Origin of the sequence: Actinopolyspora sabaoui (assembly GCF_051225635.1) — a bacterium.
Taxonomy (GTDB): Bacteria; Actinomycetota; Actinomycetes; order Mycobacteriales; family Pseudonocardiaceae; genus Actinopolyspora.
Genome location: NZ_JBMIHH010000011.1, coordinates 1 through 115,343, shown reverse-complemented (window position 1 = coordinate 115,343; position 115,343 = coordinate 1). Strand labels below are relative to the sequence as shown.

Annotated in this window: 101 protein-coding genes (1 of these 101 running past the window's edge); 56 read left to right on the top strand and 45 right to left on the bottom strand. The window is 67.9% G+C overall.

All coding sequences use genetic code 11. From position 1 onward, the window contains the following. Positions 1–794 carry the 3' portion of a beta-1,3-glucanase family protein gene (locus ACOQFL_RS19555; RefSeq protein ID WP_435545647.1) on the top strand. Its footprint begins 370 nt before the window's first position, so 794 of the gene's 1,164 nt are visible here — the last part of the coding sequence; the start codon falls outside the window, past its left edge; it ends in the stop codon at positions 792–794. A gap of 310 nt (positions 795–1,104) precedes the next feature. Here the strand turns inward: ACOQFL_RS19555 and ACOQFL_RS19550 are convergent, their stop codons facing one another. From ACOQFL_RS19550 to ACOQFL_RS19535, 4 genes are read right to left on the bottom strand one after another with little or no spacing between them, the layout of a single operon-like run. Next, the gene (locus ACOQFL_RS19550) at positions 1,105–2,340 is read right to left on the bottom strand and encodes a macrolide family glycosyltransferase (RefSeq protein ID WP_435545646.1); all 1,236 of its coding nucleotides are present in this window, start codon (positions 2,338–2,340) and stop codon (positions 1,105–1,107) included. Next, the gene (locus tag ACOQFL_RS19545; protein WP_435545645.1) at positions 2,337–3,173 is read right to left on the bottom strand and encodes an ABC transporter permease; all 837 of its coding nucleotides are present in this window, start codon (positions 3,171–3,173) and stop codon (positions 2,337–2,339) included. Before ACOQFL_RS19545 ends, ACOQFL_RS19550 begins: the two co-directional genes overlap by 4 nt. A gap of 16 nt (positions 3,174–3,189) precedes the next feature. Then, entirely contained in the window at positions 3,190–4,137 is a 948-nt protein-coding gene (locus ACOQFL_RS19540) for an ATP-binding cassette domain-containing protein (protein WP_435545644.1), read from the bottom strand. 57 nt (positions 4,138–4,194) lie between these two features. Further along, positions 4,195–4,815 (bottom strand): TetR/AcrR family transcriptional regulator, encoded by a 621-nt coding sequence (locus tag ACOQFL_RS19535; protein WP_435545643.1) that lies wholly within the window; start codon positions 4,813–4,815, stop codon positions 4,195–4,197. 463 nt (positions 4,816–5,278) lie between these two features. On the opposite strand from ACOQFL_RS19535, the gene ACOQFL_RS19530 reads away from it, so the two are divergent. Beyond that, positions 5,279–5,944, top strand: a complete 666-nt coding sequence (locus ACOQFL_RS19530) for a TetR/AcrR family transcriptional regulator (RefSeq protein ID WP_435545642.1) — start codon at positions 5,279–5,281, stop codon at positions 5,942–5,944. A 602-nt stretch (positions 5,945–6,546) separates the two neighbouring features. Then, positions 6,547–7,998, top strand: coding sequence for a hypothetical protein (locus ACOQFL_RS19525; protein ID WP_435545641.1), 1,452 nt, complete (start codon positions 6,547–6,549; stop codon positions 7,996–7,998). 127 nt (positions 7,999–8,125) lie between these two features. Here the strand turns inward: ACOQFL_RS19525 and ACOQFL_RS19520 are convergent, their stop codons facing one another. The 3 genes from ACOQFL_RS19520 to ACOQFL_RS19510 form a co-directional block, all read right to left on the bottom strand. Further along, entirely contained in the window at positions 8,126–10,180 is a 2,055-nt protein-coding gene (locus ACOQFL_RS19520; RefSeq protein ID WP_435545640.1) for an IucA/IucC family protein, read from the bottom strand. Further along, complete coding sequence (locus ACOQFL_RS19515) at positions 10,177–12,168, bottom strand: IucA/IucC family protein (RefSeq protein ID WP_435545639.1); 1,992 nt, start codon at positions 12,166–12,168, stop codon at positions 10,177–10,179. Before ACOQFL_RS19515 ends, ACOQFL_RS19520 begins: the two co-directional genes overlap by 4 nt. Positions 12,169–12,386: 218 nt before the next feature. After that, the gene (locus ACOQFL_RS19510; RefSeq protein ID WP_435545638.1) at positions 12,387–14,366 is read right to left on the bottom strand and encodes a cation:proton antiporter domain-containing protein; all 1,980 of its coding nucleotides are present in this window, start codon (positions 14,364–14,366) and stop codon (positions 12,387–12,389) included. Between the two features lie 221 nt (positions 14,367–14,587). On the opposite strand from ACOQFL_RS19510, the gene ACOQFL_RS19505 reads away from it, so the two are divergent. The 3 genes from ACOQFL_RS19505 to ACOQFL_RS19495 all read left to right on the top strand — a co-directional run bounded on the left by ACOQFL_RS19505 (position 14,588) and on the right by ACOQFL_RS19495 (position 16,731). After that, on the top strand, positions 14,588–14,806 hold the full coding sequence (locus ACOQFL_RS19505) for a hypothetical protein (protein ID WP_092629309.1): 219 nt from the start codon (positions 14,588–14,590) through the stop codon (positions 14,804–14,806). A 42-nt stretch (positions 14,807–14,848) separates the two neighbouring features. Next, a complete protein-coding gene (locus ACOQFL_RS19500; protein ID WP_435545637.1) occupies positions 14,849–15,184 on the top strand; it encodes a DUF8129 domain-containing protein in 336 nt (111 codons plus the stop codon). Between the two features lie 326 nt (positions 15,185–15,510). Beyond that, the gene (locus tag ACOQFL_RS19495; protein ID WP_435545636.1) at positions 15,511–16,731 is read left to right on the top strand and encodes a hypothetical protein; all 1,221 of its coding nucleotides are present in this window, start codon (positions 15,511–15,513) and stop codon (positions 16,729–16,731) included. A 75-nt stretch (positions 16,732–16,806) separates the two neighbouring features. Here ACOQFL_RS19495 and ACOQFL_RS19490 read toward each other — a convergent pair whose 3' ends face one another. From ACOQFL_RS19490 to ACOQFL_RS19475, 4 genes are all read right to left on the bottom strand, one after another. After that, positions 16,807–17,208 (bottom strand): type II toxin-antitoxin system VapC family toxin, encoded by a 402-nt coding sequence (locus ACOQFL_RS19490; RefSeq protein ID WP_435545635.1) that lies wholly within the window; start codon positions 17,206–17,208, stop codon positions 16,807–16,809. Then, entirely contained in the window at positions 17,208–17,480 is a 273-nt protein-coding gene (locus tag ACOQFL_RS19485) for a hypothetical protein (RefSeq protein WP_143013096.1), read from the bottom strand. The genes ACOQFL_RS19490 and ACOQFL_RS19485 overlap by 1 nt, the downstream gene beginning before the upstream one ends. A 101-nt stretch (positions 17,481–17,581) precedes the next feature. Further along, positions 17,582–18,427: a formate/nitrite transporter family protein gene (locus ACOQFL_RS19480; protein ID WP_435545634.1), complete on the bottom strand. Its 846-nt coding sequence runs from the start codon at positions 18,425–18,427 to the stop codon at positions 17,582–17,584. A gap of 186 nt (positions 18,428–18,613) precedes the next feature. Further along, positions 18,614–21,340 (bottom strand): LuxR C-terminal-related transcriptional regulator, encoded by a 2,727-nt coding sequence (locus ACOQFL_RS19475; RefSeq protein ID WP_435545633.1) that lies wholly within the window; start codon positions 21,338–21,340, stop codon positions 18,614–18,616. A 188-nt stretch (positions 21,341–21,528) separates the two neighbouring features. Here ACOQFL_RS19475 and ACOQFL_RS19470 point away from each other — a divergent pair, with 188 nt between their 5' ends. From ACOQFL_RS19470 to ACOQFL_RS19440, 7 genes are all read left to right on the top strand, one after another. After that, the gene (locus ACOQFL_RS19470) at positions 21,529–22,194 is read left to right on the top strand and encodes an esterase/lipase family protein (protein ID WP_435545632.1); all 666 of its coding nucleotides are present in this window, start codon (positions 21,529–21,531) and stop codon (positions 22,192–22,194) included. A gap of 243 nt (positions 22,195–22,437) precedes the next feature. Continuing rightward, positions 22,438–23,220 carry a DUF6381 family protein gene (locus ACOQFL_RS19465; protein WP_435545631.1) on the top strand — a complete coding sequence of 261 codons (783 nt, stop codon included), beginning with the start codon at positions 22,438–22,440 and terminating at the stop codon, positions 23,218–23,220. Between the two features lie 3 nt (positions 23,221–23,223). Next, positions 23,224–23,931, top strand: a complete 708-nt coding sequence (locus ACOQFL_RS19460) for a DUF5710 domain-containing protein (protein WP_435545630.1) — start codon at positions 23,224–23,226, stop codon at positions 23,929–23,931. Between the two features lie 43 nt (positions 23,932–23,974). Next, a complete protein-coding gene (locus ACOQFL_RS19455) occupies positions 23,975–24,805 on the top strand; it encodes an MOSC domain-containing protein (RefSeq protein ID WP_435545629.1) in 831 nt (276 codons plus the stop codon). Between the two features lie 153 nt (positions 24,806–24,958). After that, positions 24,959–25,969 (top strand): aldo/keto reductase, encoded by a 1,011-nt coding sequence (locus ACOQFL_RS19450; RefSeq protein ID WP_435545628.1) that lies wholly within the window; start codon positions 24,959–24,961, stop codon positions 25,967–25,969. Next, positions 25,966–26,553: a TetR/AcrR family transcriptional regulator gene (locus ACOQFL_RS19445; RefSeq protein ID WP_435545627.1), complete on the top strand. Its 588-nt coding sequence runs from the start codon at positions 25,966–25,968 to the stop codon at positions 26,551–26,553. Before ACOQFL_RS19450 ends, ACOQFL_RS19445 begins: the two co-directional genes overlap by 4 nt. Positions 26,554–26,700: 147 nt before the next feature. Further along, a complete protein-coding gene (locus ACOQFL_RS19440; protein WP_435545626.1) occupies positions 26,701–27,216 on the top strand; it encodes a MarR family winged helix-turn-helix transcriptional regulator in 516 nt (171 codons plus the stop codon). 364 nt (positions 27,217–27,580) lie between these two features. Here the strand turns inward: ACOQFL_RS19440 and ACOQFL_RS19435 are convergent, their stop codons facing one another. After that, positions 27,581–28,609: an aldo/keto reductase gene (locus tag ACOQFL_RS19435; RefSeq protein WP_435545625.1), complete on the bottom strand. Its 1,029-nt coding sequence runs from the start codon at positions 28,607–28,609 to the stop codon at positions 27,581–27,583. A gap of 355 nt (positions 28,610–28,964) precedes the next feature. Here ACOQFL_RS19435 and ACOQFL_RS19430 point away from each other — a divergent pair, with 355 nt between their 5' ends. Continuing rightward, the gene (locus tag ACOQFL_RS19430) at positions 28,965–29,978 is read left to right on the top strand and encodes an NADP-dependent oxidoreductase (RefSeq protein ID WP_435545721.1); all 1,014 of its coding nucleotides are present in this window, start codon (positions 28,965–28,967) and stop codon (positions 29,976–29,978) included. Positions 29,979–30,039: 61 nt separating this feature from the next. Continuing rightward, positions 30,040–31,092, top strand: coding sequence for a zinc-binding dehydrogenase (locus ACOQFL_RS19425; RefSeq protein ID WP_435545624.1), 1,053 nt, complete (start codon positions 30,040–30,042; stop codon positions 31,090–31,092). Positions 31,093–31,253: 161 nt separating this feature from the next. Here the strand turns inward: ACOQFL_RS19425 and ACOQFL_RS19420 are convergent, their stop codons facing one another. Together ACOQFL_RS19420 and ACOQFL_RS19415 are read right to left on the bottom strand one after the other, a co-directional pair. After that, positions 31,254–32,129 (bottom strand): arginase family protein, encoded by an 876-nt coding sequence (locus ACOQFL_RS19420; protein ID WP_435545623.1) that lies wholly within the window; start codon positions 32,127–32,129, stop codon positions 31,254–31,256. Positions 32,130–32,228: 99 nt separating this feature from the next. Then, complete coding sequence (locus ACOQFL_RS19415) at positions 32,229–32,903, bottom strand: haloacid dehalogenase type II (protein ID WP_435545622.1); 675 nt, start codon at positions 32,901–32,903, stop codon at positions 32,229–32,231. A 78-nt stretch (positions 32,904–32,981) separates the two neighbouring features. On the opposite strand from ACOQFL_RS19415, the gene ACOQFL_RS19410 reads away from it, so the two are divergent. Beyond that, on the top strand, positions 32,982–33,581 hold the full coding sequence (locus ACOQFL_RS19410) for a TetR/AcrR family transcriptional regulator (protein ID WP_435545621.1): 600 nt from the start codon (positions 32,982–32,984) through the stop codon (positions 33,579–33,581). A 61-nt stretch (positions 33,582–33,642) separates the two neighbouring features. On the opposite strand, the gene ACOQFL_RS19405 is transcribed toward ACOQFL_RS19410, so the two are convergent. The 5 genes from ACOQFL_RS19405 to ACOQFL_RS19385 form a co-directional block, all read right to left on the bottom strand. Beyond that, positions 33,643–34,554: an anti-sigma factor gene (locus ACOQFL_RS19405; protein WP_435545620.1), complete on the bottom strand. Its 912-nt coding sequence runs from the start codon at positions 34,552–34,554 to the stop codon at positions 33,643–33,645. Then, entirely contained in the window at positions 34,511–35,047 is a 537-nt protein-coding gene (locus ACOQFL_RS19400) for an RNA polymerase sigma factor (protein ID WP_435545619.1), read from the bottom strand. The genes ACOQFL_RS19405 and ACOQFL_RS19400 overlap by 44 nt, the downstream gene beginning before the upstream one ends. A 55-nt stretch (positions 35,048–35,102) precedes the next feature. Then, the gene (locus ACOQFL_RS19395; RefSeq protein ID WP_435545618.1) at positions 35,103–35,636 is read right to left on the bottom strand and encodes a hypothetical protein; all 534 of its coding nucleotides are present in this window, start codon (positions 35,634–35,636) and stop codon (positions 35,103–35,105) included. Between the two features lie 65 nt (positions 35,637–35,701). Further along, positions 35,702–36,997, bottom strand: a complete 1,296-nt coding sequence (locus ACOQFL_RS19390) for a hypothetical protein (RefSeq protein WP_435545617.1) — start codon at positions 36,995–36,997, stop codon at positions 35,702–35,704. Further along, on the bottom strand, positions 36,994–37,764 hold the full coding sequence (locus tag ACOQFL_RS19385; RefSeq protein ID WP_435545616.1) for an ABC transporter ATP-binding protein: 771 nt from the start codon (positions 37,762–37,764) through the stop codon (positions 36,994–36,996). The genes ACOQFL_RS19390 and ACOQFL_RS19385 overlap by 4 nt, the downstream gene beginning before the upstream one ends. A 377-nt stretch (positions 37,765–38,141) precedes the next feature. Here ACOQFL_RS19385 and ACOQFL_RS19380 point away from each other — a divergent pair, with 377 nt between their 5' ends. Beyond that, positions 38,142–38,489, top strand: a complete 348-nt coding sequence (locus ACOQFL_RS19380) for a hypothetical protein (RefSeq protein ID WP_435545615.1) — start codon at positions 38,142–38,144, stop codon at positions 38,487–38,489. A 92-nt stretch (positions 38,490–38,581) separates the two neighbouring features. Here the strand turns inward: ACOQFL_RS19380 and ACOQFL_RS19375 are convergent, their stop codons facing one another. The 3 genes from ACOQFL_RS19375 to ACOQFL_RS19365 all read right to left on the bottom strand — a co-directional run bounded on the left by ACOQFL_RS19375 (position 38,582) and on the right by ACOQFL_RS19365 (position 39,897). Further along, positions 38,582–38,968 (bottom strand): hypothetical protein, encoded by a 387-nt coding sequence (locus ACOQFL_RS19375; RefSeq protein ID WP_435545614.1) that lies wholly within the window; start codon positions 38,966–38,968, stop codon positions 38,582–38,584. A 420-nt stretch (positions 38,969–39,388) separates the two neighbouring features. After that, positions 39,389–39,625 (bottom strand): type II toxin-antitoxin system RelE family toxin, encoded by a 237-nt coding sequence (locus tag ACOQFL_RS19370; RefSeq protein ID WP_435545613.1) that lies wholly within the window; start codon positions 39,623–39,625, stop codon positions 39,389–39,391. Then, positions 39,625–39,897 (bottom strand): hypothetical protein, encoded by a 273-nt coding sequence (locus ACOQFL_RS19365; protein ID WP_435545612.1) that lies wholly within the window; start codon positions 39,895–39,897, stop codon positions 39,625–39,627. Before ACOQFL_RS19365 ends, ACOQFL_RS19370 begins: the two co-directional genes overlap by 1 nt. Before the next feature lie 458 nt (positions 39,898–40,355). On the opposite strand from ACOQFL_RS19365, the gene ACOQFL_RS19360 reads away from it, so the two are divergent. The 8 genes from ACOQFL_RS19360 to ACOQFL_RS19325 all read left to right on the top strand — a co-directional run bounded on the left by ACOQFL_RS19360 (position 40,356) and on the right by ACOQFL_RS19325 (position 49,835). Continuing rightward, a complete protein-coding gene (locus ACOQFL_RS19360; RefSeq protein ID WP_435545611.1) occupies positions 40,356–41,396 on the top strand; it encodes an NAD(P)-dependent alcohol dehydrogenase in 1,041 nt (346 codons plus the stop codon). 362 nt (positions 41,397–41,758) lie between these two features. Continuing rightward, positions 41,759–42,616, top strand: coding sequence for a bacteriocin fulvocin C-related protein (locus ACOQFL_RS19355; RefSeq protein ID WP_435545610.1), 858 nt, complete (start codon positions 41,759–41,761; stop codon positions 42,614–42,616). 310 nt (positions 42,617–42,926) lie between these two features. Next, a complete protein-coding gene (locus tag ACOQFL_RS19350; RefSeq protein ID WP_092628831.1) occupies positions 42,927–43,196 on the top strand; it encodes a metal-sensitive transcriptional regulator in 270 nt (89 codons plus the stop codon). A 202-nt stretch (positions 43,197–43,398) separates the two neighbouring features. Continuing rightward, positions 43,399–43,719 (top strand): rhodanese-like domain-containing protein, encoded by a 321-nt coding sequence (locus tag ACOQFL_RS19345; protein WP_435545609.1) that lies wholly within the window; start codon positions 43,399–43,401, stop codon positions 43,717–43,719. Next, positions 43,716–45,143 carry an MBL fold metallo-hydrolase gene (locus ACOQFL_RS19340; protein ID WP_435545608.1) on the top strand — a complete coding sequence of 476 codons (1,428 nt, stop codon included), beginning with the start codon at positions 43,716–43,718 and terminating at the stop codon, positions 45,141–45,143. The genes ACOQFL_RS19345 and ACOQFL_RS19340 overlap by 4 nt, the downstream gene beginning before the upstream one ends. Before the next feature lie 108 nt (positions 45,144–45,251). Continuing rightward, positions 45,252–45,848, top strand: a complete 597-nt coding sequence (locus tag ACOQFL_RS19335; RefSeq protein WP_435545607.1) for a rhodanese-like domain-containing protein — start codon at positions 45,252–45,254, stop codon at positions 45,846–45,848. 93 nt (positions 45,849–45,941) lie between these two features. Further along, positions 45,942–46,727, top strand: a complete 786-nt coding sequence (locus tag ACOQFL_RS19330; RefSeq protein WP_435545606.1) for a sulfite exporter TauE/SafE family protein — start codon at positions 45,942–45,944, stop codon at positions 46,725–46,727. 225 nt (positions 46,728–46,952) lie between these two features. Further along, a complete protein-coding gene (locus tag ACOQFL_RS19325) occupies positions 46,953–49,835 on the top strand; it encodes a helix-turn-helix transcriptional regulator (RefSeq protein WP_435545605.1) in 2,883 nt (960 codons plus the stop codon). Between the two features lie 319 nt (positions 49,836–50,154). Here ACOQFL_RS19325 and ACOQFL_RS19320 read toward each other — a convergent pair whose 3' ends face one another. Then, positions 50,155–51,663 carry a S8 family serine peptidase gene (locus ACOQFL_RS19320; protein WP_435545604.1) on the bottom strand — a complete coding sequence of 503 codons (1,509 nt, stop codon included), beginning with the start codon at positions 51,661–51,663 and terminating at the stop codon, positions 50,155–50,157. A 635-nt stretch (positions 51,664–52,298) separates the two neighbouring features. Next, entirely contained in the window at positions 52,299–53,795 is a 1,497-nt protein-coding gene (locus ACOQFL_RS19315) for a potassium/proton antiporter (RefSeq protein ID WP_435545603.1), read from the bottom strand. A 228-nt stretch (positions 53,796–54,023) separates the two neighbouring features. Here ACOQFL_RS19315 and ACOQFL_RS19310 point away from each other — a divergent pair, with 228 nt between their 5' ends. Next, on the top strand, positions 54,024–54,479 hold the full coding sequence (locus ACOQFL_RS19310) for a DUF4442 domain-containing protein (RefSeq protein WP_435545602.1): 456 nt from the start codon (positions 54,024–54,026) through the stop codon (positions 54,477–54,479). Between the two features lie 55 nt (positions 54,480–54,534). Here ACOQFL_RS19310 and ACOQFL_RS19305 read toward each other — a convergent pair whose 3' ends face one another. Further along, the gene (locus ACOQFL_RS19305; RefSeq protein ID WP_435545601.1) at positions 54,535–55,017 is read right to left on the bottom strand and encodes an NUDIX hydrolase; all 483 of its coding nucleotides are present in this window, start codon (positions 55,015–55,017) and stop codon (positions 54,535–54,537) included. 546 nt (positions 55,018–55,563) lie between these two features. On the opposite strand from ACOQFL_RS19305, the gene ACOQFL_RS19300 reads away from it, so the two are divergent. Genes ACOQFL_RS19300 through ACOQFL_RS19285 form a run of 4 tightly spaced genes read left to right on the top strand, consistent with a single transcriptional unit; the run spans position 55,564 to position 61,553 of the window. Next, positions 55,564–56,832, top strand: a complete 1,269-nt coding sequence (locus ACOQFL_RS19300; RefSeq protein WP_435545600.1) for a bifunctional glycosyltransferase family 2/GtrA family protein — start codon at positions 55,564–55,566, stop codon at positions 56,830–56,832. Continuing rightward, positions 56,829–59,282: an ArnT family glycosyltransferase gene (locus ACOQFL_RS19295; protein ID WP_435545599.1), complete on the top strand. Its 2,454-nt coding sequence runs from the start codon at positions 56,829–56,831 to the stop codon at positions 59,280–59,282. Before ACOQFL_RS19300 ends, ACOQFL_RS19295 begins: the two co-directional genes overlap by 4 nt. A gap of 22 nt (positions 59,283–59,304) precedes the next feature. Further along, positions 59,305–60,048, top strand: coding sequence for a response regulator transcription factor (locus ACOQFL_RS19290; protein ID WP_435545598.1), 744 nt, complete (start codon positions 59,305–59,307; stop codon positions 60,046–60,048). Then, positions 60,045–61,553, top strand: coding sequence for a sensor histidine kinase (locus ACOQFL_RS19285; RefSeq protein ID WP_435545597.1), 1,509 nt, complete (start codon positions 60,045–60,047; stop codon positions 61,551–61,553). The genes ACOQFL_RS19290 and ACOQFL_RS19285 overlap by 4 nt, the downstream gene beginning before the upstream one ends. A 131-nt stretch (positions 61,554–61,684) precedes the next feature. On the opposite strand, the gene ACOQFL_RS19280 is transcribed toward ACOQFL_RS19285, so the two are convergent. The 3 genes from ACOQFL_RS19280 to ACOQFL_RS19270 all read right to left on the bottom strand — a co-directional run bounded on the left by ACOQFL_RS19280 (position 61,685) and on the right by ACOQFL_RS19270 (position 64,923). Further along, positions 61,685–63,292, bottom strand: a complete 1,608-nt coding sequence (locus ACOQFL_RS19280; protein ID WP_435545596.1) for a long-chain fatty acid--CoA ligase — start codon at positions 63,290–63,292, stop codon at positions 61,685–61,687. A gap of 243 nt (positions 63,293–63,535) precedes the next feature. Further along, complete coding sequence (locus tag ACOQFL_RS19275) at positions 63,536–63,838, bottom strand: YrhK family protein (RefSeq protein WP_435545595.1); 303 nt, start codon at positions 63,836–63,838, stop codon at positions 63,536–63,538. A 110-nt stretch (positions 63,839–63,948) separates the two neighbouring features. Then, positions 63,949–64,923, bottom strand: a complete 975-nt coding sequence (locus tag ACOQFL_RS19270; RefSeq protein WP_435545594.1) for an aldo/keto reductase — start codon at positions 64,921–64,923, stop codon at positions 63,949–63,951. 219 nt (positions 64,924–65,142) lie between these two features. On the opposite strand from ACOQFL_RS19270, the gene ACOQFL_RS19265 reads away from it, so the two are divergent. Next, complete coding sequence (locus ACOQFL_RS19265; protein ID WP_435545593.1) at positions 65,143–65,586, top strand: peptidase inhibitor family I36 protein; 444 nt, start codon at positions 65,143–65,145, stop codon at positions 65,584–65,586. Between the two features lie 147 nt (positions 65,587–65,733). Here the strand turns inward: ACOQFL_RS19265 and ACOQFL_RS19260 are convergent, their stop codons facing one another. From ACOQFL_RS19260 to ACOQFL_RS19245, 4 genes are all read right to left on the bottom strand, one after another. Beyond that, a complete protein-coding gene (locus ACOQFL_RS19260) occupies positions 65,734–66,951 on the bottom strand; it encodes a glycosyltransferase (RefSeq protein WP_435545592.1) in 1,218 nt (405 codons plus the stop codon). Further along, positions 66,948–67,913 carry an alpha/beta fold hydrolase gene (locus ACOQFL_RS19255; protein WP_435545591.1) on the bottom strand — a complete coding sequence of 322 codons (966 nt, stop codon included), beginning with the start codon at positions 67,911–67,913 and terminating at the stop codon, positions 66,948–66,950. Before ACOQFL_RS19255 ends, ACOQFL_RS19260 begins: the two co-directional genes overlap by 4 nt. Before the next feature lie 118 nt (positions 67,914–68,031). Next, entirely contained in the window at positions 68,032–69,267 is a 1,236-nt protein-coding gene (locus ACOQFL_RS19250; protein WP_435545590.1) for a glycosyltransferase, read from the bottom strand. A gap of 11 nt (positions 69,268–69,278) precedes the next feature. Beyond that, on the bottom strand, positions 69,279–70,202 hold the full coding sequence (locus ACOQFL_RS19245) for a DMT family protein (RefSeq protein WP_435545589.1): 924 nt from the start codon (positions 70,200–70,202) through the stop codon (positions 69,279–69,281). Positions 70,203–70,948: 746 nt separating this feature from the next. Here ACOQFL_RS19245 and ACOQFL_RS19240 point away from each other — a divergent pair. The 8 genes from ACOQFL_RS19240 to ACOQFL_RS19205 all read left to right on the top strand — a co-directional run bounded on the left by ACOQFL_RS19240 (position 70,949) and on the right by ACOQFL_RS19205 (position 78,115). Continuing rightward, positions 70,949–71,692 carry a DUF4232 domain-containing protein gene (locus ACOQFL_RS19240; RefSeq protein ID WP_435545588.1) on the top strand — a complete coding sequence of 248 codons (744 nt, stop codon included), beginning with the start codon at positions 70,949–70,951 and terminating at the stop codon, positions 71,690–71,692. Positions 71,693–71,734: 42 nt separating this feature from the next. Then, positions 71,735–72,538: an alpha/beta fold hydrolase gene (locus ACOQFL_RS19235; RefSeq protein ID WP_435545587.1), complete on the top strand. Its 804-nt coding sequence runs from the start codon at positions 71,735–71,737 to the stop codon at positions 72,536–72,538. A gap of 166 nt (positions 72,539–72,704) precedes the next feature. Next, complete coding sequence (locus ACOQFL_RS19230; RefSeq protein ID WP_435545586.1) at positions 72,705–73,238, top strand: PRC-barrel domain-containing protein; 534 nt, start codon at positions 72,705–72,707, stop codon at positions 73,236–73,238. An 87-nt stretch (positions 73,239–73,325) separates the two neighbouring features. Then, the gene (locus ACOQFL_RS19225) at positions 73,326–73,790 is read left to right on the top strand and encodes a hypothetical protein (protein WP_435545585.1); all 465 of its coding nucleotides are present in this window, start codon (positions 73,326–73,328) and stop codon (positions 73,788–73,790) included. 219 nt (positions 73,791–74,009) lie between these two features. Beyond that, positions 74,010–74,270: a hypothetical protein gene (locus ACOQFL_RS19220; RefSeq protein WP_043575913.1), complete on the top strand. Its 261-nt coding sequence runs from the start codon at positions 74,010–74,012 to the stop codon at positions 74,268–74,270. A gap of 4 nt (positions 74,271–74,274) precedes the next feature. Further along, the gene (locus ACOQFL_RS19215; protein WP_435545584.1) at positions 74,275–74,526 is read left to right on the top strand and encodes a hypothetical protein; all 252 of its coding nucleotides are present in this window, start codon (positions 74,275–74,277) and stop codon (positions 74,524–74,526) included. A 237-nt stretch (positions 74,527–74,763) separates the two neighbouring features. Then, the gene (locus ACOQFL_RS19210; RefSeq protein WP_435545583.1) at positions 74,764–77,685 is read left to right on the top strand and encodes an FtsK/SpoIIIE domain-containing protein; all 2,922 of its coding nucleotides are present in this window, start codon (positions 74,764–74,766) and stop codon (positions 77,683–77,685) included. After that, positions 77,678–78,115, top strand: coding sequence for a hypothetical protein (locus ACOQFL_RS19205; protein WP_435545582.1), 438 nt, complete (start codon positions 77,678–77,680; stop codon positions 78,113–78,115). The genes ACOQFL_RS19210 and ACOQFL_RS19205 overlap by 8 nt, the downstream gene beginning before the upstream one ends. Positions 78,116–78,194: 79 nt before the next feature. Here ACOQFL_RS19205 and ACOQFL_RS19200 read toward each other — a convergent pair whose 3' ends face one another. Then, entirely contained in the window at positions 78,195–78,626 is a 432-nt protein-coding gene (locus tag ACOQFL_RS19200) for a hypothetical protein (RefSeq protein ID WP_435545581.1), read from the bottom strand. Between the two features lie 236 nt (positions 78,627–78,862). Between ACOQFL_RS19200 and ACOQFL_RS19195 the strand changes: the two genes are divergently transcribed. The 8 genes from ACOQFL_RS19195 (at position 78,863) to ACOQFL_RS19160 (ending at position 86,338) form a co-directional block, all read left to right on the top strand. After that, a complete protein-coding gene (locus ACOQFL_RS19195; RefSeq protein WP_435545580.1) occupies positions 78,863–79,702 on the top strand; it encodes a helix-turn-helix domain-containing protein in 840 nt (279 codons plus the stop codon). Beyond that, positions 79,699–79,914, top strand: a complete 216-nt coding sequence (locus ACOQFL_RS19190; RefSeq protein ID WP_435545579.1) for a DUF397 domain-containing protein — start codon at positions 79,699–79,701, stop codon at positions 79,912–79,914. Before ACOQFL_RS19195 ends, ACOQFL_RS19190 begins: the two co-directional genes overlap by 4 nt. A gap of 91 nt (positions 79,915–80,005) precedes the next feature. Further along, positions 80,006–80,185, top strand: coding sequence for a hypothetical protein (locus ACOQFL_RS19185; protein ID WP_435545578.1), 180 nt, complete (start codon positions 80,006–80,008; stop codon positions 80,183–80,185). Between the two features lie 186 nt (positions 80,186–80,371). Continuing rightward, entirely contained in the window at positions 80,372–80,779 is a 408-nt protein-coding gene (locus ACOQFL_RS19180) for an NUDIX hydrolase (protein WP_435545577.1), read from the top strand. Positions 80,780–80,948: 169 nt separating this feature from the next. Beyond that, the gene (locus ACOQFL_RS19175; protein WP_435545576.1) at positions 80,949–81,977 is read left to right on the top strand and encodes an NADP-dependent oxidoreductase; all 1,029 of its coding nucleotides are present in this window, start codon (positions 80,949–80,951) and stop codon (positions 81,975–81,977) included. A gap of 95 nt (positions 81,978–82,072) precedes the next feature. Continuing rightward, entirely contained in the window at positions 82,073–83,668 is a 1,596-nt protein-coding gene (locus ACOQFL_RS19170) for an FAD-dependent oxidoreductase (RefSeq protein WP_435545575.1), read from the top strand. 505 nt (positions 83,669–84,173) lie between these two features. After that, entirely contained in the window at positions 84,174–85,085 is a 912-nt protein-coding gene (locus ACOQFL_RS19165) for an ABC transporter ATP-binding protein (protein ID WP_435545574.1), read from the top strand. Then, positions 85,082–86,338, top strand: a complete 1,257-nt coding sequence (locus ACOQFL_RS19160) for an ABC transporter permease (protein WP_435545573.1) — start codon at positions 85,082–85,084, stop codon at positions 86,336–86,338. The genes ACOQFL_RS19165 and ACOQFL_RS19160 overlap by 4 nt, the downstream gene beginning before the upstream one ends. Before the next feature lie 109 nt (positions 86,339–86,447). On the opposite strand, the gene ACOQFL_RS19155 is transcribed toward ACOQFL_RS19160, so the two are convergent. The 3 genes from ACOQFL_RS19155 to ACOQFL_RS19145 all read right to left on the bottom strand — a co-directional run bounded on the left by ACOQFL_RS19155 (position 86,448) and on the right by ACOQFL_RS19145 (position 90,430). After that, positions 86,448–87,752 carry a citrate synthase gene (locus ACOQFL_RS19155; protein ID WP_092628874.1) on the bottom strand — a complete coding sequence of 435 codons (1,305 nt, stop codon included), beginning with the start codon at positions 87,750–87,752 and terminating at the stop codon, positions 86,448–86,450. Between the two features lie 1,065 nt (positions 87,753–88,817). Beyond that, a complete protein-coding gene (locus ACOQFL_RS19150) occupies positions 88,818–89,762 on the bottom strand; it encodes a carbohydrate kinase family protein (protein WP_435545572.1) in 945 nt (314 codons plus the stop codon). Continuing rightward, positions 89,759–90,430 carry a TetR/AcrR family transcriptional regulator gene (locus tag ACOQFL_RS19145; RefSeq protein ID WP_435545571.1) on the bottom strand — a complete coding sequence of 224 codons (672 nt, stop codon included), beginning with the start codon at positions 90,428–90,430 and terminating at the stop codon, positions 89,759–89,761. The genes ACOQFL_RS19150 and ACOQFL_RS19145 overlap by 4 nt, the downstream gene beginning before the upstream one ends. A gap of 167 nt (positions 90,431–90,597) precedes the next feature. Here ACOQFL_RS19145 and ACOQFL_RS19140 point away from each other — a divergent pair, with 167 nt between their 5' ends. Continuing rightward, positions 90,598–91,734: an acyl-CoA dehydrogenase family protein gene (locus tag ACOQFL_RS19140; RefSeq protein ID WP_435545570.1), complete on the top strand. Its 1,137-nt coding sequence runs from the start codon at positions 90,598–90,600 to the stop codon at positions 91,732–91,734. Between the two features lie 132 nt (positions 91,735–91,866). Here ACOQFL_RS19140 and ACOQFL_RS19135 read toward each other — a convergent pair whose 3' ends face one another. Both ACOQFL_RS19135 and pdxH read right to left on the bottom strand, forming a co-directional pair. Next, positions 91,867–92,796, bottom strand: a complete 930-nt coding sequence (locus tag ACOQFL_RS19135) for an aldose 1-epimerase family protein (RefSeq protein ID WP_435545569.1) — start codon at positions 92,794–92,796, stop codon at positions 91,867–91,869. Positions 92,797–92,980: 184 nt separating this feature from the next. Then, positions 92,981–93,634 carry a pyridoxamine 5'-phosphate oxidase gene (pdxH, locus tag ACOQFL_RS19130; RefSeq protein ID WP_092628882.1) on the bottom strand — a complete coding sequence of 218 codons (654 nt, stop codon included), beginning with the start codon at positions 93,632–93,634 and terminating at the stop codon, positions 92,981–92,983. Between the two features lie 445 nt (positions 93,635–94,079). Between pdxH and ACOQFL_RS19125 the strand changes: the two genes are divergently transcribed. Next, positions 94,080–95,222, top strand: a complete 1,143-nt coding sequence (locus tag ACOQFL_RS19125; RefSeq protein WP_435545568.1) for a citrate synthase 2 — start codon at positions 94,080–94,082, stop codon at positions 95,220–95,222. 477 nt (positions 95,223–95,699) lie between these two features. Next, entirely contained in the window at positions 95,700–97,673 is a 1,974-nt protein-coding gene (locus ACOQFL_RS19120; protein ID WP_435545567.1) for a bifunctional copper resistance protein CopD/cytochrome c oxidase assembly protein, read from the top strand. Positions 97,674–98,167: 494 nt separating this feature from the next. Here the strand turns inward: ACOQFL_RS19120 and ACOQFL_RS19115 are convergent, their stop codons facing one another. The 4 genes from ACOQFL_RS19115 to ACOQFL_RS19100 all read right to left on the bottom strand — a co-directional run bounded on the left by ACOQFL_RS19115 (position 98,168) and on the right by ACOQFL_RS19100 (position 105,129). Next, the gene (locus tag ACOQFL_RS19115) at positions 98,168–100,750 is read right to left on the bottom strand and encodes an ABC transporter permease (RefSeq protein WP_435545566.1); all 2,583 of its coding nucleotides are present in this window, start codon (positions 100,748–100,750) and stop codon (positions 98,168–98,170) included. Positions 100,751–100,756: 6 nt separating this feature from the next. Continuing rightward, positions 100,757–101,455, bottom strand: a complete 699-nt coding sequence (locus ACOQFL_RS19110; protein ID WP_435545720.1) for an ABC transporter ATP-binding protein — start codon at positions 101,453–101,455, stop codon at positions 100,757–100,759. A gap of 565 nt (positions 101,456–102,020) precedes the next feature. Next, positions 102,021–104,306, bottom strand: a complete 2,286-nt coding sequence (locus tag ACOQFL_RS19105; RefSeq protein WP_435545565.1) for a heavy metal translocating P-type ATPase — start codon at positions 104,304–104,306, stop codon at positions 102,021–102,023. A 73-nt stretch (positions 104,307–104,379) separates the two neighbouring features. Further along, positions 104,380–105,129 carry a zf-HC2 domain-containing protein gene (locus tag ACOQFL_RS19100; RefSeq protein WP_435545564.1) on the bottom strand — a complete coding sequence of 250 codons (750 nt, stop codon included), beginning with the start codon at positions 105,127–105,129 and terminating at the stop codon, positions 104,380–104,382. 201 nt (positions 105,130–105,330) lie between these two features. Here ACOQFL_RS19100 and ACOQFL_RS19095 point away from each other — a divergent pair, with 201 nt between their 5' ends. The 3 genes from ACOQFL_RS19095 to sepH all read left to right on the top strand — a co-directional run bounded on the left by ACOQFL_RS19095 (position 105,331) and on the right by sepH (position 108,750). Then, positions 105,331–105,897: a sigma-70 family RNA polymerase sigma factor gene (locus ACOQFL_RS19095; RefSeq protein WP_435545563.1), complete on the top strand. Its 567-nt coding sequence runs from the start codon at positions 105,331–105,333 to the stop codon at positions 105,895–105,897. Between the two features lie 295 nt (positions 105,898–106,192). Continuing rightward, positions 106,193–107,338 (top strand): phosphoserine transaminase, encoded by a 1,146-nt coding sequence (gene serC / locus ACOQFL_RS19090; RefSeq protein ID WP_435545562.1) that lies wholly within the window; start codon positions 106,193–106,195, stop codon positions 107,336–107,338. 398 nt (positions 107,339–107,736) lie between these two features. Further along, the gene (sepH, locus tag ACOQFL_RS19085) at positions 107,737–108,750 is read left to right on the top strand and encodes a septation protein SepH (RefSeq protein WP_435545561.1); all 1,014 of its coding nucleotides are present in this window, start codon (positions 107,737–107,739) and stop codon (positions 108,748–108,750) included. Between the two features lie 99 nt (positions 108,751–108,849). On the opposite strand, the gene ACOQFL_RS19080 is transcribed toward sepH, so the two are convergent. The 3 genes from ACOQFL_RS19080 to ACOQFL_RS19070 form a co-directional block, all read right to left on the bottom strand. Beyond that, positions 108,850–109,200, bottom strand: coding sequence for a hypothetical protein (locus ACOQFL_RS19080; RefSeq protein WP_435545560.1), 351 nt, complete (start codon positions 109,198–109,200; stop codon positions 108,850–108,852). A gap of 100 nt (positions 109,201–109,300) precedes the next feature. Continuing rightward, positions 109,301–109,909 (bottom strand): DUF2537 domain-containing protein, encoded by a 609-nt coding sequence (locus ACOQFL_RS19075; protein ID WP_435545559.1) that lies wholly within the window; start codon positions 109,907–109,909, stop codon positions 109,301–109,303. Positions 109,910–110,141: 232 nt separating this feature from the next. After that, entirely contained in the window at positions 110,142–110,948 is an 807-nt protein-coding gene (locus ACOQFL_RS19070) for a TrmH family RNA methyltransferase (protein WP_435545558.1), read from the bottom strand. A 210-nt stretch (positions 110,949–111,158) separates the two neighbouring features. Here ACOQFL_RS19070 and ACOQFL_RS19065 point away from each other — a divergent pair, with 210 nt between their 5' ends. The 3 genes from ACOQFL_RS19065 to ACOQFL_RS19055 all read left to right on the top strand — a co-directional run bounded on the left by ACOQFL_RS19065 (position 111,159) and on the right by ACOQFL_RS19055 (position 114,998). Further along, entirely contained in the window at positions 111,159–112,475 is a 1,317-nt protein-coding gene (locus ACOQFL_RS19065) for a multidrug effflux MFS transporter (protein ID WP_435545557.1), read from the top strand. A gap of 247 nt (positions 112,476–112,722) precedes the next feature. Next, positions 112,723–114,219, top strand: a complete 1,497-nt coding sequence (locus tag ACOQFL_RS19060) for a glutamate-cysteine ligase family protein (RefSeq protein ID WP_435545556.1) — start codon at positions 112,723–112,725, stop codon at positions 114,217–114,219. Between the two features lie 149 nt (positions 114,220–114,368). After that, positions 114,369–114,998, top strand: a complete 630-nt coding sequence (locus ACOQFL_RS19055) for a superoxide dismutase (RefSeq protein WP_435545555.1) — start codon at positions 114,369–114,371, stop codon at positions 114,996–114,998. The last annotated feature ends 345 nt before the right edge of the window (positions 114,999–115,343 follow it).

The window sequence follows — 115,343 nt, the reverse complement described above, 5'->3', positions numbered from 1 at the left end:
AATTCAAGGTGGTCGAGAGCGGCACCGGTCAACCGGCACTGCAGTACCCGGCAGGCTGGGTGCCCAGTGACCCCAGCAACACGGTGCTGCACGACGTCTTCGAGTTCACGCTCAACGACACCGGCATGTACTGCAACACCACGATGGTGGACATGTTCAGCGTGCCCTCCTCCATCCGCCTGCTGGGAGCCTCGGACCAGACCACCGGGACGCTCGAAGCGGGTGGCCGCGACCGGATCTTCTCCAGCGTCAGCTCCACCCCCGGTTTCGAGAACCTGCGGCAGGGTGACTACCGGATCGTGGCACCGGGTCACGGACTGGACCTGGGCAACTTCTCCAGCACCTACTTCGACTCCTACATCGATCAGGTGTGGGAGAAGTACCGTTCGAGCACGATGACCGTGGATATCGGCACCGGTGTCTACCGTGGCTCGGTATCCGGTGACCAGTTCGTCTTCGACGGTGGTGTCGGGGCGTTCGACCGGCCCAGCACCCGTGACGTGCTGTTCTGCAACGGTACGCTGTTCGCGGGCTCGGCCCCCAGAGGGCCGGTGGCGGCCATTCTGGCCGCCGGGCTCAACCGGTCCAACCTGCACAGCGTCACCTCGCAGCCCGCCATCAACGCCGAGAGCTTCTACAACCACTCGGTGACGAACCACTACGCCAAGGCGATGCACGCCAACACGGTCGACGGAAAGGCCTACGGCTTCGCGTTCGACGACGTGGCCGGATACGCGTCCTACATCCAGGACACGCAGGCGAGTTCGGCGACGCTGACGCTCACCCCGATGTGAGGCAGCCCTTCCGACAACCGTGAACACGGATCGACCACCCGCTCGGGGCAACCGCTTCCGGGCGGGTGGTCGAGTTCCGGTCTCACTGCTGCCTTCCTGTCGTGTTGTCGACAGGAAAGGGTTTTCTGCTGTTCCGACTAGTCGGAAGCCACCTCACCAACGCGACAACCCGCGGGTTCTCCCGTGCGGCTCTCGCGAGGACGCCGGAGACGTGGCGTAGTACCTACTCGATGTCGCCGGCCCCGCAGCGAGAGCCGTGCGAGAGGTTCCGCCGAGCGAGCGACCCACCAACCCGACCGGAAAACTTCAATCAACCGGAGTCCCGTTCCGCGAGCAGGTCCCGCAACGCGTCGGCTCCGGCCGCGGCGCCCCCGTAACCGCGCACCAGGTCACGCAATTCCCGCACTCCCGCCAACACGCTCTCGTCCCCGGCGACCTCGTCGACCGTTTCGCGGAGCAGCCCGGTCGAGGCGTGCGGATCGAGCCGACGGCCCGCGTCCAGTCGCGTCACGCGGTCGGCGTTGAGTTCCTGCTCCAGCATTCGCGGGACGGTCACCATGGGGACTCCGTAGTACAGCGCCTCCATAGTGGAGTTCATCCCGGCGTGCGTCAGAAACGCGGTGGCCGCACGCAGCACCGCGGGCTGCGGAAACCAGGGCCGCACCTCGAAATTGTCGGGCACTTCTCCCAGTTCGGCCGGATCGACGCGATCGCCGATGGCCATCGCCACCTGCCAGGCACCGTCCCCGAACGCCTCGACGCATCTGCGGTAGAAACCCACGCGCTCGTGGCGGAGGGTCCCCGGCGAGACGAACAGCAGGGGCTTGTCCGGATCGGTGGGCCGCCACCGCTCGCCGGCCGCCCGGGAGCCGATCATGGGGCCGAGGAAGACGAACCGCTCGTCGAAGCCGTCCGCCTCGATCTGGAACTCCTTCGGGAGGAACACGAGGTTCAACGGATCGCCGGCGTCGGACATCATCGAGTGGAAATCGAAGCTCACACCGTAGCGCTCGGCGAACGCCCGCATGCGTTGCCCGAAGTCGCGCAGCACGGGGTTGTTCGGATCGAACGCGCTGGGCAGTTGCTCGGTGAACAGATCGCGCAGCGAGAACCGATCGTTGCTCGCGAAACCGGGCAGCAGGGTGGTGTGGACGATCCGGAGCTTCTCGGCGAGCATACGTCCGATCGAAGTGGCGGCGTCGGAGCACACCACGTCGGGAACGTCCCCGTCGAACCGCTCCAGCATCTCCGGGAAGCTCTGCCGCACGTCGGCGAGGAAGCGCTCCATTCGCGACACCGCCGCCACCGGCGCTGTCGAGGCGTCGGTCGGCGGCGGGTCGGGTATCCGCAGCGAAACGGGGACGGGCTCGGCACCCGCCGCTCGAACGGCGGGTACTGCTTCGGGGCCGGTCACATAGCTGACCCGGTGGCCACGTGCGACCAGCTCCTCCACCAGCGCGAGCGTGGGATTGACGTGCCCGGCCGCGGGGAGCCCGACGAACGCGAAGTGCCTGCTCGCCTCGTCGCGCGTCGTTCGGAGTGTCACAGGGGGCGGCGGAATCCCTTCACCGCGAAGAAGGCACCGACGACCAGCAGCACCGCGCTGGTGCCCACCGCGGAGAACACGCCGGTTCCCACCGGCATGGCCAGCGAGAGGTCCCGGGAGGCGTCGACCGCGTAGGTCAGTGGGTTGATGCGTGCGACGATGCTCAGCCAGTCGGGCAGCGCTTTTAGCGGGACGAACGCACTGGAGGCGAACATCAGCGGGAACATGGCCAGGAAGCCGACGCTCTGCATGACCTCCTCCTTGCGGACCCAGGAGGCGATCGCGAGGAAGACCCAGGTCAACGACCAGCTGACCAGCAGCGCGAGCAGCCACGCGCTGAAGGTGCCGAGGAATCCCCCTTTCGGGGAGAAACCGAACAGTACGGCGGCGGCCCCCAGCAGGATCACCAGCTGCACCGCTGTCCGGAACAGGTCGGCGAGGCTGCGTGCCAGCAGTACCGAGCCCATCCGGATGGGTAGTGAGCGGAATCGGCCGAGCACACCGTTCTTCATGTCGGTGATCAGCCCCACACCGGACTGCAACGAGGCGCCGATACCGGTGGTGACCAGGATGGCGGGCATCAGGTAGTTGATGTAGCTACCGGTTTGGATGCTCGACATCAACGCCTTGCCGAAGACCTGGCTGAACAGGGTCAGCATGATCAGTGGTTGTAGCAGGCTGAAGATGACTATTCGGGGATCTTTCAGCACCGCACGTAAGGATCTGCCGGTCAGAACCACGATCTGGGTCCACACCCCGGCACCGTGCCAGTTGGTGCGGTCCGGCACGGACTGTTGTTCTCCGGTTCGCGGAGCGGTGAGTATAGTGGTCATCTGGACTTCCCGTCGCTCAGGCAGCCGGTTCGGCGGCGTGGTGGGCAAGGGTCAGGTAGACGTCGTCCAGCGTCGGCTCGCCGAGGCCCAGGCCGCTGACCTCGATTCCGGCCTCGTCCAGCGCGCGGACCACGACCGCGAGTTCGTGCGAGGCGTTGACCGGGGTGGTGATGGCGTTGCGCTGTTCGTCGTGCACCGGGCTGAGCCCGGCACGGCCGAGCGCTTCGAGGGCGCGGGCGGCATCGGCGGCGTCGGCGAGCGTGGCGGTGGCGGTCCGCTGCCCCACCTCGGCCTTCAGTTCCTCGGCGGTTCCGGAAGCGACCACCTTGCCGCTGGAGAGCACGGTGATGGAGTCGGCGAGCCGGTCCGCCTCGTCGAGGTACTGCGTGGTCAGCAGCACCGTGGTGCCGTCGTCGACCAGGTTCTCCACGATCCGCCACAGCCCCATCCGGCTGGTCGGGTCCAGCCCGGTGGTCGGCTCGTCGAGGAAGATCACGTCCGGATGACCGACGAGGCCGGCCGCCAAGTCCAGCCTGCGCCGCATACCGCCGGAGTACGTCCGGGCGGGCCGCTTCGCCGCCTCGGTCAGTTCGAACAGGGTCAGCAGCTCTTCCGCCCGCTGTTTGGCAGCACGCTTGGTGGCCCCCAGCAGCCTGGCGATCAGCACCAGATTGTCCAATCCGGACAATTGTTCGTCGACGGCGGCGAACTGGCCGGTCAACCCGATGCGGGCACAGACCTGCCTGCTCTGCCGCACGACGTCGTAACCCGCGACGCGTGCCGTTCCGGCGGTCGGTGGTGACAGTGTGCTGAGGATGTTGACCAGCGTGGTCTTGCCCGCGCCGTTGTGCCCCAGCAGCCCCAAGACGTTGCCCTGGGGGACTCGCAGGCTCACATCGTCGAGAGCCTTGAACTTTCCGAAGTCCTTGGTTACGTTTTCGACCTCGATGGGCGGTCTTGCCATTGTTTCCCTCTCACCGGTTCGGGCCGGTCGATGTCGAGGTGCGAGCACTCGGGGTTGCTAGGCCGCCAGCGCCCCGCGCAGCAGCACATCGATGCGCGGGGCCAGTTTGGCGCGCGCCTGGTCGTCGGAGTTGCCGTCGAACCGGGCGCTCAGCAACAGACCGAGCAACATGGCCGCGACTTCTTCGACGGGGACCCGCAGCCGTTGCTCGTCGGGGGCTATCAGTGCGGCGAACGCATCGGTCAGTTCGAGCACGAAACGTGGCGGCTCGTGCCGCGCGGCCTGTTTCGCGTCGTGGGTCTCACGTTGGTGCAGGTCGTAGTCGGAAGCGGCCAGATTGCGCTTCAGTTCACCCAGTCTGTCGAAGTGGTCGAGCACCAGGGCCGCCCCTTCGACCAGTCTGGCGTCGATGGACTGGGCCGTTGATATCTCCCTTATCCGAGCACACACCTCGTCGGTGCGGAACGCCTCCGCGAGACAGGCACGAAGCAACTCGCCCTTGTCCGTGAAGACCCGGAAAACCGTCCCCTCCGCCACATCCGCCGCTTGGGCGATGGCCCGAGTCGTCACATTCGCGCCCTGCTCTGCGAGTAGGGGCAACGTGGCTCGAACGATTTCGGTTCGCCGCTGTTCCGAACTCATCGCCGGAGCACGGCGGCGGGACTCCGGTGTGCTCACACCCCCACCATACTGAGTGAGTACTCACTCAGCAACCGGTGTGATCGGGTGTCCGCGGCCGAACTCCCCTCGGGAAGGTCAGCGTCCTGGTGATCTCTGGACACCACGTCCATCCGTCACGGTGACACTGGCACCCGACACGGCAGCCCCCGGAACCGTCGGCCACCGGACCGGCGAGGGTGCGGTGGCGTGCGGACTCGGCAGACCCAAGACCGAGGCGACAGTGACACCGCTCTCGCCCTCGTGCCCGTACTCCTCGGCAGAGACTCGCCCACCCACTCGCCGGACTGCTCCCGGATCCGTACGCCAGGTTAACTGTTTAATGCACGGACTGCAAAAATGCATCTACGCATATTGATGGTGATCTACCCCACTCGCCCGGTTTGTCCGAGCACTGGCGACCCCACTACGATGAAACCCCAGCTCAGCAGCGGCGGCATCGCAGCAGCCAGGGAGAGGGCACATGGCCAGGTCAGCGCACACCGCGCCCAGCACAGCTGGAACCGCTCCGGCTTCCGAGTCCGGCGAAGTCGGCTCGGGCGGGCTGCGCGAGCGCAAGAAACGCGCCACCCGGCAGGCCCTGCAGCAGGCGGCGGTCCGACTGTTCCGCGAGCACGGCACCGGTTCGGTCACGGTGGAGGACATCTGCGCCAACGCCGACGTCTCCCCACGAACGTTTTTCAACTACTTCACTTCCAAGGAGGAAGTTCTCGTCCCGTGGGACCGCGACACCATCGACAACACCACGAGACGCGTCCTGGAACGCCCTGCCGAGGAGGAACCGCTCGAAGTGGCTCGAGTGGTGCTCGGCGAGGCCATCGGCACGGCGATGAGCGGCCCCACCTGGCGTGATCAGGCCATCGTGCTCCGTAACCACCCTGAACTGATCGAAAAGATCGTGACCTCGTTCCGCACCTTGGAGGCCTCGCTGGCCGAAGGCTTCGCCGTGCGACTCGGCAGGGCCACCGAGGACGTGTACGTGCGGCTGCTGTCCGCCACGACGATCACCACGCTCCGCGTCTCGGTGCAGAGCTGGCAGGACTCCGAATCCGGCGAGAGCCTGCGGCACTACCTCGACGAGACCTTCGAACTGCTGCGCGCGGGAATGCGGCCGGACGAGCTCGGCTGACGTGGGCCGCGAGCCCTACGAACGCCATGTATCGACCTACACACTCCCGGTAACCACGCCGAGCCCTACCGACCACTGGAAGGCGTTCCGTACCGTTACTGCCTTCGGTAACACACGGCGTTTCCGCACCCCTGTGGTTGCCTGGCGCGAGAAAAGATCGACTTACGATACTCTCCGAAAAACGATCGAGCGTGTTGGAGCGACACGCGCTATGGTGCTTGACACTGGCCGATGACGGTAACGATCCGCGATGCGACACCGAGAACCGCCAACAGAAGTTCGTTCGGAACAAGTGCCTTGGGCAGGCCGGCGCGTGAAGCAGGAAGCGCGAGAAATCGCAGTTCAATCGAGGCGTGGCCACAGTAAGTAGCAGGCAACTCACGGCAGTCGCCGACTCACACGGGCGGCGACCGAGCACCTGAGCAAGTTCTATATTATAAGCCCTGAAACCCGAGACGGAATCAAAAGCGATTACTCACACTGTTCTTGCGGTGAGAGGGGTAACAGTGGCGGTCACCGAAGCGACGCGGGACGAGGAATCTTCTCAGTTATTTTCCAGTGGCGCGATACCGAACCAATCGGGAAAACGGGAAACCGCGTGGGTGGCCGGTGGTGCCGCACTGCTCGCCGGACTCGTGTTCATGCTCGTGCGAGGCGGCCTCACGGACGACGCCTACATCACCCTCGACTTCGCACGTAATGTGGCCTTTCACGGCCACTGGGGGATGATCCAACAGGAATTCTCCAACACCGCCACCTCGCCGCTGAACGTGCTGGCGCTGGCGGCACTGACCTTCCTGTTACGGCAGCCCGTGCTGGCGCTGGGCGTGTTGTTCGTCCTCGCCAATGCCACGCTGGCCGTGGCGCTACACCGCTCCGCACGGCACAGTGGTTTTTCGCACCTGACCGTGATCCTCGGCACACTGCTGGTGCTGACCAACCCGTTCCTGCTCTCATCGGTCGGGTTGGAGATGACCCTGGCCTCCGCACTGCTGGGGTTGTTGCTGCTGGGGGCCACCACTCACAACCGGGTGTTGTTCGGCGTGGCCGCCGGACTGCTCGCGTTGACCAGGCTGGATCTGGGAATCTTCGTCGTGGTGCTGCTGTTGGGCCGCCCCGCGCTGTGGCAGAAATTCTGGCGTTGGTTGGTGCCTGCCTGCCTCGTCTCACTGCCGTGGTTCGCCTTCAGCTGGCTCGCGTTCGGCTCGGCCGTGCCCGACACGCTGGTACTCAAGCAGATGCAAGAAGCATGGGGCAGTTGGAACTTCGGCAACGGCTTGCGGCTGTACTACGAGGTGTATCCCGCCGCGACCATCGCGGCGCTGAGCACGGTGGCACTCGGGCTGCTCGCGCTGCCGGTGTGGCTGGTGACACGATCGCTGCGCAACACCGCGGCGCAGCGGCTGCACCCCTGGGCGCTCATGGGAGTGGGCGGGGTCGCGCACTTCTACGCCTACACCACGCTCGGGGTGCCGCCGTACCACTGGTACTACGTTCCGAGCATGCTCGGGCTCACGGTCTTCCTGGCGGGCGTGATCGGAGCCGTCACGGCGGTGGCCGCCCGAAACCGCCGGCGAATTCCGATGCTGGCAGCCACAATTGCGGTGGCCTTGGGAACCGCGATGTTCGCCAACCAGGCCAGGGTCGCGATGGAAACCGGAATGCCCTGGCAGCGCGCCACGATCACCACCAACTGGGCGACCCCGGCCGACTACGCCAGGATCGGGAATCTGCTGGAGCAGCGGATCGGCGACGCCACGGTACGCAGTCCCGGCGAGATCGGAACCCTCGCCTACTTCTGCGAATGCTCCATAGTGGACGGGCTGTCCGACCGCGGCATCCTGACCCCCGACATCAACAAGCGCATCGCGGACGCCGGACCGGTTACCGGCACCCTGCTCCGTGCGAATTACCGGAACTTCACTCCCGTGGAGCCGCGAGAGGTGGACTACGTCCTGACCAGGGTAATGGGACGCGGACCCGATCCGGCCTGGAACATCGACTCGCCGTGGACCGAGCCCGCGCACCTCGTGCTCGAAAAGGTGGACCGCTGATCGAAGTTTTCCGCTCGGGTTGTCGGGCTGGTGGCGTGGCTTTCGGCGTTCTCGGAACCGAAAAGACCGATCCCGCTCGGCAACACGGCGGGAAAGCATCAGTGAGATCGTCCGCAGGAACGGAGTTTCACTCGGACGGCGGGCCGGACAGTGGGTTGGGCTGCGGCAGGTGAATATCCCCCTCCTCGGGGCGCAGCCGCATCGTGGCCAGCGCCTTCTGCGGCAGCTCCGGTGCGAACAGCGCCGCGAGATCCTCGGAGATCGCGGCGCCACCCCGCTGTCCGACACGTGCGGCCACCGCCGAGACCGCCTCGCGCACGATCCGCCACGCCACCGCTCCCGACAAGGCGCACGAACGCTGGAGCAGCAACACCACCTCGGCCAGGTTCGCCTGCAACGTGGCGTGGCACATCTTGGCGCGCAGCACCGCCGTATCCTCGGTACTCGTGACTCCCGGCCGCGTCGTGGGCACCTCGTATCCCGCCGCACGCAGTCGGCCCGGATGCACCCGCACCCCGGCGAAATCGCGCAGCAGCAACCGGACCGGTCGGTAGGGCCGCACCACGACCAGGGTGTTCTGCAGATGTGCCTCCACGGCGATGCCGTAGCACGACAGCAGCGGCAATGTGGCGGCAAGCAGCGATTCCGCGTACTCCCGCAGGAACCACCGGCTCGCTTCGGCGCGGGTGACGCGGCCGCGCGACGCCATCTTGTCCACCAGCTCCACCAGCAACGGCTCCCCCGAGACCGGGGAGAATGCGAGTAGGGACGCGGCGGTAACGGCCTGTTCACCCTCGTGGAGCGAGTCCGCGGGGTCCTGGCGCAGCAACGCGGACAGGCCACGCCTGCGTCCGGGCGAGGCCGGCTCGCCTTCCGGCTGTTCGAAGGCAACCCCCGCGAGGTCGGGGACGATCCCCGCACCACTCGCCAGCACCCGATCCTCGGCGAACAGTTTCCGCAACAACGTGCCGACCACGGGCCCGTCCCGGGTGCTCTCCGGCGCGATGGTGCGCCTGGCCGAGGTCAACAGCACGTCCAGCGCCGTTTTGACGGTCAGCCGTTGTCCGTGCCTGCCGGGACGATCGGTCACCAGGGTTCGCACCGAGAGGGTGGGTCTGCACGGCAGCCGCGGCTCGTCGAGCAGCAGCAGCGCGCCCGAGGCGAGCTCGGCGGAGTACTCGCGCGGCACGACGTTGCGCGCCTGCCAGGGATGCAGCGGAATCAGCGGGTAATCCGAAGGATCAACACCCCGTTGGAGCAATTCCCGGTGCGTTCCGGCCGCCAACACCGGAAAGTGCTCGGCGAGCAACTCACCGACCGAACGTCCGGATTCATCCCTTGTGGACATCACGAGACCGCGCCACACCGCCGCGAAGCGCAGCTCGACCACCCGCCCGGATTCGGCGGTGTAACGCGTGGAATCGGCGACGGAGAAACCGTCCCGCACCTTGCCGCAGGGATGCGTGTTGTGCCCCTCAACGGTCAGCGCGTCCAGTTCGAGCGTGACCTCGCCCGCCGAGCGCCGGAACGCCAGCGTGGACAGCAGACCGTTGGTGCCGAGACCGGCCGCCCGAAGAGCCACACTCGTCGACCTGCGCCGCACCGTCGCGCGGGACAGCGCCAGATTGCGGGCGGAGTCGGCGAGTTCGTGCCGTAGCCTGCTCCAGCCGTCGGCCTCGGTCCCGGGCCGCAGTACCTCGATCAGCTGTCCCGGCCGTTCCAGTTCGACGACCGCGGCACCGTCGTCGAACAGCACCGGCCCGTGTACCCGAGACAACCCGAACGGTGAACCCGCCGAGCACACCGTGACGAGCGTGCCGCCGTTCAGCCGCACCAGCACCAGCTCGCCCTCGCGGGACCACCAGCGGATTCGCAGCGCCCCGACAGCACCGCCGGACAACCCCAGGCGGTGTGCCATCGACACATTCGAAGCATCGTCGTTTCCGGAAAGCGGCGCTCGGAGAACCTCCCCGGCGCCGGGCAGCAGTCGTTCCCGCAACAGGGCGGCAAGCGCGTGGTGGGCGGTGTCCCGCCGCGCGAGAGGCAGTTCCGCCAACCAGTCCTCGGCCAACTCTGCGTCCTCGGCACGCAGTTCGCGCAGCACCGCTCGCTCCTCGACGTCCAACGAGCCCGGATCCCCCGGGACGGAGGACTCACCGGTGGACGCGACCCCGCTGGTCATGTCGCTGCCAGCGGGTTCGGAGCGGAAACGTAGCGCTGCTCGGTGACCAGCCCGGCCAGGCGCATCCCCAGCATCGTCTTGAGCCGCCACGGCCGGTTCAGCAACGCCTCGGCGTCGGATTCGCAGGCCGCGGCCTCGTCCCCGTCGGCAGCCGTGGTGCGCAACCGGTCGAAAACGCCCGCGGCGCTCTGCCGCACCACTCGCCACAGCGGTTGTTCCGAACAGCCGGTGGCGGCGGCAGCGGCGGCCACGAGCTCGCCGAGCTGATTGCCGAACAGCGGGAAGTACAGCTTGTCGCGCAACGCCGCGGCATCGGTCCCCGTCAGCGCGGAACCCCGGTGCGGATCGAACTCGTGACCATGTCGTCGCAGCCGCTCGGAGAGCACTCGAACCCCGCCGATGTCCCGCACGAAAAGCCGGTGCGGCAGGCCGTCGCGCAGCACCAGCACGGTGTTCTGCGGATGCGGTTCCAGTGCGATGCCGTAACGCACCAGCAGCGCGAGCAACGGGAACATCCCCAGTCCCAGGTGCAGCCGCAGCCAGCGGCGCGCGGTGTCGAGCGCGGACTCCCCTCCGCCAACCCGGCCGTCCCGTAGTCCGGGGTTCAGTTCGGTCAGCACGTCGGCGAGAACGTTGTTGCCGGTCAGCGGGGAACGGGCGAGCAGAGCCGCCACCGGCAGTGCCACCTCACCGGAGGCCATCGACGCACCCGGGTGCTCGCGCAGCACCGCCGCCAGTGAACGGGCACGTGCTCTGTCGCGTTCCATGTCCCCGGTCGAGTCGGTGGGCCGGTGTCCGGCGGCGGCGAGCTCCCGGCAAACCGCGAAACGCGGTCGGCCCTGCTCGTCCACAGGCGACAGCTCGGGGTCTCGCGTCACGATACGGTCGAACAGCGCGGACAGTTCGGGGCCGTTGTGTACCGCCCCGGGGGAGACCCCGCGCACCGCGCCGGTCAGCCGTATCTCGACGGCGGTTTTGACCTGCAACCCCGGCGGGCGGCCCGGTTCCCGCACCTCCAGCGTGCGCAGCGACATCAGCGGGCGTGCCGGGAGGGTGGTGTGGAGCGCCACAGCGGTTCCGGTGGCGAGGGAACTCCCGTGCAGGTGCGGAATCGCGAATCGCAGCTGGTGCGGGTGTACCGGGATCAACGTGTACGACATCGGGGAAAGTCCCCGGCCGAGCAGCTCCGACTCGGCTGCCTCGGTCGCTCGCGGAAAGGCGGTGTGCAGCTCGCGCCACATCGCCCCGGCCCCGTCGAGCTCGCCGGTGTGGTCGGCGCCGGAGACCGCGTGCCGGGCCACGGCCACCAACCGCATGTCGAACCCGCCCCCGAACTCGGGGGCGTACCGGCGCTCGTCGGCCGCACCGAGACCGATCCTGACCTTGGCCACGGGCTGCATTGGGTGCCCGTCGATCACCCACTGCTCGAAGGCGCTCAGCAGTGAATCGTCGGAGCCGTGGCGCGTGCGCAGCGCGTCGACGAGCGCGGTGAACGGTCGAAGTCGGATGTCCACCACGGACGTCGAATCGCGGAGCTCGCGGGCACGCGCCCGTTCGGCACGCAGCGCACGCGCCAGCCCCGCCACGCTCTCCGCCACATCGGAGCGAAGCCGCTGCCACGCGTCCGGATCTCCCGCGAGCAGCTCCAGCCGCAGCAGCGTGTCGAGCAGTTCGGCGGGGTCGTGCACCGTACGTGGCTCGGCGGCGCCCTCCGAGATCGTGATCGGCCCGGTGGGAGCGAGTCTGCCCGTGGCGGTCACCCGGCCCAGTGGGATACGGACGCCGCACCGGGCGGCGCGTTCGGGATCGAGCAGCTCTTCCCGAACGAGCGCCGAGACCAGCCGGGCCAGCACGACCGGTCGGGCGGAAACGACTCCCGGAGCACGATAGTCGGTGGCGGGCAGGGAGATGTCGTTCCGGACCTCGGCGCCGTCCCGAGGCGCCGCATCCGAGGCGGACGTCACCACCTCCGCACGATCTGCGCTCACTCCCTCAGCGTGATCACTCACCGGATCGAGGGCAACATCCCCGCGCGAACTCACCCGCTTTGCGTAGCGGTACGCACCACGAACCCAACGCGGGAGACCGAGCGAGCGGGCGCGGGGCACACCCGAGCGAGCACCGTCGGGCAAGCACCGCTCGATGTCTCACCGCGGCTGCGGCAGAACTCCGGTGCCCAGGGGAGACTTCGGCTCCCGGGACGGGTTCACCGTGCCGGGGACCGTTCCAGTCTGGCCAGGTCGAAATAGCACCACGCCCAGTGCTCGTCCGGTTCCGCCGAAGCCACGATCGGATGCGTGCACGTCTCGGCGTGCGCACTGGCGTGCCGGTGCGGTGAGGAGTCGCAACACCCCACGTTGCCGCAGTGCAGGCACGTCCGCAGGTGCACCCAGTCGCGCTCGCCGAGCCGCAGACATTCGGTACAGCCCGCCGAAGAGGGCAGTACGGGCTCGATCTCGGTTGCGTGCGGACAGGCCGTGGTCGGATCGACCCGGAAATCCACCGGGGTGCTCGGATCCGGGTAACCAGTGGAACCGAGTCGCCCGAGACGCCGCAGCACGGTGTCCGTCAGCGGGCGGGTCACGGCACCGACCGTGTCGACGATCCGGTCCACCCCGGAAGGCACGAGTTCGTCCGCACCGGCACGATCGGTCGGGCGCACCACGATCGGCGTGTCCGGCGCGAACCGCGCGACCACGGCAGCTATACGGGCGGCCTGCTCACCGGAGTTCTCGCAGACTACCACCAACCGTGCCGTCGCCAGCCCGGCCTCGTGCAGCACATTGCCGTGCGTGGAATCGCCCCGCACCACCCGGTCGACGCGCTGTTCGGCGTCAGCGGCCAGCTCGGGGCCGAGCGTGATCACCACCACCGGAATGTCCCGCGCACGCAACTCGGTGGTCAGCGCGGCGGCTATCTCACCCCATCCCGAGACGATCACGTGTCCTCCCGTGGCACGCTCCGGCTCCACCGACACGGGTTCACCGGTGGGACGTCGCCTTCGCAACACCTCGGCGAACCGCTCACCCAAAGCGGCCAGGGCGGGTGTGAGGATCATCAGTGTCACCGTCACGGCAACCAGTACCTGCTCGCCGTCGGCACCCATTCCCAACGGCTCCACCCCGGCCGCACGCCCCGCGCGCTGCAGCACGAACGAGAACTCGCCGACCTGGGCGAGCAGGAAGCCACCCGCCACAGCCGTGGGCAGCCCGACCCGCAGGGCCAACAACGCGACGCCGCCGGTGATCACCTTGAGCAGCACGACTCCGCAGGCCAGCAGCAGGATCAACCACCACATCCGCAGCACGGCGCGCAGATCCACCAGCATCCCGATGGAGACGAAGAACGTGGCGCTGAACAGGATCTGCAGTGGCAGCACCTCGCCGAGCGCGTGTGAACTGTGCTTGGACTCGCTGACCACGAGCCCGGCCAGGAAGGCCCCGAGCGCCACGCTCACCCCGGCCAGCGAGGTCAACCAGGCCGTTCCCAGCCCGATGGCCACCACTGCCAGCAGGAAGACCTCGGGCGAGCAGGTACGTGCCACGCGTTCCAACAGTGGCGGCATCACCTTGCGCGCCACCACCAGCACCACCACCAGCACCGCGAGCGCGGTGCCCAGCGCACGCAGCAGCTCCAGCAACCCGCCACCGGAGTCCCGGCCGAGCAGCGGCACGAGCAGCACCATGACCACCACGGCCAAGTCCTGGAAGATCAGCGTTGCGATCGAGGTTCCCCCCACCGTCGTCGTGGTGCGGCCCGAGGCGGACAGCACCTTGAGCACGATCGCGGTGGAGGACAGCGCCACTAGCAGCCCCGTGAGCAGCGCCGGCCGCCATTCGACGCCGAAGAGCAGCGAAACCGCCGCGGTGAGCCCGACGGTGAGCACGACCTGCAGCCCGCCGCCGAGCAGCACGTAACGCCTTATCGAGGCCATGCGGTCCAACGAGAACTCGATGCCGATGGTGAACAGCAGCAGCATCACACCGATGTCGGCCGCCGCGCGGACCACCTCGGAATCCGAGACCAGCCCGAGTTGATGCGGCCCGATCAACACCCCGGCCAGCAGGAACCCCACGATGGGCACGATCCGCAGCCGGATGCTGAGGTAACCGATCAGCCCCGCGGCGCACAGCAGCGCCACGATCGGCCCCAGATAGCCGGTCGTCTCCCCGGCAGCGAGCACCATTCGCGCCACCTCGATTCTTTCCGGCCGGAAAGCCCTGCATACGCCAGGCACCGGCAACTCGCACGCGGAAAGGGATCCCGCTCGCCCGCTCCCGCCCACCGGGACCGTCGCTGGCCTGCCGTGCCTCCGGCGAGCATCGCCGGCTTCTCGGATGCGTAGTCGGAGCGCCCACGGGGTAACCCTCCACCACGATCCGCAAGGCACCACCGGAAGGAACGGGAATGGCCAACACCGCTCACTTCATCACGGCGACCGAGGACGACAACCCCGTCCTGACGGTGCGCGACGACCGGGGAGCCGAGGTGACCGAGCTGGAACTGCCACCGACGGTCTCGGAACCGACAGAGGCCGACGACGAGCTGCTCGCCGCGGGCTGGTCACGCAGCGCGGACTGGACCACCGCCGACGACGGTTATGTGGCGCCGGTCGTACCCGCCTGAGCACGTACCTCGAGCCGTCCGCACGAACGAGAAGGAGATCCAGTGACGGCACAACTACCGATACCGGACTACGACGAGATGCCGCTCTCGACCCTGGGACATCGCATCCGCTCCCTGAACGAGGACGAGCTGAGCACGCTGCTGGAACACGAGCGGGCACACGCGGCCCGTGTTCCGGTGATCGAACAGCTGACCGGCAGGCTGCACGAGCTACGAGAGGGCGCGGAGCCCACTCCGGGCCCCGAGGAGGAGCCCTCCGACGTGCCGAGCCACAGCCGTTCGGGTTCGGAGGTGACTCCCGAACCGCCCCGCGGCAAGGGGCGACCGACCGCGCACGGCACCCGATCGGCGACCGGTAAGGGCATCGAACACGAGTGAGGGATACGAGCGGCCGTGGTCGGTGATCGCGCAACCGACAACGTGAGGTGGCGCTCGCCCGGGGGCGTGTCAATTTCTCGCGAAATCGACACGCCCTCCACGCAGGGCCGGGCTCCCACCCCCGTGGGCCGAACTCCCCCCGCCCTCGCAGTAGAACCGAGTGCGGGTTCTCCGGTGCGGCTCTCGCCAGGACGGCGCCGACGTCGTGTAGATCGCTGCCCGATGTCGGGGCTCCCACAGCGAGAGCCGTGCCAGAGGTTCCGCCACCCGACCAGCTACGAAAAGCGAGCCGACGAACTCTCATCATCGCCGGGAAGGAATGCGCAGTGGTTTCACTGGGGTTGGTCAGCGATCCGGATTTCCCCAGCTACGTCGCCGACTCGCTGGCCGAGAGCCTGCCGCGACATCTGCAGGAACGGCTGGAGGAGGCCGAATGGTCGATCGAGGTGGTCCGAGATCCGGTCGCGGCGGGCCGCAGCAACGGTAAGGAGATCCTCGACGCGACCGAACGGCAACGGCGGCTGCACGGCTGGGACTACGCGGTCGGAGTGACCGACCTGCCCCTGCGGCGGGAAGCCCGACCGGTGCTTGCCGACATCGGGGAGGAACACGAGCAGGTCGGAGTGATCTCGCTTCCCGCCCTCGGCGGGTTCCAACCGCACCGCAGGGCGAGACAACTGCTGATAAGCGTGCTGGGCGAGCTCACCGGGGCCAGCGGACGGAGGGACAGCGGGCTGTACAGCCAACTGACCGAGTTACTGGCTCCCATCCGACGGGAACGTGCCGACAGCGATTCGATCGCGGTGCGGTACCGCTCGACGAAGCGACGCGGCAGGCTGCGGTTGCTGACCGGGATGGTGCGCAGCAACACGCCGTGGCGGTTGGTGCTGGGCATGTCCGGGGCACTCGCCGCGGCGCTGGCCACTTCCGTGTTCGGGCTGACCTCGAGCACGGTCTGGCAGATCGCGGACATGCTGGGGTTGTGGCGCCGCAGCGTGATCGTGGTGCTGGCGGTGGCGCTGATGACGACGTGGCTGATCCTCACGCACAAGCTCTGGGAGCACCCGCGCTACACCGCCGATCGGGAGCAGCGGATGCTGTACAACTCCTCCACCGTGCTGACGATCGTTGCCGGGGTGGGCTGTCTGTACGTGGTGCTGTTCGCGGCCAACCTGACGGGGAGCCTGTTCCTGATCGACTCCGAACTGCTGAGCAGCAGCGTGGGCGGAAGCGTCGGAGTCGGCAACTACGTGGGGTTGGCATTGGCTGCCACCTCGATGGGGGTTGCGGCGGGCGCGCTCGGCTCGGGGCTGGAGGACGACGCCACGGTGCGCCGTGCCGCTTACGGCTACCGGGAGGCACAGCGCCGGGCGAGCCAACAACAGGCACGAGAGGAGCAGGAGGAGCAGGAAGCACAGAGTACCCAGGAAGCACAGAGTACCCAGGAAGCACAGGCCAGCCAGGAGGAACGGGCGGCTCAGGAGGAACGGCAGGAGCAGGCCGAGTCGGAGGAGTGGTCCGAAGGGGAGTCGGGCACCGAGCGATGAACCGGAGCGGGCTGGGGCGGATCGGAGAGATCGGGAACGGCTACTTGCGGAGTCGGAGGAAGATCCGGACCGTGATCAACCGCGGATGAGGTCCACCTGGATGAGTTCCTCGTCCAGGACGAGACCGTCGATTGCTTTCCAGGCACCGTCGGCGGTGAGCGCCACACGGCCGAAGCGGGCGGCAAGGGCCAGGCAGGAACGATCTCCCAAGCTCAGGCCGGCCGCTCGGGTGTGCGGATACAGCCGCGCGGCCCTGCGCGCGTCGTCGGCGCCGAACGGTTCGATCCGCAGTCCCGTGGCCACGAGCATCTCGCCGATCTGTTCGGCGTTTCCGCTCTGGAACGCGAGCTTTTGCGAGACCTCCGACCAGTTCACCGCCGAGATCACGGCGCCTGCGGCCAACTGTTCCGTCACGTGTTCGTGGCCGTCTTCACGATAGGTCAGCGCCAACAACGCCGACGCGTCGAGGACGACCATCAGTGCTCGCCCTCGATCTCGTGGAACTCGATCGCCGCCTCGGACCGACGGGTGGCGAGCAGATCGTCGACCACTGAGCCCGATTCCGTTCGTGCGCCGAGCGCCATGTCCTGAATGCGTCGCACCATGTCAGCGCGCGGCTCTATGATGACTCTACTTCCTTCGCTGTATTCGACCAGATCAGTTTCCGGCCCCCAGCCGAGTTCGTGCCGCAGCTGGGAGACGATTGACACTCTTCCCTGCGGAGTGAGCTTTACACTCGCACTTGTCATGGTTCCATCTTAATTGTCATGTCAAATAATCACCTGTACCGAGAACGATCATGAGACACCGTGCACGACACGCCTCCGGGCCCACATCGCTTCGACCCCGCTCACGGACGGTGGCTGGCAGGGGCGGCGCGGCGCCACTCGTAGAGCCGCTCGTGGCTGCGGACCAGCCGCAGGAAGGTCGTCAGCCCGATCCCGCCGACAGCGTTACCGAGGACGGTCCAACCGAAGAACGCGATCCAGGAACCGTAGCCGTACCCCGCACCGGCGTGAATGCCGCCGAAGATGAAAAGCGTGTCCAGCACGGAGTGGTACATGCTCAGGCCCGCCACCAGGAACGCCGTGGCCAGCGAGGCCAGCACTCGGGCGACGTCGTCGCCGGTTCCGATGCGCATCCTGGTCAGCAGCGTCATCGTGCTGCCCGCCAGCACGGACAGCAAAAAGGTGCGCAGATCGAAATCGGACTCGGCGAACTTCTTGCCGGTCTCGATCGCCACCGAGCGCAGCCCCGGGAAGGCGACCAGCACCATCCACATGCTCACCCAGCCGCCCAGGAGGTTGCCCACCAGCGTCGCCAGCCAGAACCGGGCCAACCGCCACCAGCCCGCCTCGCGGGCGAGCACCACGGCGATGGGCACCAGAAAACCCTCGGTGAAGAGCTCGCTGTTGCCCAGCAGCAGCACGATGAATCCGACACCGAAGGCGAGCCCGGCCAACAGTTTGCTGCCGGTGGCCTGTTCGACGGAGAGGAAGGCGAGCACTCCGAGCGCGATCTCGATTCCGGCGATGGTGCCGCTCGCCAGCAGCTCGGGCATGGTCCGGAACAGTCTCGGCCTGCCCCGGGCGACCATGGTGTCGAAAGCGCGTTCGACCTCGTCCTCCCGCAGCGGGGCGTGTCGGCCCTTGGTGTCCGTCCGGGGCTGGTCCTCTTCCGGTTCTTGTTCAGTCATGGCTCTCCGAGGAGTTTCGCTGCTGCGTGTCCTCCAAGACCGATACCCGGACAGCTCGTGCGTGTCCTCCAAGACCGATACCCGGACAGCTCGCGGGGAAACCCGAGCAGCTCGCCGAGAATCACGGCGTTCGAACCGATCGCCGCTCTTGACCCTCGTCCGCGGCTGACTCGGACCCTCGACGGGTCACCGCAACAGCTTGGCCAGTTCCGTCCGGGAACGCACTCCGAGCTTGACGAAGACGTTGCGCAGGTGGTGTTCGACGGTGCGGTCGCTGACGTAGAGCAACTCGGCTATCTCCCGGTTCGTCGCCCCCTCCGCCACGAGCCTGGAGATCTCGGTCTGCCGCGCGGTGAGTTCGTTCACCGGCCCCGGTGAACGCGTGGACACCGAGCGTCCGGTGGCGCGCAGTTCGGCACGCACCCGCCGGGACCAGGGCTCGGCACCGTACTCGTCGAAGATGGTGCCCGCCTCGTCGAGCAGTTCGCGGGCGGCGGCGGGTTTGCGCGCACGCCGCAGCCTGCCCGCGTAGAGCAGTTCAGTCCGCGCCAGTTCGAGCGCCCCGCCACTCTCGCGGTGCGCCTCGATGGCGGCGCGGAACCGCTCGTCGGCATCGGCGGCCCGTTCCGCCAGCAGCGCGTGGCAGCGGTGGGAAAGCGCCATCCGCGTGATGCTGCGGGTGGAACCAACCCAGTGGTCGAAGGCACCGAGCAGCCGCACGGCGTCGTCGCGTTCGCCGCAGGAGACGGCTGCCTCCACGAAGTGCGGGGCCGCCAGCACCCGCACCGCCGGGTTGAAACCGCCGATACCGGAGTCCATCAGCCGCAGCCGGTGAACGGCCCGTACCGGACGGCCGTGCGCGAGCTCCGCGCACGCCGCTGCCCAGGAGTAGAAAGCATCCGGTCTGCCCAGTCCCCGGCTGAGCAGCCCGTGTTCGGTGGCCTGTGCGAGTCGGAGCTCCACGGTCTCCGGTTCACCGCGCAGCGCCGCCACCAGCGCCAGCAGCGCGAGGTGGTCGATCATCCGGTTGCGTTGCCCCAGTGCGCGGGAGAGCCTCACTCCCTCCAGCGCGCTGCTCTCCGCCTCGGCGTAGCGCTCCAGCAACAGCGCCGACAGCGAGACGTAGACCGAGGCCCAGGGCAGCTGCACCGTTTCACCCCGTTCCTCGGCGGTGCGCTGCGCACGAGTGGCCAACCGGTAGGAGACGGCGGGGTCCCCCAGGGTGAACGCCGCGTTCCCCGCGAGGACGAGCGGAGCGGGGGCGGTGGCCCGATCGGCCATTCGAATCACCTCCCGCAGGGCGGGGGCGGCGACCTCGTGCCGCCCCCGGAAGGTCGCCGACATCGCGGTGAAGTTGCGCAGTATCAGCGCGGTGTCGTAGGAGTCTTCGGGGCTTCGCAGCCACTCGGCTCGGGAGGCGAGTTCGTAGTACTCGCGGTAGTCGCCCGTGACGCAGCAGGCGTCGCCCGCCAGCATCAACGCGGTGATCGCGAGTTCCCGATCGGTGTCGAGCAACGCGCTTGATGCCTCGGTGAGTTCGCGCACCGCCGTGGCCGGTTTGCCGTCGCACAGTTCGACACCGCCACGCAACAGGTCACGCATTCCGCGCGGCCCGGCGGAGCGCACGAGCGTGTGGGCTCGGCGAGTCATCGCCAGAGCGCGTCGCGGCTCGCCGCCGGTCCAGGCGTCGTGCCCCGCCGCGAGGATCCGGTTCCCCTTCGACTCGTCGTGGTCGCTCAACGCGGCCGCCCGTTCGTACAGCCGCGAGGCCCTGGCGTACTCACCGGCGCTCTCGGCTTCGCGGGCGGTGCGTTCCAGCTCGGTCGCGAGCCGTTCCGGGGAGTCCGCGCTCACCTCGGCGCGGTGGCGGAGTGCGCGGGTGTGACGACCTCGGCCTTCGAGCCCCCGGGCGAGCGACAACCGGGCACGCCGCAGTTCACCGGGACAGGCGTCGGTTTCCAGGCAGCGCCGCCTGAGTTCACCGGCCGGTCGCGGACCGCTTTCCCCCAATTCGACCAGGCCCGAGCATGTGGCGGTCGACCACGCGTCCGGATCCGCCGCGGCGAGCGGTGCGGCGGCGAGTACATCCTCGTGATCCAGCCTCTCATCCACCACGGTTAGCATGACCAGTTCACGCGCGAGATCGGGCAGGCTCCACAGTCGACGTCGTGTCTCGACGCGGAACCCGCCGTCGTGCGGGGGAACCAGCGGCGACGGGGCGAGTCCGAGCGACTGGGGCGCGGTGAGGGCGCGCGCCAACTCCACCAGGGCGAGCGGATTGCCCTCGGAGCCGGCGACGAGCTCCTCGGCCACCTCGGGAGACGGTGGGAACCGGGCGTGCTCGTACAGCAGGCGCATGCCGTCGGAGAAGTCCAGAGGTGCCAGCCGCGAACTGGGTATCCCCTCCAGTGGTTGCCCCTGGAGCTCGTGGCGGGGCTCGGAGGTCAGCACCAGCAGCGCAGGCAGTCGTTCGATCCTGCGTGCCAACAGTGCGAGCACCCGCAGCGAAGGCGGATCGAGCAGGTGGGCATCGTCCACCCGCAACAACAGCGGGCCGTGGTCGAGCAACCGCCCCAGTTCCCGCCACACCCGTTGCCACACCACGGGCTCGGCCTCGTCCACCTGGAACTCGGGAAGTAGTGGAGTGCCGCGGGGCGGGAAGAGCCGGTTCAGCCCGGCGAACGGGATGTCGCGCTCCGAACGGAGACCGACCAGGTCCAAAGTGGGCAGACCCACCTCGACGGACAACTGTTCGAGCAGCACCGATTTGCCGCTGCCGTAAGCGCCTTCGACCACCATCGCGGCACCGCCGCGCCCCTGCCGGTCGGCCGTGCGACGCAGCGCGGCCAGCACTGAGCTACGGCTGTGCAGCCGGAGGGGCGCCCCGGTTCCCGCGATGATCCCGACCGACATGGCCACAGTGTGAACCGCGAGTAACACCACGAAAAGACGCAACAGGACGAAAATCGACCACGCCGGCCGTATTCGACACGAGGGTCCTCGGTCGCGATCGCCCGAACACTGGTGATTTCACCGATGTGTCCGCCCCGCCGTCCGTCACAGACTCGTCGCGTCCTGTCCGAGATCGCAGAGGAGGACTCATGCGCAGGATACTCGGCGTACTGCTGGCGACTGCCGCGATGGCGGCGTTCGGTTCGTTCGGGGTGGCCAACGCGGCGGGCCCGAACCCGGTGGTGTTCGTGCACGGCTACACCGGCAGCGCCTCCAACTGGACCACCGCCCAGGCACAGTTCAGGCTCAGCGGCTACTCCAGCTCCGAGCTGTACGCCTTCGAGTACGACTGGAGCCAGTCGAACAAGCGGAGCGCGGCCGAACTCGCCTCGTACGTGGACAACGTACTCGCCGAGACCGGTGCGAATAAGGTCGACATCGTCAACCACTCGATGGGTGGCCTCGTCACCCGCTGGTACATGAAGGAGCTCGGCGGCCACACCGACGTGGCGAACTGGGCCTCGCTGGCCGGAGCGAACCAGGGCACCACCGCTGCCAGCGCGTGCCTGCAGTACGCCTCCTGCCGGGAGATGACGCCCGGGTCGGATTTCGAGGAGCGGCTCAACTCCGGTGACTGGACTCCCGGCGACTCCGACTACGCCACCTGGTACTCCCCCACCGACGGAGTCATCATCCCCTACACCAACACCAGGGTGTTGGGAGCGGACAACAACCACGTCGTCGGCCAGACCCACATCGGATTCCTGACCGACACCAGCGTGCTCGGCGAGGTCATCGACTTCTTCGAGGAGTGAGGAAACCGGTGGCGGGCCGTCCTCCGGGATTGCCACGCTCCGGCACAACGGAATCCCGCCGTCGCCCGAGGTGCCCACCCCCGCATCGAGGGTGACGACGGGATCCCCGGATCCGCCGAAAGTTCCACTGTGCCGCGCACGGCCCGCGCCGTGCGCGGCACCCTCACGTGTGATCGGGCTCTTCGCGGCTCTCGGACACCCACGGCTGGACACACCACGTGGCAGGACGGGTACTTTCGAATCATGGACGATTCCGGTGTTTGCTGGGCCGACGGCCCGTTGCTCGCCTTCGATCTGGAGACCACGGGCGTCGATACGGACACGGACCGCATCGTGACCGCGACGTTGATCTCGATCGTGCCGGGGCGCGATCCCGTTTCCAGCAACTGGCTCGCGGACCCAGGTGTCGAGATCCCGGAGGAGTCCAGCGAGGTGCACGGCATCACCACCGAGCACGCGCGCACCCACGGCAGGCCCGCGGCAGAGGTGGTGGACGAACTGACGACGACGCTGTCGGAGTCCTGGCGACCGAGCACCCCGTTGATCGCGTTCAACGCGAGCTTCGACCTCTCCGTGCTGCACGCTGAACTGCGCAGGCACCACGGACGTGAACTGCCGATCGCCGGACCGGTTGTCGACCCGTTCTGCATCGACAGGCAGCTCGACCGGTTCCGCAAGGGCAAGCGGACGCTCGGGGCGCTGTGCGAGCACCACGGGGTACGTGCCGACGGGGCGCACACCTCCGACGGGGACGCGCTCGCCGCGGCGAGACTGGCCTGGCGACTGGCCAAGAGTCACCCCGAGCAGGTCGGCGAAATCCCGCTGGATCAATTGCACGACAACCAGGTCGGCTGGTACCGGGCACAAACCAGGAACTTCGCGGATTACCTGGACAAACAGGCGGGTAGGGCCTCGGAACCGGCCGAACAGCAGCGACTGCGGCAGCGGGCCGAGCGGGTGCGCGAGGAAGCGGACTCCTGGCCGGTTCGTGGCCGTACGGAACCGAGCACCGTTTCGGGGGTGTGAACCGTGCCGGAACGCCACTGGCTCGACGTGCCCTACGCGGAGAAGGACGAGGCGAAGGCGCTGGGGGCTCGTTGGGATCCACGTGAGAAACGCTGGTACGCGCCCCGCCGGGGAATGTCGGCGCTGAGCCGTTGGGAGGCACTGCCGGAAGTACCGGAGCTGCTTCCCGGCGAGGACCGGGAGTTCGGCACCGGCCTGTTCGTGGACCTCGTCCCCTCCTCCTGCTGGTTCACCAACGTGCGCTCGTGCGTCGCCGCCGGGGACTGGGAAAGACTGCGGCGGATGATCGTGCGTCGTGCCGGAGCCGAGTGCGAGGTCTGCGGGGCGCGGGAGGATCGTTCGATCCCCCGCAGGCTGGAGGCGCACGAGCGGTGGTCCTACGACGAGACCGAAACGGTGCAGACGCTGCGGCGGTTGATCTGCCTGTGCGACGCCTGCCACACCGCCACGCATTTCGGGCTGGCCCGCGTGCGAGGTCTGGCGGAGACCGCGCTGGAACACCTGTGTGCCGTCAACGGGTGGAGCCGTGACGACGCCGAGGAACACATCGCGGGGATGTTCGAACTTTGGCACCGGCGTTCCACCCGCGAGTGGCGGTTGGATCTGAGCATGCTCACCCACGCGGGGATCACCGTAGTGCCGCCACCGGATGCCGAGCAGCGACCGGAGATCGCCAGGCAGCGGTTGGAGGAATCGGACCGGCCGGGCTGACGGAGAGTTGTGGTTCGGTGCCGCCGACCCTAGACTCGGCGCGATGCCCCAGGTTTCGGAGCTGGTCCGGTACCCGGTCAAGGGATGTGCCGGGAACCCGGTGAGTGACATCGATCTGACCTGGGCCGGACTCCGACACGATCGCCGTTTCATGGTCACCGACGGGAACGGGGTGTTCCGGACGCAGCGCGGGAGTCCGTCGCTGGCGACGGTCCGTCCCGAACTCGACCACGGCGGCGAACGGCTCACGCTTCGAGCCGAGGGATTCGAGCCGCTGCACCTGAACGTGGCCACCGAACCGCCGCGTCGTGACGTGACGCTGCACGGCGTGAACTACCGGGGGATCGACCAGGGGGACGCGGTGGCGGAATGGTTCTCCGAGGTGCTGGGGACGAACTCCCGATTGGTGTGCGTGCCGCCGGAGCACGACCGCATCACCGACGGGCTCACAGCGGGCAGTTCCGCCTATGCCGACAGCTGCCCGCTGCTGCTCCTGTCGGAGTCCACTTTGGAAGAATTGAACACCAGGCTGGCCGCCGGGGGCGAGCCCGGACTGCCGATGGACCGGTTCCGACCGAACATCGTGATCTCCGGTTGGCAGTGCCCCCACACGGAGGACCTGGCACGTCGGGTCACCATCGGCGAGACCGAACTGGGCTACGCGAAACTCGCGAAGCGTTGCGGGGTCACCAGGGTCGACCAGCGAACCGGCGTCAAGGCGGGCCCCGAGCCGATAAGAACACTGGCCGAGTACCGGACCTCGTCCACCCGAACCGGGGTTTTCCTGGGAAGCAAGTTCGCGGTGCTGCGCCCGGGGAAGCTCTCACTGGGTGATGAGGTCGTCGACGACGCGTGGGGCGAGTCGGAGCTGTAGCCGCGCCGACGGCAGGCGGGCCGCCCACTTCGAGCACCCGGGGCCATTACCGAGGACTGACCGGTGGTGCTGACCGAGCCGTGAGTACCGCGCATCACGAATATATGCTGACAGATATTGCCATCTGTCATCGCATGGTTGACAGTGGGAAGTATGAAACGACACGCACTGGGCAACACCGGACCCGAGGTCTCGACGGTCGGCCTCGGCCTGATGGGGATGTCCGACTTCTACGGACCCGCCGACACGCAGGAGAGCCACGCCACCATCGACGCCGCCGTCGAGGCGGGTATCAACCTGCTGGACACCGGCGACTTCTACGGCAGCGGACACAACGAACTGCTGCTGCGCGAGGTGCTACGGCGGCACGACCGCGACTCGCTGGAGATCAGCGTCAAGTTCGGCGCGATGCGCGATCCGGACGGCGGGATCGTCGGGTTCGACGGCAGCCCGGCCGGGGTGAAGAACTCGCTGGCCCAGACCCTGCAACGGCTGGGTACCGACCATGTCGACATCTACCGGCCCGCGAGGCTCGACCCCCGTGTTCCGATCGAGGAAACCATCGGGGCGATCTCGGAGATGGTCGAGGCGGGCTACGTCCGCCACATCGGACTGTCCGAGATGGGCTCCGAGACCATCCGACGGGCCGCCGCGGTGCACCCGATCGTGGACCTGCAGATCGAGTACTCGCTGATCTCGCGGAGTATCGAGCGGTCGATCCTGCCGACCTGCCGGGAACTCGGCATCGGCATCACCGCCTACGGCGTGCTTTCCCGTGGTCTGATCTCCGGCCACTGGAGCAGGGAGCCCCAGCAGGAGGACGCACGCGGCCACTACCCCCGGTTCCAGGGCGAGAATCTGGAGCGCAACCTGGAGCTGGTCGAGCAGCTGCGCTCGATCGCGCGGGAGAAGGGCGTCGAGGTCGCGCAAGTGGCGATCGCCTGGGTACTGGCGCAGGGCTCGGACATCGTGCCGCTGATCGGGGCCCGCCGCCGCGACCGGCTCACCGAGGCGCTGGGCGCCCTGGACTTCGAGCTCTCCAACGACGAACTGGCCTCGATCGAGCGCGCGGTACCGCCGGATGCCGTGGCCGGACAGCGCTACGACGAGGGTGGTATGGCACTGCTCGACAGTGAGCGGGACACCCCGGACGGCTCCTCGTGACCGAAGCACTCACCGCCGGACGGATCCTCGAAGCGGCGGAGGAGACCCTCCGCCGCTTCGGGCCCGGCAAGACGACAGTGGTGGACGTGGCCCGCGCACTCGGGGTCAGTCACGGCAGCGTGTACCGGCACTTCCCCAACAAGGCCGCGCTGCGCGACGCCGTGGCGGAACGCTGGCTGGAGCGGGTCAACACGCCGCTGCGACCGCTGACCACCGCCGAGGGCTCGGCCACCGAACGGCTCCGGAACTGGCTGGAGCTGCTGAGCACGACCAAGCGCCGGATGGCACGGGAGGACCCGGAGCTGTTCGCGACCTACCACGCGTTGGCCACCGAATCGCGGGAAGTGGTCAGGGTGCATCTGGAAACGCTGGCCGGGATGATCGCGCGGATCATCTCGGACGGCGTTTCCCGTGGCGAGTTCGAGGTCGAGGAGCCGCACCGCGCCGCGCGGGCGGTGCTGACGGCCACCGCGCGATTCCACAACCCCGCCCACGCCTCCGAATGGGACGATCCGGAGCTCGACGCGGAGTTCGAGGAGGTATGGGCGTTGCTGCTGCTGGGTTTGGCGAGCGGACGCCGGTAGGACTCGCTCGGCTCTCCGTGCGGGAGTCTCGCTCGAGGATGTCGCTCCGCGGCACCCACTCCGCCGCGGAGCCAAGACGACGCCCCGCGAACGGGGGCACGACGTAACGTCATTTGATTGTGCACAACCGACTGCTATGCTGCGCACGTGTCGGACCGAACGGACGAAGCGCGGGAACCGGGCGGCGAGCCGACGCCGCCCGCGGATTCCGAGCAGCTGCTGCGGCTGGAGCGCCAGCTGTGCTTCGTGCTGCACGCCACCTCGCGTGCGTTCGACACGCTGTACCGGCCGGTGCTGGCGGAACTCGGACTGACCTATCCGCAGTACCTGGTGATGCTGGCCGTGTGGGAGCACGGCGAGCGCAGTGTCAAGGAACTGGGGCACTCGCTACGACTGGACTCCGGCACACTCTCCCCGCTGCTGAAACGGCTGGAGAAGGCGGGGTTCGTACGGCGAGAACGCAGTCCGGCCGACGAGCGCTCGGTAGTGGTGCACCCCACCGAGGAGGGCATCGCGCTGCGCGAGCGGGCCGATGACATCCCGCGGCGGATCCTCAGCGCCACGGGGCTGGACGAACAGCAGCTCAGCGAGCTGCACGGCGCGCTGAACAGCGTCACCTCCGCCCTGGACAAGGCCGCCGAGGAGATCGACCGGCAGGAATGAACGACTCCCACCGGTCCCCGGCTTTCCACCGTTCCCGTTCCGCCTCGGCAGTCGGCGCCGCCGCGAGTTGTTCCGCTCTCGACTTCGGGGCAGCGTCAATTTCTCGCGAAATCGCCACTTCGATGGGGCGGTGCGACCCCGTGAGCGTCGATTTCTCGCGAAATCGCCGCCCCTGCAGGGCTCCCGCCGAACTCCCACCACCTACGCAGTTGGCGCCGCCGCGGGTTCTCTCGGGGTGCTCTCGCGAGGAAGGCCCGACGTTGTGTAGGTCGCTACCCGATGTCGGGCCTCACCGCAGCGAGAGCCCGCGAGAGGTTCCGCCACCCGAGCCGCTACGGCAACCGGGCGGGCCCGTCACGATTTCTCAACGCCTGCGGCGCAACTCCTTGCGCTCCAGGTCCGGCGGGGTCCAGCCGACATCGGCCGGGTTGAGCGTGGTTCCGGGCAGCACGATCTCGTCGATGCGGTCCAGCGTCGCCGCGTCGAGGCGGACGTCCGCCGCACCGAGCTGGGACTCGAGCTGTTCCATGGTGCGCGGACCGATGATCGGCGCGGTCACCGTCGGGTGACTGAGCACGAACGCCAGCGCCAGGTCCACCAGGGTGATCCCGGAGTCGGCGGCCAGTCGCGCCAGCTCCTCGACGGCGTCGAGCTTGCGCACGTTGTCCGGCTTGCTCGGGTCGAACCTGTCGGGCATGAAGTTGGCCCGGTGGGTGTTCGGCGCGTCCTGCCCCCGGCGGTACTTGCCGGAGAGCCAACCCCCGGACAACGGGCTCCACGGGAGCACACCCATGCCGTACTCGCGGGCGACGGGCAGCACGTCGGCCTCGATTCCCCTGGTCAGGATCGAGTAGGGCGGCTGTTCGGTGACGAACCGCTCCCGCATGCGCTGTTCAGCCACCCAGTGCGACTCCACGATCCGGTGGGCCGGGAAGGTGGAGCAGCCCGCGTAGCGGATCTTGCCGTCCCGGATCAGGTCGGTCAGCGCCCCCAGCGTCTCGTCGATGTGTGTGTCCGGGTCGGGCCGGTGGATCTGGTAGAGATCGATATGGTCGGTACCCAGTCTGCGCAGGCTGTCCTCCACCTCGCGGACGATCCAGCGGCGCGAGTTGCCGCGCTGGTTGGGGTCCTCGCCCATGGGCGCGTGCGCCTTGGTGGCCAGCACGACGTTGTCCCTGCGGCCGTCGGCGAGGGCCTTGCCGACGATCTCCTCCGACTCGCCGTGGGAGTACACATCGGCTGTGTCGATGAAGTTGATGCCCGCGTCCAGCGCGCGGTGGATGATTCGGATCGAGTCGTCGTGGTCGGGGTTGCCCCAGGCACCGAAGTTCATGGCCCCCAGGCACAGCGGGCTGACCTTGACTCCGGTCCTACCGAGTGAAACGTGGTCCACGAGTGTGGTCCTCTCCTGTCGTCGCTCGTTCCGTTCGGTTCAGCCGGTGCTCACCAGCGGTTCGTGTACGCCACGGTCGATCGTGCCGCCGCGCGTCGGGCCCCGCCCGGTGGGAAGCGCCGGGCGGGGCCAAGCCGCTCGGTCCGGGCGAGCCGATCGGACTCCAGCCGATCACGACATCCCTTCCTACGGAAGCCTCGTGCCCCGGGGACAGTTCACGCCGTCCACTACGCCACGACATCAATTGCGCACAATATAAACTAGGCCATTTTAGTTGTGTACAATGAAGTTGGTGTCGCTCGCCGGCCGGAGCGAACGAGATCCCGAAGAACCCCGAACCCGGGAGAACAAGCAGTTGTCACTGCCCGAGACAGCACGAGAGATACGGCTCGCCGAACGACCCAACGGGTGGCCCACCGACAAGACCTTCGAGACCGCCACCGTGCCGGTGGGCGAACCGGCAGCCGGACAACTGCTGGTGCGCAACCTGGTGATGAGCGTCGACCCCGCCATGCGCGGCCAGATGGACGACCGCCCCTCCTACGTGGCCCCTTACCAGCTCGGTGAGCCCCTGACCGGCGCGGCCGTCGGCGAGGTGGTCACCTCCGCTGCCGAGGGATTCCAGCGGGGCGACCTCGTGATGCACGTGCTCGGCTGGCGCGAGTACGCCGTGCTCGACGCCGGAGCCGCGACACGGCTGAACCCGGAACTGGCCGAGCCCAACGCGTTCCTCGGCGTGCTCGGCGCACCCGGTCTGACCGCCTACACGGGACTGTTCGAGATCACCGGACTGCGCGAAACCGACGTCGTGTTCATCTCCGGCGCGGCGGGTGCCGTGGGCTCCATCGCCGGACAGCTCGCCAAGCTGCACGGAGCCCGGAAGGTCATCGGCAGCGCCGGTTCGGACGAGAAGGTCCGTCACCTCACCGAGGATCTCGGATTCGACGCGGCGTTCAACTACAAGCGAGGGTCGGTTCACCAACAGCTGACCGAAGCCGCCCCCGACGGCATCGACGTCTACTTCGACAACGTCGGCGGCGACCACCTGGAAGCCGCGATCCACACCATGAACGACTTCGGCCGCATCGCCATGTGCGGCGCGATCTCGCAGTACAACGAAGTCGACGCCCAGCCGGGTCCACGCGGCATGTTCCAGATGGTCAGCAAACGACTCACCGCGCGTGGCTTCATCGTCATCGACCACTTCGACAAGTACCCGGAGTTCATGACCGAGGTCGGTGGCTGGCTGCGCCAGGGGCGGATCCGCTACGAGGAGACCGTGCTGCACGGGCTGGACAGGGCACCCCAGGCGTTCCTCGGCGTGATGCGCGGCGAGAACACCGGCAAGATGCTGGTCGACCTGCGCTGAGCACACCCGCTCACCGACGAATCGTGAATTCGACAACCCACGTGATTCGGAGTTCGCACACTTGAAGGCAACACTGCTCCACGGCCCGAAGGACATCCGCGTAGGAGAGGTCCCCGACCCCGCGCTGCGGGAGAGCACCGACGCGATCGTGCGGGTGACCCACGCCTGCATCTGCGGCAGCGACCTGTGGCCCTACCGGGGAGTCGGGCTCGGCTCCGCCGACGGAACGGTCGCCGAACCGCAGCGCATCGGCCACGAGTTCCTCGGCGTGGTCGAGGAGACCGGCTCCGAGGTGAACTCGCTGCAACGCGGCGAGGTGGTGGTCTCGCCGTTCACCTTCTCCGACGGCACCTGCGAGTTCTGCGGCGACGGGCTGCACACCTCCTGCGTCAACGGCGGCATGTGGGGCTCCGACGGGGTGGACGGCGGCCAGGGCGAGGCCGTGCGCGTGCCACGGGCGGAAGGAACCCTGGTCCGGCTGCCCGGCGGGGCCGACGAGGCGCTGAGCGCCTCGCTGCTCACCCTCTCCGACGTGTTCAGTACCGGCCACCACGCTGCCGTGTCCGCCTCGGTGAAACAGGGCTCCACCGTGGTGGTGGTCGGTGACGGCGCGGTCGGACTGTCCGGCGTGCTCGCCTCCGCCCGCCTCGGCGCCGACCGGATCGTCATCATGGGCAGGCACACCCCGCGTACCGACCTCGCCAAGCGGTTCGGCGCCACCGACGTGGTGCCGGAACGGGGCGCCGAAGGCATCGAACGGGTTCGCGAGCTCACCGGCGGGCACGGCGCCCCGCACGTGCTGGAGTGCGTCGGCACGGAGGACTCACTGGCCACAGCAGTGGGCGTGGTCCGCGACGGCGGGTCGATCGGCCGGGTCGGCGCGCCGACCTACCCCAACATCCAGCAGGCGGCCGAGACCTTCTTCCGCAACGTCACCATCAGCGGCGGAGTGGCGCCGGCGCGCAACTACATCCCGGAACTGCTGCCGGACGTGCTGGAGGGCAAGGTCCAGCCCGGCCTGGTGTTCGACAAGACGGTCGGGCTCGACGACGTGGCCGACGGCTACCGCGCCATGCACGAGCGCGAGGCGCTCAAGGTGCTGGTGCGGCCGTGACGGCCACCGGGATCAGCGGTCCCGGACTGGAATGACCGGCCCCTCGGCGGGATGACCGGCCCCTCGGCGGAATGAGCGGTCCGCCGGCACAGCACGGTGTTCCGCGAGGAGCGGAGACCGGCCCTCCCGAGCGTTCGGGGCGTTCGGGAGGGCCGCTGGGGTCAGCCGCGCGTGTTGTCCAACAGCGGCGAGACCGCCTCGATCAGCCGTTGGGCCGCCTGCGTGTCGGTCTCACCGGTGGGCTGGATCGTCTCGAACTCGCCGAGTTCCACCCCCACCGTCTCGTGCTCGGCAAGCATCCCGGCCACCGCACGCAACCGTTCGAGCGTGAGCCCGCCCGGCACCCGGTAGTCGGTGGCCAGCACCCCCGGTTCGAGCACGTCGCAGTCCAGGTGGAAGTACACCGGTCTGCCCGCGATCGCGGTGCGGAGCTTGCCCACCATGTCCTCACCCGCGGAGACCGCGCTGATCGTGCCCTCGGAAAGCAGTCGCTGTTCCGGCTCGTCGATGTCGCGCACACCGCCGAGCACGATGTTGCCCGGCGACAGCTCCCCGCCGAGCCCGGAGTCCCACATCCCGCTGGCCCCGGCCAGCACCATGCCACCCAGGTAGCCACTCTCCGAGGTGGCCGGGGTGTGCAGGTCGGGGTGCGCGTCCAGCCAGACCACACAGGCATCCGGACGGTGGCGGGCGACCACCGGCAGCGTCGCCAGTGCGACCGCGCACCGGTTCAACGCGGTGACCGGCCTGGCACCCGCGTCCAGCAGCGTCTCGTAACGGGCCGCGAGCCTGCGCAGCTCCGGCAGCGCGGCGGTGAGTTCGGTCTCCCAACCCGCGTTCAGCGCCGGACGCGACTGGCCGATCCGCGTCAGCCCTGCCCGCATGTAGCGGGCGAGTTCGGTGCCCAGGACCCGCGCCCCGGCCATGGCACGATCGTTGTGGTCCCCCGCGCGTCCGTGGAACGCCGTGAGTGCCGACTGCGACTCCGTGGGTGCCCCGGGAAACTCCGGGAACTCCGAGCCTTCGCCTGCCGACATTCGCCCCCTCCTCGTCTGACGGCCGAGTTACGTCGAACAACAGCATCCTATTGGGGGATTAATCGACGGTGACGAGGAGTTGTCCACGGCCCGGCGAGATCACCGGCCGGGCAGCGCCAGCAACCGGTCCGCGATGGTGACGAGGTCGTCGCCGGTCACGTCGGGCGCGTCGAAGACGTCGCCCGGTTCGCCCTCAAGCCGGGAGCACCAGCCCGAGGTGCAGCCCGCGCGCTTGGCGCCGTGGCAGTCCCAGGCGTGCACCGCGACCAGTGCCATGTCCCGAGGTGCTACTTCCAGCTGATAGGCGGTGGCCCGGTAGACAGTGGGCGAGGGCTTCCAGGTGCCCGCCTGGTCGGCCGTGACCACCCGGTCGACGTACTGCTCCAGGCCGACGTTGGCCAGGAACCTCGCGGTGTTCTCCGGACTGCCGACGGTCAGGCAGCCGACGCGTATGCCGGACTCGGAGAGCTTGCGCAGCGCGGGTTCGGCGTCCGGGTGGGCGGGCAGATTGGCGAAGCCGTCGAGCACGTGGTCGATGTCGGCCTCGCTCGCGGTGTGTTCGCTCTCGGTTCGCAGCGCCTGGCGGGCTACGGCTGGGAACGAGGCGAACTCGCCACTCAACGCCAGCGCCAGCGCGTCGCGCTGGAACCGCAGGAACCAGGGGTGCAACATCTCGGCCGGTTGGCCGATGTCGGTGAAGCGGGTGTGCAGCGCGCGCAGATCCAGCAGGGTCTCCAGCACGTCGAAGGCGACTGCCACGGGCCTGGTGCTCATCGAACTACCTCCGTCTCGGTTACTGCCGGGGGTTACCGGCGCCCGAACTCTACATACCGGTTTGTATAGTTACAACTCATGGTGGAGACGAAGCAGAGTGGGTCGGGGACCAGCGAACCCGGCTCGGCCAGGCAACGCATCCTGGAAACGGCATCGCGGCTGTTCTACGAGTCCGGCATCCGGGCGGTGGGGGTCAACACGCTCGCGGCGCGGGCCGGGGTGACCAAGGTGACGCTGTACGCGCACTTCGGCTCGAAGGACGGGCTGGTGGCCGCGCACCTGGCCGAGCGGGACCGGCGCTGGCGGGAAACCCTGGAACGCGTCTCGGCGGGACGCGAGACGGCCGAACAGCGACTCTCGGCGGTGTTCGACGGTTACGAGGAGTGGACCGTGGCGGACGGGTTCCGGGGGTGCGGATTCGTCAACGCCGGTGTGGAACTTACCGATCCCGAGCACCCCGGTCGCGAGATCATCGAGCGGAACAAGGACGGGATCCGCACCTGGCTGGCCGATATCGCCGAGGACGCGGGGTGCCCCGATCCGTCCGATGTGGCCGAGGAGTGGTTCCTGCTGCTGGAGGGAGCCGTGGTACGCGCGACGCTGCGGCAGGACGCCACCCCGCTGCACCGGGCGCACCGAGCGGCGCTCCGGCTGCTGCGGGAAGAAGCGGACGGCTGAGGCGGTTCCCGCGCCAGGGGCGTGTCAATTTCTCGCGAAATCTACGCGGCACCTGGGCAGGTCAACTTCCCATCCGATCGTAGGCCGAGCGCCGCCCGATCAGCATCACCGCACTGACCACGATCACTGCGCCCCAGGTCAACTGGAACATCGGACCGAACACCCGCGAAACATCGATCACGAGCAGAAACCGGGGTACGAGCACCGCCGCACTCCACGCGGCACCGACGAGCACCGCCGCCAGACGATGCTCGATCCAACTCCCCAGCAGCAGTGTCACCAGTACGAGCGCGAGACAGGGCAGCAGCCAGGCAGCAGCGGCCATGCCCCCGGTGGGAAAGACGAAGCCCATACCCAGCAGGAGCGGGATTGTCACTGCCAACACACTGATCGTGCGAAGCAACAACAGTCGCAGCCCCGAGTACGGAGTGGTCAGCGTGAGTTCGTAGGCAGGGTCCATACCCGGCCCGTAGCTCAACGTTACTCCGGCCAGGGGGAGCAGGGGGGCGTTGAGAAGCAGCACGGCACCCGCTTGTTCCGGGCCGCTACTGAACAGGCTCAACGCGGCCGCACAAGCGACGACGAACACAGCCGCGACCAGCCACGGCAAGCGCAGGACGGGAGCCACGGCGAGCAGTCGCCGGATACGCGGCCGGGAACTCGTGGTTCGAGGTTCCGAAGCTGTTCGAGAAGTCGCTTCACCATTGGTGTGGCTGAGGACTCGCTCGCGCACACTCTCGATCCGCGGTGCCAGTTCGGTGTTCGCCACGGCTTGAGCGACCCGCTCGGCACACATCGCGCACTCGACGAGATGCGCCTCCACGGACCAGGCCTCGGGATCTCCGATCCTCCCGGAGACATACGCGTCCAGCTGCTCTCCGGGCACGTGCCAGTCCATAATCAACCCCTGCCGTAGTTCCTCGCGAACGTCATGCCAGGGCCTCCCGCAGCAGAACTCGGGCACGGCGGGCACGTGTCTTGACGGTCCCCTCCGGAATCCCGAGAGTGGTGGCCGCTTCGGCTGTGCTCATACCGTCGATGATCGTGGCCCGCACCACGGCCCGGAGTTCCGGTGACAAGCTGTGCAGCGCCGCACCCAACTCACCGTGTTCGACACCGCTGAGCGCGTGCTGCTCCGCCGAGGGACTCGTACGGGCGGTGTCGAGCACTTCGCTCGCCTGTTCGGGCCTGGCGCCCCGTGCCCGCTGCGCGTCGATGAGGCGCCGAGCCGCGATGGTCCAGATCCAGCCACCCACGTTTCCTCGCTTGTACCGCTTGGAGTCACGCCACACGCCCAAGAACGTGTCTTGGGCGACTTCCTCGATGACCCCCCGGTCGGAGCAACGACGCTCGAGTCTGAGGAACAGCCACGGCGCGTGCCTGTCGTACAGTTCCGCCAGCGCTTCCGGGTCCCCGTTGGCAACAGCCCGCATCAGCCGCTCGTCGGACGGTCGCCCGCGCCTCATAGCCCGCACACTCCCTGTATCGGACGAAATATCCGTAGCGGTTTTCGCGGGTCGCTCACTGCCTGATCACCGAGGCCGTACCGCGAACGGCGATGAGGGTGGTGCCCAGCACACAGAGTCCGCAGGCGAGCCACCAGGAGGCTTCAGCCGTCGGGGACAGCACCGGCCACAGGAGCACTCTGGTCCAGGGCGCGGTCACCGAGGAGAAAACCCATGTGACGAGGGCATAGGTGAGCGGGGCTGTCCAGGAAACCCACGCTCCGACCAACGCAGCGGTCAACAGAGCCAACCCGCCGAACCCGAGGAAATCGCGCAGCACGACCGCGTCGAACCCCAACGTGCCGTGCCGATGAAAGAACGCCACGCTCGCCAGCGACACACCACTTCCGACTATCCCCACCAGCGCATGCCCGAGGTGCCACCGCCACCACGGCGCACCGGCACCGGCGTCGAGCTCCGGACTCGGAGTGGCGAAACTACCGGCCAACAAAACCGCCGCGAGCACCACCACGAACATCAGGACGACTCTCGGCAGAGTCCATCCCAACCATTGTCCGTGCCAACCGCCGCAGAGGAGTAACAAAGCCATCCCGCGAACCAGCGGGGGAACGTTCCGCGACCGCAGATACAACCACAGGAAACGACCGGACACCATCAGGAAACCCGCAATCCCTCGGCGGCGGAAACATCGCATCGCTCAGCGGCGAGCAGATAGCGGCTCAGCCATGCATGTCGTTCGTCGTCGGGAAACGTGGCCAGATAGTCGGCGATCTTCGACGCTGACTCACCCGTCCGCCCGAGCAGCCAGTCCCGCACTCCGTGTTCCAATCGCGGTACCGGAGAGACGTACAAGGGTGTTCCCGGCGAGAAGGGTGGCGAACACCGCCAACCGGCTGCTCGCTCGGCGAGCTTCTCACCGGCAGTCGAAGGACGCGGCGAAGAGCACTCGATTCGGTCCAAGTAAGCACGACAGTTCTGCGGCCAGACGTACGCACTGGCGGAACCCGAATCGGCTGCTCCGAGCGGGGCCACGGTGGGAAGATCGGCCAGCCGCGTTCGGACCGGTTTCGTCGAGGCAGCCACAGCACTCGGAGCCACACCGATCTCGTTCGGTACGCAAACACGCACGCTGCCGTGGCTGCAGCTCAGCAGCGTGCTCGCGGTGTCGATGCGCCAAACCTGGGCTCGCGCCAACGGGCTCGCGACCAGCACCGCGAGAGCCAGCGGTATCACCGCGAGCAGGCGGCGTCGTGCCGTGGCCACTACCAGCAGTGCGGCGGTCAGCGCCGCGAACCACAGCGCGGCGGCGGGCGCGAACCACCACACCGGTCGATCCCAGAGTCCGACGCTGGATCTATTGCTCGCGATGGTGCCGTAGGTGGGCTGCGGTAGAACGGACAGCAAACCGTGAGGTGCCCACGAGCCGAGAGCGAGCGTGCCTACGAACGCCACGACAGCCGACACCGGAGCGGTGAATCTGCCGGGAAGATACGTGCCCAGGACGAACCCCAGCGCAGCGTAGGCAGCCACTGTGGCGAGAGACGCGGCCAGGATCCCGAACATCGGCGGTCCGGAAACCGCCTCCTTACTGAGCACCCCGAAAGCCACCAGCGCGGGCAAGCAAGAAACGACGGTCCACATCAGCACGGGAACCCAGGCAAGCAACGCACGCTGGAAACGTGCACGCGGAGTGGATCCCAGCAGTTCAGCTACGCCTCTTCGGCGTTCCCTCCCCGCCCGCCACGCCGCGACGGCCAAGGCCAGTGTGCTCGTAAGCACGAACATCGGAGTCATGTTGTAGAAGATCGAAGTGGACCAGTCGAAGCGCTCCCCTGCCACGTTCCGCAGGGTCTGGGCCAAAACCAACCCCGAAACGAGCAGCAGCAATGGAGTGATCCAGATCGGCAGGCCGCTGCGGCGAACCTCGTGCCACAGCACACGCGCGGTCATGCCCCCGTCCTTTCCCGAGAACCGCGCAGCGCCGCGGTGTAACCACGTTCCAGAGTGGTGTCCCCACTCGGGACGTCAGCTGCCCCGGAAGTGGCCAACTCGGCCAGTTCGCTCGGTGTTCCCCGGAAAATCAGCTTTCCACCGTCGAACAGGGTGACCTCGTTACAGGCGACGGCGACGTCTTCGACCAGGTGTGTGCTGACGATGACGGTGCTGGTCGATCCGACGTCCCGCAGCAGTTCGCGGAACTCAACCCGCTGCTCCGGGTCGAGTCCGGCCGTCGGCTCGTCGAGCAACAACAGCTCCGGGTCGTTGACAATCGCCTGCGCGATACCGGTGCGGCGCAACATTCCGCCGGAGAGCTTCTTCAGCTTGGAGCCCGCACGATCGGTCAGACCGACCCGCTCGATCGCACGTTCGACGGCTTCCGGAACACGGTCCTTGGGCATTTCCTTGAGCCAGGCCATGTATTCCACGAACTCCGTCACCGTGAACCCCGGGTAGTAGCCGAACGTTTGGGGCAGGTATCCCAACCGCCGACGCGCTCGTTTACGGCCTTCCTGTTCGGCGGTGTCATGGCCGAGAAGCTCGACGCTGCCCTCAGACGGTCGGACAACCGTCGCCAGCGTGCGCATCAAGGTGGTCTTGCCCGCACCGTTCGGCCCGAGCAAACCGTGGATACCGGTCCCCATACGCAGGTCTATCCCGTTCAGCGCGAGCTTCCTGCCGTATCGCGCCCGCAAGCCCTCCACCCTGACAGTCACCATGTCGAGCCTCCATTCACACCAACGACGAAGTGCGGGTTGTAGCGGGCTCGCGGCCGTGGCGTCTCCACGAGAACCGTCGTCATCCTGCGCACCCACGCCGCCCTGCCATGAGCTCGTCCTTCACATCCCGCGCACTTCCCTATCGGACAGCGGACCCGGCACGGTTTTCCCGAGTTGGCCGCCGCCTCTTCGGAGAATGCGCTTGGGCATGGTCGATGGGGCTGGGTGGGAGGTAAGAGCTCACCTACCAGGCAGGACAAGGCCGAGAGGCCGAGCTGAGAAACGAAGGATCAGAGCCTCACAGGCTCCGAATCGTTGTTCAGCAGGGTTTTACCATGCCGGGGACATAGCGGCAGTGGCGTTGCGGAGGAGTCGAAATGGCCCCGACCGAGGAACTCGACGCGGCACGGGAACGGCTGGGGCAACTCGGCCGTGTTCCGGAGTCGGCTTCGGCGAGCGTGACGGCGCTGCTCGGTTGGATACGAAAGATCGAGATCACCGACGAGACCGAGCAGCAGTGGCGCGATCTCGTCATCTCAGCGGAGAAGCTGGACCCCAGCGATGCGGCGGCGTTCCTGGCGCTCACCCAACAGCTGAAAGAAGCTCCCACCACACCCCCACCGCCCCGCGGCTGGCTGCTGGCCGACTTGGCCGTGCTCGACTGCGCCCGCGCCATCAACGCGGCCTTCCCGGAGGAAACCGCGCAGGAAACCGAGTCCAGCTGAGGGACCGCATCCGGCCTCGCGAGCCCCTTCGCTCTCCGGCACCGCACGGCGATTTCGCGAGAAATCGCCGCCGAACGGGGTTTTCGGAATTCCTACATAAATCCGACGGCCAGCAGCATGAGTTCGGGAACGAGCAGCCCCGCCGCGCCGGCGAAGAGCACCGCTCTGCGCACCGCGATGCGCTCCGGCAGCGAAGCACGCCGGGTCAACCCGCACAGCAGGAACGACAACGGCGCGCCGAGGAGCATGATCGCCCACACGTAGAAACCGAATCCCCCGAGCAGGATCCAGCCCGCTTCGGTGGACTCGTAGTCCCAGTCGGTCGCGACACCAGCCGTGAGATAGAACCCGACCATACTCGTCACCAGCAGGACCGGTGCGGCCACGGCCACAATCGTCCCCGCCGTCTCGGTCGCCAGCCGGAACCGACCGGCTCCGACCGCCCCGCGTCCCCCTACAGCGGTCCTCTCCCGGGACATGCCGCCAGAATCGGACCTCACCCGAACAGTGACATCGGCAGGACTACTCAGATCCCCTCGCGTTCTGACCACTCCGGAGCTCAAGTTCCGCCTCCACCCCCGTGGAGAGTGCTCCGGCGCGGTAACGGCGGCGGTGGAGTTCTGCGGTTCGCCTCCACGCACGTGGAGAACACTCCGCGACCTGCGACGTTACAACCGCAGCCGCACGTTTTCACATCGCCAAAGCAACGAGAAACCTCCACTCACGATCACGAGCCCCCAGTCGGACCGCACCACAGTATCCACGAACCAGCCACAGGAGACCGGGCACACCAGTTTCCGTGATACTTCACCGGAACCGAACCACACCGGATCTCGACGGTTCCCACTGAACATCACGCACAGTTCCACGAACGCCGTGTTGGGATTCCTCGCGAGACCTCAAAGCGCGGTGACGCGCAACACGTCGATCAACAACATCCGCTCACCAACGGTATACATGAGCAAACCACCATCGAAAGCGGCCTTCCATTGGTCACGACCTTTGTCATAGGTTCCCGTATGCGGATTCACGCGCAGTTCGTCCGTACGCTTTCTGATCGCCTTCTGAGTTGGTCGAGGGAGGTCTTCAAACGTCTGAATGGCGTGTTCGCTCCAGCGAATACTGTATTGAGCCATCACTGCAGCGTGAAACTTCCGTCGTCGTTCTGAACATAAAATCCGGTCTCGTCGCCTTCCTCGAACAGGCGGCGCATCATTTCCCTGTCGTGCTCGGTCGGCGGATTGGCCGCACTGGTGGCAGTGGCCCACCACTCGGTGAACTGCTCCTCGGTGAACCCGTACTCCCGCTCCAGATCGAACTTCATGAGCTCATCCGACTCGCCATACAGCCGCAACGCCTCCCGAACATCGTCCAGGTCACGCTCTACCACCAAGGGCCCAGAGTTCATCCGGAACATGGCGCGAAGTATGCCAACACCTCCAGCGGCCCCGCACCCACGACTGACCGGTATCACCCGTCTCGGTCCCCCAGCGACACACATGACCACCCCATCGAGTTGCCGATGGTTCCGTTGGGAAGCTCCCTACCGACAACACGGGTCCACGGCCGGCGCCCGAACCAGCGACGCCGGGCACCGGCCGAGAGCGCACGCGCGGGAGCTCAGGGGCGCTCCTCCAGGGGAGTACCGCCGGTCCCCCGAGCAACGGAACCTCCCGGGGAGCGGGGCGGCCGGTGTTGGCTGGAGGGTGCCGAGGAGTGGTGCGACGTCCGGAACGCGGGCGCGAGGAGAACTCGCCGCTCGCGCGGTCCGGGAGAAATCGCACCCATCGGCTCACGCCGCACAGCCCCGCCGGGGCTCCGGCGACCACAACGCCGGGAAGAGACTCCAGATCAACCGGGAGAAACTTGCGAACCGTCAACGCCTACGCCGCGCCGTCGGCCACCGAGCCACTGGCACCAACCACCGTCGAGCGCAGGGATCTCGGGGCGCGCGACGTGCTGATCGAGATCAAGTACGCGGGGATCTGCCACTCCGACATCCACCACACCCGTAGCCACTGGAAGCAGGAGAACTACCCGCTGGTTCCCGGGCACGAGATCGCCGGGGTGGTGACCGAGGCGGGTTCCGAGGTCACCGAGCACGCGATCGGTGATCGGGTCGGCGTCGGGTGCATGGTCGACTCCTGCCGGGAATGCGACAACTGCCGCGCGGGACAGGAGCAGTACTGCCTGAACGGCAGCACACTCACCTACGCGGGGATCGACGAGGAAGGCAACCCCACGCAGGGCGGGTACTCGACGCACCTCGTCGTGGACCAGGACTTCGTGCTGCGGATCCCGGAGGGCATCGGGCTCGCCGAGGCGGCGCCGCTGTTGTGCGCCGGGATCACCACCTACTCCCCGCTGCGGCAGTGGAACGCGGCAGGCAAGCGGGTCGCGGTCGTCGGTCTGGGCGGCCTGGGGCACATGGCGGTCGGGCTCGCCTACGCGATGGGCGCCGAGGTGACCGTGCTGTCGCAGTCGCTGAAGAAGCGAGACGACGGGCTGCGGTTGGGTGCCGACCACTACTACGCGACCTCCTCGCCCGAGACGTTCACGGAGCTGGCCGGGTCGTTCGACCTGATCGTGAACACGGTGAGCGCGAGCCTCGACTTCAGCGCCTACCTGTCGCTGTTGACGTTGAACGGCACCCTGGTCAACGTCGGCGCTCCACCCGAACCGGTGTCGCTGAACATCTTCGCGTTGCTGGGCAACCGGCGCTCCATGTCGGGCTCGATGATCGGGGGAATCCCCGAGACGCAGGAAATGCTGGACTTCTGCGCCGAGCACGGGCTCGGCGCGGAGATCGAGGTGATCGGCGCGGACCGCATCAACGAGGCCTACGAGCGGGTGCTCGCCTCGGACGTGCGGTACCGGTTCGTCATCGACGTGGCGACGCTGGCATGACCGTCCCAGTGACGTGACGGGCCCAGCGGCACGACCAGCCCGCCCTTCCGCACGGACTCGTGCGGAAGGGCGGGCCAACCACGGGAAGAATTCCCGAAAAATTATCACATACCCACCTGAATCCTAACCCCATCGCATGATTTCCGAGCCACCCCCTACTGCGTCCGACCGGATTCCAATAATCTCTTCGATCGAAAGGCAATACGCACTCACCCGAATGTCGGACACCGCCCCAGGGAGGCACGGAATTGAGTGGCGAACAGCAGCGTTGGATACTGGCTTTCGACGGATCATGTGCGACATGTCAAGAAATTTCCGACACAATAGCGCGAGCGTGTGACGGCAAACTCGAAGTGCTGCCGTTGAACCATCCGCTGGTACAGCACTGGCGGGAGACGAAGTTCGGGGAACAACCCCCGCACGCCCCCACACTGCTGCGGATCGAGCCCACCGAGACGCGAGCCTGGACCGGCCCGGCCATGACGCTGCCGCTGCTGCGCAGGCTGGGCTTTCGCTCCACCACACGGGTGCTGCGCTCGCTCGGTGTGCTGCGCAGGCAGGCGAACGGTCATCCGCTGGAATCCACCGAGTCCAACACCCTGGGCCGGGCGGGTTTCCTGCGCCTCGGCGGCGGCGCGGCGTTGGCTACCGGAATCCTGCTCTTCGGCAGGACCTCCGCGCTGGCCGAACAACGTTGCGCGGCAGCGCAGCGCTGGGCCGAGGCCAACGCGAACAACCTCCCCGCGCGCTACGACGAACTCGTCGGGTATCCGATGGCCTATCGGCGTGCGATCTACGCGAAATCCTCACCAGAACGAAAGGCGCGGTTCTGGAGCGATCACCTCAAGCGCTACCGCACTGAGAATCCCGACCTTTCCCAGGAACAACGACAAGTTCTCGACGAGGCCGAAGCAATCGCCGCCAATCCGGTGAATTTCACCCCGGAAAACGCCCCGACGCGTGCGGCGGAGAATGTCGATCGAAAAATGCGGGAGGCTTTCGGGAAGGAGGAGGCCGGACGTGCGATCGCCACGCTCGGACCGACGGAACGCCGTGCCGCCGAAACCGCACCGCCCGCCTGCGAATGCGCCAACGGGAGCGAGTACTGCCCGGATCGACACTACTGCCAGTACAAGTCCAATGACTGCTCGTTCGTCGACAGGAGCTGCGGCGCGTTCTGGCAGTACGTGTGTAACGGCCTCTGCGAGTACGGCGGCTGAACCACTGGGCCCCACAACTGTTCCGAACCGCTGAACCTCATCGGCAGCAACGAGCACCACCGACCACGGCGCCACCAACGCGCCGTCACCAACCCGTGCCCCGGATCGGCCCGCACCCGGCCGCCGGGGCACGAGCTCGTGCCCGGAGGCACTCGCACCTGCGCACGCGGTCGAGCCCCAGGGCCACTCCCCCTCGGGTGCGCCGCGTCACTCGCCATCCCACTGACAATCGGATACCCCTGGGGGTACATTCGGGAACCGAACGAGGGAGTCGAGAAGCAGGGAATCGCGAGCCGGGAGGTGTTCGACCGTGGAGATGAGACCCGAACGCGTGGGCGACGCTCTCACCCGCCTGCGCCGCGCACAGGGCCAGCTAGCCGGAGTGATCGAGTCGATCGAGGAGGGCGAGGACTGCACCCAGGTGCTGACCCAGCTCGCCGCCGTGTCCCGCGCCCTGGACCGGGCGGGATTCAAGATCGTATCCAGCGGTATGCGCCACTGCCAGGCGGCTCGTGAAGATGGCGAGGAACCGCCCATGACCGAGGAGGAGCTGGAGCGACTGTTCCTCGCGCTGGCCTGAGCGAGCGATGCCGGCCTGGGCAAGAGGCGCAGGCCTGAACCCACGAGCGGCGGCGCGACCGCCGTGATCTCGGAGTGGCGGACCGCGGGCTCCCGCCGCGATCCGCTCCCGGCCCGCATCCCCGCAAGCCCGCATCCTCGGAATACAGCCACCGGGGGACCCGTTTATTCGTTGTATACCCCCCGGGGTATAAGGAGTGGATATGTCGGACGAGCCGATCGAAGTGACCGTCGAGGACCTGGCCACCGCCCGTGACGCGGGTGCGGAAGTCCTCGACGTGCGCTCTCCTGAGGAGTACGCACAGGGACACGTCCCCGGAGCGCGCAACGTCCCGCTGGAACAGCTGCTGCGGACACCCGGTGAGTTCCCGCACGGCGTACAGGTGGTCTGCCAGTCGGGTGGCCGCAGCCTGCGGGCCGCCCACGCCCTGCGTGAAGCGGGGGTCAACGCGGTTTCGGTTTCCGGTGGAACGGCGGCATGGATCGAATCCGGCCGGGACACCGAAGGAGGTGCGGCGCAATGACACGAACCATGACACGGACGCCGGAACAACAACGACTGTCGGAGACACCGCATGTCGAGGTGATCGCCACCTCTTCCCTGGGAGACCGCAGCTATCTGGCGACCGACGGCGAAACGGCGGTGGTGGTGGATCCGCAGCGCGATGTGGATCGGATCCTCGCGCTGGCGGGCCGTCTCGACGTGCGGATCGGGCTCGTACTGGAGACGCACATCCACAACGACTACGTCTCCGGCGGGCTGGAACTGGCCCGGCTCACCGGAGCCGAGTACGGGGTGGCCGCCGCGGACGAGGCGCCGTTCGAGCACCGACCGCTGCGAGACGGCGAGGTGGTGACGGTCTCCGGAAACCTGCGGGTGCGGGCACTGGCCACCCCCGGCCACACCTTCCACCACCTGTCCTACCTGCTGGAGAACGACTCCGGCACCTTCGGCGCCTTCACCGGCGGTTCGCTGCTGTTCGGCACCACCGGCCGCACCGACCTGGTGGGGGAACAGCACAGCGAACAGCTCGCCCGGCACCAGTACGCCTCGGCGCGGAAGCTGGCCGACGTACTGCCTGACGGGGCGCGGATATGGCCCACGCACGGTTTCGGCAGCTTCTGCTCGGCCACCCAGGCGTCGGGCGACTCCAGCACCATCGAACAGGAGCGGGAGTTCAACCCCGCACTGACGCTGTCCGAGGGCGAGTTCGTCGAGACCATCCTCTCCGGGCTGGACACCTACCCCGCCTACTACGCGCACATGGGTGTGCGGAACATCGCCGGTCCCGAACCACTGGACCTGCGCCGTCCCACCGAGGCGAGTCCGGACGAGCTGGCTCGGCGGCTGGAGCACGGCGAATGGGTGGTGGACCTGCGCTCGCGGAAGGCCTACGTCCGTTCGCACCTGGCGGGCACGGTCGGCCTGGGGCTGGACGGGCCGATGGTGACCTGGCTGGGCTGGATGATCGACTGGGGTTCCCCGATCACGCTGCTGGGTGAGTCGCCCGAGCAGGTCGCGGAGGCGCAACGCGAGCTGGCCCGGATCGGCATCGACAAGTTCGCGGCGGCGGCGAGTGGGCAACCCGCCGAGCTGGCCGCCGATCCGGCACAACTGCGCGAGACCACCACGGCGAGTTTCGCCGACCTCGCGGCCACGCGCTCCGGCGAGCACAACGGGATGCCGCCCGCTGACGTGGTGCTGGACGTGCGGACCAACAACGAGTTCCGCGACTCCCACGTAACCGGCGCGGTGCACATTCCGCTGTACGAACTGCCGAAGCGGGTGAGCGAGGTTCCCGACGGCACGGTGTGGGTGCACTGTGGCAGTGGTTATCGCGCCACGGCGGCGGCCTCGCTGCTGGAGTCGGGCGGGCGCACAGCGGTAGTGGTCGACGACAAGTTCGACGAGGCGGGAGCCGCGGGACTCGAACTGACCTCGTCGTGACGAGCTGCGAACCGCCCGCCCCTCTCACCCCGGAAGGGGGCGGACGGCACCGCGCGGGGCCCGGCGCCGGAGCCCCGCCGGAGAACACGAGCAACGGAAGGGAACCAATTGTCCAGCGCCACCCCCGAACTCCTGCACACGGCACAACTGCGGGAGATCCTGCGAACCCATCCCCGGACGAGGCTGATCGACGTTCGCTCCCCCGGCGAATTCGACTCGGTCAACATCCCGGGTTCGCACAACGTTCCGATCGAGCTGTTACGCCAACGGCAAGCCGAACTCGGCAGTGAGCACGACGATCCGGTGGTACTGGTGTGCGCCTCGGGCGCTCGCGCCGAGCAGGCCAGGACGCTGCTGGAAGGAGCGGGAGTGCCCGACACTCGAGTGCTGCGCGGCGGCATCACCGAGTGGCAGCGGGAAGGCGGCGAGGTCAACCGGGGCAAGGGCGTCTGGCCGATGGAGCGGCAGGTACGGCTGGTCGCGGGCTCGCTGGTGCTGAGTGGCGTGTTGGGCAGTCTCGCCTACCGGCCGCTGAAGTGGCTGGCAGGGTTCGTGGGCGCGGGGCTCACGTTCGCCGCGATCAGTGATACCTGCGCGATGGCTCGACTGCTGGGCATGCTGCCGCACAACCGGAGGAGCACGGTGGAGCCGGAGACGGCGCTGTCCGCTGTCACGGCCGCCGAACCGGGCACGCCACATGTGTGAGGCAGGAACCAACCGAGGCCGGTCCTCCCCGGCCCGGTATGACGCCACCACGGAGAGGCGAACGCGCCGGCGCGTATCGCGGCGGGAAGCGAAATGATCGCGGCGCTCGCGTTCGGGGTGGTCATCGGGCTGGCGATGGGACTGCTCGGCGCCGGCGGTTCGATCCTGGCGGTCCCGGCGTTGGTCTACGGCGTCGGCCTACCGCTGCGGATAGCCATACCGGCCTCGCTGTTGATCGTGGCGATCTCGGCGATCGGTGGGCTGTTGCCCCGAGCTCGGCGCGAGAAGGTGCTCTGGCCGGTGGCGCTGGTGTTCGGCGCGGCCGGGGTTCCGGCCGCGTTCGGGGGCGCAGCGCTGGGCAGGTTACTGCCGGACCGCTGGCTGTTGTTGTCGTTCGCGGTGCTCATGGTGGTGGTCGCGGTTCGGATGCTCACGGGTGGAGAAACCGTGAGCGGCTCCTGCCGCACCGACACCGGCGGCGTCGAGTGGCGCAGCTGCCTGCCGAAATCGCTGCTGAGCGGTGCGGGTGTCGGAGCGTTGACCGGGTTGTTCGGGGTGGGCGGCGGTTTCGTGGTGGTCCCCGCCCTGACCCTGTTGCTGGGACTGGCCGCACAGCAGGCCGTCGCCACTTCGCTGCTGGTGGTGCTGATCAACTCGCTGGCCGGGCTGGCAGCGCACTCCGGTGTCATTGACGAGATCGAGTATCCGGTGGTGCTGGCGTTCGCGGTCACCGCGCTGGTGGTCTCGACACTGGCCGCGCGGCTGACCGCGCGGCTGCGGGCGGAGACCATCCGGCACTGGTTCGGCTACGTGGTGCTGGTGATCGCTGTCGGTGTGGGCATCGCGGCATTGGCCGACCCGTCGGCGTTGGGCGGTTGATGCCGGGAGCGGAGCCGGTTAGCACGGGAAGTTTCCCCACCCCGGACCTGGTTACGCCCACTGTGGGCGAACCCACCTCCTTCCGATGCCCGCCGGCGAAACCTCGGTAATACCGGTAACGAAGATCACTCTTAAGGATGTCGTTTTTCATTCTTTAGAGGGATACGCTTCCCGTTACTTCACTTGACCCGGCCCCGACGCCACTCGAACGCGGGAGGGGTTCGCATGTTCGGCAGTACTCCTCCGCCCGAACCGTTCACCGTGACGAACCGAACCCCACCGGTACTGGTGGGCCGTGCGGAAGAACTCGAAACCGTCACGGAGCTGGTGCTGTCCCCACCTGCCGTGCTGCTGCTGGAGGGGGAAGCGGGCGTGGGCAAAACACGCCTGATCCGCGAGTCACTGGAACGCCCCGCGATCGGGCGCACCGTCCTGGACGGGGCCTGCCAGCCACTCCAGGACCCCTTCCCCTACGGGCCGGTGATCGACGCGTTACGCACCCTCGACCCGCTTCCCGCCCCCGAACGCCTCAACCCCGTCACCGGCGCGCTCCGCGGCCTGCTCCCCGAACTGGGCGAGTTCCTGCCACCACCCCCGGAGCCCCTCGGTGACACGGCGGCGGAACGACACCGGTTGTTCCGCGGCATCCACGCGCTGCTCGAGGCGAGCACTCCCGCGGTCCTCGTGATCGAAGACCTGCACTGGGCCGATGAGGGAACGAGGGAACTGCTGCGGTTCCTGATCAGCGATCCGCCCGACGAGCTGACCCTCGTGCTGAGCTACCGCCGTGAGGAACTGGCCGGTGGCGTTCCACTGGGAACGGCCTACCGACATCCACGACGGGCGCGTAGCACGGTGATGACGCTGCGTCCGTTGAACATCGAGCAGGTGGGCACGATGGCCGCGCACCTGCTGGGAACGGAATCCGTCGAAACGGAGTTCGCGCGGGAACTGCACGAACGGACGGCCGGACTTCCGTTCGTCGTGGCCGAGACGCTGCCCACACTGCGCGCGCAGCGCGAGCGAAGATCCTGCTCGGCCGGAGAGTTGAAAACGCTCGAACAATTCGACGTTCCGGTGCTGCTGCGTGACTCGATGGCCGAGCGGTTGGGAGCACTGCCCGAGCCGGTGACGCGCCTGGTGCACGCGGCGGCGGTACTGGGAACTCCGGCCGAGGCCGGGCTGCTGGGACGGATCGCGGGCGTGCCCGACGCGGCGCACCGGATCGTTCGGGCGCTGCGCGCCAACGTGCTGCACGAGGACGAGAACCTGCGTTACGGATTCCGGCACTGCCTGGCACGTCAGGCGGCCCACGACACCCTCACCGGACCGGAACGCCGCGAACTGCACGAACGCGCCCTGCGGCTTTTGTCCGAACAGGAGCGACCACCGCTGATCCGGCTCGCCGAACACAGCAAGGCCTGCGGCAGAGTCGCGGACTGGCTGTACTACGGAACGGCAGCGGCCGACCGTGCGATCGAGACGGGCGACATCGCCACCGCCACGGAACTGCTGTGCTCGCTGCTCGACGAACCTTCACTGGCGACGAGCGACGTCGATCGACTCGCGGTGCGCTTCGGATGGGCCGCGCTCGACGGGCTCGGGCAACCCCCGGTTTCGGCCGCGTTGCGGCGGGTGTTGTCCGACCAGCGGCTCTCCGAAACGGCGCGGGGCGAGGTGCGTCTCAGCCTGGGTCTGCTGTTGCTGCGGCAGAGCGACTGCCCGGGAAGGGCGCGCGGCGAGCTGGAGCTGGCAGCGACGGAACTGCGGGAGCTGCCGGAGCGGGCCGCGGTGGGCATGGCGGCGCTGGCGCAGGCACACGTGGGAACCACGCCGTACGAGCGGTGTGCCGAATGGAGCAGCCGGGTGGAAGCCGCGCTCGACGAAGCCGGGAGCACGGCGGTGCGGTCGGAATTGCTCGCCCACGTGCTTCCCAGCCGGATGTTCGGCGGCGAGTCCACGGCGGCGTGGCGGCACTTCGAACGGCTGCCTCCCCCGAGCGGGGCGGGTCCGGAGCTTCATCACATCGCGCGGCTCCACGGCAACCTCGCCGACGCTTACACGTGGTTGGGTGAGTACTCGGCGGCCCGCGAGCATCTGACCGAGGCACGCGAGCTCGCCCGTGCGGCGGGCGGCAGCCCTTATCTGGACAGCACACTGCGCAGCACCGAGATCCGACTGCGCCGGATGACCGGCGCGTGGGAGGAACTCGTCGAGAACGCGGAACGGCTGCTGCGGGACCACGGACAACTGCGACCGGTGGCGGTGGAGCTCGCACTGGTGCTGGGAATGGACGCCGTCACGCGGGGAGACTGGAAAACCGCCGAGCTGCGCCTCGCCGCCACCGGAGTGGACACTCCGGACGACTCCTTCACTCCGGTGGTGATCGCGGCCGGGGCGAGCCGGGTCCGGATGCGACTGCTGCGCGGGGACTCGGCCGGGGCGGTGAACGCGGCGGATCACGCGGTATGGGTAGTGCGACGCAAGGGAATCTGGATCTGGGCGAACGAGCTGCTGCCCAACGCCGTGGCTGCCTACGACCTACTCGGCAGGGAGGCCGAGGCCGAACAGCTGATCGACGAGTTCGCCGTCGCCACCGCGAAACGTCGGAGTCCGCTGGCCGCTCCGACCACGGCGGCGGCCCGGGCGATCCGCTGCGAGAGTGCGGGGGAATTCTCCGGGGCGGCCGACTGGTGGGAAACGGCCCGGGCGGGCTACGCGGCACTGCCGCAGCCGTACAGCGCTGCCCTCGCCCGGGAACGTCTCGTCGCACACCAGCTCCGTTCCGGGGACGACTCCGCCGTGGCGCGAATGTTCGAAGTGCTCGATGCTTTCGAACGGCTGGGTGCGAGCAGGGACGCCGCACGCTGCAGACAACTGCTGCGCGACCGCGGTGTTTCGCCGCCCTCGTCGCGGCGGGGACGCAAGGGGTACGGTGCCGAGCTCTCGCCTCGGGAGCGCGACGTGGCGAGGCTGGTGGGGCTGGGAAACACGAACCGGGAGATAGCCACGCTGCTTTTCCTGTCACCGCGGACCGTGGAGCAGCACGTGGCGAAGGTGATTCGGAAATTGGGACTCACCTCTCGCACCGAGATCCGGACCTATTGACCGGCAGGGTCTCCGGCTCGGTCGTCGTGGACGATCTCTTGGCGGAACCTCTCGCGGGCTCTCGCCGCGGGTGACCCGACCTCGGATAGTTAGGTGCGGCCCGCATCGAGGCCCGGCGATTTCGCGAGAAATTGACGCCGGGCGCGCCACACCGCCTCACCTCTCCGACAATTTCGCGAGAAATTGACGCCGCCCCTTGCCAGCCGGGCCGAGCCGGAAGCGGGGCCGGAGCTCACGACGAGCCCCTCCGACGCGCGAGGGACCTCCCGCCGGGGCTCGGCGGAAGGTCCCCTTCGGACGTGCCCGACAGGGCCGGTGCTCAGGCGAAGCAGTACACCGTACCGAAGTCGTAGCAGTCGATCCGGTGCGTGGACGAGCCGGTGGCACCCTCGTTGTCGGTTACGGTCAGCGTCGCGGTGAACTGGCCACCGCCGTAGCTGTGGCTGGTGGTGCTGCCGGTGGCGGTGGCACCGTCACCGAACTGCCAGGAGTAGCCCGCCACGGAACCGTCCGAGTCAGTGGAGCCGGTGGCGTCGAAGTCACAGCCCGCGGTGGTGCAGTTGACGGTGAACGAAGCCGTGGGTGCGCTGTTCTCCGGCGGTTGCGGGTCCCCGCCGTCGCTCTCACCCACGTAGAGCAGCTTGTTGGGCGACCCGGCGCCGATGCCGGAGATCTTGCCGGTACTGGCGTTGTTCACCATGCTGTCGCGAACCTGTGCCGGACTCGCGGAAGGAGTTTCGGCCAGCAGCAGCGCGGCGGCACCCACGACGTGCGGGGTTGCCATGGAGGTACCACTGATCGTGTTGGTGTCGGTGTCGCTGCCGATCCAGGCGGAGGTGATGTTGCTGCCGGGAGCGTAGATGTCCAGGCAGTCACCGTAGTTGGAGTAGCTCGCCTCGGCGTCCTGGCTGTTGGTGGCACCGACGGTGATGGCTTCCTCGACCCTGGCGGGCGAGTAGTCGCAGGCGTCGGCGGCGGAATTCCCGGCGGCGATGCCGTAGGTGACCCCGGCGGCGATCGAGCTGCTCACCGCGTCGTCCACCGCGCTGCTGGCGGAACCGCCCAGGCTCATGTTGGCCGCGGCGGGACCGTCGGCGTTCTGGGTGACCCAGTCGATGCCGTCGATGACACCCGCGTAGGAGCCGCTGCCCTGGCAGTCCAGCACGCGCACGCCGACCAGGTCGACGTTCTTGGCGACACCGTACTCGTTACCGCCGACGGTGCCCGCCACGTGCGTGCCGTGCCCGTTGCAGTCGTTGGCCACGGCGTCACCGTCGACGAAGTCGTAACCGCTGGAGGCACGACCGCCGAAGGTCTCGTGGCTGGTCCGGATACCGGTGTCGATCACGTAGGCCGTGACTCCCTCACCCCCGTTGGGGTAGGTGTAGGAGTCGTCCAGCGGGAGATCGCGCTGGTCGATCCGGTCGAGCCCGTACGAGGGCGGGTTGTCCTGGGTACCGAGCGCGTGCACGCGGCGGTTCTGCTCGACGTACTTGACACTGGGATCCGCCGCCAACCGCTCGGCCGCCGCCTCGTCCATCGCCGCGGAGTAGCCGCGCAACGCGGTTTCGTAGGTCCGCTGGACCTCGCCGCCGTAGCGTTGGCTGAGATCGGTGGCGGCCGCGCTCACGCCACCGGGGCCGGTGGCCGCGGCGTCCTCGAAGACGACGATGTACTCGCCTGCCACGGCCGACTCGGCATCGGCGTTCCTGATCTCGCCCGTCGCGGCCTGCGCGGGCAGTGCCGTGGCCAGACCGAAGGATGTCGCCACGGCGGCGCCCAGGCACAGACCCGCCAGCCTGCGCCGTCCCGTTGTCGGGTGCTGCATCGTTCCTCCTGCTGATCGCGCCGCTTTCGAGCGGCGGGAACGGTTTCCGTCCACCGCACACGCCCCGGGGGCTTCGAGACCCGACTCCGGTGAAGTGGCGGTGAACAGTGCCCAGAACGATCGTTCCACGATCGCCGAGGAACAATCCGTGAAACCGTGGGTACGGGTACTTACGGAATGGGGCCCGCCGTTCCCGGAATTCACCGACGGGCGAGCCCCGATGGTGGTAATCAGTTCTCGTGCCCACCGCATTCGCGGCGAAACTCGGCGGACTCCGACGAATCGCGCGGAGATCCTGGCCGAACCGGATCGGAAACACGATTCACTCCGGACACCAGGGACTTTAATACTGTTGTCACAACACGAAACCCTTACTCTCCGGTAGGAACGAATCGATTCACAGCTTCGTCCATTCCGCGGCCCGCGCCACAGAGATTTCGCGGTGCGCACGGAGTTGACAGTTTTCCCAACAGCCAGGAAAACCGGGAAATACGGTATCGGAAAACCGAGGAAAACTCGTAGGGCACGCCCGATACTCACCCGAAGGTGTAAAGCATTCTCCTCCGAAACCCACCCCACCCCTTCCGCACCGGCGATTTCGCGCGAAATTGACGATCCGGGGCGCTCGGCGACCGCTAAGCGAGTTCGCCGTACTCGCCGAACCAGTAGGCCAACCGCCCCCGCCGCCCAACGGCCCGGAGCCTGCGCTCGGTCGCCACACGCTCGGTACTGGTGGTCACGATCAGCAGCTGGTCACCGACCTCGATCCTGCTCTCGGGCTGCGGCACGAACACGGCTCCGCCACGGACCAACAGGGCGATCACGCTCGGCTCGGGCAGCTGCAGTTCCATGACCGTGACATAGTGCAGCCGCGATCCCTCCGGGACGGAAACGGTCAGCAGTTCCGCGTCGAGCACGTCCAGCGGTGCCGACTCGACCCGCACCTCACGGGCGCCCTCCGGGGTTATGATTCCCAGCAGTCGAGCCACCGGACGCAGGCTCGGCCCCTGCACGAGGGTGAAGACAACGACCAGCACGAACACGATGTCGACCAGCCGGTCACTGCCCCGTACCCCAGCGACCACCGGGAAAGTGGCCAACACGATGGGAACGGCTCCGCGCAATCCCGCCCAGGACAGGAAGGCGTGCTCGCGCCAGGGAACCCGGAACGGCAGCAGCGAGCCCGCAACCGCGAGCGGACGCGCCACCAATAGCAGCACGGAGCCGATCACGAGCGCGGACAGTGCCTCGAAGTAGAGCTCGCTGGGATCGACCAGCAGCCCCAACAGCACGAACAGTCCGATCTGGGCCAGCCAGCCGAGCCCCTCGGCGAACGAGCGGGTGGCTGAACGGTGCGGCAGTCCGGCGTTGGCCAACACCACACCCGCCAGGTAGGCCGCGATGAATCCGCTGGCCTGTGCCACGCCCGCGGCGGCGAACGCCAGCGCTCCCAAGCCGAATATGGCCAGCGGATACAACCCCGAGGCGGGCAGCGCTACGCGCGGCAGCGCGACGGCCCCGATACTCCCGAGCAGCAGCCCGAGCAGCGCGCCGACTCCGAGTTGGTAAAGCAATGACCCGGCCACGTGCCACGGATTCAGCACCAGGGGGGTGGAGCTGAGCAGCACGACGAGAATCACCGTGGGCGCGTCGTTGAAACCGGACTCGGCCTCGAGCAGCCCGGCGGCGCGCCTGGGAATGGGCAGTACGCGCAGCACCGAGAAAACCGCCGCCGCGTCGGTGGAGGACACGATCGCGCCGAGCAGCAGTGCCAGCTGCCAATCGAGCCCCAGCAGCAGGTTCGCCGCCAACGCCGTGACCCCCGCGCTGATTCCGACACCGAGGGTGGCCAGCGCACCGGCGGGAGCGAGCACCCTGGAGACATCGGACCACTTGGTGGTCAGCCCGCCCTCTACCAGGATGACGGCCAACGCGGCGGTGCCGAGGTTCTGCGCCAACTGCGGATCGTCGAGTTCGATCCCCAGGCCGTCCTCCCCCAGGAGCATCCCCAGCACCAGGAACAGCAGCAGGCTGGGCAGCCCGATCCGGGCGGCGAACCTGGTGGCGACGATACCGGCCAGCAGGACCAGACCGCCCGCGAAAAGGGCCAGGTAGAGCTCCTGCAGGCTCATCTCGTCCCCGATTCTCGGCCGGATGCCACCCTCGACGGTGGCGAGCCCCGGCACGCGCCTCGTCCCGCAACGGTGGGTCGGCCATCCAGTACACCAAGATCACCGGAAACACGCGGCAGCGACAAGACCGCCGTGGTGTGACGGGAGCTCGTGCCACCGGCACTGCGGCGGGTGGCGCCGCACCCCGATACTACCCAAGAAAGCTACCGTACAGTAACATAACGCGGCATGACAGCCGATTTCGACTGGGTCGCCGACGCGATGAACAAGACCGTGCCCTGGGTTTCCACGGCGGGAATCGAATTCTCCGAACTGGAGCGGCAGCGAGTCGTGTGCTCGCTTCGCGACGTGCCGGAACAGCGCAACCACGTGGGCGGCCCGCATGCGGCCGTGATGTTCGGGCTCGCCGAGACCGCCTCCGGTGCGGTGACGCTGGCCGCTTTTACGCCGCTGCTGGAGCGTGCCACACCGCTCGTCGCCCGCAGCGAGATCGCCTACCGTAAGCTCGCGCTGGGCGACCTGACCGCCGAAGCGGTACTCGGCCGTGAGATCGAGGAGGTGCGCGCCGAACTCGACGGCGGAATCCGCCCCGAGTTTCCGGTGCACTGCACCATCCGGGACGACGAACAGAACACGACCGGTGAGATGACGGTGTACTGGACGCTGCGGCCGAACGACTCCTGAGTCCCAGGTCGCCCCAGCGGCTGTTCGCGACTCGCAGTCCTCGACGGCCGGTCTGTCAGTCCCACTCGCCGGGATCGGCTTCGAGCAGGTCCGCGAGCCGTTCGAGGAACACCCGCTGAGCGGGCAGTATCCGTGACCTCGCCCGCACGAGGTCGAACCAGGCGACGCGGTCGAGCTCCGAGAACTCCCGAAACCGGCCCGAGCCTCTCGGCCATTCCATGGTGAAGGTGCCGGGCACCATCGAACGCGGATCGATCTCGCCCGGCACCGCCCAGACCGTGACGACCTTGCCGTTCGACTGCAGTGCGCTGCCCAGTGACTCGAAACGTCCGTCCGGCGGCTCCATCCCCAGCTCCTCGCGGAATTCCCGCCTGGCTGCCTCCCAGGCCGTCTCCTCGGGGGTGTACTCACCCTTGGGCACCGACCAGGCCCCCTCGTCGCGGTTTCCCCAGAGGGGACCACCCATGTGACCGAGCAGCACCTCGGCACCATTCTCGCCTCTCCGGAAGACCAGTATCCCGGCGCTGGTTCTGCCCACGACGTCAAATTCCCACGAAATCGCCGCGCCGGCGGGGCGGCACGGCGGAGCCGGGCGTCGATTTCTCGCGAAATCGCCGCGCCGCTTCGACGCGGAGCCGAACCCCCGACCAACCTCTCGCGGGTCGCGCTCCCACCACTCCCGCGGGCGGCACTCCAGCCACCCCCGCAGGGCGAACTCCGGCCACCCCCACAGTCGGCGCCGCCGCGGGTCCTCCCGTGCGGCTCTCGCGAGGACGCCGGAGACGTCGTGTGTACCTACCCGATGTCTCCGGACCCGCAGCGAGAGCCGTGCGAGAGGTTCCGCCACCCGCACCGCCTCGCGAACCGAGCCGACATCAGTCGCCCCCAAGGACTCTCGGCGAATTCCCAGTCGTGGCCCCGCCCGCACCCAGCTGGACGGACCAGAGTCGGTAACGGGCCCACGGATGTCCCCGCATCCGTCAGACAGATCCGAGCCGATCTTTCCGTAAGAGGAGCCATGACCGCGAGTCCGACAAGTCCCGAGCGCTGTGGGGCGACGTTCCAATTTCCCTACCAGGAGCCAGTGGCGCCGACCGAACAAGCCTCACCGGGGACCACCTCCCCGAGGCTGGGCCCGAGCACGGTGGACCTCGTCATCCCGGTTTACAACGAGGAACGCGCACTGCGCGGCTGTGTCACGACGTTACACGAACGGTTGCGAAACGACTTCCCGTTTCCCTGGCGCATCACGATCGTGGACAACGCGAGCACCGACAACACCCCCCGAGTGGCCGAACAGCTCTCGGAGGAGATGAAGGGGGTCGACTGCCTGCGGCTCGATCGCAAGGGGCGCGGGCTCGCGCTGCGCACAGCCTGGGGAAACACCGACGCCGACATCGCGGTCTACATGGACGTTGACCTGTCCACCGGGCTGGACGGCCTGCTGCCGCTGGTCGCGCCGCTGGCCAGTGGCCACTCCGACATGGCCATCGGCAGCAGGCTCGCCCCCGCTGCCCGTACCGTCAGGGGACCGCGGCGCGAGTTGATCTCGCGGTGCTACAACAAGCTGATCAGGATCACGCACGGTAGCCGATTCAGCGACGCGCAGTGCGGCTTCAAGGCCGTCCGTACCGCCGCGCTGCGTCCGCTGCTGCATGCCACCAACGACGACGAGTGGTTCTTCGACACCGAACTACTGCTGTTGGCCGAGTACAACGGGCTGCGGATCCACGAGGTCCCGGTCGACTGGGTCGAGGACACCGACAGCAGGGTGAAGGTGTTCAACACCGCGGTGGACGACCTGCGCGGGCTCTGGCGGATCGCCCGCCGCAAGAGCACCGGCGCCGCCCGCGTCGCCGTTTCCTCGCGGGGCCCGGTCACCTCCGAGCACCCCGACGCGGTGCTGGCTCCGAAGTCCAAGCGCTCCCGCCTGTTCGGCCAGGTCGGCTGGTTCGCGCTGATCGGGGTGTTCTCCACCATCGGCCAAGCGGTGCTGTACTGGCTGCTGCGCCAGTGGTGGCCCGCGGTGGCGGCCAACTTCGTCTCGTTGCTGGTGCTGACGATCCTGAACACGGAGGCGAACCGGAGGTTGTCCTTCCGGGACTCCCAGACCGGCGTGGGCCGGGCCCACATCGGCGCGGGCGGGCTGTTCCTGCTCGGCTACCTGGTGACCTCGGCGGCCGTGCTGCTCTACGACTCGGCGGCGGGCAACGCCTCCCCCGCCGCGGAATCAGTGGTGTTGGCATGCGCTTCCGTGCTGGTCACCGCCATTCGCTTCCTGCTGCTGCGGACCACGGTTTTCCGCCGCGACGACTCCAGCTCACCACGGCAGGAAAGTGGTGAGACGAATTGAGTACCGAAACAACGGAGGACGACAACCACATGGGTTCCACGCGGATCTCGGGAACCATCACCGAGGCGGCAGAGAGAGGTGGACCCGAAGTAGGTGAACGCGGAGCAGATGAACAGTGCCCCACCGAGCACCGCGCCGCGAGCGGTTCCCTGTGGCCGAGGATCGCGCTGGGGGCGATCCTGATACTCGCGGCCGGACTGTACGGCTGGGCGATCGGCTCGCTGGGCTGGGGAAACACCTACTACTCGGCCGCGGTGAAGTCGATGGGCGAAAGCTGGGTGAACTTCCTGTTCGGCTCGTTCGACCCGGCGGGAGTCGTCACCGTCGACAAGCCACCGGCCGCACTGTGGCCGCAGGTGATCAGCAGCAAGATCTTCGGCATGCAGGGTTGGGCACTGATCCTGCCGCAGGTGGTCGAGGGCGTGCTCACCGTACTGCTGCTGCACCGCACGGTACGGCGCTGGGCCGGTGAGATCGCGGGGCTGATCGCTGCCCTGGTGCTGACGCTGACCCCCATCACAGTGGCGATCAACCGGGACAACAACCCCGATCCGCTGCTGATGCTGTTCCTGGTGGCGGCCGCCTACGCGCTGACCCGCGCGTTGCATGCCGCTCGGAGCCGGGACGCCACGCTGTGGCTGTGCGGGGCGGCTGCGCTGATCGGCTGTGGCTTCCTCACCAAGATGCTGGCGGCCTGGATGGTCGTGCCCGCTTTCGCCGTGGTCTGGTTGCTCGGCTCCCGGTTCGGCTGGGGGACGAAGCTGGCGCAGCTGGCGGCAGCGGCGGTGTCGCTGCTGGTCTCCTCGCTGTGGTGGGTCGCGATGGTCGGGTTCTGGCCGGGTGATCACCCCTACATCGGTGGAAGTGAGGACGGCTCGGCGTGGAGCCTGGTCATCGGCTACAACGGCCTCGGCCGCATATTCGGCGGCGAGGGGCCCGGCGGTGGCGGACCCGGCGGCCCGGGTGGCGGCGCCACTGGGTCCGGTAACGGTTCCGGCAGTGGCTCGGCGAACGGTTCGAACGGTCTTCCCGGCGGCACGGGTGAGCTTCCCGGTGGAGGCGGCGGCCAGGGCGGTGGCCCCGGTGGCGGTTTCGCGGGAAGCACCGGGCCACTGCGGCTGTTCAACGACCAGCTGGCCGGTCAGATCAGCTGGCTGCTGCCACTTTGCCTGATCGCGCTGCTGTTGGCCGGCACGGTCGGCCTGCTGCGGCGCAGCGGTGATCGGACCGTGGGAGAACCGCCGGCTGCCAGTGGTTGGACCCTCTGGGGGCTGTGGCTGCTGGTCTGTGGAGCGGTCTTCTCGTTCCAGCAGGGCACGATCCATCCTTACTACACGACCCAGCTCGCGCCCGCCGTGGCAGCACTGTGCGGCGGCCTGGTGGTGCTGTTGGTACGCGCCCATCGCGCGGGGTCCCGCTGGATACCCGCCGTCGGCGTACTCGGCGTGGTGGCGACCGTCTGCTGGGCGGCAGTGATCATCCGGCGCACTCCCGACTGGATGGGCTGGCTGGCCTGGGCGGTGCTCGGCGTCGGGGCACTGGCCGTCGTGCTGTTGACCATCGGCTGGAAGTGGTCCCGGCTGTTGCCGCCGGCCGCGGCTTGCTCGATGGTGGCCGTGTTGCTCGCGCCGGGTGCCTGGGCGATCAGCGAGTCGACCGGTGGTTCCTCCGACATGGGCGGTACGAACCCGACGGCGGGACCGTCGAACATCAGCGGATTCGGCGGTGCCACCGCCGGTGGCCGGGGCGGCAACGGTCCGTTCGGGAACGGGAACACGCCTCCCGGCATGTCCGGGCAGGGGAACGGCGCGAACAACGGTCAGTCGGGCAACGGGGCCGGTGGCACCGGCAGTGGGCGGGTTATGCCCGGCCAGCCGGGGAACGGTTCCGACAGCGGGCAATCCGGCAACCAGGGGCAGTCCGGGAATCAGGGCCGGTCCGGTTACAGGTCCGGTGGTTCCGTCGGAGGCGGCAGCCCGATCAGGATCCGGAACGGCTCCTCGCTGAGCGACCGGCAACAGGCGATCCTGGACTACGCGATTCAGCATTCGGGGTCGGCTCGCATCAAGCTGGCGATCAGCGGCGGCTCCATGTCCGCCTCGTCGTTTATCCTGAACAGCGACGCCACGGTCATCGGCATGGGCGGTTTCACCGGCAGTGACAACGCTCCCTCGGTGTCCCAGTTGGCGGAGTGGACCGACAACGGCGAACTACGTTACGTCCTCGGTTCGGACGGCCGGGGCGGTGGCCCCGGTGGCGACGGCTACTCCCAGCAACGGAGCGAGTGGATCGAGCAGAACTGCTCCGAGGTGGACTCCTCCGAATACCTGAGCGACAGTCGGAGCGAGACCGGCAGTCAGAACAGCGACGACGGTGACGCGCCCGGATCCGGTTCGAGCGGATCGAACTCGGGCATGGTTCAGGCGTCGACGCTGTACGAGTGTGAGTGAAGGACCGAGCGGGAAGAACAGCATGGGCGAATCCGACGCGGCCGTTGAACGGCGGATCCTGGTCGTCGAGGACGAATCGAGCATCCGCATCCTGTTGGAGTCGACGTTGCGACTCGCCGGGTACACCGTCGGCGTCGCCGAGAGCGGGCAGCAGGCGCTGGTGGAAGCGCAACGTTTTCGCCCCGACCTGGTGGTGCTCGACGTGATGCTGCCCGACTTGGACGGATTCGCGGTGACCCGCGGGCTGCGGGCGGCCGGGTTGGAGACGCCCGTGCTCTTCCTCACCGCACGTACCGAGGTCGACGACCGCATCGAGGGATTGTCGGCGGGTGGCGACGACTACGTCACCAAACCGTTCAGCCTGGACGAGGTGCTGCTGCGCATCCGGGCGATCCTCCGGCGCACCGGCCACGAGGAGGGCAGCACCAACGCGGCGGACTCCGACACGCTGCGCTACGCGGACCTGGAACTGGACCAGGCGGCGCACGAGGTTCACCGGGCGGGCGAGTACATCCAGCTCTCGCCCACCGAGTTCAACCTGCTGTCGTATCTGATGACGAACGCGACGCGGGTGGTGAGCAAGAGCCAGATCCTCGACCACGTGTGGAACTACGACTTCGCCGGTGACGGCAGGATCGTGGAGACCTACGTGCGGTATCTGCGGCGCAAGATCGACCGGTTCGAGCCGCCACTGATACAAACCGTGCGCGGCGTCGGCTACTGCCTCCGGCTGCCCCGGGAGCACGCCGGGACGGCGACGTCGTGACGGCCGGAGTGACCGTTCCGGGCTGGCTGCGAGCCCGCTCACTGCGGCGCAGGCTGCTGATCGGAGCTACGCTGCTCGCCACGATCGCCGTGCTGGCCTCGCAGGTGATCGGCGTGGTCGTACTGCGCTCGTGGCTGCTGAGCAGGGTGGACGAACAGCTGGAGGAATTCCGCCCGCCTAGGCCGGGGGCGATAGGCGGTCCGGCGGTACCGGGCGAACCCGACGGACAGCGGCGACTGCCCTCCGATTTCCGGGTGTACTTCTACACCCCGAGCGGCGAGTTGCGTAAGTCGCTGGGCAGCGGCCCCGAGAACGGCCCGGACCTGCGGACGGGGCCGGACGGGAGCACCTCCGAGTACCGGGAACCGACCACCGTGCCCGCCAGAGCCGGCGGGGGCAGCTGGCGAGTGCTGCGGCAGGACATCCCCGGGGAGGACTCGGCGGTGGTCGCGCTGCCGCTGGACACGCTGCAGGGGGCCGTGTCGAAACTGCTCTGGTTGAACTCGGCGCTGCTGCTGGCCACCGTGGTGGGGCTGATCGCGGTCGGCCGGTGGGTGGTGCGTCTCGGACTGCTGCCGCTGACCAGGATGGAACGGACGGCGGGCGCGATCGCCGAGGGGAACCTGGATCTGCGCCTGCGCGAGACCGATCCGCACACCGAGATCGGCAGGCTCGGTCGGGTGCTCAACACGATGATCGAACGACTGCGGGCCGCGCTGCGGGAGCGCGAGTCCTCGGAGGCCAGGCTGCGGCGGTTCGTCGCCGACGCGGGTCACGAACTGCGTACCCCGCTCACCTCGATGCGCGGTTTCGCGGAGCTGGTGCTCAAGCACGAGAGCCTGCCCGCCGAGCAGCGGCACGAGGCGCATCGGATGATCGAGCAGAACGCGGAGCGCATGAGTCTGCTGGTGGAGGACCTGCTGCTGCTGGCGAAGCTGGATCAGGAGCCGGTCTACAACCGGGAGGAGGTGGACCTGCTCTCGGTGACCGCCGACGCCATCAGCGGCACCGCGCACCGGGAGTCCTCCTCGCGGGTGGGGCTGGACCCGCTGCGCCCGGACGCCTCGGAACTGGAGTCCGTGTGGGTGGTCGGGGACTCCCACCGGCTGCGTCAGGTCGTGGGCAATCTGGTATCGAACGCGCTGTCGCACACCCCGCCGGACACCGACATCAGGGTGCGCGTGGGTACTGCCCCGGCGAGCCGGGCGGTCGGCGGGTTGAACGGACCGGAGAGATGGGTCTCCGGGTCGGAGCTGGTGGCGGGCACGCCGACCGCGATCGTGGAGGTCACCGATTCGGGGCCGGGCTTGACTCCCGAACAGGCGGGTCAGGTGTTCGACCGGTTCTACCGGGCCGACGCGGCACGCACCCGGGAGCACGGCGGCAGCGGACTGGGGCTGGCGATAGCCGCGGCCATAGCCGGCAACCACGGTGGTCGGATCGAGCTGGACACCCGCCCCGGGGAAGGAGCCACCTTCCGGCTCGTGCTGCCCGAGGCGGGATGAGCCGCTCGTTCCGGTTCCCGGCCTCCCGGCTCGTGGCGGCGGGAATCACGCTCGGTCACGGCCGCCTCGGATCCGTGGCCGAGAGCCCGAACGAGCCGATCGGGATGACCGGCCCGATCGGGGTAACCCACTCAGCCGAGCAGTTGTTCGCGGAGTGTCTTCTTGGAGAACTTGCCGGTGCTGGTCTTGGGCAGCTCGTCGACGAACCACACCTCGTCCGGCAGCCACCACTTCGCCACGCGCTGCCGCAGGTGGTCGAACACCTGCTCCGAGGTGAGCTGCTTCCCCGACTCCGTGACCACGCAGGCCACCGGGCGCTCGGTCCACTTCGGATCCGGCTTGGCGATCACCGCGGCCTCGGCCACGTCCTCGTGGGCCATGATGTGATTCTCCAGCTCGACCGAGGAGATCCACTCGCCGCCGGACTTGACCAGGTCCTTGGTGCGGTCCACGAGCCGAACGAAACCGTGCTCGTCCATCGTCGCCACGTCGCCGGTGCGCAGCCACCCGTCGGAGGTGAACGCGTCTCGCCCCTCGTCGCCGTAGTAGGACGAGGCGATCCAGGGCCCGGCCGCCTGCAGCTCACCGGGCGAGGCACCGTCCCACGGCTGTTCCTGCCCGGTGTCCATGTCCACGATGCGCAGGTCCACCAGCGGCACCGCCTGGCCCTGCGTGGCACGTACCTCGATCAGCTGCTCGGTGTTCAACCCGTCGTGATGGCTGCGGGGACTGGCCACCGAGGCCAGCGGACTGGTCTCGGTCATGCCCCACGCCTGGGTGATCGGGACGCCGATCGCCTCGCGCCATCCCTCCGACAGGGCCGTGGGAATGGCCGAGCCTCCGCCGACGACCACTCGCAGGCTGGACAGGTCGTGCTCACCCAGCAGCGGCAGCATCCCCATCCAAATGGTGGGCACGCCCGCGGTGGTGGTGACGCGGTGCCGCTCCAGCATGCTCACGAGGGCCTCGGGCTTCATAGCCGGCCCGGGGAACACGATCGAGGTACCCGCGAAGATCGCGGCGTAGGGCAGGCCCCATGCGTTGACGTGGAACATCGGCACCACGGGAAGCATGGTGTCCCGCTCGCTGAGGCCCACCGCGTCGACTGTCAGGCTGACCAGGGAGTGCAGCACGGTGGAGCGGTGCGAGTAGACCACGCCCTTGGGCTGCCCGGTGGTTCCGGAGGTGTAGCACATCGCGGCGGCCGCGTTCTCGTCGGCGACCTCGAAACGACCGCGGAACGGCTCGGCGGCGGCGAGCAGCTCTTCGTAGTCCCGGATACGAGGGTCGTCCGGAATCTCGGAGTCGGCACCGTCGTCGAGGACCACGAAGTACCGCACGGTGGCCAGCTGATCGGCCATCGGCCACAGCATCGGAAGCAGCGAACGATCCACGAACACCACGTCGTCGGCGGCGTGCTCGGCGATGTAGGCGACCTGCTCGGCGAACAGCCTGATGTTGAGGGTGTGCAGCACACGGCCGGTGCAGGGCACGCCGAAGTAGAGTTCGAGGTGGCGCTGGGTATTCCAGCCGAACGTGGCCACCCTGGCCCCCTCGGGGACCCCGAGTTGGTCGAGCACGGTGGCCAGCCGTCGGACGCGCGAGGCCCATTCGCCGTAAGTGCTTTCGACCTCACCACGCAGCGTGGTGGTGACGATTCGCTTGTCCTGGAACTGCCGCTCCGCCCGGTGGAAGATGTGCGGGAGGGTCAGCGGACGGTCCTGCATCAGTGCCTGCATATCGGGCTCTTTCGTTCTGGTGGGGGACGAGCGCCCCGGGAGAGCCGGTACGGACCGAGCTCCGGTCGGCGTGACTGGTGACACAGTAGTGTGTATCACCCACTCGGGGGTATTGGCACCAGGTCAGCGCGCGGTGATGTTCGCGGATCGTTGCGTGGAGGGCATCGACCATTGCGCGGCGGGCACGACCGTTGTGCGGCGGTCAGGGATGTCGATTTCTCGCGAAATCGCCGCGCCCAGGGCTCAGAAGTCCTGCTCGGAATCGTTGTCGTGCCGCGACGGGCCGTGCAGTCTGCGCAGGTGCACCCGCCTGCTGAGCCGGATGGCGGGACGGATGGCGAGCTCGATACTGCCGATCAGAAACAGCCAGGTCCCCTCGGTGGTGGTGGCCTCCCAGAAGAAGAGGATGCTGCCCACCATGAACCACAGCGCGATGAGGATGTCGTTGGCGATGCTGATCACTTCGTAGCGCTTGCGGATCAGCAGCTCTTCGTGACCGATCCGCAGTACCAGCGGCGTGGACGAGTAGGGATCGGACTCGTGCATTGGTTCAGCGTCCCATTCGGATGTCGGTTGCGCTCGCACCGGCTCGGAGTCGTCCCGGGCCACCGCCTCCCGTGGCGCGAAAGCGGTGGCCGCACGTCCTCATCGGCCGGTCAGGCCACGCCCTCCGGGCTGGCCCCCTCGATGGAGACCCCCGAGGCGGTGATGCGTTCGATCTCCGCCAGATCGTCGGCGTCGAGCCGCAGCTCCGCGGCGGCGAGGCTCTTCTCGATGTTGCGGGAACTCCGCGCCCCGACGATGGCGACGTGCACCCCTTCCTGCGCGAGCACCCATGCGATCGCGAGCTGGCTGACGTCGGCACCCTTGTCGGCGGCGAACCGCGTGAGCTGGTCGACCACCTCCAGGTTGCGCCGGAACGTCTCCCCCTTGAATGCGGAGGACTGCGAACGCCAGTCGTCGGCATCGAAGGTGGTGTCCTGATTCAGTGCTCCGGTCAGCAGTCCACTCGCCAGTGGGCTGTAGACGAGCACTCCGATGTCGTGCTGCCGCGCGTAGGGCAACGTCTCCCGTTCGATACCACGCCGGAACAGGTGGTAGGGCGGCTGCAGCGTCTCCACGGGTCGGGTGCGGTCGAAGTCGGCCAACTGGGCGGCGTCGTAGTTAGACACACCCACGTGCCGGATCTTGCCCTCGTCGACGAGCTCCTGCAGGGCGGCCGCGGTCTCCTCGGCCGGGGTTTGTTCATCGGGCCAGTGCACCTGGTAAAGATCGATGTGGTCGATGTCGAGCGCACGCAGGCTCTCGGTGACACCCTGACGCAGTGACGCTCGCCGGGCGTCCCTGGGGCGTTCTCCCCCAGGATTGATACCGCCCTTGGTGGCGATGACGAGATTGTCTCGAGCCCGTTCCAATTCGGAGCGCAGCGCTCGACCCAGAACCTCTTCGGATTTGCCGAAGCCGTATGCCTGGGCGGTGTCGAAGAAATTGACCCCGAGTTCTCGTGCGTGCCGAATGGCCGCGATGGCCTGTTCCTCGTCGAACGAACCCCATTCGCCACCCAATTGCCAGGTGCCGAAGGCGATTCGCGATACTGCCATACCCGTCTTGCCCAATACGGTCTGCTGCATACTTCCATGAGATCGAAAACCACGGAAACACGCCACCCAGGCCGTGGCACAGCTCGGCGACCGGCCCGTGCGGACCGGCGACGAAACCGAAAAACCACACTTCCGGGGTGAATCCGACCGATTCGCTGGCGAGTGCGCACACCGGTTGAGCATGTTGATCACAGGTGTCCCGCTCGGGACCAAATCTCTTCCCCGCAACGGAACGAAAGGTGATGCCGCATGCTCACTCGCCACGACGACACGTACCCGCACAACGGATTCTCGCGCGGCGGTCGCCGAGTTCCGGCCGCTCCGCGAGCCCGCGGGGTGCTGTTCTCGCTACTGGCGGCTCTGCTGTTGGGTAGCTCGGTTCAACCACTCGCGGCGGGCGCGGTGCCCGAGACCGACCGGCCCTGCGACGTCGGAGTGTTCTGCGCCTGGTCGGAAACCGACTACGCGGGCAACGAGCACTCCTTCGACCTGCGCAGCACGAACATGGAGGAATGTGTGCGGCTGCACGGCAACATCGAGGCACGTTCCTTCGCCAATCGAATGGACAGACCTGTCACGGTTTACCAGGACGCGCGATGCGCCACCAGTGCGGACTTCAGCACCTATCCCGGCGGCAGTTTCGTGCCTCGCGCTCCCTACGTGGTGCGGGCGATCAAGGTCTGGACGCACTGACTGATGTTTTCCTGTCGTGTTGTCGACAGGGGCGGGTCATTTTCGGTTCCGACACGTCGAAAGCCACGTCACCAACGCGACCACCCGACCGGAAAACTCCAATGAGCGAGTTCGTCCGGCCAGGGCTGGACGGACGGCGTGCCCGAATCAGCCGGTACGGTCCTCCAGCCGGGAAATCAGTTCGGACAGTCGCCGGGCGGAGGCCTCCCAGGTGAATCCGGCCGCGTGCGCACGCGCCGCCGCGACCACGGAACCGCGTGGTTCGACGTTCTCGGTGCGACGCACCGCCGTGGCGAATTCCGCGGGCGAGTCGGGGGCGAAAAACCACGCGTTACCACCACTGACCTCGCGGAAGATGGGAATGTCGCTGCACACTACCGGGGTTTCGGCGTTCATCGCCTCGATGACCGGCAGTCCGAATCCCTCGTCCCGCGAGGCGGTGACCAACGCGGCGGCACGGCGCAACAGCAGTCGGTACGCGGTCTCCTCGATGCCGTCGTGGAAAACCACCTCGGCATTCGAGGGGACGAGCCGGCGCAGCTCGCGTTCCCGCTCGGGTGGTATCCGACTGAGCAGGTGAAGTCGATAACCGGGCAAGCGGGCCATTCCCGCGAGGAGGGTCTCCACGTTCTTGTAGGGCATGAACGAGCCCATGTAGAGCAGTTCCCGGCGGGGGTCGCCCACGACCGGCTCGGGCCTGTCCGACGCGGCTCCCTCGAAATCCGCGGTGAACGGCTCGGTGGCTCCGGTCGCCGTGTCCGGACGCTCGAGCGGTACGGGTGCGTTCCCCGGCGCATTGGGCACCACCGTCACCGACCGAGCGGTCAGGCGGTGTCGGGCGATCAACCGCTTGGTCGTCTCACTGACGGTGACCACCGCGTCGGCCCGATTCAACAGCAGCCGCTGCGGCCACCACGCGTGGTGGAACAGCCACCACACCCACCGGACCGCCCAGGGCAGGAAACCGGGCGGGCGGGGATCGCGGTAGTAGATCAGGTCGTGCAGTGTGAGCACGAGAACGTAGCGGCGCCGGAATCCACCGATCACCTGGAGCGGGCTGAACACCACTTCGGCCTCCAGCTGCCGCAGGGTGCGTGAGACCAGGAGTTCTCGGGGCGAGAACGGGCTGTTGATCAGCCGGTAGGGCACGCCCTCCGGGAGCAGCCGCAGCTGGCGCCTGTCGTGAATCAGCATGGTAACCGGGCGGAGGCGATGCAGCGCTTCGATGATCCCGGCCCCGTAACGGCTGATGCCGTCCGGGAAGTCGGTTCGTGTCCAGCGGGCGTCGACGAACACCCGCTTCGGCGCGGCGTCGGCCTCCCCGTCGGTGGGGTACTCGGCCGCGGGATCCGGGGGCGGGGTCATAGGGCGTCGAGGAAGCGTCGGATCGAACGGGCCGCGTGCCGGGGAGCTTCGTAGTGCACCAGATGCCCCACCTCCTCGATGACCTCCAGCCCGGCGTCCACGAGCGAGTCACGCATCCGTCGCTGCCCGGCGAGCGGTGCTATCTCGTCGGTCTCTCCCGCTATCAGCAAGGTGGGGCCGGCCAGTTCGGCGGCGTGGTCCGCCACGGTGTGGGAGACCGAGGAACGATACGTCTCGGCGAGCAGCGCGGGGCTGTGGAACCGGCTGAAATGCCGCAGGTGGCTGTCGTGCACGAAGCGCCGCACCCTCGGATCCCGGCTGCGCAGCATCGCGTGACTCGCCCCCAGCACGATCCATCTGTTCGAGAGCAGTGCTCTGCCCAACCGCGCGGGCAACAGCTCGCCGGCTCGGTAGTAGAGCGAGGTCAACCGGGCGAGCAGCGCCGCGGGACCGTGCGAAACGGGGGTGGATATGGGATTGACCAGCACCAGCCCGCGCACCAGCTCCGGTGATCCCGCCGCCACGGCGGCGGCCACCACCGACCCGAAGGAGTGCCCGAGCAGATCGACCCGTTCCCCGCCGTGATCGAGTTGTCGCAGCAACTCGACCACGGCTCGGGCGTATCCGGCGGCGTCGTGCCGTCGCGTCCTCATCGGTCCCGACTCACCGAAGCCCGGCAGGTCGGGGATGAGGAGTTCCCGCTCCGGAAGTGCCGCCGCCAACGGTTCCAGCCCGTGATGGGTGCCGCGCAAACCGTGCAGCAGCAGCAGAGGAGGACGCGGGCGCTCCGGCCACCCGCCGAACGGATCACCGACCTCGGAAATCCCGTTCTCCTGGGGTTCGGACGCGCTCGGGACGTATCGCCAGTAGTGCAGCGTGCTGCCGCAGACGTCCAGCCGCTCGCGGCTTCTGCGGCCGTGCGGGGAGCTGGCCAGGAGCTGTTCGTGATCGGCTGCTGACATCGGCGGCTCGGAGTCCCTTCGGGTGGTCCCTCGTGGCTCGGGCGGGCCGCCCGGGCGCACCGCTCACCTTTCGCGGTGACGGCGCCCGTAGCGGACCGCTCGACAGTGGAGTGGCTGCTCAGCCGGCCAGCTCGGCGTGGAGTTCGGCGGGGTCGTCGGTGTGCACCGGGTCGATCAGGTGGTGGTAGACCGACTCGAATCTGGCGAGCACGGCTTCGATGTCGTGGGCCTCGGCGATGATGTGCTGGCTGAACGCCCCCATACTGTCGATGGTGGTGCGCTCGGTGACGACCTCGTCGATGGCCTTCGCCAGGGCGTGCACGTCGCGCGGCGGGTAGAGCCAGCCGTTGCGCCCGGGCCGCACCAGGTGCGGCAGTGCCATCGCGTTCGCCAGCACCACGGCGGTTCGGGCGGACATCGCCTCCATCGTCGCCAGGCTCTGCAGTTCGGCGATGCTGGGCATGCAGAACACGTCGGCGCGCGCGTAGGCGGCGAGTAGCTCCTCCTCGTCGACCAACCCGGCGAAGCACACCCGGTCGGCGATGCCGAGCTCCGCCGCCAGCTGTTCGAGCGACTCACGCCTGCTGCCGTCACCGATGATCTCCAAGCGGGTGAGGGCGTCGGTGTGCAGCAGGGACATGGCCCGCAGCAGATCGTCGACGTGTTTCTCCTCGTCGAGCCTGCCGACGAACAGCACGGTGCGCACCGCCGGGTCGGGATGCTGTTCCCGGTACTCGGCCGCGGCACTGCGATAGCGGTCGATGTCGATGCCACACGAGATCGGTAGCGCCCGCTTGGCGAAGCCGTGCTCCCGCAACAGCCGTACCGCGCGAGGGGTCGGTGCTGTCACGGTGGCCGCCTTGCTGTAGTGCCTGACCAGGTTGCGCCACAGCACGGCGGCGGCCGTGGACTGCAGGAAGCGGGGTATCGGCAGATAACCGAAGATGTTCTCCGGCATGAAGTGGTTGGTCGCCACCAGTGGGATCCGCATGCGGCGGGCGACGTTGATCAGGCCACGGCCGATGAAGAAGTGCGACTGGACGTGCACCACGTCCGGTCGGATCTCGTGCAGTAGGCGTTTGGCCTCGGCGGAGGCCCGCCAGGGCGGACAGACCCGGGTCGTCGGGTGTGCCGGCGTGCCGTAGGAACCGACCCGGTGGACGGTGACGCCGTCCTCGGCCGCGGTGTACGAACGACGGTCCGGGGCGTGGCAGATCACGTGGACCTCGTGGCCACGTGCGGCCAGTCCCGTGGCCAGGCGGTGGGCGAAACTGGCGGCACCGTTGACATCGGGCGGATACATGACTGCTCCGAGCACGATCCGCAGCGGCCGCCCACTGGGTTGCGAAGTCACTGCTACTCCCGTTACGAACTATCGACCGAGGTTACCCGTCGGTCACTGCCGTCGGGGGCCACGGTATGTGCGCCGCTGCCGCGGTTGTCCGGGTGGTAGCGCGCCAACGCGAAGACACCGGCGCAGGCCACGGCGGCGCACACCCCCTCGGCAACGGCGGTCCAGGGGCCGACGGCGTCGGCCTCCCCCAACAAACCGATTCCCAGTCCGACCGCGACCAGCGGATCTATCACCGTGAGACAGGCGACAACCAGGTCCGGCGGACCACTGGCGTAGGCGTGCTGCAACAGCCACCCACCTATCAGCACCGAGACCCCCATGCCGAGCAGCAACCACAACTCGATCTCGGCGAGCTGCCCCGAGGTGACCTGTTGGGAAACCGCCCGCAGCAGTAGCGAGACCAGGCCGTAGGCGACGGCGCAGCCGGACGCGTAGGCGATGCAACGCATCGATCCGCTGGTCAACAGCCCGATCAGGCCGATCGTGAGCACGGCCACTGTCACCAGTTCGATCGCCGTCCCCGCTGCCTGGGGGCTCACGGATGTGGGGGTGGCGCTGCGTACCGCGAGGAAGACGAACGCGGACACGCCGGCTGTTATGGCCAGCGCGGCGAGCATCGAGGAGCGCGGCAGCCTGCCCGGACCGAGCCCCGAGTCGCGGGATTTCAGCAGCACGGTCAGCGGCAGCGCCAGCACCCCGAGCGGCTGCACCACGGTCAGCGGCGCCAACCCCAGTGAGAGGGCGTGCAGCACCGTTCCGCCGCCCAGACAGATCAGTCCCAACAGCCAACGGCTGTTGCCCACCAGTCGCAGCTGACTGCGAACCCCCAGTTTGCGATCGGAGATCGTGGCATGTACCGCACCGTGTTGCAGATGGGCACCGAAAGCGTTGCCGAGAGCCGCCACCGCCGCTAGTAACACCGCGATCATGGTCATCTCGGATCACGTCCGCTCATGAGACCGCCGTCCATCGCACCAATGTCGCAGTCTCGTTTCGAGTGCCCGGAATCGTTTCGGGTAACGGATGTGCCTCGAACCTGCCATGTGGCTCCTCCGGAACTGTATCGAGACCAATCTCGCCCACCGGGGCCTCACCGGCATCGGGGTTCACCCCTGACTCTCCCGCATGTGCCCCCGACACGGTCGGGCGGATACCACCACCGCCCCGTGCGCTCCCCGCCACGGGGAACAGCACACCGTCCGGCGCGAACGCATCACCGCGGGGCCGACCGCGGCGCGACTCGGACATCCCCCGCGCACGACTGTAGAACACGTCAGGAGGACAGCCGGGCCACTCCGGTGCATCGGTGGTACTCGCCTCCGCGAACCGGCTCGGACCGCACACCAGCACCTCGACGGCCGGAACGTGAGCGTTCCAGCCCCTCGGCGAGATCGACTTTTGCCGTTGCGCGGTGAGTGACCCCACACGAACGGGGAACCAGGGGATACTCGGTGCTGTCACCCGACGACGAGCCGTGAGGTGTGTCGGGACGGAACTCCCACCCGCCACGAGGAACCAGAAAGGGTTTCGTAGCAGGTCACGCAAAGCGGAAATACAGCATGATCTCGCCCAATCCGGGAATACGGAAGCAACCCCGCCGCGACCGACACGTCTTATGGGACAACAAGAACCGAGCAACGACGATCCCACCGCGACTTGGTGGGAACGGGAGGTGACCTTAATGGTCCCGCACCGATCGGACAAACTCGGTACTCGCGTGCTGGCCGTATCGACCACTCTTCTCGCGGGCGCGCTGCTCGGGGGATGCGGACAGCAACCGGCGAGTACGAACGGAGCGGCGGACTCGGCGGGCAACGCACTGGAGCAGCAGTCGAGATCGGATACCACGAGACCGACGAACGAGGCGACGGGTTCCGGGGGCGAGAGCTCGGGGAACTCGGCGGCTCCGGCGGATCACCGGAAAGTGGGAACGTCGACCCATACGGGAACGGGAAGCGAGAACGCGGATACAGCGCGAGCCGAGGACACGACCACGAAACGGAGTTCCGGGGTCTCGCGCTGCCACACTTCGATGATGGCGGCCTCGTTGGAGGGCGGTCATCCGGGAGCGGGGCAGCGTTACGCGGAGCTGACGCTGCGCAACACCACCGGAAGGACCTGCGTCGTCTACGGCTATCCCGGCCTGGAGTTCACCGGCTCCAACGGTACGGCGCTGTCCACCGACGTGGAGTGGGCGGCGGATCCGGGACCGTCGAACGTGCGGCTCGCACCCGGCGAGACCACCTCGACGACGCTGCACTGGGGAGTCGTTTCCACCGGCAGCGGCTCCGGTGGCGAGGATTGCGAACCACTGCCCTCGGCGCTGCGGGTGACACCTCCCGACGAGACCGAGATGTTCCACCTGCGGTGGGACTACGGCCGCGTCTGCGGTAACGGGCACGTCAGCGCCACGGCGTTTCACTGAGTGGAGTTGGTGACGGCCGAAACGTGTGCTGGGGTTGATCGCATGATCGAGTCGAAGCGGTGGACACTTTCGGGCAACGAGAGCCGGTTGGCCGTGTACAGCTGGGTGGGCAACAAACCGGGTTGGATAGCGCTGTTCTCGCACGCCTATGCCGAGCACGCCGGACGTTACCGACGGCTGGCCGAGAAGTTGGCCGCTTCGCGGGCCGTGGTGTGTGCCGCCGACATGGCCGGACACGGCGAGTCGGAGGGCGAGGCCGGAGTGGTGGAGGACGTCGAACGCCTCGTGGCCGATCTGGAGACGCTCCGGCTCCGGGCGACCGAGTGGTACCCGGGGCTGCCCGTGGTGTCCATCGGGCACGGGCTCGGGGGCACGGTGGCGGTGCGGCACGCCCAGTCGTACCAGCAGCACTTGGTGGCGCTGGTGCTGTCGGCCCCGATCCTGGGCACCTACAACGCGCTGGACCTGCTGGCGGACGAGCACATCCCACGCACCCCGATCGATCCGGCGAGCCTGTCGCGGGATCCGGAGGTCGGCCGGGAGTACCTCGCGGACCCGCTGGTCTATCACGGCCCGTTTCCGCGGCACACGTTGACAGCCGTGGCGAAGATTTTGCGCACGATTCAAAGCGGCCCCGGCCTGGCCGTGCCCACGCTGTGGCTGCACGGTGAGGAGGACGAGCTGGTCCCGGAGGCCGACAGCCGGGAGGGCATGGCACAGTTGCGCGGCCCGGAGTTCCACGAACACGGTTACGCGGGTGCCCGGCACGATCTGTTCCACGAGACCAACACCGAGGAGGTACTACACGATGTAGTGACCTTCATCGGAAGAGAGCTAAATACCTGATTCCACCGCACGGGTGGATCTTCTGCCGAATAGTCACTCGAAAGCGTGAAGGGCAACCTCGAACGGGTTGCGGGTGGGGCCCGGACCAGGCAGCGTGAGTTTTCGGAGCGCATCGCCGCTTTCGAACCACGACTCGGTACCCGACCGCACGATCGAGGCGGAGTCAATGAACGACGTGCCAGCCGCGCAGGATCTGATCGGAAACGAAGTCTACGACCGGGACGGATCGCGTATCGGACGTGTCGGCAACATCTACGTGGACGACGCGACGCACCGGCCGGAATGGATCACGGTGCGTTCCGGGCCGCTGGGAGTACGGGAAAGCTTCGTACCGCTCGGCGACGCCGCCGCCGAGCAGGGTTCGCTCCACGTCGAGGCCTCCCGGGAACAGGTACGTACGGCTCCACGCGTGGAGGCGGAGCACGGCCACCTGTCGGACGAGGACGGCAGACGGCTTCGCGAGCACTACGAACTCACCGGTGCGACCGTTCCGGAACCGCGTGGTTCCTCGGCGCACGACACGGCCACGCTGACACCGGAGCAACGCGAGTCCCACTCCGGCCCCCGCGCTGTACCCGCCGAGGCGATGACCACCTCGGACTTCGGCAGGCACCACCGTCCGGACTCGGAACCGCGACCGGGACATCTGATTCCCCGCCCCGAGGACGGAACGGGTGGCAAACACCGCAAGGCGGACTGAACCGGTTCTTCCGGCCGGTTCGCCGGTGCGAGCTCAACGTATCGGACGATCGACAGCACGGCGGTGGTAAGCGGGACAATGTCGGGCGTGACCACTTATGAGCCCGGCATGGAACTGCTGATCACCGTGGTGGTGGCCGCCGAGGACGAGACGACGGCTCGTGATGCCTGCGCCGGTGTGGTCGAGCTCCTCGACGGACACGTAGTCCGAACGACCGACTGCTCCGATGAGGAGCCGGGCTGCCGTTCGGTGACGATCAGCCGGAAAACAGCCGACCCGAGTACGGGTAACCCAGCGGCTACCCTGGCACGGGCGGTGCGGAACACGCTGCGCACACTCGGCAGTGGATTCACCGGCAGTCGGGTCTCCTGCGAGCCCCCGAGCGCGTGGACGGTCGTGGACGCCCCGGAGCTGGTCGGTGAACTGGTACCCGGGGGTGAACGCGTGCTGCTGGAGGCCTGGCGGATCGATTCAACTGGCCCGAACCCCGGCACCGGCGCACCGGACACCGCCGACCGGTCCCTGCACCAGGGCAATCGACGCGCCGGGTGAGCCCGAACATCGGACCGGCACGACCGCCGAACCGGTACACCGGGAATCGCGAGCGACTTCGCTCGCCCGGCTCGCGCGGACACGCCCGGTGCCCACCTGAGGACGGCCGGGTGCGCACGGAGCGCTAACTTGGTGATCGACATCGGTGTCCGGTCGGGACGACCGAACGGTCGGCAAGAGGTATCCGACAACGACCATCCCGGAGGGGGCTCGAAACAGATGGCAGGTGTGGAAGAGGTTCGCGCGGGGATCGCACTCGCCAACCAGAAGGCCTCGGAAAGCGTGGCCGCGTTACAACAGGCCACCCTCTCGCTGGAGGAGGCACAACAGGCGCTGGCAACGGCGACGCAGGGCAGCGGGCAGGAGGAGATCCAGCACGCCTACGGCATGCTGGCGGAGGCGGCACAGAGCCTCAACGGCATCCAGGGCACCATCAACGCCAGCATCACCTCGGCCGAGAACTACGCGGGACGGCTCTAAGACCGTGTCGGCACTCGAAGAGCTCCAGCAGGCACTGCGGACGGTGTCGGATCATCTCGAACAGGCCCAGCGGCAACTGGTGACCTCGCGTACCGCGCTGCACCAGGCGGAATCGGCGCTGCGATGGTTGGATCCGGACAACCCGGAAACCGTGGTGCCGCAGGGAATGCACCGCGCCGACGATCAGATCGAACGCACCCTGTCCACGGTGGAGCAGGTTGACGAAACCGTTCGTCGGTTCGTCACCGGCTTGTAGCGCACCTCGTGCCGTGGCGTGTCCGCGTGTGTCGAACGACGGTCGCGGACTCGCCGGGTTCGGGAGTCCGGCACCGCTCCTCACACTGAGCGAGCGTTCCGAGTGAACGATAACGCGTGACTCCCCCGTAGCGGGTGTAACCCGACATACCTAAGAGGAACGGATCACACTGCCGAACGAACAGTGTGATCGGTGGTACTTTGCTTACGGTCAGTGATGCGAGTACCGAGGTGGAGTGTGCGTAAACGCAACGAACGGCGCAACGCCATTCGGGCAGCCTTCGATCGACTGAGCGCCACCGCCGCCACGGCTCGCGGAGCGGCTGCCAACGAACTCACGCGTGTCAGGGCGGAAAGCGCGAAACGGGAACACGCACTGCGCATCGCGCGGCACGGGGTTTCGGCCGCCGCACGCGATCCGGGGGAGCTGGAGGGCTCGGAACAGCCCGAGTTCCGCCGGGCGCTGGAGGAAGCGGTCGAGGAACGCACCGAGGTGTTCTCCGAGTGGACCGCGCGTGGCCCGGCACAGCTCGGCGAGCTGGTCGCGGAGGCCGCTCCCGGCACCGCCTCGGCACCGTGGCGGGAATGGCTCGGCAGCCTCGGCACGGCGGATGCCCGGATTCCCGCCCCCACGCTGTGGCGCTTCGGCACCGCCCATTCACCGGACGCCCCGGAAGCAGCCGAGTTCCCGGCCGCCGTGCCGCTGCTCGACGAGTCGCACCTGCGGATCACCTGCCGCTCCGGAACGCTGGAAAGCGCCACGAGGGACACCGCGGAATCCCTGGTGCAGAATCTGCTGCTGCGCATGCTGTCCTACTACGAGCCCGGCCTGGTCCGGGTGCACGTCTGGGACACCGCACGGCTGACGGGCACGCTGCCCGGGCTGTTCCCGCTGACCCGCTCCGGACTGCTCACCGCGCACGATCCGACCAGACTGGACGACCTGCTGGAGGAACTGGCCGAGCAGATCCGCCGGATCCACACCACGGCGCTGCTCGGCGGTCACACCTCGCTGAAATCGCTGGCCGCCGAGACGGGCCATCGCGGTGAGCCCTGGCGGGTGGCGGTGCTCTTCGGGGACGGCGAACCACTCAAGGAGGAGCAGCAACAGCAGCTGCAACGCGTGGCGCGCAACGGGCTCGCCTGCGGGATTCAGCTGATCGTGGTGGATCTGCCGATGACGGTCAACAACGCGCTGGAATCGGTGACGCTGCTCGCCCCGGATCTGGCGCGCAGCAGCATGACCGGGCCGCACCTGGCGATCCGCCCGGACGAGGTACCGCCCCGGGAGCGGGTGAGCAGGGCCTGTTCCGCGATCTCGGAGACGTTCCAGTCCAGACGCGCCCGGGTGCGTACCTTCGATGATCTGCTCCCCGAACAACTGTGGACGCAGGACTCCACGACCGGCCTGTCGGCTCCGGTGGGGTTCTTCGAGGGTGAACCGGTGCGGATCTCACTGGGTGACACCAGCCCGCACACGCTGATCGGTGGGCCGAGCGGTTCGGGGAAGACGAACTTCCTGTACGGCATGCTCGGCAGTCTGGCCGCGCGGTACAGCCCGGACGAGCTGGAGATGTACCTGCTCGACTTCAAGGAAGGCGTGTCGTTCGCGCAGTTCACGCCCGGAAATCGGGATCCGAGTTGGCTGCCGCACGCACGGCTGGTCGGGGTCAACGTCAACACCGACCGCGAGTTCGGCCTGGCGCTGCTGCGTTTCCTCGCCACGGAGATGCGCAGGCGGGCCGACGCCGCCAAGGAGCATGAGGTCACCAAACTGGAGGAACTGCGGCAGCGGGATCCGAAGGGAAGATGGCCACGCATAGTGGCGGTGATCGACGAGTTCCAGTACCTGTTCGCCGAACGCGACGCGGTGTCCAGCCAGGCCGCCACGCTGTTGGAGGACGTCGCGCGCCGTGGGCGCTCCCAGGGAATTCACCTGGTGCTGGCCAGTCAGGACGTTTCCGGGATCGAGGCGTTCTGGGGAAAACCCGCCATTTTCGAGCAGTTCATCCTCCGGGTGGCGCTGCCGAAGGCGCGCCGGGTGCTGGTGGACAACAACACCACCGCACTGGAGCTGCCCCGCTGGCACGCGGTGATCAACCACGAGTCCGGCGTGAAGCACGGCAACGAGGTCGTTCGCGTGCCGGACGCGACCGCTTCGGAAACGTTCGACTCGCTGCAACTGCGACTCTGGGAACGGCACCTCTGGGAGACCGGGAGGCGAAACGCCCTCCCACCCCGGCTGTTCGACGGTTCGCACCTGCCCGGCCTGATCGGCACGTCGGACTACGAGGAGCTGCGGCCGGTGGCGACACGCCGCCCGAGGATGCTGCTGGGGCAGGTGATCGACGTGCGTGGCACGGCCGCGGCGTTGTCGTTCGAACGCTCCCCGGGAAAGAACCTGGCCGTACTGGGTTCGGCCCAGGGGGACGCGACAGCGGTGCTGGGGACGAGCGCGCTGTCCCTCGGGCGGCAGTTCTCCCCGGGAAAGGCGGAGTTCACGATCGCGACGCTGACCGAGGACACGTCCGAGGACGCCTGGGCCGTCGCGAGCACCCTGCGGGAAGCCGGGCACACGGTCACTTTCATCGGTCCCAGCGAGCTCGGTGAGACGCTGCGTGGACTGTCCGAACTGGTCGACGAACGCAGCGGGTCCGGTGGGGCGAGTTCGGAGACCGTGCCGCACTACCTGCTCTGCTACGCGGTGGACGCCGCCCAGTCGATGCTGGAGCGCAAGGACCCGGAGAGCAGGGTCAGTGGGCTGGACCAGCTACGCAAGACGCTCAAGCAGGGCCCGGAGTGCGGGGTGCACACCATCGGCTGGTGGCGCAGCGCCCAACGGCTGCGCAACACGCTGGGCATGGGGCCCACCGACGACGTGGGGGCCTGGGTGGCGTTCGACGTGCAGGGACAGGAGCTCGCGCCGTTGGCGGCCGGGCAGCTGATCACGTGGTCACCCCGGGTGCACCGCGGCCTTTTCTTCGACCGGTCGGTGCATTCGCATCCCGAGGTGATCCTGCCGTTCGACCTCTCCGGAGCGGTGGAGGGAGCCGTCGGGGAGCCGGAGGAGATCACGGCGGAGCCGAACAACCTTCCCAGGCCCCGGGGACCGGAATCGGTTTCGTCCAACATCTTCGGAGAAGAGGCGACCGATGACTGAGGCAGCAGGCGATTCCGGGGCTTTCGACGCTCGGCACGGAACGGACACCGAGCGCTACAAGGAGATCGTCGCCCTGGCCACCGACGCGGTGGAGCGGCTGCACGAGCTCGAACGTGATCGTGTCGAACGGTTGGAGCGGGAACTGGCCGGTGAGCGCGACCTCGTCGAGCAGGCCGAGCAGCAGCAGGAGGAGGTCGAGGAAGGGGTTCGGCTGCGGTGGAACGCCGCCATGGAGGCGCTCTGGGAGGAACGCTGGCTGCGGGTGACGCAGCTGCCCGCGCCGGACACCACGGCCGAACCCGCCGGTGCCGAGGACGCGATCAGGTCCGTGCAGCGGGCATACCTGGACCTCTACGAGGAGCTGGAGCAGGGGCGCTGGTCCGCGCCGAACTGGATCCCCACCGGCTGGATCAGTCGCCGGGAGCGGTAGGGCCCGAGCCGTTTTTCGGGGAGCGGGCGGCACACGTCGCGCTCCCCTGCCTCGCCCGGTTGGCGCGTGTGACTTCTGTTCAGGTGCACTCCGCTGCTGCCAGGGTGATCGCGTCGCGGTCGAACCACACCAGTCGCGAGCGGATGCGGGTACCGAAACGGAAGTTGGGCAACGCCGCTTCCGGACTTCGCAGGCTCATCCGCATGTTTCCTTCGACCGTCACTATCTCGGCTCTTCCCTCGAAGGCCATTCCCCAAGCTGCCACTCGCCCGTCGACCCGCTCGCCGTATTCCTGGACGATCGCGAACACGTGCGGAGCGTGATCCGCGACGATGCCTCGCAGTAGCTCGTCGAATCGTGGCTCGTCACAGAGCGGCGGCACCCCCGACGGGTCGGGAACCAGCGAGTCCAGCCAGTCGGCCTGCTCCTGCCGCTGCGACCTCCCGTCCGCTGTGGCCCGCTGCTGCGCCTGGTTCCGTGATTCGTTCGCTTCGGTTGAGCGGTGGTTCATGATCCGACCTTTCGGTATCGCGCTTCGGGACTGACGGAGTTCTGACCGCCGATCAGGCGCACTCGCATCATCGGAGTCAGCTGACTGGGCAACTTCGATTGGATGCGGTTCGTGATCTAGCGTTCACCCTCAGGCGCTGTATCCATGTCGAAAATAATGCCGTGCATTATGCTCAGCATGAAATGCATCAGATGGGTGAAAGTACGAACTGGTCACCGACCCCGAAAGGAGCCAACGTGCGGCCAACGGTTCGCAGTCGCCGACTCGGCAGCCGACTGAAGAGCTACCGGACCTCGAACGGCCTGTCGGGTACCGAGTTGGCTGATCGCGTCGGTATCCACCAGGCCACGTGGTCGAAGATCGAGGCGGGCAAGGCGAAACTGTCGCCACCCGTGCTCGCCGCGACCGCCGAGGCATTGCACATCCCCGAAGAGTTCGTGGCCCAGTTGGACACACTTCGCAGAAAAGCCGAAGAACCAGGCTGGTGGCAGGACTACGGAGACATTCTCTCCGAAGCCGTACAACTACTCATCGAACTGGAAGCCGACGCATCCTGGATAAGGACCTACGAAGGCGACCTCGTGCCGGGTCTGCTGCAGACCCGCGAATATGCCGAACGAGTGATCACAGCGGTGTCGCCACACATCCGGGTAGCCGACATCGATCGTTACCTGGAGCTAAGGATGCGACGCCAACAACGTCTTTCCGATGGGGTGCGTCTTACGGCTGTCGTCGGGGAAGCCGCGATTCGCCAACGTATCGGCGGCCGAGCAGTCATGCGGGAGCAGCTCCGCCACCTCGAAAAAATGGTCGAAACCCACGATGTCACCATCCAGATCGTTCCATTCACCGCAGACGCACACGCTGCCCTCGGCGAATCGTTCGCGATCATTCAGTGGCCCGAGGAGACCACTCCCGAGGCCGTTTATGCTGATGGCGTGACTTCCTGGACCGTACACGAACGCGACGGCGTGATACGTAGCTATGTCCACGCCCTGTCCTCGGTGCAGAGTCAGGCTCTTTCACCTCGCGAATCACTGGATCTCGTCCACAGCGTATTCGAGGAGCTGTCTTGAACAATGCCCCACGGACCGGCTTACCGAGTCGGCAATGGCGAAAAAGCAGCTACAGCACCGGAACCGGCAACTGCGTGGAAACCGCGTCCTCGCCCGAGGGCTTCCGGCTGGTACGAGACACCAAGGACAGGGAGCGTGGCCCACTCGCGCTGGATACCGGAAGCTGGCGGGCTTTCATCGACACCGTGAGAACCGGGCGCTTGGACCGCTGATCCCGAGCGGAGACCACTATCTCCGCTGATGACGCCTCGAGTAGCCGGTCACCGATAACTTACGTTGCACAGGGGCACACCTTCATCCCCGATGAGACTCATCGCAGGATCGTTGGCGGTTACCACGGCTGGGCTCATCGATCCCGAGGACGCGATCAGGTCCGTGCAGCGGGCATACCTGGACCTCTACGAGGAGCTGGAGCAGGGGCGCTGGTCCGCGCCGAACTGGATCCCCACCGGTTGGATCAGTCGCAGGGAGCGCGAGGACTGATCCACCTCGCGAATCCGGGAACGCGCTCGCGTTCCCGGGGCCACGGCTCCTCTTCCGGAGGCGGTCTCGCCGCACGGCCGACCGCGGATACCGCCTCCGAACCCACAGCTGCCGAGTACGCGATCGGATCGGTAACGACTTTTCCGGGAGGCCGCCGTGTCGGATGCCCCAAAACACTCCGTCAGCGTGGCCGGCGTTGTGATCGACGACAACGAACGGGTCCTGTTGATTCAACGTCGCGACAATGGTCAATGGGAAGCCCCGGGCGGCGTGTTGGAACTCGACGAAACCTTCGAGGACGGAGTGAGACGAGAGATCCTCGAAGAAACCGGCGTGTCGGTCGCGGTCGAACGCCTCAGCGGAACCTACAAGAATCTGTCCCGCGGAATCATCGCTCTCGTATTCCGTTGCCGCCCACTGTCGGGAAAACCACGCGCCACCGAGGAGAGCGCCGATGCCGGGTGGTTCGAACTCTCCGAGGCCTTGGGACGGATGAACGAGGTTTACGCGGTACGCGTCTCGGACGCCTTCGCCACGAACCCCGCGGTTCGCAGCCACGACGGCGTAACCGTGACCCGCTCGTTGATGACCTGACCGACTCGGCACGGAGTCGATCTTCGGGTTTCACCACGTGCCGAGCCGGACCACCACCTCGGCCACCCCGCACCCGACCGACCGGTCGGTACTATCGGGTCGCGCCCGCTTGCCACATGGCGCCACTTCGGCAACGCGGGTAAAATTACGGTACTAGACAGTTCCGCATATGGAGGCTCTCGTGACTGACTCATCCGTCCCCACCACGGGCGTGGAGATCCGGCTGGCGTCCCGCCCGCAGGGGTGGCCCACCCACGACAACTTCGAGGTCGCGGAAGCGCCCGTCCCCCAGCCGGAGTCGGGACAGCTTCTGGTGCGCAACAAGGTGATGAGCGTCGACCCCTACATGCGGGGCCGAATGAGCGCGGCCAAGTCCTACGTGGCCCCCTTCGAGGTCGGCGAGCCGCTGGACGGCGCCGCCGTGGGCGAGGTCGTCGCCAGTTCCTCGGAGAAGTTCGAGGTCGGCCAGCTCGTGCTGCACGCCCTCGGCTGGCGGGAGTACGCCCTGGTGAACGAGTCGCAGGCGACCGCGGTCTCCGACGAGGCCCCGCCGAACGCCTACCTCGGCGTGCTCGGCATGCCCGGCATGACCGCCTACGTCGGTCTGATGGACAAGGCCGAGTTCCACGAGGGCGACACCGTGTTCGTCTCCGGCGCGGCGGGTGCCGTGGGCTCGCTGGTGGGCCAGCTCGCGAAGCTGGGCGGCGCCAAGCGCGTGATCGGCAGCGCCGGTTCGGCCGAGAAGGTCCGCCACCTCACCGAGAACCTGGGCTTCGACGCGGCGTTCAACTACAAGGACGGGCCGGTGGCCGAGCAACTGCGCCAGGCCGCTCCCGACGGAATCGACGTCTACTTCGACAACGTGGGCGGCGACCACCTGGAGGCCGCCATCGGCGCGATGAACGACTTCGGCCGGATCGCGGCCTGCGGCGCGATCTCGCAGTACAACGCCACCGAGGCGCAACCCGGCCCGCGCAACATGTTCCAGTTCGTGACCAAACGGCTGAGCATGCGTGGCTTCATCGTCAACGACAACGGTCACCGCAAGCGGGAGTTCTTCGAGCACGTGGCCCCGCTCGTCCGCGACGGCAAGCTGCACTACGACGAGACCACGGTGGACGGGCTGCGCAACGCCCCCGAGGCTTTCCTCGGGGTGCTTCGCGGGGACAACACCGGAAAGATGATCGTCAACATCTGATCGAATTCCGGTCGGGTCGCCGGGACGCTCGCTCGGCGGGACCTTTCGCCCGCTCTCACTCGGGGCCGGACCGGTGGAACGGAACTGACGGGATCATGACCGACTCACCGACCAACACTCCCCCGCGCGCCACCTCGTTGCACGCGGCCAGACGCGACGCGGAGCTCGCGGAGCTGGCCGCGGGGGTACGTCCGGACGTGTTGGTGGTGGGCGGCGGGGTCACCGGTACCGCCGCCGCCCTCGACGCGGCTCGCCGAGGACTGTCGGTCGCGCTGGTCGAGGCCGAGGACCTGGCGAACCACTGTCCCCGGTGGTCCGACATCCTGCCGGGCGGTCGTCCCCACGACGGCCGCCCGGTGGAACTCGCCCGGGCGCGCCGTGACGCCGTGGAGCGCGAGGTGCTGCTGCGCACCACGGCGCCACACCTGGTGCGCACGTTACCCCTGCTCGTACCGCTGGACAGCGGAGCTCCGCCCGGCACCGAACTGAGGCTGCGGACCCGATCGAACAGTGCGAACGCCATGCGAATGGCGGCGGGGACCCCGGCGATGGCACTTCCCGCGCCGCGCCGGATACCGGCCCCCGAAGCACGGGCCCTGATCCCCGGGCTGGCCGTGCCGGGGCTGCGGGGCGGCCTGTTGAGTTTCGAGGCTCAGCTGCCGGACGAGGCGAGGCTGGTGGTGGCACTGGCGCGCACCGCAGCCGGACTCGGCGCACGCGTACTCACCAGGGTCCGCGCGACCCGACTGCACCGCGACGGGGCGGAGGTGCTGGACCGGCTGGGGGATTCCACGATCCGACTGAAGGCCCGCGCGGTGATCGACGCGACCGGCCCGCGCTCGACCGAACCGGCCGACCACCCACCACTGAGCATCTTTCGCACGCCCGGGATCGTGCTCGATGCCGCGACCGTGGGCCTCACCGCGACCGGACTGACCGCACCGACGGCCGATGACTCCGGGGAAACCGTGCGGTGCGTCCCACAACCGGGGGGCCGACTGCTGGTCACGGCGGGCAGCGCCGAACTCGACGGCACTTCCCCGGAGCTACCGGAGCCGAGTGACTCCGAGACGAGCGGGCTGCTCACGGCAGCGGCCGGGCTGCTCGGCCCGGCGGCGCGTGCGGCGCATCCGCTGGACAGCCAGGTGGTATCGCACGCCGTTCCCCGCCGAACCGGCGACCGAACGGGCGCCACGCGAGGGTCGCGGTCGGACTCCCGCAGGCGGGAGCACCACGTACACACCTCACCCGAGGGAGTCGTCAGCGTGCTGCGGGGTGATCTCGCACCGTACCGCACCGCCGCTGTCGAAGCCGTGGACAGGGCGGTACGGGACTGCGGGCTGCGTGCCGGGAGCAGTCGCACGGGGACGACACCACTGGTGGGGGCCACGAAGCGGGGCAAACTCGCCGAACTGGATGTGGCGCAGCGACTGATCGCCCGCTACGGCATCGAGGCGGAACGCGTGTCGGCGATGACCGAGCTCGACCCGGCGTTGGGAGAACCGGTCGTCCCCGAGCTCCCGACCAGCGCCGCCGAGGTGGTCTGGGCGGTGCGGCACGAGGGCGCGATGAACGCCGAGGACGTGCTCGACCGCAGAATGCCGCCCGGCCTGACTCCCGAGGTCCGCGGCAGGGCGCTGCCCCGGGTGACCGACCTGGTGACCCGGGCACTGCGCGGGGTCTACCACTGAGCGCACCCGCCGCCCGGCCCGACGATTTCGCGGGAAATTGACGGAGACCGGGGCGGTGCACCTCACCCGCGCGGCGATTTCGCGAGAAATTGACGCCGAGGTGCACTGGACGGCCTCACGAAACATCGTTCGAAGGAGTAAGCCAGCTCGCGAGGCCTGTATCGCCGGGGTCGCTGTTGGCATCCTCGTAGCAGGAGGAAACTCCCGTGAGCCTTGGACCCCGCCTGCGCGCGGGCTCTTCGTGCGTCCGGAGCGTTTTCGAACCCCGGACTCCCACACGCGTCGTGGAGCCATCCCCTCGCTTCACCGGGCCGGACTTCTCCGGCCGGTAACGCAGCGACGCGAAATCACCCAACCACCGCGCTTCCACCGATAGAGTGACAATCCGAATCGAACTCGCGTGTGGTGCTCAGCCACGTTCGGACGACACCGGGCGGGCATCCCGGCACGACACGCGTGACTGACGGCGGAACACCGTCGTCGACGACAACCGAAGGAGAATTCCGTGCCCGAAGGCGCGCTGGAGATCGACCGGATCTCCAAACGCTACGGGGACGTCGTGGCGCTCGACGAAATGTCACTCACCGTGCGGAGCGGGGAGATGCTGGGGTTCGTCGGCAGCAACGGCGCCGGGAAAACCACCACGATGCGGATCGCCCTGGGCGTGCTCGCGGCGGACTCGGGGCAGGTGCGCTACGACGACGCGCCCGTCGACCGGACGACGCGCAGCAGGATCGGCTACATGCCGGAGGAACGCGGTCTCTACCCGAAGATGAAGGTGCTGGAACAGCTGCGGTATCTGGGCGAGCTGCACGGCATGGAACGAGCGGAGGCCAACCGCGCCGCGAACTGGTGGACCGAGCGGCTGGAGCTGTCCGAACGCCGCGATGACCAGCTGCAGAAACTCAGTCTGGGGAACCAGCAGCGGGTGCAGCTGGCTGCCGCGCTGATACACGACCCGGCCGTCCTGATCCTCGACGAACCCTTCTCCGGCCTGGACCCCGTGGCTGTCGAGGTGATGAGCACCGTGCTGCGTGAGATGCGCGACCGCGGTGTGCCGGTGGTGTTCTCCAGTCACCAGCTCGAACTGGTGCAACGACTGTGCGACCGGGTGGGCATCGTGCGCCGTGGCCGAATGATCGCCGACGGCACCGTCGAGGAACTACGGTCCAACGGTCCCGTGCGGTTGAACGTGCACGCGCCGGAAGCACCAGCCGACTGGGCCGAAGACCTGCCCGGCGTGAAGCTCGAGAGCCAGCAGAACGGACACACCACCCTGCGGCTCGACGACACGGTCGACGACCAACAGGTGCTGCGTGCCGCGCTGGAAACCGGCCCGGTGCACGAGTTCAGCAGAACCCGCCCCAGCCTGACCGAACTGTTCCGCGACGCCGTAACCGAGGAGCCCGACGAGTGAAACGGACACTGCACACCGTATGGCTGGTCGCCCGACGCGAACTGCTTACCAGAGTGCGCACTCGGGCGTTCGTACTCGGAACGCTGTTCATGGCGCTACTGGTGCTGGCGTTCCCGGTGGTGATGTTCTTCGCGGGCGCTTCGAACGCACCCGAGGACGACCTGAACGCCTCGGACAGCACGACTCGACTGGGGATCACACCGTCCGCCAACGGCCTCGCCGAACCACTGGAACGAAAGGCGGGAGTGGAGCGACCCGCCATCAGCATCCGGAAGGTGGCCGACCCCGAGACGGGCAAGAAGCTGGTGCACGAGGGCGAACTCGACGGCGTGGTGGCTGGAACCCCCACCGCGCCGAAGCTGTTCGTCGAACGGCACGTCTTTCCGCACCTGGAAAGAGCACTCACCACGATCACCTACAACAACCAGCTCGACGCCGAGATGTCGGAGGCGGGCCTGGATCCCGAGGCGGTGCGCGACCGGGCCGGTCGGGGCGAAGTGGCGATCGTGTCGATGGGGGAATCGCAGGAGGCGGCGGACGGACCGATGGCCGGGCTCTCCGACGGGGAGAAGGCACAGCGACTGATCATCGCGATGATCTCCACCTTCCTGCTGTACATGTTCCTGATCATGACCGGGCAGATGATCGCGCAGGGAGTCGTGGAGGAGAAGTCCAGCAGGGTCGTGGAGGTGCTGCTGTCCACCATCCGCAGCACCGAGCTGATGGGCGGAAAGATCGTCGGGATCGGGCTCACCGGGTTGATCCAGTTCGCGGTGATCGGGGTGCTCGGATTCGCCGCGGCCACCGCCACAGCCGTGCTGACCCTGCCCGCGTTCACCGTGGTGGGGCTACTCGGCTGGGCGGTGCTGTGGTTCCTGCTCGGTTTCACGCTCTACGCGACGATGCTCGCGGCGGCCTCCTCGCTGGTCTCACGCCAGGAGGATCTGCAGAGCGTGATAACCCCGGTGATCATGCTGCTGATCGTGCCGTTCTTCGTCGGGGTGTCGGTACTGCCGACCAACCCCGACGGCACCACCGGGACGGTGCTGTCGATGATCCCGGGCTTCTCGCCGATGCTGATGCCAATGCGGCTCGCGCTCGGCGGGATACCGCTGTGGCAGGGGGCGTTGTCGGTGGTGCTCTCACTGGCGGCGACCGCGGCCGTGCTGTGGCTGGGTGGCCGGATCTACTCGAACGCGGTGCTGCGCACCGGAGCCAGGGTTCGACTCAAGGAGGCGCTGCGGGCTTCCTGACGAGCTCCTGAGGGCTTGTTCACGGCCACGAACGAGCGAACGGGCCGCTCGACCATCCGAGCGGCCCGTTTCGTGGTGCACCGGAGCGCAACAGGATTCCGAGAAGGATTCAGCGCTCGTTCATCGGCACGTAGGCACGCTGCGCCTGGCCGGTGTAGACCTGACGCGGCCTGCTGATCTTGCGGGCGGGGTCGTCCAGCATCTCGCGCCAGTGGGCGATCCAGCCCGGCAGCCGCCCGAGGGCGAACAGCACGGTGAAGAACTTGGTGGGAAAGCCCATGGCCTTGTAGATCAAGCCGGTGTAGAAGTCCACGTTCGGGTAGAGGTTGCGTTCGATGAAGTAGTCGTCGGAGAGCGCACGCTCCTCCAGCTTGAGCGCGATGTCCAACAGCGGGTCGTTGGAGCCGAGCTTTTCCAGTACCTCGTCCGCGGTCTTCTTGATGATCCGGGCACGCGGATCGTAGTTCTTGTAGACGCGGTGCCCGAAGCCCATGAGCTTGACGCCGGGCTCCTTGTTCTTTACCCGGGACACGAAGGAGTCGACGTCTCCACCGTCGGCCCGGATGCCCTCCAGCATGTCCAGCACCGCGCTGTTCGCGCCGCCGTGCAGCGGTCCGAACAGAGCGTTGATACCGGCCGAGATGCTGGCGAACAGATTCGCCTCGGAGGAACCGACCATCCGAACGGTCGAGGTGGAGCAGTTCTGCTCGTGATCCGCGTGCAGGATGAACAGCAGGTCCAGCGCACGGGCCATGGTCGGATCGACCTCGTACGGTTCCGCGGGGAAGCCGAACGTCATCCGCAGGAAGTTCTCCACCAGCCCGAGCGAGTTGTCGGGATAGAGGAACGGCTGACCGGCGGACTTCTTGTACGCGTAGGCCGCGATCGTCGGCAGCTTGGCGAGCAACCGGTGGGTGGACAGCTCGACCTGCTGCCGGTCGAATGGATTCAGGCTGTCCTGGTAGAAGGTGGACAGCGCCGAGACCGCCGAGGACAGCACCGGCATCGGGTGCGCGTCCCTGGGGAAACCGTCGAAGAACTTGCGCAGGTCCTCGTGCAGCAGCGTGTGCCTGCGAACCCGGTCGGCGAAGTCCTCGTACTGCTCCGCGGTGGGCAGCTCGCCGTAGATCAGCAGATAGCTGACCTCGACGAAGTTCGACTTGTCCGCGAGCTCCTCGATGGGATATCCCCGGTAGCGCAGAATCCCGGCATCGCCGTCGATGTAGGTGATGTCGGATTCACAGGCCGCGGTGTTGACGAAGCCCGGGTCGAGCGTCACCAAACCGGTTTTGGCCATCAACTTGTCCAAATTGACACCGGGCGCGCCTTCGGTGGGAGCGGTCACGCCCATTTCGTGCTCGCCGGCGTCGTAGCGCAGCGCGACGGTGCGTTTGGCGGTCGCGTCGTCGGGCATTCTCCGAACCTCTCGCGCTCAGTCTGGGGGGTACTGCCGCCGACCAGCGGTACGTCCGACACCCGAAGCGCCGGGGTCACCCGTTCCCGATCGAGCGCACACGCCGGCCGGGATCACTCCGAACCGCCGCAGCACCACCCCGTTGGGGTCCTGTCAGTAGTCACGCTAGACCGCGAAAGGCCTCTCACGCAGCAACGGTGTCTGCTGAAACGGGAAGGTGGGACCACGATCACACTCGTTGTTCATCCCACCGAAGCGCCCACGTCACACCGCGAGTTGTCGGCGTCACAGCCACCGGTTCTCGAGGAGAAGCAGGTGGGGGAGACCGAGGCCGCGGCGGAGGGGCCCGGAAACGCGCGCCAGGAGCTCGGCCGTGGCTCGACAAGCGAACCCTTGAAAAGTGACCGACATCACTTGCCGATCTCGGGACTCCGGGACTCACTCGAACGAGCGAACGGACACTCTTTCGAATTAGCCGACCGCTTCTGCGCACCACAGCAAGGACGCGGAACCAGCAGGCAACACCACCCCGAGGGAACCACCTGTGAAAACAGCTCGCGAGCCGTCACAGTAGCAACACGAAGTGTGATCAACACCGGAACTCACGCTGCGAATAATTTTCACGAAAGTGTTTCATGACTACCCGGTGTGCTGGGCAAGCACGAAGAGTATTGATCACTTTGCACTTCCGTGTGACAGACAAACCCCGGAAACGCCACTAATTTCTTCATCGCGGCCGCAACATGAAAAACAATCGCCAAATTGAGCAAAGGAAAGCAACGTGGTCATTATCCAGTCGCTGATCGACCTCCTCGTGAACATCGACGTGCTCTGAAACGAGGATTCCCGTAGACGATCGGCACACCAGAAGTGGCTGTGCTGGTTCCACAGGTGAGGGAGGGGTGCCCCGGCTCCCAAGGGGCGCCCCTCCTTTCACGTCTGGGTGGACGAAACTTTCCGGTCCGTTTTCGAGATGGTTGCGTGGCGGAACCTCTCGCACGGCTCTCGCTCCGGTAGGCCCGTCAATTTCCCGCGAAATCGCCGCGCCGCACGTGGGACCGAGGGTCAGAGATCGGAGGCGTAGGGCGGTTCGGCCCCCTGCCGGGAGACGGTGACCCCCGCCGCCGCTGCCGCGAAGGACAACGCGGCACGCCAGTCCTGCTCGGAAAGACCGCGCACCGTCTCGGCCGACAACGCGCCCGCACGCCGCAACCAGTGCAGCAGGGCGGCCTGAATCGTGTCTCCTGCCCCGATCGTGTCCACCACCGACGTCTCGGCGGCGGCCACTTCGACGAGCCCGCCGTCCGCGGTCAACACCGCGATTCCGTCAGCGCCTCTGGTCAGCACCACCGCTGCCGGACCACGACCGAGCCACTCCCGTAACACCTCGAACAGCCCGGGCGATTCGGCCGCCGAGTCCGACCCGGTCAGCCATGCGGCGTCCTCGACCGAGAGTTTCAACAGGTCCACCGAGGGCAGCCAGCTCAAAAAGCGTCGCCGGTAGGCATCCGGGTCCTCGATCAGGTCCGCCCGGATGTTCGGGTCGAGCGCTATGAACCGTCCCCGTTCGGATTCCCGGAACAGCACCCGCTCGTGCACCGAGGCTCCCGGTTCCAGAACCATCGCCAGCGTCCCGAAGGAGAGAGCCTCCACTTCCGAGGGCAGCTCCCCGGGATCCGCGACGAGCGGCGCGGCGGTGCCCTCGGTGTGGAAGCCGTACCGAGCGGAGCCCCGTTCGTCCAACTCCACCACGGCGAGCGTGGTCGGCTCCGTTCCCACCTGCACCTCGGTGGTGTCGGCACCGGCTTCGTGCAGTCGTTTCAGCAGTTCGGTACCGAATTGGTCACGGGAGAGCCGGGTGAACATCCCCACCGGAGTCGCCAGCCTGCCCAACGCGATGGCGACGTTGTAGGGACCACCGCCGAGTCGGGGATGCAACGGTGCGAGCTCGCCCCGGCGTGCCTCACCGGGAACCAGATCGACCAGGGCCTCACCGCAGATCAGGATCAACTTTCCTCCGTACCGTGTTCTTCCGTGCTCCGCACCGGATCGGTCTCCGAGGCGGACAGTCCTCCCACCAGGAAATCCGAGAGCGCGTCGAAAGCGGCCGCGTCGGAAAGCCCCGTCCGCTCGGATATCTCACCGCGTTGGATGGCCGAGAGGGTGAGTCCGACCATCTCGGCCACCAGTGCGGAGTCGACCTCACGGAACACGCCCGTCCGCACCCCTTCGTGCACGTCCTGCCGGATCCGGTCGGCGGCCGCCCTCGCGTTGGACTCGTAGCTGGCTCGGGTCGCCGGATTGCTCGCCATGTCCGCGATGAATCGTCTGCTCGCGGGGGCCAGCTCGGCCGCTGCCGCCTTGAGGTACGTGCGCATCCGGGAACGCGGATCGGTGCACTCGGCGACTCGTAGCTCGATGTTGGCGGTGGCTCGTTTGAAGAAGTGGCCCACCACGCGCACGGCGAGCTGTTCCTTGCTGTGCGCCAGCGTGTAGAGGGTGGACTTGGAGCAGTGCATGCGCCCGGCCAGCTCGTCCAACGTGAAGTGCGCGAAGCCCTCGGCCAGGAACAGCTCGCACAGCCGGTCCAGCAGTTCCGCCCGACGGGCCCGCACAGCCGGGGTTCGGGCGGTGTCACGCGGCTCGTGAGCGGCTTCCGCCGGACGGGAATGAGTCATCGTTCGAGGCTGCCACAGGCGGGGGTATGAACCGTCCCTCGGGACGGCAACAGGTCGAAACCGGTTTCGCCGAGTACTCGCCAGCAGTACTATACGCCATCAACAGTACTCTATTCAGTCCTTGAGTACTCCACAGAGTACTACAAGGTGTGAAACCGGGGGCTTCGATGCCAGTCGAACGAATTCTCGCCACCACCGAGGCAATCGACCTGCTCAACCTCACGAGGGACCTGGCCCGGAACGAACTGGCGCCGGAGGCGGCGCGCGCGGAGGAGAACGGGACCTTCCCCCGCGAGAAGTTCGAACTGCTCGGCGAAACCGGGCTGCTGAGCCTGCCGTACCCCGAGGAGTACGGCGGGGCGAATCAGCCCTACGAGACCTATCTCCAGGTACTGGAGGAAATCAGCAGTGCCTGGATGACCGTGGGAGTCGGGCTGTCGGTGCACACCATGTCCTGCTATCCGCTGGTCGAGTTCGGCACGGACGAGCAACGCGAGCGCTGGCTCGGCGAGATGCTCGGCGGTCATACCCTGGGCGCCTACGCGTTGTCCGAACCGCAGGCCGGTTCGGACGCGGCCGCGCTGCGAACCCGCGCGGAACGGGACGGATCCGAGTACACGATCAACGGCACCAAGTGCTGGATCACCCACGGCGGGGTCGCCGACTTCTACACCCTGCTGACCAGAACCTCCGACACGGAGATCAGCTGCCTGCTGGTCGACGGGAACACCCCGGGGCTCACCGCCGGGAAACCGGAGCACAAGATGGGGCTGACCGGATCGCCCACCACGGAACTCGTCCTCGACGACGCCCGGGTGGCGGAGCAGCGGCTCGTGGGGGGTGAGGGAAACGGACTGCGCATCGCGCTGCGCGCGCTCGATTCCGGAAGGCTGGGAATCGCCGCCTGCGCCGTGGGACTGGCACAGGCGGCGCTCGACCTGGCGGTGGACTACGCGCGGCAGCGCACCCAGTTCGGCCGGTCGATCATCAGCTTCCAAGGGATCGAGTTCATGATCGCCGACATGGAAGCCGCCGTGCAGTCGGCGCGGGCGACCTACCTGGACGCGGCACGGCGCCGCGATGCGGGTCGGTCCTTCGGCAGGCAGGCCTCGGTGGCCAAGCTGATCGCGACGGACGCCGCCATGAAGGTCACCACCGACGCCGTGCAGGTGTTGGGAGGCGCCGGCTACACCAGTGACTTCCCCGCGGAACGCTACATGCGCGAAGCCAAGGTGCTACAGATCTTCGAGGGAACCAACCAGATCCAGCGGATGGTGATCGGACGCGAACTGGCGAAGGCATGAACCAACGCCCCGGCCCGGGCCGACCACAGCACCCGCCGGGCGACTCGGATCTCCCTCCGGAGATGCACCGGAAGTACTCTTACGCGCACACCCGAGCAGTGACCGGTGCTTCCGGCGGAGCACCGGAACACCTCAGCCGAGTGGACGGAGTCCCCAACGCGCCGACCAGGTCTGCCCCTGTTCCAGCACGATCAGGTCGGTCCCGGAGTTCAACGCGTCGGGCGGGCAGGTCATCGGCTCGATCGCGAGCGCCTTGCCACGCTCCGGAAAATCGGCCGCCGTGTAGACCTGTACCCAGGCGAAAACCGGATCGGCCCACAGCTGAACACCGTGACCGGCGGAATCGGTCAACGAGTGCCGCACCAGCCCCACCGGGTCGTCCGGCAGCGGGGCGGCCCCACCGAAAGCGGTGTCCAACCAAACCCCGGCGAGCTTCCTGCCGGTACGAAGATCCTGTTCCTCACCCTCCAGCCTGCGGGGCGGCCGGTCGGGCAACATCCGCTCGGGATCGACAGGCAGCACGCTGGAAGCGGACAACCGCAGGGTGCAGTCGTCGGTGGCCGCGTTGCCCGCACGCGGGTAGGGATGCACCCCGAGCCCGAACGGAACGGGCCGCGAGCCGAGGTTCTCCACGGTGTGCTGCACCGTCAGCCCGTGGTCGTCGACGGAGTACTCCACCGCCGTCAGCAGCGGAACCGGCCAGCCGGGCTGCACCGGGATCATCGCGTGCAGCACCACGGCGGCGGAGGTGTGCTCCCCCACCGTCCAGGGGGTGTGCCGCAGCAGGCCGTGGATGGCGTTGTGCCGATCCGGCTCGGTCAGGGCGAGCTGCTGCGTCTCGCCCTCCAGATTCCAGCGGCCGTCGGCGATGCGATTCGGCCACGGCGCCAGGACCGCTCCGGCGGCCGCGGGCGGTAGTCGGTCGGCCTCGTAGGTCTCGCTGTAGGGAACCCCGTCGACCTCGAAAGTACGCAGCGCGGCACCCACTTCGGTGATTACCGCCCGCACGCCACCGTGAACGATCTCGAACTGGTGACCTGTAGCCGGGATGTGTTCGTTCACACGACCACTGTATGTCTTAGCCGATTAGTCCCGTTAACCGTGCTGTCACCTTGATCAACCGCCTCTCGCGCCCGGATCCTCCGGCGACGTGCGGGTACTGCCCGAGAAGAACATCCGGAACGGGAGCAGGCGGAGGATCCGCCCACCCGAGCATCCTGCCAGGGGAGAACCGGGAGCACAGCCGTCAGGGCGCGAGCCGCCGCACCTTCCAGGAGTCGTCCTCGCGGACGAACCGCAGCCGATCGTGCAACCTGTCCGGCTGGCCCTGCCAGAACTCCACGTACTCCGGCCGGATGCGCCAGCCGCCCCAGTGCGGCGGAACCGGAACCCGCTCGGAATCGGCGAACCGACGTTCGATACCGGTCAGTTTGGATTCCAGCGCGGCACGGCCGGAGACCACACAGGACTGCGGCGAGGCCCACGCGCCGAGCTGCGAACCACGGGGCCGGTGGACCCAGTAGTCGGTGGTCTCCTCCTGCTTGACCTTCTCGACCGTCCCGCGCACGTTCACCTGTCGCTGCAGCGACAACCAGGGGAAGGTAGCCGCGGCCACCCGGGTGGCACCGAGATCGTGGCTCTTGGCCGAGGTGTAGTTGGTGAAGAACACCAGGCCACGTTCGTCGATTCCCTTGCACAGCACCGTACGCGAAGAAGGCATCCCCGAGGCGTCCGCCGTGGCCAGCACCATCGCGTTCGGTTCCGCCAGTTCCGCCTGCACCGCTTCGTCGAACCACTGTCGAAGCTGCTCGTGCCAGGTGGTGGCAAGCGACGACTCCTGAAGCGGCTCGGCATCGTAGGACACGCGCATCCCGGACAACGTGGCCTTTGCCTGCGACATCCATTCCTCCTGACTAGACCGACGTCTCAAGCGACGCCACCGCTGGGTCAAATGTGCTCGCACTGAACTGCAATGGTGCGCGATACCTCGAACGCCCGCGCGCCAGGCGAAGCGACTCCCCGAACGACGGTAAACGGAAAACGAACCCGGACCGAACCGCTGTTCGATCCCGATCGATCCCGTAATCGATTCAGCACGCTGCCGCCGTTCGGGAACGATTTCGAAACTCCCTCGAAGGCGAACCCCGACCCGCGTGTGGTGTGATCTTTTTCATTACTCCGCGTTTACGGGGCGCGACGATTGCCTTCCCCTACCGAGTGGGTGCACTGTTACCGCTACGACAACGGCCGCGTTCCGCGACCGTGTGCCACACCACCCCGCCACGTCCCCACCGCGGCCCGCACGGGTCGACGGCACAACCGGCGACGAAGGAGACGAGGCGACGATGCCGAATCCAGAGAACAACGAAACCACGCAACCCGCTGTCAGCCCAGGCCTCGAGGGCGTGGTGGCGTTCGAGACCGAGATCGCCGAACCGGACCGTGACGGTGGTGCGCTGCGCTACCGCGGAGTGGACATCGAGGAGCTGACGGGACGGGTCTCGTTCGGCGACGTATGGGCGCTGCTGGTCGACGGCCGCTTCGGCAACGGCCTCGGCGCGGCGAGCGACGACCGGCTTCCGGTGCGCAACGGCGACGTACGTGTCGACATGCAGTCGGCACTGGCGATGGTCGCACCGGCCAACGGGTTCGCCCCGCTGCTGGACGTGACCGAGGAGCAGGCACGTGACCAGCTGGCGTTGGCCTCGGAGCTGGCGCTGTCCTACGCGGCCCAGTCGGCCCGGGGTGAGGAACTCCCCACGGTGCCGCGTTCCGAACTCGACGGGTGCACCACGGTCGCCGAACGATTCCTGACCTGCTGGCGCGGCGAGCCAGACCCGGCGCACGTGAAGGCGCTGGACGCCTACTGGGTCTCCGCCGCCGAACACGGCCTCAACGCCTCGACCTTCACCGCGCGAGTCATCGCCTCCACCGGCGCCGACGCCGCCGCGAGCCTCTCCGGAGCCGTGGGTGCCATGTCCGGGCCACTGCACGGGGGTGCCCCCGCGCGGGTACTGCCGATGATCGAGGAGGTCGAACAGCGCGGCGACGCCCGGGCGGTGGTCGAATCGATCCTGGATCGCGGTGACCGCCTCATGGGCTTCGGGCACCGGGTCTACCGCGCGGAAGACCCGCGCGCGAGGGTGCTGCGCGAAACCTGCAAACAACTTGGTTCACCCCGGTTCGAGGTGGCCGCGGAACTGGAGCAGGCGGCGCTGTCGGTGCTGGCCGAGCGGCGCCCCGATCGGCAGATCGCCACCAACGTGGAGTTCTGGGCCGCGGTGATCCTGGACTTCGCACGGGTTCCGACGCCGATGATGCCCGCGATGTTCACCTGCGCGCGGCTGGCGGGCTGGTCCGCCCACATCCTGGAGCAGAAGCGCACCGGCCGACTGGTACGCCCCTCCGCCCGCTACGTCGGACCGGGCGCGCGTGAGCCGCGCGAGGTACAAGGGTGGGACACGGTTTCCCCTCTCGCCTCCGTTTGAGAACTTTTGTCGGCTCGGGCTGTGTAGCTCTGCTGTGGCGGAACCTCGCGCCGATGCGAGCTGCGAGAACGGTCGGGGTTCACCCTGCGTGAGTGGTGGGAGTTCGGCATCCCACCGAGGGTGCCCGAGAGCTCGACGCCGCCACAGACGACGGCACGCTGACCATGTTGAACGATCAGCGGCTCGGCGGCGCGATCATGTGGTTCTTCGGCGAGGCACTCCGGGCCGGCCCGGCAGGACGAGCAACGGAACGGTCGACAGTAATGACCTCGGCGACTCGCGTTCGCTCAACCCGGCTCCGGGAAACCTCCCACGCCGCGCTCACGACGAGCGGCGGGGACATCGAGCGGGGACCGTGACCGGGCCGTCGGCCCACCTCCGCGACGCCCTATGCTGCCCAGCGGAAACAGCATCGGACCGCCGAAACCGGCACCGTTCGCGATTCGCAGCCCACCGCCCCGATCACGAGGTCAGTTCATGTCAGGTTCCGCACCGAGCAGCCGTAGGGAAGGCGAGGAAGCCGCACCGAGTGCTCCCGGGTTGATTCGCTGGGGACTGCTGGGCACGGGAACCACCGTGGCACTCACGGTCGTGCTGGTGCTCGCGGCGGGCAGCGGCGTCTACGCGGTACTCGGCTACCCCGATCCGGGGGCGTTGACCAAACTGGGTGTCAACCTGCTGCGACTTGTCTTCGACCTCGCCGGGGCGGTCTGTTTGGGCGGGCTGGTCTTCGCCGCGTTCTTCACCGTCCCGCAACGCGGCGGGATGATCTCTCCGGACGGCTACGCGGCGCTGCGAAGCGCGGGCACAGCCGCGTGGTTCTGGGGCGGTGCCGGGTTGCTGCTCACGGTGTTCGACGCGGCCGACTCGGCGGGGCAGTCGGTCACCGACAGTCTGACGCCCGGCGCGTTGCTGGGACTGTTGGACGCGCTGGACGTTCCGAAGGCGTGGCTGCTCTCCGCGCTGCTCGCGCTGGTACTGGCCCTCGCGTGCCGTTCGACACTGCGGTGGCGCACCACGCTCGGGCTGACCGTGCTGGCGGGATTGACGCTGCTGCCTCCGGTACTGGTGGGGCACTCCGCCTCCAACGGTGGGCACGACTTCGCCTCCGACAGCATGGCCTTCCACGTTGTGGCGGCCGCGCTGTGGCTGGGAGTGCTGTTCGCCGTGCTCACCCACGCCCGCAGATGGGGGGCGAACCCGGAAACCGTGGCGCGCCGCTACCGGAAGCTCGCCGCGACGTGCTGGGGTGTGCTGGCGGTTTCCGGAGTCATCGGCTCGCTGATACTGGTACCGGCCCGGATGTGGCTGAGCACCCAGTACGGGGCACTGGTGCTGGGCAAGATCGGACTTCTGCTGCTGGTGGGGCTGGTTTCGGTGCCGCTGCGACGCAGGATCACCCGGTCCGCGCGGGATCGCCACCGGGGGATGCTGCGCCTGGCGGGTGCCGAAGTGGCGCTGCTGCTGGCCACGGTGGGCATCTCGATGGGAATGGCCCACGTGCCGCCACCCAACCTGCTCGACCGGAACGCCACCGCCATGGACCTGCTGATCGGGTACGACCTTCCGGAGTTTCCGAGCTTCTTGCGGCTGGTCACCCATTGGCGGTTCGACCTGCTGCTGGGCACGGCCGCCGTGGTGCTGGCGATGAGCTATCTGGCGGGGGTACGCAGGCTGCGTAACCACGGGCAACACTGGCCGGTGGGACGCACGGTGAGCTGGTTGGCGGGCTGCCTGGCGCTGCTGGTGGCCAGCTCCTCCGGGGTGGGGAGCTACGCACCCGCCACTTTCGGGGTGCACATGACCGCCCATCTGCTGCTGAACATGCTGGGCCCCGCCCTGCTCGTGCTGGGGACGCCGGTGAACCTGTGCCTGCGGGCACTACCGCGTGCGCGTCGTGGTGAACCGTACGGCCCTAGGGAATGGCTGCTGGGGATCGTGGACTCGCCTGTCTCGAGGTGGTTGAGTCATCCGGTGCTGGCCTCGCTGCTGCTGGTGGGCTCGCTCTACGCGCTGTACCCGACCGGCCTGTTCCAACTGATCATGCAGGAGCACTGGGCTCACACGATCATGAACGTCTACTTCCTGGGCAGCGGATACCTGTGGTTCTGGGCGGTCCTCGGCCTCGACCGCACCCCCCGACGGGTGCCGCAGCTGGCGCGACTGGGCGTGACGCTGGGCATGATGCCCGCCCTGGCCTTCTTCGGTGTGCTGGTGCTGAGCATGTCCGAGCCGATCGCGGGCAACTACTACAGCACGCTGGACCTGCCGTGGTCGGTGGATCCGATGACCGCTCAGCAGGCGGGGGCGCTGATCGGCTGGCTCGGCGGTGAGATTCCGCTGTTGCTGGTACTGGTCGTGCTGCTCCGACAGTGGCAGCGCGAGGAGGGCGACGATGACGATGCCGACTACCGGGGCATGCTCGCACGGCTGGAGTCCACCAGAACCTGAACGAGTCCGACAGGACCCCGGTGAATCCGACAGGACCCTGGTGAATCCGACAGGACCCTTGTGAACCTGCCGCCCCTGACGAACCACCCGGGCGTGCCTCGGTGGCGGCCCTCGCGATCGATCGGCTGTGACCGGACTCTCGCCTCAGCTCGACGGTTCCATGCACTGCGACCCGCACGGCCGCGGCCCAACAGCGGTCCTGTGGGCGTCGATTTCGCGGGAAATTGACACCCACGAGCAGCGGTTTTGCCCCGGCTCCGTCAATTTCCCACGAAATCGCCGGGCGGTGGGACGGCACGGGGCCGCACTCCGGCCACGCCCCCGGGCCGAACCACCACCCTCGCGGTCGGCGCCGCCGCGGGTTCTCCGGTGCGGCTCTCGCCAGGAAGGCCCGACGTTGTGTAGATCGCTACCCGATTGTCGGGCCTCCCCGCGGCGCGAGCCGTGCCGGAGGTTCCGCTGCGCAACCAGCTACGCAACGGCAGCGGGCAAACCTACTCCTCCGATAGGGCGGCGGCCGGTTGGGCCTTGGCGGCCCTGCGTGCGGGCAGGACCGAGGCCAGCACACCGGCGGGTATCGCGCAGCCGATCACCAACAGCAGCCGCGCCCAGGGCACGGCGAACGCGACCGGCAGCCCCATGTTCTCGAACATCGCAGCCACCCCGCCGAAGGCGAACAGCACGCCTACCAGTGCTCCCAGCACGGTACCGACGACGGCCAGCAGCACCGCCTCCAGTGCGAGGGTTCCTCGCAGTTGACCACGGGTCAGTCCCAGTGCGCGCAGCAGTGCGGACTCCCTGCCGCGTTCCAGCACCGACAGTCCGAGCGTGTTGGCGATACCGACCACCGCGATGATGACCGCGACCGCCAGCAGACCGGTGACGATCAGCAACAGCGTGTCGAGCACCTGGGTGTACTGTGCACGCATCTGCACCGCTCCCCCGACATCTATGGGCGTCGAGGCGCTCTCTTCGGTCAACGAGTCCAGCTCGGCGGTGTAGCCCGGCGTGTAGGTGTCGGAGGTGGCACGGGCCCAGATCTCGGTGGTGTTGGTCTCGGCCCCCGTGGCTGCCAGGTCGGAGCGGGTCAGCAGGAATCCGGACCGGACCAGCTTGGTGGTCTCCAATCGGAAAGTGGCGGAACCGTCCCCGATGGGCAGCTCGACACGCTCCCCTTCCGACCAACCCCAGGAATCGAGGACGTTGTCGGACACCAGCGCGGTTCCCTGCCGGAGTTCCTCCGCACCATGCCGGGAGACCTCGGCGAGCTTCGCGGGGTCGATCCCCAGCGCCCGGAAGGTCGCGGGAGGAATGTCCTCGCGGGATGCTCCCTCGGGCATGCTCGACTCCGGCCGCTCCATCTCGAAAGTGGTACCGGACAGGGCTGCGGTGGCAGCCGTGCCGTCCAGGGATTCGAGGCGCTGCCCCACCCCTTCGGGAAACGGTTGGCCCCGCTCCTCGGCGGCGATCTTCACGTCCACCGGGTAACGCTGGTCGATCTGCTCGTTGGCGCCGTGCCGCGCACTGGCGGTGCCGGTGAGCAACAGCACGATCAGCCCGACGCCGATCATCAGCGCGGTGCTGGTGGAGGAGGCCCGGTAGGGGTTGCGAACGGCGTTGCCGCTGGCGAGCGTGCCCGTGGGGCCGAGCGAACGCATCAGGTAGCCGAGCGCCCTGGCGACCGCGGGAATGAGCGTGGGGGTGAACAGCAGGATTCCCACCACGGCCAGGAGTCCACCGGGAACCGCCATGGTCATCGACCCGAGCAGGGCACCACCAAGCAGGAATCCGGCACCTGCCACGGTGAACACCACTGCGGAGACCAAACGTGCCCGACCGATCCGACGGGAGGCCTGCTCGTCGGGGACGGGACGCAGCGCGGCGAGCGGTGCGACCCGCATCGCGCGTGCGGCGGGCGCCAGCGAGGCCAGGAAGGTCACCAGCAGGCCGGCCGCCACGGGCGCGGTCAGCGCCAGCGGGGTGATACCGAGCGAGCCGAAGTCGACCGGGGAATCGGTCAGCCCCAGCGGCCAGCTCACCGTGGCCGAGACCAGCACGCCGAACACCGTGCCGATCACCGAGGTGATCAGTCCCACCAGCAGCGCTTCGAACAGCGCGGATCGCCGGATCTGCCCCCGGGTGGCACCGACGCAGCGCAACAGTGCGTACTGCCTGCTTCGCTGCGCGTGCAGCACCGAGAAGGTGTTGACGATGACGAATCCGGCCACGAACAGCGCGATCGCGCCGAACGGCAGCAGTACCGCGTTCAGCGCGGCGGCCACGCTCCCGCTGAACAGCTTCACCGCGTGCTCGGCCTGCTGCTGTCCGGTTCGGACCTCGACGTACCGGCCGGTCTCGAGCTCGCCGCGCAGCCGGTCGAGCACGGCCGAGGTGTCGGCACCGTCGGCCAACAGCAGGTCGATCGCGCGGTAATCGGTTGCCCCGAGTTGGTTCAGCAGTCCCTGGGGAGCGAAGACCGTGACGCGACTGCCACTCGTGAGCACGTTGCTCCCGATGTCGACCAGCCCCGAGACGGTGACCTCGCGCTTCGGCGGTGACTTCTCGCTCTCCCCCTCACTGGGCGAGATGTACTGCGGCTGCTGGAGGGTGACGGTGTCTCCAGGGGAGAGATTCGCCGAGTCGGCGGCGCGCTTGCTGAGCACCACCTCGCCCGCTGAGTCCGCATAGCTACCCTCGGCGAGTTCGTACCAGCGCAGGGACTTCTGTTCGGGAAGCCTGCTCACCTCGACCGAGTACCGTTCCCCCTTCCAGGAGGCGTTCGCGTAGCTCTCGTTTCTGGGGACGGCCGCGGCGACGCCCTCGGTCTCGCGGATCTTTCGCAGGCGTTGCTGTCTCTTGTCGTTCTCCTCTCCGGCGACGCGCCTCGCGGTGTTGTCCGTGACGACGACGTCGGCGGCCAGGTTTGGGGCCGCCACCATGTGCCGTACCGAGGACTGCATGGTGCCGGTGAACACCAGGGTCGCGGCGACGAATCCGACGCCCAGCACGATGGCGAGTCCGGCCGCCGTGAGCCGTCCGATGTTGTGTCGTAGTTGCAGCAGGGTGTTGCGCAGCACTGGTTCTCACCCACCCAACCGGCGCAGCGAGTCGAGCACCGCTTCCTGCGTGGGCTCCTCGATCCGGCCCGCGATGTTGCCGTCGGCCAGCAGCACCACGCTGTCCGCGTGGGACGCGGCCACCGGGTCGTGGGTGACCATCACCACGGTCTGGCCGAACTGGCGTACCGAGCCGCGCAGGAACTCCAGCAGGTTGGTGCCGGACTTCGAATCCAGCGCACCGGTGGGCTCGTCGGCGAAGACGACCTCGGGGCGTGTTACCAGTGCGCGGGCCACCGCGACCCGCTGCTGCTGCCCGCCGGAGAGTTCGCTGGGCCGGTGGCGCAACCGCTGGTCGATGCCCAACGCCTCGGTGAGGTTGTTCAGCCACTGCCGGTCGGGTTTGCGGCCGGACAGCTCCAACGGGAGCAGGATGTTCTGCTCCGCCGTCAGGGTGGGGAGCAGGTTGAACGACTGGAACAGGAAGCCGATCCTGTCGCGCCGGGTGAGGGTGAGCTGCTTGTCCGAGAGGCCGGTCAGGTCGGTGTCCCCCAGCATCACCCGACCCGAGGTGGGAGCGTCCAACCCGGCCAGGCAGTGCATCAGGGTGGACTTGCCGGAACCGGAGGGCCCCATGATCGCGCTGAACCGTCCGTTCGCGAAGCCGATGTCCACGTTGTCCAGCGCGCGGACTCCGGCCTCACCGCTGCCGTAGACCTTGACCAGTGCCGATCCGCTGGTGGCGGGAGCGGGCTCCGAGTCGGCGAGTTGGCCGGCGAAGCCGTGCTGTCCGTTGACTCCGCCCTCTTCCGAAGGGGCGGCCGCGGGTTGCTGCGACCCGTTCGGGAAACTCACGTGATTCCCCCATCGTGGTAACTGGATTGCGAAACTGACTCTAACGTAACGCTCCGAACACGGAGTGCCACTCGTAACGTTCGGAAAACGCGCGAGGGAACGGCCCGGTTGTCGAGCTCTACGACCACCTCGGGCGAGCGACAGCACCGAGAGCGCACGGCGAGGCACTCGGCGAATTCGCCCGAGACGCGTTCCCAGGGCCGCTCCGCGGGCCTCGGCGACTCTCCGATGTGCACTGTCCCCAGTAAACCGATCGAACTCGCGAACCGCTTCCGGGAAAGCCCCCAGACACCCCGGAATCTCCCCGGAGGAAGCCCCGAGGCGACCCCACCGGGACGGTCTTCACCGAAGTTCTCCGGTCAGGTTGTCGGACCGCTCGCTCGGCGGAACCTCCCGCCTGCTCTCGCTCCGGAGGCCCGACATCGGGTGGCGACGGTCAAGCGGGAGAGAACCTGCGCAACCGCAGACTGTTGGAGACGACGAACGCCGAGGACAGCGCCATGGCCGCGCCCGCGATCAGCGGATTGAGCAGCCCGCACACGGCGAGCGGCACGGCGGCCAGGTTGTAGCCGAACGCCCAAACCAGATTGCCCCGGATGGTGCCGAGCGTCCGTCTGGCGAGTTTCACCGAGTCCGGCACCGCCGTCAATTCCTCGCGCACCAGGATGAGATCGGCCGCCGAGATGGCCACATCGGTTCCCGCCCCCACCGCGAGCCCCAGTTCCGCCGTGGCCAGTGCGGGCGCGTCGTTGACCCCGTCGCCGACCATCGCCACCCGGCGCCCTTCGGTGCGCAGTCCTTCGATCGCCTCCACCTTCTGGTCCGGTAGCACATCGGCCACGACCTCGCCGATTCCCACCTCCTCGGCCACGGAACGAGCCGTGGCCTCGTTGTCACCGGTCAACAGCACCGTCCGCATCCCGAGCCGCCGCAGCTCGGCCACGGCTGCCGGGGCGGAGGGCTTGACCGTGTCGGCGAGCCCGAGCACCGCCACCACGACCCCGTCCAGCGCGACGAGGACGGTCGTTCTCCCCTGACGCTGCCATTCCGCGTGGCGTTGCCGCACATCCTCCGGAACGGTGATCCCGTTGTCGGTGAACAGCTTCGCCCTGCCCGCTGACACGTGGTGCCCGTCCACTTCGCCGTGCGCGCCCAGTCCGGGGTCGTTGCCGAACCCGTCGACAGCGGGCAGTTCCACGCCCTCCCCGAGCTCGGCGCGCGCGGCGGAGGTGATCGCGGCGGCGACCGCGTGTTCGGAGGCGTGCTCCAGCCCGCCCACCAGTCGAAGTACCTCGTACCGCCTCACACCGGCGACGCAGTACACCTCGCCGAGGGTCATGCTGCCGGTGGTGACCGTGCCGGTCTTGTCGAACACCACCGTGTCGACCGTCCTGGTGGATTCCAGGGCCTGATACCCCTTGAGGAAGATGCCGAGCTGCGCGCCACGGCCGGAAGCGGCCATCAGGGCGGTCGGCGTGGCCAGTCCCAGCGCGCACGGACACGCGATGACCAGCACCGAGAGGGCGGCCGTGAAGGAACGTTCGGCCGAGCCGCCGAGCAGCAGCCAGCCCAGCAACGTCAGCACGGCCAGCCCGAGCACGGCGGGCACGAAGTAGGCCGAGATCCGGTCCGCCAACCGCTGGACGGCGGCCTTGCCGCTCTGCGCCTGTTCGACCAGCCGCATCATCCCCGCCAGCTGGGTATCCCGGCCGACCCTGGTGGCCTCGGTGAGCAACCAGCCGGTGGTGACCGTGGTTCCTCCGGTGACCTCGTCGCCCTCGACGACCTCGGTGGGCACCGACTCCCCGGTCATCGAGCTGCGGTCCACGGCGGCGCCGCCCCGCACCACGCGCCCGTCGGTGGCGATGGTTCCGCCGGGACGGGTGACGAACCGGTCCCCCACTCGCAGTCGTTCGACCGGCGCTTCCCGTTGCGTGCCGTCCTCGTCCTGTACCAGGGCGGTCTTGGCGCCGAGCCGTGCGAGGGCACGCAACGCACCGCCCGCTCTGCGCTGCGCCTTGGCCTCGAAGTAGCGGCCGGCCAGCACGAAGGTGGTCACGCCTGCCGCCACTTCCAGATAAGCGGCACCGTCGGTGTGGAGCAGCAACCAGAGCTCGGAGGCGTCGGTGGGGGCTCCGCTCGGCGCGAACATGGCGTAGAGCGACCACACACTCGCCGCGGTGATCCCGATGGAGACCAGCGTGTCCATCGAGGAGGCACCGTGCCGGGCGTTGCGCAGCGCCGCGCGGTGGAACGGCCAGGCTGCCCAGCCGGCCACGGGAAGCGCGAGCACGATGATCAGCCACTGCCACCCGGGAAAGCGAGCCTCGGGCAGCACCGTGAACAGGATCGCCAGGTCGGCCAACGGCACGAACAGTACGACCGAGACGACGAGCCTGCGCCACAGCTCGCGCAGCCGGTCACGGGAATCGTCCGGGCTCTCCTCGGCGGGGCGCAGCACCTCGGCCTCGTAGCCCGCCTTGGTCACCGTCTCGGTCAGCAGCTCGTCGGCGGCACCCGCCGGGGCGGTGACGCTGGCACGGGCGGCGGCGTAGTTGACGCTGGCTTGCACCCCGTCGAGTTTGTTGAGCTTGCGCTCCACCCTGTTGGCGCACGCCGCACAGGTCATACCGCTGACGGCCAGCTCGACACTGCGTTGTTGTTCGGCGGAGCTGCGTCGCTGTTCGGCGGACTCGGTCGAGGTGTCCGCGGACGTCGTCATCCGACCACCTTTCGTGCGGTTCACCGCGACGGGCGAAACTTCCTCCAGCTTGAACCATGCCGTCCGTCACGTCTCATGCGCTCTCCCGCTGAGCCACGGGTGGCGGGGTCGACTCGCCCGTCCCCTCGCCGAGCGCGCTCGTGGCAATGTCCTCCGCCACCTCGCGTTCGACACCCTCGCCGGGAGCCCGACTCCTGGTCGCGGGCACCCCGTCCGAGCCGTGCAGCAGCGCCAGCACCGCCACCAGTACCAGCCCGAGCAGCACCGGCAGGTGTGAAATCACCCGTTCGGGGCCGACTCGGCCGGCGACCAGGTCCACCAGGCACATCGCTGCGAGCACCCCGGTGAAGCTCGCCAGCACCGGCAGATGGGCGGCCGCGTGCCTGGCACGCAGCGCCACCCAGGCCAACGCGACCGCTACCGCCGCGTTCCAGGCACCGGTCTCGTGATCGAGGTGCGGCATGGTCGACCGGGCGGTCTCGGCCCCCACTCGGATTCCCACTCCGGTGAGCTGCAACAGGGCCACCCCCAACTGCACCACCGCCACCAGCGCCAGCAACCAGCGTAGTGCGGTTCGTGGTCGCCTACCCGCCTCGCCGCGCAACCGGTCCAACAATCGGGGCCGCAGGGCGGGCAGCACGGCTCCGGTGACGTCGGGACCGGGCTCGGCGGGCATGATCCGCACCGCCCGGTGCAGCTCGTCGAAACCCGCTCGTCGTCGTTCACACGCGGCACAGCCGGCCAAGTGCTGCCGCACCAGTCGGCGCTGCTCCTCGGTGGCCGCCCCGTCGAGCTCGGCGGAGAGGATCTCGACACTCGTCACGCAATCCACACCGTGCTGGTCGTCGGTGACCTCCCGATGGTTCCCGGCTCCCGTGCGGGAGATCGGCGGGACACGCGTATCGTGCTTTCACGGCAACGACGGTTCACGCCCGACGAGTCGGCATCGCCGCGGCTTACGTGGTCGAGTGAGCCGGACAACCGTGGCAGCGGGCCCGAGCCCGAAGATCATTGGATATTGGGCGTGGACGACCAGGAACTCACACGCTGCGCACTGGCGGCGAAGCAGGGGGACACCGAAGCCGCGACCAAGTTCGTACACGGCACGCAGCGTCAGGTCTGGCAGTTGCTGCGGCATCTGGCGGACGCGCACGTCGCCGAGGATCTCACCCAGGAGTGCTACCTGCGCGCCTTCCGCTCGCTGTCCACCTACCGCGGGGGCTCCTCGGCACGGACCTGGCTGCTGTCGATAGCTCGCAGGGTCGCCGCCGACCACATCAGGCACCGCGACCGCCGCCCCCGCTCGGCCGACATCGCCGACTGGCAGCTCGCGGCGGAACGGGCCCAGCCGCGAACCCTCTCGATACCGGAGGGATACGCGCTGCGCAGCGCGCTGGAGAGTCTCGACGAACGGCGCAGGGAAGCCTTCGTGCTGACCCAGCTGGTCGGGCTCAGCTACGAGGAGACCGCCGAAGTGGCGGGCTGCCGCACCGGCACCGTCCGTTCCAGGGTGGCCCGGGCCCGCGCCGATCTGATCGACCGACTCCAAGATTATGATACGGATCACAGCGCGAACTCCGGGAGTTCGTAGCGCTTTTCCGGTTTTGCCCGGGGTCGCGGTCGGCCGGGGGCGGCCGTACCGAGCGGCTTCGCTCGGGTGACACCGGGCTCGTCGCGGTAGCCAAGGGGGCGACAGAAGCAGTAAGTTGCCCGCGGCTGGTTCACACCGGCGGCACGGTGGCGCGATCCGTCCGACCGCGCCGGCGGTGTGTGCCCAGCCGTGCTTGAGCCGGCAACGGCGCCGGTCATCTGGCCAACTTCGTGCATGTTCGCAAGCGGCCCACGAACGGGCCGAAACCAACACAACAAGGACCGGAGGCGCCGGCATGACGCAGGCCGAAACCAACATCGACCCGACGACGCTGCGGTTGCCCGCTGAGCTAGTCCCGTCCGACGGACGGTTCGGGTGCGGACCGTCGAAGGTCAGGCCGGAGCAGTTGACGCGGCTCGCGAACGAGGGTGCCGAGGTGATGGGCACCTCGCACCGGCAGAAGCCGGTGAAGTCGCTCGTCGGACGCGTGCGGGAAGGTCTCCGCCAGCTCTTCTCGCTTCCGGAGGGCTACGAGGTGGTCCTCGGTGTCGGTGGCACCACCGCCTTCTGGGACGCCGCCACCCTGGGGCTCGTACGGCAGCGTGCGCTGCACCTGACCTACGGCGAGTTCTCCGAGAAGTTCGCGAAGGCGACCAAGTCAGCCCCGTTCCTGGACGATTCGATCGTCGTCAAGGCCGAGCCGGGCGACGCTCCCGAGCCGGTGTCCGACCCCACGGCCGATTTGATCGCCTGGGCGCACAACGAGACCTCCACCGGCGTGATGCTGCCCCCGACTCGCCCCGCCGGGTCCGAGAACTCGCTGATCGCGGTGGATGCCACCTCCGGCGCGGGCGGGCTGCCGTTCAACCCCGCCGACGTCGACGTCTACTACTTCGCACCGCAGAAGTGCTTCGCCTCGGACGGCGGCCTGTGGATCGCGGCGATGAGCCCGGCCGCGCTGGAGCGCGTCGGCGAGATCGGTGGCTCGGACCGCTGGATTCCGGAGTTCCTGTCGCTGACCACCGCGCTGGACAACTCGCGCAAGGACCAGACCTACAACACCCCCGCCGTCGCCACACTGTTCCTGCTGGCCGACCAGATCGACTGGATGCTCGAGCAGGGCGGGCTGGACTGGTGCGTGCGGCGCACCGGGGAGTCCTCGCGCCGGGTGTGCTCGTGGGCCGAGTCCTCGGATTTCGCCTCCCCCTTCGTCGCCGACCCGGCCAAGCGCTCCCAGGTGGTAAACACGATCGACTTCGCCGACTCGATCGACGCGGACGCCGTGGCCAAGGCGCTGCGCGCGAACGGCATCGTCGACACCGAGCCCTATCGCAAGCTCGGCCGTAACCAGCTGCGCATCGGCACCTTCCCCGCCGTCGAGCCGGACGACGTCACCAAGCTGACGCAGGCGATCGACTGGATCGTGGGCAAACTCGGCTGATTCGACCCGGCTACCGGGGTGGGCGGTGCGCCGCTCACCCCGGCCCCGACTCCGGCCCAGACTCCGCCGCGGTGATGGCGACTCCGGCGAGGTGACGGCATCGCCGTCCGTCCCGATGCGCCGCGACGATGCCGAGGATTCACCGGCATGCTCCCCGACCTGTTTCCGAGCGGTACACCCGAGCCCGCGGCGACGGAACACCCGCCGCGACGCGCCCGGGTAACCGAGAACACACGATTATTCGGGGAATCAGGGTATTTCCACGGATGCGGCGGGGTACGCCCGTTCGACAGAATCATCGTTACGACACTCGGCGCGTCCGTCCCACGGAGACCCCCCGTCGGGTTATCGTTATAGCTTGGTGATCTAAAATCAGCGGGAGGCGCGGGGAGGCACTTATGCGAGCGCTGCGAGTGGTCGGGCTCGAAGAGGACGGTGAGACCGTCGTGTGTGAGGATCCCGACAACGGCGAACGCTTCGCGGTGCCTGCCGACGAGCGACTCCGCGCCGCGGCCCGGGGTGACCTCACCCGTCTCGGGCAGGTACAGATCGAGCTGGAAGCCCAGATGCGGCCGCGCGAGATCCAGACGCGGGTTCGTGCGGGTGCTTCCGTCGAGGAAGTCGCCGCCGAGGCCGGGATTCCGCAGCAACGCGTGGAGCGCTACGCCTACCCGGTTTTACTGGAACGGGCCCAGGTCGCCGAGAAGGCCCAGCAGGCGCATCCGGTCCGCGAGGACGGACCGGATGTACAGACACTCGGCGAGATCATCTCGCAGACCTTCGGTATGCGGGGCCAGGACTACGGGGAGACCAGCTGGGACGCCTGGCGCGGCGAGGACGGCAAGTGGGTGGTGACGCTGCACTGGCAGGCCGGTCGTACCGAGAACACCGCGCACTGGACGTTCCACCCCGGCGCACAGGGGGGCACGATCGCCGCGCTGGACGAGGACGCGCTCGATCTGCTCGATCCCGCCCCGAACCGCCCACTGCGCACGGTACGTCCGGTCACCGAACTCGCCAGGGAAGCACTCGAGCTGGACAGCTCCGATTCGGAAGAGGAGGAGAATCACTCCGACGCCCGGGAGCCCAGCACTCCGCTGCTGGGAGAAGCGCCCGAGCAGAACAACCTCGATCTCTCCGAGAGCGCCGCCGGAACCTCCCACATCCCCGCCATGACGGCAGGGACGCTACTCGGCTCGACCTCGCAGTCGAACGAGGCCGAGTTCGGAAACGCGATCCAGGGTTCCGAGCCCGAACAGTCCCCGGCGGGACCGGACAGCGGGGCCGAACACGCCACGGCCGCGGACCGGGAGGACGGCGAGGACGACGCGGACACCAGGGAAGGACGCAAGAATCACCCGATCGTCCCCTCCTGGGAGGACGTGCTGCTCGGCGTGCGGTCGAACCGATGACCGAAGGCGAGACCGCGACCGGCGGACGCCATGCGGCGAGCCCGGCGCGGTTGACCGGTTGGTCGCGGGCGGACGAGCACGGTTTCGAGGTCGCCGGTCTCAGTGGCGGGAGGAGTCCTGTTCCGGGCTCTGCTGCTCGTCACCGGAGTTCTCACTTCTCGATTCGAGGTGTCGTTGCCAGATGCGGTCCCGCACTCCCGGCAACGATCTGCCGATGAACCTGTTGCGAGGGCGACCAACACCGGAGAAAACCCCGTCTCCTGTGGACTTTCCGCCACCGGTGTCCGGCGAGAGCGCCCTCGCCACGAACCCCGCCGCGATGGAGACCGCGCCGATCGTTCCCGCTATCCATGCGACGTAGTCCATCGCCAGCAGCAATGCCCCGGCGAACAGGGCTACGAGGATCGACAAAAGGCCGACCAGGAACAACACACGCGCGGACGGTGACATGCCCTCGATTGTGCCCAACGGGGCAACGCGGAACCATGCTGACCGGGTCGAACATTCGTTCCTCCGGATGGTGTAGGGCGCGGAGGGAGGGAGGCCCGGCTCACCCCAGCAGACTCAGCGGCAGGATCACCCAGGACGCGGCGACACCGAGCACCACTCCGAAAGCCACCCAGCGCCAGGTGGGTACGGCGCGTCCGAGCCAGACCGAGGGGGCGAATCCGCCCGCCACGGCGAGATTGACCACCACTCCGAGCAGCGGGTTCACATCGGCCAGCCCCAGCGAAACCACCACCAACACCAGGGCGATCAGCACCGCGAGGAGGACACTGACCGCCACGCCGGTGGGCCGGGCAGTGCGATCGAGTGCTTCGCTCCGCGGGTCGGACCCCGCGACAAGCCGCTGCCCACCGGGTTCGGGTACCGTGCTCGGCTCACCGGTCAGCGGATCGAGGTGACGAACGGCACGGCCGCACTCCGCCGCCGTGCGGCCTGCGAGCAGCCGGCCGCGACGTGCCGCTGCCCGCAACGCCCGCTCGTCGCGGGGGTCCCCGCGGCCGATTCGTTCCACGACCTCGGCCCACTCGTACAGCGCCGCACAGAGCGTGGGGGAAAGTCCGAGATGCTCCGGCTTCAGGCCGAGCAGCCCGTCCCCCTCGACGAACAGGGGTCGCCCTCGGGCGACCCGGAGTTCCACGGTTTCCCCGACCATCGCGACGTCCCCCTACCGAGTTTTTCCACCGGGACGACCTTCTCCGGCACGCCGGAATCGAAGATCACTCCCGCGATCGGCACAGCCGCGGCATCTCCCGAACGTGCTCCCGCGAGGGAGCACCGAGCTGATTCGACCGCTTGCTCGACTCCCCGGTCCCGCCTCTCCGGTCGCGCGAACGAGGTCCCACGAAAAGTTCGCCACACGAGCCCCGGGCGGGGGCCGCGGCACCTCACGAGTCGGAGCGCATCGCGTGGAACACGATCGCGGCCGAGGCCGCGACGTTCAGCGAATCCACCTCGCGGGACATCGGGATACCCACGGTGAGATCGGACGACCGCAGTGCCTCCTCGCTCAGCCCGGGGCCTTCCGAGCCCATCAGTACGGCCACCTTGCCTTCGGAGAGGCCCGCTCGTCCCACCGGAACGGCATCGGGGCGGGGAGCCAGCGCGGCCACCCGGAAACCGTTGGCACCGAGGCGCTCCAGGTCACCGGGCCAGTCCGTGAGCCTGGCGAACGGGACACGCAGTACGTGCCCCATCGAGACCCGGACGCTGCGGCGATAGAGCGGATCGGAACAGCCACGTCCCAGCAGCACCCCGTCGAGGCCGAGCCCGGCGGCGTTGCGGAACATGGCTCCGAGGTTCTCGTGGTCGACGACTCCCTCGAGCACCGCCAGCTTGCTGGAGCGGCGCATCAGCTCGGCCGGATCGGGTTCGGGAGCGCGGTCCGCCACCGCGAGCACTCCCCGGTTGAGGTGAAAGCCCACGATCCTGGCCAGCATGTCCGGCTCGACGATGTAGGCGGGGACGTCGAGCTCACGCAGCAGCGGTTCGAGGGTGTTTATCCGTTTGCGTTCCCCGAGCAGCCCCCGGATGGGGTAGGGCGAGGCGAGCAGCCGCTCCACCACCAGCCTGCCCTCGCCGATCACCAGTCCACGCCCCCCGGGGCGATCGGGACGGCGATCGGCGGTAGTCAGATCGCGGAAGTCGTCGACCGCGGGGTCCTCCGCATCGGTTACTTCGATCAGCCTGGCCACACTTCGTATCCTCGCATCAGGGGATACCGCCTTCGACGAGGACCGTGTTCGTGGCCGGTGTGTTCGTGACCGGTGGCGGCCGCCTGGCCCCGATGGGAACGAGATTCGTGACCGGAGTCACTTAGCCATGCGAACGAGGTGGGCATAACCAGCCGACTTCACGCGTTCGTGGTTGAGAGGTGTGAGTTCCCGATCACGGAAGGCCGGCTCATGGGTGACCCGCGACCGAGTGACGCTCCACCGAGCGACACCAGGCAGGAGAGCAACCACCGCGACGGGGAAACACACCACACCGACACGGCGAGCGGGGCCGACAACTCCCGATTGCGCCGCAAGGCACGGTTCGCTCTCATCCTCGGGGGACTGACCGCGTTCGGCCCGTTGACCATCGACATGTACGTACCCGCCCTGCCGGAGCTGACCAGGGAACTGGGGGCCACCTCGGCGCAGGGACAACTCACGCTGACCGCCGTGCTGCTCGGACTGGCTTTCGGGCAACTGGTCGCGGGAACGGTCAGCGACTCGGTCGGGAGGCGCAAGCCGCTGCTGGTCGGGCTGGGCGTGTACTTCGCCACCTCCGTGCTGTGCGCGCTCTCCGGAGACGTGTACGCGCTGACCGCGTTACGGTTCCTGCAGGGATTCGGTGCGGCCGCGGGAATGGTCATCGCCCGCGCCTCGGTACGCGACCTCTACTCCGGAGTGGAGGCCTCCCGGTTCTTCTCGTCGCTGATGCTGGTCACCGGCCTGGCCCCCATTCTGGCGCCGGTCCTCGGCGGGCAGGTGCTCAACTTCACCAACTGGCGCGGGGTCTTCGTGGTGCTGGCGTCCTTCTCGGTGGTGCTGTTCCTGGTGACGGCACTGGCGCTCCCGGAGACCAAGCCGAGGCGATGGCGTCTGCCGCTGCGGCCCGGTTCCACCGCGCGCACCTTCAGCGAACTGCTGAGCAGCCCATCGTTCCTGGGTAACGCGCTGGCGGCGGGACTGGCCATGGCCGCGATGTTCGCCTACATCAGCGGTTCCTCGTACGTGCTGCAGGACATCTACGGACTCTCTCCGCAGGAGTACAGTCTCGCGTTCGGCAGCAACGCCCTGGGGCTGGTCGCGGGCGGTCAGATCAACGCACGACTCGTGGGCAGAATCGCGACCGAGTCCCAGTTGCTGCTCTGCGCGCTGAGCGCGGCAGCGGTGGCCGGGTTGCTGCTGGTGGTCACCGTGCTGGTGGGGCTGCCGCTCCCGTTCCTGCTCGTCGCGTTGTTCGTGATGATCTCCAGCCTCGGCTTCGTGATGCCCAACACGACGATGCTCGTGCTCGCCGAACGCCAGGAGGTTTCCGGAAGCGCCTCGGCACTGCTCGGGGTCCTGCAGTTCGTGGTGGGGGCGCTGGCTGCCCCGCTGGTGGGGCTCGGCGGAGTCGGTTCGGCGCTGCCCATGGCGCTGGTGATGTTCGGCGTGGTGCTCGCCTCGCTGACGGTCCACCTGACCCTGGGCAGACGGAGCACGGGTTCAGCCGCACCCGCCGCGGGTTGACCCGCCGCAGCACTGGTCGGCCGGAGGGCTGGTCGTTCGAAGGGCAGCGCTCCGCCCCGCTGGGCACTCGCGCTGAACCTCCGGCATCACTGAACACACAGTGTTTCCATCCCTCTCCCTCGTTCGTCAGATCGTGCCACCATTTTGGCCGCTGGCATGGCCGGTCACCGGTGTGCCACTGTGAAATCCGGCGCTGACCAGCACGGAAGCTGCCGATGTGCACACCGTTGGATCGGGGTGACGCGGCATGGGAAGACAGAACGTAATCAGTCGGGCGTTCAGGCCGGGCGATCGGCAGCGATACCGGGACAAGATGCAGCGCGGTCTGGACGCGCTGGCCCGGATGCTGGCTGAGGGCAACTTCTCCTTCCCCCATCAACAGATGGGTCTGGAGATGGAACTGAGCCTGGTGGACGAGGGCATGAATCCCTCGATGTCCAACGCCGAGGTACTGGAGAAGATCGACGATCCCTCGTACACGACCGAACTGGGGCAACACAACCTGGAACTCAACGTCCGCCCGCGAGCGCTGGCCGGCCAGGGAGCCCTCGAACTGGAGGACGAGCTGCGCTCTTCGCTGTTGAACGCCGACAGCAAGGCACAGGACATCGGGGCCAAACTCGTCATGATCGGAACACTGCCGACGCTGCGGAGCTCCCACTTCGATCCGCGTTGGCTGTCGCATCCCGCGCGCTACAGCCTGCTCAACCAGCAGATCTGCGCCGCACGCGGCGAGGAGATACTGCTGCACATGTCGGGCACCCCGCTCGGCGATCAGGACCAGGAGCGGTTGCGCTCCCACGCGGAGTCGATCCTGCCCTCCTCAGCCTGCACTTCGGCACAACTGCACCTGCAGGTCGCCCCGGAGGACTTCGCGGCGCACTGGAACGCGGCGCAGGGCCTGGCCGGAGTGCAGGTGGCGGTCGGGGCGAACTCACCGTTCCTGCTGGGCAAGGCACTCTGGCAGGAGACCCGCGTCCCGCTGTTCCAACAGGCCACCGACAGCAGACCCGAGGAGCTGAAGAACCAGGGGGTACGGCCCCGCGTGTGGTTCGGGGACCGCTGGATCACCTCCATCTTCGACCTGTTCGAGGAGAACGTGCGTTACTTCCCCTCGCTGATGCCGGAGCCGGAGGAAGAGGACCCGGTGGCCGCGTTGAACTCCGGACGAGCCCCGACGCTTTCGGAACTGCGGCTGCACAACGGCACGATCTGGCGCTGGAACCGCCCGGTGTACGACCTGGTGGACGGGGTTCCGCACCTGCGGGTGGAGAACCGGGTGCTGCCCGCGGGGCCGACGGTGGTCGACATGCTGGCCAACGCCGCGTTCTTCTACGGCGCCCAGCGTGCGCTAGCCGAACAGGACAGGCCGCTGTGGACACAGATGTCGTTCGCCGCGGCGGAGGAGAACTTCTACAGCGGGGCCCGGCACGGGATGAACGCCCGCCTGTACTGGCCCGGCATGGGGTGGGTCCCCGCCGACGAGTTGGTGCTGCGCAAACTACTTCCGATGGCCCACGAGGGCCTGGAGGCGTGCGGGGTCTCGGCAGCGGCCAGGCAACGCCATCTCGGCGTGTTGGAACAGCGCTGCAAGGCCCGGCAGACCGGCGCCGACTGGCAACGCGAGACGGTGCTGCGGCTGCAGCGCAGCCGTGATCGACAACCCGCGCTGGTGGAGATGCTGCGCCGCTACATCGAACTGGGTGACAGCGGCGAGCCCGCACACACCTGGCCGGTGGAATGAGTTCACGCCGGTGGGACCCGGTGGCAGCCCGGCCCCACCGGGGTTCGTTTCGTACGGCCACCCGAGCCGATCGCGTCGAAACTGTTGCTAGTAGTTTGCAACTGCGACAGACTTGCTACCGAAACCCCATTGCGAAAGGGAGACGGTCAATGGCGCAGTACGTGCTGCCCGAGTTGGACTACGACTACTCGGCGCTCGAACCCGCGATCGCCGGTGAGATCAACGAGTTGCACCACGGCAAACATCACGCGGCTTACGTCAAGGGAGCCAACGACACGATCGAGAAGATCGCCGAGGCACGCGAGAAGGGGGACTTCTCGTCGATCGTCGGGTTGGAGACCACGCTGGCGTTCAACCTCGCGGGTCACTCGCTGCACCTCGTGTGGTGGAAGATCCTGAGTCCGGACGGCGGCGACAAGCCGACCGGTGAGCTCGCGGCGGCCATCGACCAGGACTTCGGTTCCTTCGACAACTTCCGGGCCCAGATGGAGGCCGTCTCAACCACGATCCAGGGCAACGGGTGGGGCGTGCTCGCATGGGACCCGGTCGGACAGCGGCTGATCACGCAACAGCTGCGCGATCACCACTCCAACCTGTCGATCGCCACCACCCCGTTGCTGGTGTTCGACATCTGGGAACACGCCTACTACCTACAGTACAAGAACGTCAAGGCCGACTACGTCAAGCAGCTCTGGAACGTGGTCAACTGGGACGAGGTCTCGCGGCGGTTCGCCGACGCGCGGGCCGGCTACAACGGGCTGCGGCTGCCGCAGTCCTGAACCCGGCACGCCCCGACCGGTCCCGGATGAGACGGGCACTCGGACGAGACGGGCACTCGAAGGACTCGTGGACCGGAGCGCGAGTCCCGCGAATCTCCGGCAGTGAATGCTCCGACAAGCCGAACTGCCGGTACTCGGGTTTCCCTCCCACGGGAGGGAAACCCGAGTTTTTCTCTAATTGGGTGTGGGACGCTCTGCTGGGGTGGCTCCGCCACGAGGGTGGTCGGAGTTCGGCCCGCGGAAGTGGCGGGAGTGCGGCTATTCCTCGGTGCTGGTGGCCCGGCGATTTCGTGGGAAATTGACGCCCACGAGCAGCGGTTTGGCTCCAGCTCCGTCAATTTCCCG

Excerpts from the sequence above, each read along its gene's own strand:
- ACOQFL_RS19340 (WP_435545608.1), top strand. The coding sequence starts at position 43,716 with ATGACACGAACCATGACACGGACGCCGGAACAACAACGACTGTCGGAG.
- ACOQFL_RS19450 (WP_435545628.1), top strand. The coding sequence starts at position 24,959 with ATGAAACGACACGCACTGGGCAACACCGGACCCGAGGTCTCGACGGTC.
- ACOQFL_RS19325 (WP_435545605.1), top strand. The coding sequence starts at position 46,953 with ATGTTCGGCAGTACTCCTCCGCCCGAACCGTTCACCGTGACGAACCGA.
- sepH (WP_435545561.1), top strand. The coding sequence starts at position 107,737 with ATGCGAGCGCTGCGAGTGGTCGGGCTCGAAGAGGACGGTGAGACCGTC.
- ACOQFL_RS19385 (WP_435545616.1), bottom strand. The coding sequence starts at position 37,764 with ATGGTGACTGTCAGGGTGGAGGGCTTGCGGGCGCGATACGGCAGGAAG.
- ACOQFL_RS19065 (WP_435545557.1), top strand. The coding sequence starts at position 111,159 with ATGGGTGACCCGCGACCGAGTGACGCTCCACCGAGCGACACCAGGCAG.
- ACOQFL_RS19490 (WP_435545635.1), bottom strand. The coding sequence starts at position 17,208 with ATGGTCGTCCTCGACGCGTCGGCGTTGTTGGCGCTGACCTATCGTGAA.
- ACOQFL_RS19320 (WP_435545604.1), bottom strand. The coding sequence starts at position 51,663 with ATGCAGCACCCGACAACGGGACGGCGCAGGCTGGCGGGTCTGTGCCTG.
- ACOQFL_RS19055 (WP_435545555.1), top strand. The coding sequence starts at position 114,369 with ATGGCGCAGTACGTGCTGCCCGAGTTGGACTACGACTACTCGGCGCTC.
- ACOQFL_RS19465 (WP_435545631.1), top strand. The coding sequence starts at position 22,438 with ATGGACGATTCCGGTGTTTGCTGGGCCGACGGCCCGTTGCTCGCCTTC.
- ACOQFL_RS19480 (WP_435545634.1), bottom strand. The coding sequence starts at position 18,427 with ATGACTGAACAAGAACCGGAAGAGGACCAGCCCCGGACGGACACCAAG.
- ACOQFL_RS19380 (WP_435545615.1), top strand. The coding sequence starts at position 38,142 with ATGGCCCCGACCGAGGAACTCGACGCGGCACGGGAACGGCTGGGGCAA.
- ACOQFL_RS19290 (WP_435545598.1), top strand. The coding sequence starts at position 59,305 with ATGGGCGAATCCGACGCGGCCGTTGAACGGCGGATCCTGGTCGTCGAG.
- ACOQFL_RS19375 (WP_435545614.1), bottom strand. The coding sequence starts at position 38,968 with ATGTCCCGGGAGAGGACCGCTGTAGGGGGACGCGGGGCGGTCGGAGCC.
- ACOQFL_RS19420 (WP_435545623.1), bottom strand. The coding sequence starts at position 32,129 with ATGTCGGCAGGCGAAGGCTCGGAGTTCCCGGAGTTTCCCGGGGCACCC.
- ACOQFL_RS19475 (WP_435545633.1), bottom strand. The coding sequence starts at position 21,340 with ATGTCGGTCGGGATCATCGCGGGAACCGGGGCGCCCCTCCGGCTGCAC.
- ACOQFL_RS19455 (WP_435545629.1), top strand. The coding sequence starts at position 23,975 with ATGCCCCAGGTTTCGGAGCTGGTCCGGTACCCGGTCAAGGGATGTGCC.
- ACOQFL_RS19510 (WP_435545638.1), bottom strand. The coding sequence starts at position 14,366 with ATGGTGCTCGCTGCCGGGGAGACGACCGGCTATCTGGGGCCGATCGTG.
- ACOQFL_RS19390 (WP_435545617.1), bottom strand. The coding sequence starts at position 36,997 with ATGACCGCGCGTGTGCTGTGGCACGAGGTTCGCCGCAGCGGCCTGCCG.
- ACOQFL_RS19280 (WP_435545596.1), bottom strand. The coding sequence starts at position 63,292 with ATGCAGGCACTGATGCAGGACCGTCCGCTGACCCTCCCGCACATCTTC.
- ACOQFL_RS19310 (WP_435545602.1), top strand. The coding sequence starts at position 54,024 with ATGACAGCCGATTTCGACTGGGTCGCCGACGCGATGAACAAGACCGTG.
- ACOQFL_RS19230 (WP_435545586.1), top strand. The coding sequence starts at position 72,705 with ATGAACGACGTGCCAGCCGCGCAGGATCTGATCGGAAACGAAGTCTAC.
- ACOQFL_RS19120 (WP_435545567.1), top strand. The coding sequence starts at position 95,700 with ATGTCAGGTTCCGCACCGAGCAGCCGTAGGGAAGGCGAGGAAGCCGCA.
- ACOQFL_RS19140 (WP_435545570.1), top strand. The coding sequence starts at position 90,598 with ATGCCAGTCGAACGAATTCTCGCCACCACCGAGGCAATCGACCTGCTC.
- ACOQFL_RS19520 (WP_435545640.1), bottom strand. The coding sequence starts at position 10,180 with ATGACCAGCGGGGTCGCGTCCACCGGTGAGTCCTCCGTCCCGGGGGAT.
- ACOQFL_RS19170 (WP_435545575.1), top strand. The coding sequence starts at position 82,073 with ATGACCGACTCACCGACCAACACTCCCCCGCGCGCCACCTCGTTGCAC.
- ACOQFL_RS19410 (WP_435545621.1), top strand. The coding sequence starts at position 32,982 with ATGGTGGAGACGAAGCAGAGTGGGTCGGGGACCAGCGAACCCGGCTCG.
- ACOQFL_RS19315 (WP_435545603.1), bottom strand. The coding sequence starts at position 53,795 with ATGAGCCTGCAGGAGCTCTACCTGGCCCTTTTCGCGGGCGGTCTGGTC.
- serC (WP_435545562.1), top strand. The coding sequence starts at position 106,193 with ATGACGCAGGCCGAAACCAACATCGACCCGACGACGCTGCGGTTGCCC.
- ACOQFL_RS19365 (WP_435545612.1), bottom strand. The coding sequence starts at position 39,897 with ATGAACTCTGGGCCCTTGGTGGTAGAGCGTGACCTGGACGATGTTCGG.
- ACOQFL_RS19075 (WP_435545559.1), bottom strand. The coding sequence starts at position 109,909 with ATGGTCGGGGAAACCGTGGAACTCCGGGTCGCCCGAGGGCGACCCCTG.
- ACOQFL_RS19370 (WP_435545613.1), bottom strand. The coding sequence starts at position 39,625 with ATGGCTCAATACAGTATTCGCTGGAGCGAACACGCCATTCAGACGTTT.
- ACOQFL_RS19060 (WP_435545556.1), top strand. The coding sequence starts at position 112,723 with ATGGGAAGACAGAACGTAATCAGTCGGGCGTTCAGGCCGGGCGATCGG.
- ACOQFL_RS19155 (WP_092628874.1), bottom strand. The coding sequence starts at position 87,752 with ATGCCCGACGACGCGACCGCCAAACGCACCGTCGCGCTGCGCTACGAC.
- ACOQFL_RS19265 (WP_435545593.1), top strand. The coding sequence starts at position 65,143 with ATGCTCACTCGCCACGACGACACGTACCCGCACAACGGATTCTCGCGC.
- ACOQFL_RS19415 (WP_435545622.1), bottom strand. The coding sequence starts at position 32,903 with ATGAGCACCAGGCCCGTGGCAGTCGCCTTCGACGTGCTGGAGACCCTG.
- ACOQFL_RS19235 (WP_435545587.1), top strand. The coding sequence starts at position 71,735 with ATGATCGAGTCGAAGCGGTGGACACTTTCGGGCAACGAGAGCCGGTTG.
- ACOQFL_RS19125 (WP_435545568.1), top strand. The coding sequence starts at position 94,080 with ATGCCGAATCCAGAGAACAACGAAACCACGCAACCCGCTGTCAGCCCA.
- ACOQFL_RS19400 (WP_435545619.1), bottom strand. The coding sequence starts at position 35,047 with ATGAGGCGCGGGCGACCGTCCGACGAGCGGCTGATGCGGGCTGTTGCC.
- ACOQFL_RS19275 (WP_435545595.1), bottom strand. The coding sequence starts at position 63,838 with ATGCACGAGTCCGATCCCTACTCGTCCACGCCGCTGGTACTGCGGATC.
- ACOQFL_RS19540 (WP_435545644.1), bottom strand. The coding sequence starts at position 4,137 with ATGGCAAGACCGCCCATCGAGGTCGAAAACGTAACCAAGGACTTCGGA.
- ACOQFL_RS19395 (WP_435545618.1), bottom strand. The coding sequence starts at position 35,636 with ATGGCTTTGTTACTCCTCTGCGGCGGTTGGCACGGACAATGGTTGGGA.
- ACOQFL_RS19260 (WP_435545592.1), bottom strand. The coding sequence starts at position 66,951 with ATGACCCCGCCCCCGGATCCCGCGGCCGAGTACCCCACCGACGGGGAG.
- ACOQFL_RS19470 (WP_435545632.1), top strand. The coding sequence starts at position 21,529 with ATGCGCAGGATACTCGGCGTACTGCTGGCGACTGCCGCGATGGCGGCG.
- ACOQFL_RS19220 (WP_043575913.1), top strand. The coding sequence starts at position 74,010 with ATGGCAGGTGTGGAAGAGGTTCGCGCGGGGATCGCACTCGCCAACCAG.
- ACOQFL_RS19080 (WP_435545560.1), bottom strand. The coding sequence starts at position 109,200 with ATGTCACCGTCCGCGCGTGTGTTGTTCCTGGTCGGCCTTTTGTCGATC.
- ACOQFL_RS19255 (WP_435545591.1), bottom strand. The coding sequence starts at position 67,913 with ATGTCAGCAGCCGATCACGAACAGCTCCTGGCCAGCTCCCCGCACGGC.
- ACOQFL_RS19270 (WP_435545594.1), bottom strand. The coding sequence starts at position 64,923 with ATGCAGCAGACCGTATTGGGCAAGACGGGTATGGCAGTATCGCGAATC.
- ACOQFL_RS19505 (WP_092629309.1), top strand. The coding sequence starts at position 14,588 with ATGGCCAACACCGCTCACTTCATCACGGCGACCGAGGACGACAACCCC.
- ACOQFL_RS19205 (WP_435545582.1), top strand. The coding sequence starts at position 77,678 with ATGACTGAGGCAGCAGGCGATTCCGGGGCTTTCGACGCTCGGCACGGA.
- ACOQFL_RS19330 (WP_435545606.1), top strand. The coding sequence starts at position 45,942 with ATGATCGCGGCGCTCGCGTTCGGGGTGGTCATCGGGCTGGCGATGGGA.
- ACOQFL_RS19530 (WP_435545642.1), top strand. The coding sequence starts at position 5,279 with ATGGCCAGGTCAGCGCACACCGCGCCCAGCACAGCTGGAACCGCTCCG.
- ACOQFL_RS19145 (WP_435545571.1), bottom strand. The coding sequence starts at position 90,430 with ATGACTCATTCCCGTCCGGCGGAAGCCGCTCACGAGCCGCGTGACACC.
- ACOQFL_RS19545 (WP_435545645.1), bottom strand. The coding sequence starts at position 3,173 with ATGACCACTATACTCACCGCTCCGCGAACCGGAGAACAACAGTCCGTG.
- ACOQFL_RS19200 (WP_435545581.1), bottom strand. The coding sequence starts at position 78,626 with ATGAACCACCGCTCAACCGAAGCGAACGAATCACGGAACCAGGCGCAG.
- ACOQFL_RS19345 (WP_435545609.1), top strand. The coding sequence starts at position 43,399 with ATGTCGGACGAGCCGATCGAAGTGACCGTCGAGGACCTGGCCACCGCC.
- ACOQFL_RS19185 (WP_435545578.1), top strand. The coding sequence starts at position 80,006 with ATGAGACTCATCGCAGGATCGTTGGCGGTTACCACGGCTGGGCTCATC.
- pdxH (WP_092628882.1), bottom strand. The coding sequence starts at position 93,634 with ATGTCGCAGGCAAAGGCCACGTTGTCCGGGATGCGCGTGTCCTACGAT.
- ACOQFL_RS19485 (WP_143013096.1), bottom strand. The coding sequence starts at position 17,480 with ATGACAAGTGCGAGTGTAAAGCTCACTCCGCAGGGAAGAGTGTCAATC.
- ACOQFL_RS19105 (WP_435545565.1), bottom strand. The coding sequence starts at position 104,306 with ATGACGACGTCCGCGGACACCTCGACCGAGTCCGCCGAACAGCGACGC.
- ACOQFL_RS19240 (WP_435545588.1), top strand. The coding sequence starts at position 70,949 with ATGGTCCCGCACCGATCGGACAAACTCGGTACTCGCGTGCTGGCCGTA.
- ACOQFL_RS19245 (WP_435545589.1), bottom strand. The coding sequence starts at position 70,202 with ATGACCATGATCGCGGTGTTACTAGCGGCGGTGGCGGCTCTCGGCAAC.
- ACOQFL_RS19175 (WP_435545576.1), top strand. The coding sequence starts at position 80,949 with ATGGAGGCTCTCGTGACTGACTCATCCGTCCCCACCACGGGCGTGGAG.